Here is a 110765-nt window from a genome sequence, read left to right as displayed (position 1 = left end):
CCGATGGTACTGCAGGGGGGACCCTGTGGGAGAGTAGGACACCGCCGAACAAATTTTAGGAAAAGGCCCACGCCATATGGCGTGGGCCTTTTTGCATTTCCGGTTCGTGCGTAATTTGATTTGGGATGGAGGGGAGTCCACTGGACTCCCCTCAGCTATAGGCGCCCGGCCGTCTTGAGAGCCAGATACGCGTCTGCCAGTGCCGGCGCCAATTCATCCGGTGTCGCGTCCACGACCGTAACGCCGCGGCGGCGGAGCTGGTCCGCTGTGCGGTGGCGTTCGCTCTGGGATTGGGCTGCGGCCGCGGCCTCGTAGACCGAGTCTGTGGTGCCGCGTGCGGTCGCCATGTGGGCGATGTGTGAGTCCGCTACTGATGCGACCAGGACTGTGTGGCGCTGGGTCAGTTGAGCGAGGACGGGGAGCAGGCCCTCCTCTATCGGGGCCGCGTCGAGGGTGGTGAGCAGCACGATCAGGGAGTGGCGGGGTGCCGTACGGAGAGCCGTGGCCGTGAGGCCTCGGGCGTCTGTTTCGAGCAGCTCGGGTTCTAGTGTCGCCATCGCGTTGACCAGGGCGGGAAGGACGTCGCCTGCTGAGCGGCCCTGGACGAGGGCGCGGACTCGGCGGTCGTAGGCGAGGAGGTCCACGCGGTCGCCGGCTCGGGAGGCGAGAGTGGCCAGGAGTAGGGCGGCGTCCATGGAGGCGTCGAGGCGCGGGGCGTCGCCGACGCGGCCTGCCGAGGTGCGGCCGGTGTCCAGGACGAGCAGGATGTGGCGGTCGCGTTCGGGGCGCCAGGTGCGTACGGCGACCGTGGACTGTCGGGCCGTAGCGCGCCAGTCGATGGACCGGGTGTCGTCGCCGGGGACGTACTCGCGGAGGCTGTCGAATTCTGTGCCCTCGCCGCGGGTGAGCACGCTGGTGCGGCCGTCGAGTTCGCGCAGGCGGGCCAGTTTTGAAGGCAGGTGCTTGCGGCTTGTGAACGGGGGGAGGACTCGTACCGTCCAGGGGGCCTTGTGGGTGCCCTGGCGGGTGAGGAGGCCCAGGGGGCCGTAGGAGCGGATCGTGACGCGGTCGGCCTGGCGGTCGCCGCGGCGGGTGGGGCGTAGGCGGGTGGTGAGGCGTCGGCGTTCGCCCGCGGGGATCGTCACGCGGTGGCGGGACGCCTCGATCTCCGTGCCGGGTTGCCAGCTGCTCGGTGGCCAGGCGTCGCGGATTTGGGCGCGGAGCGGGCGGCGGGACGGGTTGGTGATCGTGAGTGTGACGTCGGCGGGTTCGCCGAGGCGTGCCGAGGTGTCGCCGGAGCGGGTCAGGCCCAGTCGGCGTACGGGGGCTGCCAGGGCGAAGTCGCAGGCGCAGGCCGCGATCAACGGGGCGTTGACCGCGAGGATGCCTGTCCAGCTGGGGTCCCAGATGCCTACGGGGAGGGAGCCCAGGGCCGCTAGGAGCGCGGCGCGTCCGGTGAGTGCCATCAGCGGGGGACGGGGACGTGGGCGAGGATCGCGTTGATCACGGAGTCCGCGGTGACGCCCTCCATCTCGGCCTCCGGTCGGAGTTGGACACGGTGGCGGAGTGCGGGCAGGGCGAGGGCCTTCACGTCGTCGGGGATGACGTAGTCGCGGCCCGTCAGCCAGGCCCATGCGCGGGCGGCGGCGAGGAGGGCTGTGGCGCCGCGCGGGGAGACGCCCAGGGTCAGGGACGGTGATTCTCGGGTGGCTCGGCAGATGTCGACGACGTAGGCCGTGATCTCCGGGGAGACGGTCGTCTTGGCCACTGCCGCGCGTGCCGCTTCCAGGTCCGCGGGGCCTGCTACGGGGCGTACGCCGGCGGCGCGCAGGTCGCGTGGGTTGAATCCCTCGGCGTGGCGGGTGAGGACGTCGATCTCGTCCTGGCGGGAGGGGAGCGGGATGGTCAGCTTGAGGAGGAAGCGGTCCAGCTGGGCTTCGGGGAGGGGGTATGTGCCCTCGTACTCGACCGGGTTCTGGGTCGCGGCGACCAGGAACGGCTCGGGGAGGGGGCGGGGTGTGCCGTCGACCGTGACCTGGCGTTCCTCCATGGCCTCCAGCAGGGAGGACTGGGTCTTCGGCGGCGTGCGGTTGATCTCGTCGGCGAGGAGGAGGTTGGTGAAGACCGGGCCGGGCTGGAAGGAGAACTCGGCGCTGCGGGTGTCGTAGACGAGGGAGCCCGTCACGTCGCTCGGCATGAGGTCGGGGGTGAACTGGATGCGCTTGGTGTCGAGTTCGAGTGCGGATGCGAGGGCGCGGACGAGCAACGTTTTGGCGACCCCGGGGACTCCTTCTAGTAGGACGTGTCCGCGGCAGAGAAGGGCGACGACGAGGCCGGTCACGGCGGGGTCCTGGCCGACCACGGCTTTGGCGATCTCGGCGCGCAGGGCTTCCAGGGAGGCGCGGGCGGTGCCCGGGTCCCCGGTGGTCCCGGCGTTGTCAGTGGTCGGGTCCATCATGGACGGCGTACCTCTCTTTCGAGGGCGTCGAGTTGGTCGGCGAGGGCGATGAGTGCCGTGTCGTCGCTGGGCGGCGGGCCGAAGAGGAGTGTGTGCAGGGTCTGTCCGTCTCCGTGGTTGTGGAGGTGGGCGGACAGAGCGGGGAGCAGGGCCTCGGGTGCGTGGGCCTGCGTCACGGGGACACCTACGAGGGGGGCGAGGCGCGTGCGGGTGGTGGAGCGAAGAGCGGCGGCCGCGCGGTCGCGGGCGTTCGCCTTGCGGTAGAGGCGGGCGCGGCCTTCGACGGTTTCGGAGGCGCGGATCGCCACGGGGAGTTTTTCGGGCACCAGGGGGCCGAGTCGGCGTGCCCGCCAGAGGGCGGCCAGGGCTGCGGCGAAGAAGAGCTGAAGTGTGCCCCAGAGCCAGCCCGAGGGGAGCAGGTCGAAGAAGCTGCGTTCGTCGTCCTCGTCGGCGGCCGACGCGTCGGAGAGCGAGGGGAGGTACCAGACCAGATGGGGGCGGGAGCCGAGGAGTTGGAGGGCGAGGGAGGCGTTGCCCTGCTCGTCGAGGCGTTCGTTGTAGAGGATGTCAGGCGCGCCGAGGACGACGGTGTCGCCGTTGCCGTCCCCGGAGGCATCCGGGACGCGCAGCAGGGTAGCCAGGCGGTCGCTGGGGTAGCACTCGTCGGCGTCGAGGTGAGTGGTGGTGTAGCGGATGCCGCCCAGGTCGGTGGTGCCGGCGCGTTGGGCTGCGGGCAGGGCGCAGTCGGGGGCGAGTTCCGAGTCGAGGCTGGTGGCGGGGTCCGCGGTGACCCCGGGGGCGAGCCGTTCGACGGACGGGCTGCCGGGAGCGACGAGGACGGTTCGGCCGCCGGAGCCGGCGGTTGCCGAGTGCAGCGAGGACTGTTGAGGGTGCGTCAGCAGGTCGGGGGAGGCCACCAGGAGGGTGGTGTCCGCGGAGGAAGCGGCGCGTGCCTCGTCGAGGGTGGTGACCACGCGCGTGTCCACGCCCCGGTCGGCGAGGAGTTCGGCGACGGCCCGGCTGCCTTCGGGGTCGGCGGAACGCGGGTCGAGGGAGCCGTGCCGGGCGTCGGAGCGGACCGTGGCGATCGCGATGGCCGCTGCCAGCAGGAGCACGACGGCGAGGGCGATGCCTCGCGCGCGGGTCCACACCTGGCGGGCGGTGGGCGAGGCCGAGGTGGGCGGGAGCGTGGCCTCGGTGGTCATTCGGCGGCTCCCGGGCGGGCGTTGTGGGCCGTGCTGGGGGCGCTGTTCGCGAGCTGGGGCTTGGTGTTCTCCAGGTCGCGGTCGAGTTCCTTGAGGCGCTGGTACGCCTGCTGGGTCGCGGTTCGTCCGCCGTATGTGACGTCGTCGAAGTCGCGTGCGGCGGCGCGCAGTCGGTCTCGGTGGGCCGGCAGCGGGTGGCCCGCTTCGGCGGCGGCTTCGTCGGCGGTGCGGCCGGGGCGGACGTCGAGGAGTGCGCGTTCCTCCAGGGAGCGGACGATGGCGCGCATGCGTTCCTGGACGGCCTGGTTCCAGTGGCCCTGGGCGGCGTGCGCCTCGGCGGCGGCCCGGTGTTCGGCGGCGCTGCGGGGGCGGTCGTCGAACAGGGCGGTGGAGGAGGTGGGTTGGCGGCGTGGGGTGCCCAGGCGCCACCACAGGGCGCCGAGGACCGCGACGACGACCAGGATGACGACGATCAGGCCGAGCGGTCCTCCGGGCGTCACGGTCGAGGCACTGTTGAACAGGTCCTCGACCCACTCCCAGAAGGCGTCCAGGGCGCGCTGGAACCAGCTGGGTTCGTTCTCGTGGTACATGCCCTTGGAGAGCTCGCGCCGGGCCGCCTCCTGCGCGGGATTGCGGGGGATCGTCAGAGGTGGCTCGTCGTCGGAGCGCGCGAGCAACGACAGCACGGATGTGTCGGCCGAGCGCGACAGCGCCCTTGCGGACGTGCTGTCGGCGCCAAGCAACGCGCGTACGGCCGTGTCCGGCAGCGCTGACGCGGTAGTGAGAACTCCCCCCGAAAAGCTCACCGGTTCAGCTCCCCGGGGTGCCGGCGCCGTAGTCCTGGACGCCGGCGGCTCGGGCGAGTTCGAGGTCGAGGGCCTCGCGGCGGATGCGCTGGTCGATGTAGAGCAGGACGGTGACGCCGGCCGAGATCGGGAAGGTGATCATGGAGCCGATCACCGAGCCGACACCGCTGACGATGAGGAACGTCCAGCCGAGGTCGGTGCCGCCCTCCAGGATGTTGGTGGTGGCGTCCCCGCTGAGGGCGGCGGCGAGGAAGGTGAAGGGGATGACGACGATCGCCGCGACGATGTTCGCGATGATCGTGGCCAGCAGCTGGATGCCGAAGACGCGCCACCAGGAGCCGCGGACCAGCTTTGCGGAACGGCTGAGCGCCTTCACGATGCCCTGCTTCTCCAGCATCAGCGCGGGGGACGCCAGGGAGAAGCGGAACCACAGCCACAGCGCGACGATGCCCGCGGCGAGCATGCCCAGGACGGTGAGGGCCGCGCCCGCGTCGCCGGAGCCCGAGGCGGCCACGAGGATGCCGGGCAGGGCGCCCACGACGACCAGGCCGACGGTCATGAGCAGCAGCAGGAAGAGCAGGCCGAAGAGCCGCGGCACCTGAGGGCGCGCGTCGCGCCAGGCCTCGCTGGTGGAGACGGACTTGCCGAGCACCGCGCGGCTGGTGACCGTGGTCAGCAGGGCGGTCGCGATGATCGCGCCGATCAGGGAGATCAGCAGGAGCACGCTGGAGCTGAGCATGGCGTCGCCCATGGCGCGGGTCAGCTCGTCGAGCGTGGCGTTCGGGTCGTTGAGGGCCTCGGTGCTGGTGCGGTCGTTCAGGACGAAGCCCTGGACGAGGATGACGAGGATCTCCGTCACGATCGCGACGGTCAGGGAGATGCCGAGGACCGTGCGCCAGTAGGTGCGCATGGTGGAGACCGCGCCGTCGAGGATCTCGCCGACGCCGAGCGGGCGCAGCGGGATCACGCCGGGCTTGGCCGCGGGCGGAGGTCCGCCCCAGCCGCCTCCCCAACCGCCGTATCCGCCTGGGCCGTAGCCCGGGTGGCCGCCGCCGTATCCGCCGTGACCGCCGGGGCCGCCAGGAGGCGGAGCGCCCCAGCCGCCGGGGCCGGGCGGTGGGGGTGGCGGGGTCTGGCCGGGAGCCGGGGACCCCGTGGGCGCGGACCACTGGGCGGGTGGCGGCTGCTCCTTGGACCACTTCGAACCGGGTTGCTGCGGGTCCGGTCCCGGCTGCTGCTCGGGGTCGGGGCGGTCTGCGGGCTCGGCAGGACCGGTCGCGCCGGGTTCCTGTCCGTCGGACGGGGCGGATCCGGGCGAGGCCCAGCCCGGAGTGTCTTTCATCGTCGCTCCTTCACGGTGCCCGTCCGCGGTCGCGGTGGCAGGTTGGCAGCCATCGTGCCATGGGGTGGTCGGATGGGTACCGGCCGCGGTGTGGGCTGCACACCTTCAATTGTCCGCCGAACAAGGGGCAGACTGACCGCATGGCTGATCAGCACGCGCAATCCGGCGAGGACAGCAGGCCGACCGAGATTCCGGCGATCCGATGGGACGAACCACCCGAAGGTCCCGTACTGGTCCTTCTCGATCAGACGAGGCTACCGGCCGAGGAGGTCGAACTGGTCTGTACGGACGCGTCCGCGCTGGTGGAGGCGATCCGTTCGCTCGCCGTGCGCGGGGCGCCGGTGCTCGGGATCGCGGGGGCGTACGGAGTCGCGCTCGCCGCCGCGCGTGGCTTCGACGTGGAGGCCGCCGCGGAGTCGCTGGCGGGCGCCCGGCCCACCGCGGTGAACCTTGCCGTCGGTGTGCGGCGGGCCCAGTCCGCGTACCGGGCCGAACTGGCAGGCAGCGGGGACGTCGAGCGGGCGGCTGCCGCGGCGCTGGGAGCGGCGCGGGCGTTGCACGCGCAGGACGCCGAGGCCAGTGCGCGCATGGCCGAGCGTGGGCTGGCGCTGCTGGACGAGCTGTTGCCCGGCGGAGGGCACCGCATCCTCACGCACTGCAACACCGGGGCGCTGGTCTCGGGCGGCGAGGGCACGGCGTTCGCGGTGGCGCTCGCGGCGCACCGGGTCGGACGGCTGAGGCGGCTGTGGGTGGACGAGACGCGGCCGTTGCTGCAAGGGGCGCGTCTGACGGCGTACGAGGCGGCGCGCAACGGGATGGCGTACACCCTGCTCACGGACAACGCGGCGGGCTCGCTGTTCGCGGCCGGTGAAGTGGACGCGGTGCTGATCGGCGCGGATCGGATCGCGGCCGACGGCTCCGTCGCGAACAAGGTGGGCAGCTATCCCCTCGCTGTGCTCGCGCGCTATCACCATGTGCCGTTCATCGTGGTGGCGCCGCTGACGACGGTGGATCCGGACAGCGTGGACGGGGCGTCCATCGAGGTCGAGCAGCGTCCCGGCTTCGAGGTGACCGAGATCGCGGCGCCCCAGGCGCCGGCGGCGGGTGGCGAGCCGGGAGGAGGGATCCCGGTGGCGCCGCTGGGGACGCAGGCGTACAACCCGGCGTTCGATGTGACGCCGCCTGAGCTGGTGACGGCGATCGTCACCGAGGCAGGGGTCGTGTCGCCGGTGACGGCGGAGGCGCTGGCCGAGCTCGGTGCCGGGTCGCGGGCAGGTGACGTGGACGCTGTGATGTAGGGACCGGAACCAGCCGGGCGGGTAGAGCGGGGCAAACCCGCTCAAAGGTCACAGTCTGTGATGGGGGCGAGGGCAGACAGTGGTGACTTCTTACGACTAAGGTCACTGGCCGGTGACCTATCTCACCACTGCCTTCGCCACTGTTATGAGAATGGGATGATGTCGTTTATGAAGGGACGAGTCCTTGTCGTCGACGACGACACCGCACTGGCCGAGATGCTCGGCATCGTGCTGCGTGGTGAAGGTTTTGAGCCGTCTTTCGTAGCTGACGGCGACAAGGCGCTGGCCGCATTCCGGGAGACCAAGCCCGATCTGGTGCTGCTCGACCTGATGCTGCCCGGGCGGGACGGTATCGAGGTGTGCCGTCTGATCCGGGCGGAGTCCGGGGTGCCGATCGTGATGCTCACGGCAAAGAGCGACACCGTGGATGTCGTCGTGGGCCTGGAGTCCGGCGCCGATGACTACATCGTGAAGCCGTTCAAGCCGAAGGAGCTCGTCGCCCGGATCCGGGCGCGCCTGCGGAGGTCGGAGGAGCCGGCGCCGGAGCAGCTCGCCATCGGTGACCTCGTGATCGATGTGGCGGGGCACTCCGTGAAGCGGGACGGCCAGTCGATCGCCTTGACGCCGCTGGAGTTCGACCTGCTGGTCGCGCTCGCCCGTAAGCCGTGGCAGGTGTTCACGCGTGAGGTGCTCCTGGAGCAGGTGTGGGGCTACCGGCACGCGGCCGACACCCGTCTGGTCAACGTGCATGTGCAGCGGCTGCGTTCCAAGGTCGAGAAGGACCCGGAGCGGCCGGAGATCGTGGTGACCGTCCGCGGCGTCGGCTACAAGGCAGGGCCGAGCTGACATGTCCCGGGACAGTGCCGCTGCGGCCCCCGGTCGGACCGGGGCCCGGCCGGAGCGGCCTGTCGGCCGGAAGTCGGCGGGCTCCCGCTGGGGACGGTTCCTGGAGGGCGGGCTGCTTCAGGGCGGAGTCCAGGGCAGCCCGGTCCTTCGGCTCCTGCTGCGCTGGATACGCCGGCCGCTGCTGCCCGTCATGCGGCTGTGGCGGCGCAACATCCAGCTCAAGGTCGTCGTCACCACCCTGCTGATGTCGCTCGGCGTCGTCCTGCTGCTGGGCTTCGTCGTCATCGGCCAGGTGCGCAACGGGCTGCTGGACGCCAAGGTGAAGGCCTCCCAGAGCCAGGCCACGGGCGGGTTCGCGGCGGCCAAGCAGAGCGCCGACGAGTCCGCCGCCGGCACGGCCGACGACGGTGGGACGGCGGACGAGCGCTCCGAGCAGAACGTCATCCAGTGGATGAGCGACCTCGTCTCCTCTCTCTCCAGCGGCGGCCAGGGCGCCTTCGACGTGGTGACCCTCCCCGCCTCCGCGAGCGGAGACACCGGCGGACGCGGTCCGCGGGCCTCCGGCGCCGTGGATCCGACGGCGAGCGTGCCCGAGGATCTGCGGGAGCGGATCGACAGCAGCATGGGGGCGTTCCAGAGCTACACCCGCATCGTCTACAACCCGGCCTCCGACAAGGAGTCGCAGCCGGCCCTGGTCATCGGCAAGCAGGTCAACGACCCCAACGGTGATCCGTACCAGCTCTACTACCTCTTCCCGCTCACCCAGGAGGAGAAGTCGCTGAGCCTGGTCAAGGGGACGCTGGCGACCGCCGGGCTCTTCGTCGTCGTACTGCTCGGGGCCATCGCCTGGCTCGTGGTGCGCCAGGTCGTCACGCCCGTGCGGATGGCGGCCGGGATCGCCGAGCGGTTGTCGGCGGGGCGGCTCCAGGAACGGATGAAGGTCACCGGCGAGGACGACATCGCGCGGCTCGGCGAGGCCTTCAACAAGATGGCGCAGAACCTCCAGCTGAAGATCCAGCAGCTGGAGGACCTGTCGCGGATGCAGCGGCGGTTCGTGTCCGACGTGTCGCACGAGCTGCGTACGCCGCTGACGACCGTGCGTATGGCCGCCGATGTCATCCACGAGGCGCGGGAGGACTTCGATCCGGTGACCGCGCGGTCGGCGGAGTTGCTCGCCGATCAGCTGGACCGGTTCGAGTCGCTGCTCGCGGACCTGCTGGAGATCAGCCGTTTCGACGCGGGGGCGGCGGCCCTGGAGGCCGAGCCGATCGACCTCAGGGAAGTCGTACGCCGTGTCGTCAGCGGTGCCGAGCCGCTCGCCGAGCGCAAGGGCACACAGATACGCGTGGTCGGCGACCAGCAGCCGGTCGTCGCCGAGGCCGACGCCCGGCGCGTCGAGCGCGTGCTGCGCAATCTCGTCGTCAACGCCGTCGAGCACGGCGAGGGCAAGGACGTCGTGGTGAAGCTCGCCGCGGCGGGCGGGGCGGTCGCCGTCGCGGTGCGCGACTACGGCGTCGGGCTCAAGCCCGGCGAGGCGACGCGGGTCTTCAGCCGCTTCTGGCGGGCCGACCCGGCACGCGCGCGTACCACCGGCGGTACGGGTCTGGGCCTGTCCATCGCGCTGGAGGACGCGCGGCTGCACGGTGGCTGGCTCCAGGCGTGGGGTGAGCCTGGTGGCGGCTCGCAGTTCCGGCTGACCCTGCCGCGGACGGCGGACGAGCCGCTGCGGGGCTCTCCGATACCCCTGGAGCCCAAGGACTCGCGGCGTAACCGTGGGCTCGACGACGCTGGTCTGCCGCATGGCGGCGGCGACAAGGCCGCGACCCTGCCGACCCAGCCCAATGGCGATCAGGCCCCCGCGAGGCCGTCCCGGGACAGGGACCCCATACCGCCTCGGCCCGGGGCCTCAGCGGCGCCCAAGGCCGACCCCACGGCGCTGCCCGGCAACGGTGCGCGAGTGGTGCCCCGGCCCGCTTCCGGCGCGCCGCGCCAGGACGAGGCGCCGGGTGCGCAGGAGCCGCAGGACGAGGACGCCGGGAACAGCGAGGAGTCGAGCAAGCATGGGGAGGCATCTCGTGGGCGCTGACCGTGGCGGGGGCGCCCGGCGCACGTCGGCGCGCGTGGTGGCGTACACCGCCTGTGGCGTCGTACTGCTGGCCGGGTGCGCCTCGATGCCCGACAGCGGCGATCTGCGGGGAGTCGAGTCCACTCCGCGGCAGGACACCCAGGTGCGGGTCTTCGCCATGCCGCCGCACGAGGATGCTTCGTCCTCGGAGATCGTTTCAGGCTTTCTGGAGGCGCTGACCAGCGACGATCCGGACTACGAGATAGCGCGCAAGTACCTGACGAAGGAAGCGTCGGACACCTGGCGGCCCCAGCTGTCCACGACGGTCCTCGCCGACGGGCCGGGCGCCGACGTCGACCGGGTGGGAGGCCGGGAGGAGGCCGACGACCTCTCGTACACGTTGACCGGCACCAAGGTCGCCACGGTCGACGCGCAGCAGTCGTACGCGTCCGCCGCCGGGGACTACAGCGAGTCGATGCACCTCACCCGGGACAAGAAGACCAAGCAGTGGCGCATCGACGTGCCGCCGCGCGGCGTCGTCATGGGGAAGTCGGACTTCCAGCGCAACTACATGTCTGTCGACAAGTACTACTTCGCCACCAGCACCACGCTCGGGACCTCACCGCACACGGCGGCCGTCGCCGACCCCGTGTATGTGCGCCGCAATGTCGACCCCATGACGCAGACGGTGCGTTCCCTGCTCAAGGGGCCCACCAGCTGGCTCAATCCGGTGGTCAGGTCGAGTTTCCCCACGGGTACGGCGCTGAAGAAGGACGTCCTGACGCCGGACGACCAGAACCGGCTGACCGTGCCGTTGAACGACAAGGCCGCACGGGTCGGGCTGGCCAAGTGCAACGAGATGGCGGCCCAGCTCCTGTTCACCCTTCAGAACCTCACGCCGACCGTGGACGAGGTCGAGCTGCGGGCAGGTGGCAGGCAGCTGTGCGCGCTCACCGAGGACGACGCGGAGGCCGTGGCCGCGCGCGGGTCGGTGGAGCGCGCCGACTACCTGTACTTCCTCGACGACAAGCACCGGCTGGTGCGGCTGGCCGCGGCCACCAACGGCACGAACCCCGACCCCGTGCCGGGTGCCCTGGGTGAGGGCGACAGGCAGTTGGAGTCCATCGCGGTGGCGCGTGACGAGTCCATGGCGGCCGGGGTTGGTCTCGACGGCAGGAATCTGTACGTCGGTGCGCTGGTCGCGGACGCTCAGCTCGGGGAGCCGGAGCTGAGCAGCGCGGGCGGAACCCCGGAGGAACGGCTGTCGGCGCCCAGCTGGGACGCTCAGGGCGATCTGTGGGTGGCCGACCGCGATCCCGACAACCCCAGGCTGCTTCTGCTGAAGGAGGGCGTGGACGATCCGGTGGTGGTGAAGACTCCGCCGGGCCTCGAAGGGCGGATCGAGTCCGTGCGGGTGGCCGCGGACGGTGTGCGGATCGCGCTCGTGGTGAAGGACGGCGACGAGTCGTCGCTGCTCATCGGCCGGATCGAGCGGGGTGACGACGGCAAGGCGGGCGAGCCCGCGGCCGTGTCGGTGCATGAACTGCGTTCCGCCACGCCCACGTTGGAGGAGGTCTCGGCCATGTCGTGGGCCGGTGACAGCAGGCTCGTGGTGGTCGGGCGCGAGAAGGGCGGCGTGCAGACGATGCGGTATGTGCAGGTCGACGGTTCCACGCCGGAGGGGCCGGCGCCCGCGGCGCTCAGCGGGGTGAAGGAGATCACCGCGTCCGAGGACGCGCGGTTGCCGCTGGTCGGTTACTCGGAGGACGGGATCGTACGACTGCCGTCCGGGGCCCAGTGGCAGAAGGTGGTGACGGACGGGACCGCGCCGGTTTATCCGGGGTGAGGTCCTGGCCGGGACGAGCCACCGAGGTTCGGGACGGTGCGGGTGTGTGTGGCGGTCGCTTCCGGCCGGGGTCGGGACTCCGGGGAAGCGGCCGCTTGTTTTGTGCGGCCGTATTCGCGGCGGCGGGCCGACGGGGCGGCTCGGGTGAATGGCGGGCCTACGCGGGAGCTCGGCTGAACGGCCGGCCGACGTGGCAGCTCGGCTGAATCGGGGGCGGCGGCGTATTTCGCGGGGCCGCGGGAATCCAGGGCCGTTGACGGGCGGGAACGGCGTCTCTCCGCAGGAGCCCGAGTTTTCCACAGGGGGTTATCCACAGGGGTGGTCGGTCCACGCAGGTCTTGGCACAGTGGTGGACATGCGGGGGTGGTGGCAGGACCTCACCGACCTGGTGCTGCCGGCCGAGTGCGGAGGCTGTGGAAGGCCTCGTACGGTGCTCTGCCCGGAGTGCCGTGCCGTCCTGAGCGGGACCGCACCGAGCCGGGTGCGACCGGTGCCGGAGCCTGACGGGCTGCCTGCGGTGCATGCGGCGGCCCGGTACTCGGACGAGGTGCGGGCCGTGCTCCTCGCCCACAAGGAACGCGGGGCGCTGGCACTCGCGACACCGCTCGGAGTGGCCCTGGCGGGGGCTGTGCGGGCGGGGCTTCCGGTGGCCGGTACGGCGCATCAGGAAGCCGGTGCGGAGGGCGTCGGGGCGTCCGGGCGGGCCATGTCGTCCCGGGGCGCTCGGGTGCGGGAGGGCGCGGCGGGGCGGTCCGGGGGCGTCGGCGCGCCGGTGCTGCTCGTGCCGGTGCCGTCGGCGCGTGGGGCGGTTCGTGCGCGCGGGCATGATCCGGCCCGGCGGATCGCGCTGGCGGCCGCGGCTGAGCTGCGGCGGGCCGGGACGCCGGCGCGTGTACTCGCCGTGCTGCGGCAACGGCGTGCGGTGGCCGATCAGTCGGGGCTCAACTCCCGGCAGCGGCTGGACAATCTCGCGGGCGCGCTGACCGTGGCTCCCGAGGGAGGCCGGTTGCTCGCCCGGGGAGGGCAGGTCGTGCTGGTCGACGACCTGATGACTACGGGTGCGTCCCTGGTGGAGGCGACGCGGGCCCTGCGGGCCGAGTTGACGGAAGGAGTGCGGGGCGAGTCGGAGGAACCGCGCGCATTCAGCAGAACAGACGGGGAAGTGGACGCGTATGGAGGGGGGACCGAGGGGCCGGATGAGTGCGGTGACAGCACAACCACTGTGTACCGAGCGGGAACTCGGGAAAGCAGAGGGGAACGGAACGCTGGATCAACGGAGGGCGCTGTGCGGCGGACGAGTGAGATGCCGGGAATCATGGGCGCCGTACGGTCCCATGACCTGATCCGCGCGGCTGTGGTCGCGGCGCCGCCGGATTCTTTCGAAATAAACCGGAACTGACTGCGAACTTGCATCGTTGCAGGTAACGAGAGGGTCAATTCACCTGAACGGAGGTACGCCGCAGTAGAGGGTGACGACATCCGTCCGGGCGAGATATGTTCGGTTGTGAGGGAAAGGCGCAGGCCATCCCCGTCATATCCGAATGCCGTGCCGTGGGTTTCGCGCAATCACCCGCGGCCATGGGGTGGAGATCTTGCCCATGGGGGAGGAGGAGGTGGAAGTCGCCGAGTCCGAGGTTCCGGGGCCACCGGAGCCTGCTGCAAAAGGGAGATGCTCCGCCTATGGAGCGGGGCGATCCGGGAACGGAGTTCTGCGTGGACATCGTCGTCAAGGGCCGCAAGACCGAGGTGCCCGAGCGGTTCCGCAAGCACGTGGCCGAGAAGCTGAAGCTGGAGAAGATCCAGAGGCTCGATGCCAAGGTGATCAGCCTCGACGTCGAGGTGTCCAAGGAGCCCAACCCGCGACAGGCCGACCGCAGCGATCGAGTGGAGATCACGCTCCGCTCCCGCGGTCCGGTGATCCGGGCGGAGGCAGCGGCCAGCGATCCGTACGCGGCACTCGATCTGGCGGCGGAGAAGCTGGATGCCCGGCTGCGTAAGCAGCACGACAAGCGTTTCTCGCGCCGAGGCTCCCGCCGGCTTACGGCGGCCGAAGTCCCCGACCACGTTCCGGGCGCGGCGACGCTCAACGGCAACGGCCACACCGTCCGGGAAGAAGAGTCGGACGGAGTTCCCACCAAGAAGATCGGCTCGCTGGAAGTGAAGGGCGAGGGGCCCCTCGTCGTACGCGAGAAGACGCACGTCGCCTCCCCGATGACCCTCGACCAGGCCCTCTACGAGATGGAGCTGGTCGGGCACGACTTCTACCTCTTCGTCGACTCCGAGACGAAGGAACCGAGTGTCGTCTACCGGCGGCACGCCTATGACTACGGGGTCATCCACCTCAACACGGACCCGATGGTCACCCAGGCGCAGTCCGCGGCGGCAGGTGGCACGCTGGGTGGCTGAAACACCCGGCTGACAGCTGAGCCGGTGCCCCTGGAGCGCGTGTGCGCCCCCAGGGGCACCGGTGTGCGACCACTTCGCGCCCCGCTCGTCACCGGAGTGTCGGTCGGGCATGGAATCATGGCCGCACCGGCCCAACCGTTGGGCCGCTGCCTTGGGTTGGCGATGGCATGCGACCAGCCACAGCCTTCAGGGGGAGGAACGATGGCGGACAGCTTCGGACCGATGCGGGACGAGGATGCCGACGGCCATGTCGTCGGTATGAGCCCGGACGCGGGTTCTCCACGCAAGGAGCCGATCAGAGTCCTCGTCGTGGACGACCACGCCCTGTTCCGCCGTGGACTGGAGATCGTGCTCGCCGCCGAGGAGGACATCCAGGTCGTAGGAGAGGCGGGCGACGGCGCGGAAGCCGTCGACAAGGCCGCTGACCTGCTGCCGGACATCGTCCTGATGGATGTGCGGATGCCCAAGCGGGGCGGCATCGAGGCCTGCACCTCCATCAAGGAGGTGGCCCCCAGCGCGAAGATCATCATGCTGACGATCAGCGACGAGGAAGCCGACCTCTACGACGCGATCAAGGCGGGCGCGACCGGCTATCTCCTCAAGGAGATCTCCACGGACGAGGTCGCCACGGCCATTCGCGCGGTGGCCGACGGACAGTCCCAGATCAGCCCTTCCATGGCGTCGAAGCTGCTCACCGAGTTCAAGTCGATGATCCAGCGCACGGACGAGCGCCGCCTCGTGCCCGCGCCGCGGCTCACCGACCGTGAGCTGGAGGTCCTCAAGCTCGTCGCCACGGGGATGAACAACCGCGATATCGCCAAGGAGTTGTTCATCTCCGAGAACACCGTGAAGAACCACGTGCGCAACATCCTGGAGAAGCTTCAGCTGCACTCCAGGATGGAGGCCGTGGTCTACGCGATGCGGGAGAAGATCCTCGAGATCCGCTGAGGGTCAGCCCACGAGACGGGCGAGCTCCGTCGCGAGCGGTTCGCGCAGGGCGGGTGCGTCGACCCTTTCCACCCGTACGTCCGTGCAGTCCACCCAACTCGCCGCCTCGACCAGCGCCTGGGCCACCGCCGGTACGGCGCCGGGGCCGTCCAGCGTGACCTGCTTGGCGACCAGGGTGCTGCCCTCGCGGGCCGGGTCCACGCGGCCGACCAGCCGACCGCCGGCCAGGACCGGCATCGCGAAATAGCCGTGGATCCGCTTCTGCTTCGGTACGTACGCCTCCAGACGGTGGGTGAAGTCGAAGATCCGCTCGGTGCGCGCCCGTTCCCAGATCAGGGAGTCGAACGGGGACAGCAGCGTCGTACGGTGGCGGCCGCGCGGAGGGGTCTCGAGGGCCGCCGGGTCGGCCCAGGCCGGCTTGCCCCAGCCCTCGACCGTGACCGGGACCAGACCCGATTCGGCGATCACCGCGTCGACCTGCTCGCCCTTGAGGCGGTGGTAGTCCGCGATGTCCGCGCGCGTGCCGACGCCGAGGGACTGCCCGGCCAGCCGGACCAGGCGGCGCAAGCACTCGGTGTCCTCCAGCTCGTCGTGCAGCAGTGCCTGCGGAACGGCGCGCTCCGCGAGGTCGTAGACGCGCTTCCAGCCGCGGCGCTCCACGCAGACCACCTCGCCGTACATCAGCGCCCGCTCGACGGCGACCTTGGCACCCGACCAGTCCCACCACTCGCTCGTCCGCTTCGCGCCGCCCAGCTCGGTCGCGGTGAGGGGGCCCTCGGCGCGGAGCTGCTTGATCACCTGGTCGTAGGCGCCGTCCGGGAGATCGTGGTTCCAGTGCGGGCGGTTGCGGTAGGCGCGGCGGCGGAACGCGAAGTGCGGCCACTCCTCGACCGGGAGGATGCAGGCCGCATGGGACCAGTACTCGAAGGCGTGCGTGTCGGTCCAGTACGCCTTCTCGACCGTCTTGCGGCCCACCGCGCCCAGGCGGGCGTACGGAATGAGTTCGTGGGAGCGGGCCAGGACCGAGATGGTGTCGAGCTGCACGGCACCGAGGTGACGCAGGATGCCGCGGACGCCGGACCTGCGGTCGGGGGCGCCGAGGAAGCCTTGCGCGCGCAGCGCGATGCGGCGGGCCTCGTCGGCCGAGAGGTCGGTGGTGGGGCGCGGGGTGGTCATGCTCGGCACCTTAGGCGGTGGCACTGACAACGCGGGGTGAGCTGGGGATTCGACCGGGAGCGGGCGTGCGCGCGGCGGCTAGGCGGGCTGGGTCCGCGCCGGGAGGTACGGTGCCGTCGACGGCAGCGCCAGGTCCGACGGGAGCAGGGAACCCACCCAGCAGTCCCGGCGTACACCCTGGTGGACCATGGCCGAGCGGAGGGTGCCCTCCAGGGAGAAACCGGCTCGCTCGGCCACCGCGCGCGAGAGCCGGTTGCCGGCCTCGGCGCGCCATTCCACGCGGTCGATCGACAGCTGGACGAAGGCCCAGCGGGACGCGGCGAGGACGGCCTCGGTGATGTAGCCGTTGCCCCGGTGCTCCTTCGTGCCCCAGAAGCCGATCTCGGCCTCGCTCATGGAGCGCATCGTGAGACCGAGCATGCCGACCAGGTCCTCACCCTCGGGCAGGAACAGCCCCCAGGTGAACATCGATCCGTTCTGCCAGCCCTCGGGGACGAGTTGTTCCGTGAAGCTGTCCGCGTGCTCGCGCAGATAGGGCGACGGGATCGTGGTCCAGCGCTGGATGTCGGGATCCTGGGCGGCCTCGTACACGGCATCGCTGTCCTTGGGGCCGACCGTACGCATCAGGAGGCGGTCGGTGGTGAGCGTGACGGGTTCCATCGGCCGATTCTCCTCGCGGGGCGGTGACAAGCGCCAACGTTTATGCGGTGGGTGAGCGTCCGATCGCATTTCGCACAATTCATGGGCGCGACGCGGCACCATCCGCGACCCCCGTCCGTTGTCCCCTTTGACGGAGATTTGAAGCAGTGGACGCCCGGCGCCCCCGGCAGGCTCCCGGCCCGGCCGGGTCCTCGCATACGATGGCCGTTGCTCAGCCAAGCCAAATAGAAACCGACCGTCCCAGGCCCGACCGGCAAGGAGACCAACCCCCGTGTCCGTCCTCTCGAAGATCATGCGTGCAGGCGAAGGCAAGATCCTGCGCAAGCTGCACCGCATCGCGGACCAGGTCAACTCCATCGAAGAGGACTTCGTCGACCTCTCCGACGCCGAGCTGCGGGCCCTCACCGATGAGTACAAGCAGCGCTACGAAGACGGCGAGAGCCTGGACGACCTGCTGCCCGAGGCTTTCGCCACCGTGCGCGAGGCCGCCAAGCGCGTTCTCGGACAGCGTCACTACGACGTCCAGATCATGGGTGGCGCGGCCCTTCACCTCGGCTACGTGGCCGAGATGAAGACCGGTGAGGGCAAGACGCTCGTCGGCACGCTGCCCGCTTATCTGAACGCGCTGTCGGGGCAGGGCGTGCACCTGATCACGGTCAACGACTATCTGGCCGAGCGCGACTCCGAGATGATGGGCCGCGTCCACAAGTTCCTGGGCCTGAATGTCGGCTGCATCCTGGCCAACATGACGCCGGCCCAGCGCCGCGAGCAGTACGCGTGCGACATCACGTACGGCACGAACAACGAGTTCGGCTTCGACTACCTGCGCGACAACATGGCGTGGTCCCAGGACGAACTCGTCCAGCGCGGCCACAACTTCGCCATCGTCGACGAGGTCGACTCCATCCTCGTCGACGAGGCCCGTACGCCGCTGATCATCTCCGGCCCGGCCGACCAGGCCACCAAGTGGTACGGCGACTTCGCCAAGCTGGTCACGCGCCTCAAGCGCGGCGAGGCCGGCAACCCGCTCAAGGGCCTGGAGGAGACCGGCGACTACGACGTCGACGAGAAGAAGCGCACGGTCGCCATCCACGAGGCCGGTGTCTCCAAGGTCGAGGACTGGCTGGGCATCGACAACCTCTACGAGTCGGTGAACACGCCGCTGGTGGGCTACCTGAACAACGCCATCAAGGCCAAGGAGCTCTTCAAGAAGGACAAGGACTACGTCGTCATCGACGACGAGGTCATGATCGTCGACGAGCACACCGGCCGTATCCTCGCGGGCCGCCGCTACAACGAGGGCATGCACCAGGCCATCGAGGCCAAGGAAGCCGTGCCGATCAAGGACGAGAACCAGACGCTCGCCACGATCACCCTCCAGAACTTCTTCCGCCTGTACAAGCGCCACGACCAGGAGGGCAAGGAACTGCCCGGCCTGTCCGGCATGACGGGTACGGCGATGACCGAGGCCGCCGAGTTCCACCAGATCTACAAGCTCGGCGTGGTCCCGATCCCGACGAACAGGCCGATGATCCGCAAGGACCAGTCGGACCTGATCTACCGCACCGAGGTCGCGAAGTTCGAGGCGGTCGTCGACGACATCGTCGAGAAGCACGAGAAGGGCCAGCCGATCCTCGTCGGTACGACGTCGGTCGAGAAGTCCGAGTACCTCTCGCAGCAGCTGTCCAAGCGCGGAGTGCAGCACGAGGTGCTGAACGCCAAGCAGCACGACCGTGAGGCGATCATCGTCGCCCAGGCCGGCCGCAAGGGCGCCGTCACCGTCGCCACCAACATGGCCGGCCGCGGTACCGACATCAAGCTCGGCGGCAACCCCGAGGACCTCGCCGAGGCGGAGCTGCGGCAGCAGGGCCTCGACCCCGAGGAGCACATCGAGGAGTGGGCGCAGTACCTGCCGGCCGCCCTCGAGCGGGCCGAGCAGGCGGTCAAGGCGGAGTTCGAGGAGGTCAAGGACCTCGGCGGCCTCTACGTCCTCGGTACCGAGCGGCACGAGTCGCGTCGTATCGACAACCAGCTGCGCGGTCGTTCGGGCCGTCAGGGCGACCCGGGCGAGTCCCGCTTCTACCTCTCGCTCGGCGACGACCTGATGCGTCTGTTCAAGGCCCAGATGGTCGAGCGCGTGATGTCGATGGCGAACGTCCCGGACGACGTCCCGATCGAGAACAAGATGGTCACGCGCGCGATCGCGTCCGCGCAGTCGCAGGTCGAGCAGCAGAACTTCGAGACCCGTAAGAACGTCCTGAAGTACGACGAGGTCCTCAACCGCCAGCGTGAGGTCATCTACGGCGAGCGGCGCCGCGTCCTGGAGGGCGAGGACCTGCACGAGCAGGTGCAGCACTTCATGGACGACACGATCGACGCCTACATCAGCGCGGAGACCGCCGAGGGCTTCGCCGAGGAGTGGGACCTGGACCGGCTGTGGGGCGCCTTCAAGCAGCTCTACCCGGTGAAGGTCACCATCGAGGAGCTGGAGGAGGCGGCCGGCGACCGCGCCGGGCTCACCGCCGACTTCATCTCGGAGTCCATCAAGGACGACATCCACGAGCAGTACGAGCAGCGTGAGGGGCAGCTCGGCTCCGAGATCATGCGTGAGCTGGAGCGCCGGGTCGTGCTGTCGGTCCTGGACCGCAAGTGGCGCGAGCACCTCTACGAGATGGACTACCTCCAGGAGGGCATCGGCCTGCGCGCGATGGCGCAGAAGGACCCGCTGGTCGAGTACCAGCGCGAGGGCTTCGACATGTTCACCGCGATGATGGAGGGCATCAAGGAGGAGTCCGTCGGCTACCTGTTCAACCTGGAGGTCCAGGTCGAGCAGCAGGTCGAGGAGGTCCCGGTCGAGGACACCAAGCCGGTGGCCGACCTCGACAAGAAGGACGCGGTGCCGGCGCAGGCGGGCTCGCGGCCCGAGATCCGCGCCAAGGGGCTCGACGCCCCGCGTCGTCCGGACCGGCTGCACTACACGGCCCCCAAGGTGGACGGCGAGGGCGACATCGTCGAGGGCGAGTTCGACAACGGCGACGAGCCGGTGCGCTCCGAGGCCGACGGCCTCACGCGCGCGGAGCGCCGCAAGCAGGCGCGGGGCGGGCGCCGTCGCAAGAAGTAGCGAAGCAAGCGCCGTAGCGCCGTCGAGAGGCGGCGACGGTGCCCTTGGCGGCTGAAAGGGCCGGTCTCCTCCGGGAGGCCGGCCCTTCGTCGTTGCCGGCGGCGCGCGGCGGTGGTCAGTCGTCGTGTGCGGGTGGCCTGCGCGGGCCGCCCAGTTCCACCGCCGTACAGCGCCAGCGCAGGTCGCCGCCCTGCTCCAGGCGGAAGGCCATGGCCCGCACCTGGTCGCCCGCGCCGATCCGGGCGAAGGCCTCGATGGCGCCCGGACGGGGTGCGAAGTAGCCGATGTCGCGGACGACGGGGCGGGCGCCACGGGTGCGCAGGGGGCCGCGTTCGGCGAGCCAGGCGAGTTCGTCGTAGGCACGGCCCGCGGTGTGGCGGAGCATCGAGTGGACGGGGCGCTGGCCGCTCAGGACCAGGAGCAGACGGTCGGCGAAGACGTCGGTGGGGCGTGGGTGGGGGATCGGGCTGAGAGGAGCCTCGGCCGTGACGCTCGCCGAGGCTCGCAGGGCGCCCGGCTCGTCGGGGGTGGCCGACACGGTCCGCTGCCGCTGGGGAGGTGTGCTCGGTGGGCGGGTGTCGGCGGGCCGTGTGCGGGCGTGGGCGGCCGGGTGCGGTGAGCCCGGTGGGCGGCCGCCCGGCGACGTCGTACGGGGTGCGCCGCCGCTCGGTGTGCGGGGCGGGGAGCCGGCGGGGCGGCGGGTGTCACGGCGGGTCGGCGGGCGAGTGCCGGGGCGGTGCTGCGCCCTGGTCATGACCTTGTTCATGGGGTCCCCGTTCGGCGGGCCCGGGGATACCGGGCAGTAACTTCGTGGTTGGTGATCTTGTACGTGGCCGTCGGGTCCGGCGGCAAGGAAGCGGAGGTCCGCAGAAGGCGGCCGGGAACTTCACTTATCCGGGTGACGGCAGGGCGCGCGGGGCCGTCATGACAAGGGCGACCTGGGTGAGTTTCCGTACCGGAGTGGACGCCGCGGGCGGTGGCGGCGGGGACTCGAAAGGGGACGCCCGCACGTATCCTGAAGGCCGTCCGGGAGGTGCGGGAGCGCACTCTCCGGGTTTCCGCGGAGCCACGAACACTGAAAGCGGTCAGCCATGCGCGTCTACGTCCCCCTGACCCTCCCCGGTCTCGCCGAGGCGTACAAGACGGGTGAGCTGGGCGGCGGACCGCTCGTCGCGTACGCCGTCACGCCCGCCCTGCGCGAGTGGTATCTCTCCGACGACATCGAGGAGTTGGAGTACGCCGCGCTGAACCGGGCCGCGCTGGCCGCGCTGCGGCTGCTGGCGGCGGACCCGGACGCGACGCGGCGCCGGGTGGTGGTCGCCGTCGACGTGCCCGACGGGGCGGCTGTCGCGGACCCCGACCGCGGGCTGGACCCGGCGGCGCTGGGCGAGGTGAGGATCGCCGGGGGCGTGGCGCTGGCCAAGGCGGCGGCCGTGCATGTGGACGCGGGCGACGCGGAGGCGGATGTGACGGCGGCCGCGCGGTCCCTCGCGGCGGCGGACGGCGGGGACGACGACGCGCAGTTCGTCGTGGACGGGGCCGAGGACCATGAGCTGCTGTGGTACGCCACGCAGGAGATCCCGAACCTGGTGGGGCTCGGCGACTGAGTCGGCGCCGTGCTTCCGGCACCCGCTGTGACCTGGCGTTCTCATGATTGTCAGTGGTGGCGGGTACGGTTTTTGGCATGGGGAAGCTGGTAGGGACGCATATCGTCTGGGACTGGAACGGGACGCTGTTCCACGACAATGACGCGATCATCGGGGCGACGAACGCGGCGTTCGCCGAGCTGGGGCTCGATCCGATCACGATGGAGCAGTACCGGGCGCTGTACTGCGTGCCGGTGCCGAAGTTCTACGAGCGCCTGCTGGGGCGGCTGCCGACGGACGCCGAGTGGCTGGTCATGGACGAGACCTTCCACCGGTACTACACCGAGCACCGGGTGCGGTGCGGGCTGACCGAGGGTGTGGCGGAGCTGCTGATGAGCTGGCGGTCGTCGGGGCGCAGCCAGTCCATCCTGAGCATGTACGGCCATGAGGAACTCGTGCCGCTGGTGCGGGGGTTCGGGATCGAGGAGCACTTCATACGGGTGGACGGGCGGACCGGGCCGTCCGGGGGCAGCAAGGCCGAGCACATGGTGCGGCACATCAAGGCGCTGGTGAGTGTGGATCCCGCCCGCACGGTCGTGATCGGGGACGCCGCCGATGACGCGGTGGCGGCCTTGCACGTGGGGGCGCGGGCCGTGCTGTACACCGGGGGGTCGCACAGCCGGGCGAGCCTGGAGGCGGTGGGGGTGCCGGTGGTGGACACGCTCGGGGAGGCGGTCGCGGAGGCGGAGCGGTTGGCCGCCTGAGCCGGTTGTCGGCCTGAGCCGGGGTTGGTGGCATGAGCGGCCCGCCACGTGAGCGCACGGCACCAAGGCACGGGCGCCCGCTCTGGCGCACCGCGCCTGTGGTCCGCGCCGTGTGATCCGGGCCTGGTGGTCCGCCGTCGTCAGGTCACCGGCGCCTTCGAGCGCAGGACGGTGAGGAACTCCCTCATCCAGGCCGAGTGGTCGGGCCAGGCGCGGGACGAGACCAGGGTGCCGTCGACGACAGCCTCGGCGTCCTGGAAGGTGGCGCCGGCGGCCTGCATGTCCAGTTCCAGTGCGGGATAGGCGGTGACGCGGCGGCCGCTGAGGCTGTCGATCGCGGCGGTGAGGAGGGGGCCGTGGCAGATCTGGGCAACCGGCTTGTCGGAGTCGAAGAACGACTTGAGGATCTTGCGGAGTTCGGGGTCGTTGCGGAGGTATTCGGGGGCCCGGCCGCCGGGGACGACGACGGCGGCGTAGTCGCCGGGGTCCACGTCGGAGAAGGCGAGGTCGGCGGGCCAGGTGTAGCCGGGTTTCTCGGTGTAGGTGTCGAAGCCGGGTTCGAAGTCGTGGACGACGAACTGGAGCTTCTTGCGGGTGGGGGCCGCGATATGGACCTCGTAGCCTTCTTCGCGGAGGCGCTGGTAGGGGTAGAGGACCTCCAGGGACTCCGCGGCGTCGCCGGTGACGATGAGGATCTTCGCTGTCATGTCGAGTGCGCTCCTCCAGTGAGCCATGCTCTGCGGCTCCGTCGGGCTGACCGTTCCATGGGCAACGTGCCTCGCGGTGAGGGGATTGCCAAGGGGCCGTGCGGTGTGTGGGACCGCCGCCCACCGCTTACCACCCGAGGCGTCACCCACCGGCCACAACCGACGTCTGTTTTCGGACACGGCTGGCCGCCGATCGGCCCGTGTTCGGCGCCGTCTTCCCCGTCCTCATCGGTCCAGGCGCCACCGTGCCGCTGCACCCCGGTCCCCCTCCAGCGTCCTCCGCGGTGCCCGACCCCGCCAGTTACGCCCTCCGCACCCGCTTTGCCCCTGTGCAGAACGTCAAAGTTCCACCCCTGGTTTTGTACACATACGGCTCATGACGGAGGCCCTGTAAGGAGCGATAGCCTTAGTGGCGTGATCAGCGCGATAGCTCGCGGGGGCAACGTTGCCCCTGCCCTGCGCCCGGAGAACACGGACGACATCCGTGACCGGGCGGCGGTCGCTGGTCTTCGCGGGCGGGAGGGAGCCGAATGGGCTCCCGGAAAGCCGGGCGCACCGTGGGACCCGGCGTCGCAGAGAGCGGCGTCACACCCCGCGGGCGGCTCAAGATTGGCTCATATAACCCCGCTCATCCCACCTCGCGGCATAGCGTCGAACCAGACCGGAGACCCCGCGTCGCGGCGTTACGCCCAAGAGGAAGACACCGTACTTCCTTCTACGTCACGCAACGGCGCGCGACAGGAGCCAGAGGACAATGCAGACCAAGCTGGACGAAGCCAAGGCCGAGCTGCTCGAGAGGGCCGCCCGGGTAGCTGAGAACAGCCCGGTCGGGGGGCACCTACCGACTGGGACCACGGACGAGAGCAGCCCCGGCACCCCGGACCACGACACCGTGCTCTCGTTCCTCCAGCGCTACTACCTGCACACCGCCCCGGAGGACCTCAGCGACCGCGACCCGGTCGACATCTTCGGAGCCGCCGTCTCGCACCACCGGCTGGCCGAGAACCGCCCCCAGGGCACGGCCAACGTGCGGGTGCACACACCCACCGTGGAAGAGAACGGCTGGACGTGCAGCCATTCCGTCGTCGAGGTCGTCACCGACGACATGCCGTTTCTCGTCGACTCCGTCACCAACGAGCTGACGCGGCAGGGGCGGGGGATCCATGTGGTCATCCACCCGCAGGTCTTCGTCCGCCGCGACGTCACCGGCAAGCTCATCGAGGTGCTCACCGCGCCGCCCACCGGCGAGCTGCCGCACGACACGCACACCGAGTCCTGGATCCACGTAGAGATCGACCGGGAGACCGACCGCGGCGACCTGAAGCAGATCACCGCGGACCTGCTGCGCGTCCTGTCCGACGTCCGTGAGGCCGTCGAGGACTGGAGCAAGATGCGGGACCTGGCCCTGCGGATGGCCGACGAGCTGCCGCGGGAGCCCCACTCCGACCTCCGTGACCAGGAGTTCGAGGAGGCCCGTGAGCTGCTGCGCTGGCTGGCCGACGACCACTTCACCTTCCTCGGATACCGCGAGTACGAGCTGCGCGAGGACGACTCGCTGGCCGCCGTGCCGGGCACCGGCCTCGGCATCCTGCGCGCCGACCCGCAGCACTCCGAGACCGACAGCCACCCGGTCAGCCCGTCCTTCGAGCGGCTGCCCGCCGACGCCCGCGCCAAGGCCCGCGAGCACAAGCTCCTCATCCTCACCAAGGCCAACAGCCGGGCGACCGTGCACCGGCCGTCGTACCTCGACTACGTCGGGGTGAAGAAGTTCGACGAGAACGGCGAGGTCGTCGGCGAGCGCCGCTTCCTGGGTCTGTTCTCCTCGGCCGCCTACACCGAGTCGGTCCGCCGCGTGCCTGTCGTCCGGCGCAAGGTCGACGACGTGCTGCGGGTCGCCGGCTTCTCGCCCAACAGCCACGACGGCCGCGACCTGCTCCAGATCCTGGAGACGTACCCGCGCGACGAGCTCTTCCAGACCCCGGTCCCCGAGCTCCAGCGCATCGCGACCTCCGTCCTCTACCTCCAGGAGCGCCGTCGGCTGCGGCTCTACCTGCGCCAGGACGAGTACGGCCGCTACTACTCGGCCCTCGTCTACCTCCCCCGGGACCGCTACACGACCGGTGTGCGGCTGCGGATCATCGACATCCTCAAGGAGGAGCTCGGCGGCACCAGCGTCGACTTCACCGCCTGGAACACCGAGTCGATCCTCTCCCGGCTGCACTTCGTGGTCCGTGTGCCGCAGGGCACCGAGCTGCCGGAGCTGTCCGACGCCGACAAGGAGCGCATCGAGGCCCGTCTGGTCGAGGCCGCGCGTTCCTGGGCCGACGGCTTCGCCGACGCGCTCAACGCCGAGCTCGGCGAGGAGCACGCCGCGGAGCTGCTGCGGCGCTACGGCAACGCCTTCCCCGAGGGCTACAAGGCCGACCACTCCCCGCGCTCGGCGGTCTCCGACCTGGTCCACATCGAACAGCTCACCGAGGAGAACGACTTCTCGCTGAGCCTGTACGAGCCGGTCGGTGCGGCCCCCGAGGAGCGCCGCTTCAAGATCTACCGCAAGGGCGCGGCCGTCTCCCTGTCCGCCGTCCTGCCGGTCCTCAGCCGCCTCGGCGTCGAGGTCGTGGACGAGCGGCCGTACGAACTGCGCTGCGCCGACCGCAGTGTCGCCTGGATCTACGACTTCGGTCTGCGCATGGCCCCGGCGGCGGGCGGCGGCGACTATCTCGGCGACGACGCGCGCGAGCGGTTCTCCGAGGCCTTCGCCGCCACCTGGACCGGCAAGGCGGAGAACGACGGCTTCAACGCGCTGGTGCTGGGCGCCGGGCTCACCTGGCGGCAGGCGATGGTGCTGCGGGCGTACGCGAAGTACCTGCGCCAGGCCGGCTCCACGTTCAGCCAGGACTACATGGAGGACACCCTCCGGAACAACGTCCACACCACCCGTCTGCTCGTCTCCCTGTTCGAGGCGAGGATGTCGCCGGACCGCCAGCGCGCCGGCCACGAGATCGTGGACGCGCTGCTCGAAGAGGTCGACGCGGCGCTCGACCAGGTGGCGAGCCTGGACGAGGACCGGATCCTGCGGTCCTTCCTGACCGTCATCAAGGCGACGCTGCGCACGAACTTCTTCCAGGAGGCGGCGGGCGGTCACCCGCACGACTACGTCTCCATGAAGTTCGACCCGCAGGCCATCCCGGACCTGCCCGCGCCGCGCCCGGCGTTCGAGATCTGGGTCTACTCGCCCCGCGTCGAGGGCGTGCACCTGCGCTTCGGCAAGGTCGCGCGCGGCGGTCTGCGCTGGTCCGACCGGCGTGAGGACTTCCGCACCGAGATTCTCGGCCTGGTCAAGGCGCAGATGGTGAAGAACACCGTCATCGTGCCGGTCGGCGCCAAGGGCGGCTTCGTCGCCAAGCAGCTTCCCGACCCGTCCGTGGACCGGGACGCGTGGATGGCGGAGGGCATCGCCAGCTACAAGACGTTCATCTCGGCCCTGCTCGACATCACCGACAACATGGTGGCCGGGGACGTCGTGCCGCCCGCCGACGTCGTACGGCACGACGAGGACGACACCTACCTCGTCGTCGCCGCCGACAAGGGCACCGCGACCTTCTCCGACATCGCCAACGGGGTCGCCGAGCAGTACAACTTCTGGCTCGGCGACGCCTTCGCCTCCGGCGGCTCGGCGGGCTACGACCACAAGGGCATGGGCATCACCGCCCGCGGTGCCTGGGAGTCCGTCAAGCGGCACTTCCGCGAGCTGGGCGTGGACACGCAGAGCGAGGACTTCACGGTCGTCGGCATCGGCGACATGTCCGGTGACGTGTTCGGCAACGGCATGCTGCTCAGCGAGCACATCCGCCTGGTCGCCGCCTTCGACCACCGGCACATCTTCATCGACCCGACCCCGGACGCGGCCACCTCCTACGCCGAGCGCCGCCGCGTCTTCGAGCTGCCCCGCTCCAGCTGGGAGGACTACAACACCGACCTGATCTCGGCCGGTGGCGGTGTCTTCCCGCGCAGCGCCAAGGCCATCCCGGTCAACGCGCACATCCGCGAGGCCCTGGGCATCGAGGGCAAGGTCGCCAAGATGACCCCGGCCGAGCTGATGAAGGCCATCCTCAAGTCGCCGGTGGACCTGCTGTGGAACGGCGGCATCGGTACGTACGTCAAGGCGAGCACCGAGTCGCACGCCGACGTCGGCGACAAGGCCAACGACGCCATCCGTGTCGACGGCGCCGACCTGCGGGTCAAGGTCGTCGGCGAGGGCGGCAACCTGGGGCTGACCCAGCTCGGCCGGATCGAGTTCGCCCGGCACGGCGGCAAGATCAACACCGACGCCATCGACAACAGCGCGGGCGTGGACACCTCCGACCACGAGGTGAACATCAAGATCCTGCTCAACGGTCTGGTCGCCGAGGGCGACATGACCGTCAAGCAGCGCAACAAGCTGCTCGCCGAGATGACCGACGAGGTCGGCCGTCTGGTCCTGCGCAACAACTACTCCCAGAACACGGCGATCGCCAACGCGCTGGCCCAGTCCAACGCCATGCTCCACGCCCAGCAGCGCTTCATGAAGCACCTGGTCAGGGAGGGGCACCTGGACCGGGCGCTGGAGTTCCTGCCCACCGACCGCCAGATCCGCGAACGCCTCGGCGCCGACCACGGCCTGACCGGCCCGGAGACGGCCGTGCTGATGGCGTACACGAAGATCACGGTCGCCGAGGAGCTGCTGCACACCACGCTGCCCGACGACCCGTACCTGAGCACCCTGCTGCACGCGTACTTCCCGACCAAGCTGCGCGAGCGGTTCCCCGAGTACCTGGTCAGCCACCCGCTGCGCCGCGAGATCACCACGACCGTGCTGGTCAACGACACGGTCAACACGGGCGGTACGACGTATCTGCACCGGCTGCGCGAGGAGACCGGGGCCTCGCTGGAGGAGATCGTCCGGGCGCAGACCGTGGCCCGCGCGATCTTCCGCTCGGCGGAGGTGTGGGACGCGGTCGAGGCGCTCGACAACAAGGTCGAGGCCGCCGTCCAGACCCGGATCCGGCTGCACTCGCGCCGGCTGGTCGAGCGCGGCACGCGCTGGCTGCTGAACAACCGTCAGCAGCCGCTCCAGCTCGCCGACACGGTCGACTTCTTCTCCGATCGAGTCGAGCAGGTGTGGTCGCAGCTGCCGAAGCTGCTGCGCGGCGCGGACCTGGAGTGGTACCAGCAGATCCACGACGAGCTGACGGCCGTCGGCGTGCCCGTCGAACTCGCCACGCGGGTCGCCGGGTTCTCCTCCGCCTTCCCGACGCTCGACATCGTCTCGGTGGCCGACCGCATGGGCAAGGACCCGATGGACGTCGCCGAGGTCTACTACGACCTCGCCGACCGGCTGCACATCACCCAGCTCATGGACCGGATCATCGAGCTGCCGCGCGCCGACCGCTGGCAGTCCATGGCCCGCGCCTCCATCCGCGAGGACCTCTACGCCGCCCACGCGGCCCTGACCTCGGACGTCCTCGCGGCCGGCAACGGCACGGCGACGCCCGAGCAGCGCTTCAAGTCGTGGGAGCAGAAGAACGGCGCGATCCTGGGCCGTGCGCGCACGACCCTGGAGGAGATCCGGAGCTCGGACGAGTTCGACCTCGCCAACCTGTCGGTGGCGATGCGCACGATGCGGACGCTGCTGCGGACGCACACGTGAGCGGTGTGATGCCGTAAGGCGTACGCGCGTGAGGGCGCCCCGGGCTGTGACTGCCCGGGGCGCCCTTTCGTGTCGGGGGACCGCCGTGTGCGCCTGCGCCGGTCCGTGCCGCGTGCGCCGGTCCCGTGCCGTCTCCGCCGGTCCCGCGCCGCCTACGAAGAAGCCGGCGCGGGCTTGGGCTTGGGCTTCGGCTTGGCCGCCTTGTCGCCTGTGAACGCCTCGTACTCCTTGAGGACCTCGTCCGTGGGACCGTCCATGCGCAGTTCGCCGCGCTCCAGCCACAGGACGCGGTCGCAGGTGTCGCGGATCGACTTGTTGTTGTGGCTGACCAGGAACACCGTGCCCGCGTGCTTGCGCATCTCGCGGATCCGGGCCTCCGAGCGCTTCTGGAAGGAGCGGTCGCCCGTCGCCAACGCCTCGTCGATCAGCAGTACGTCGTGGTCCTTGGCGGCGGCGATGGAGAAACGCAGACGGGCGGCCATGCCGGAGGAGTACGTGCGCATCGGCAGGGTGATGAAGTCACCCTTCTCGTTGATGCCGGAGAAGTCGACGATCTCCTGGTAGCGCTGCCTGACCTGCTCCCGGGACATGCCCATCGCGAGGCCGCCGAGGAAGACGTTGCGCTCGCCGGTGAGATCGTTCATCAGGGCCGCGTTGACGCCGAGCAGGGAGGGCTGGCCGTCGGTGTAGATGTGGCCGTTCTCCACCGGGAGCAGGCCCGCGACCGCTTTGAGCAGGGTCGACTTGCCGGAGCCGTTGGTGCCGATGAGGCCGATGGCCTCGCCCTTGTACGCCACGAAGGAGACCTTCTTGACGGCGTGCACCTTGCGTACGCCCGCCGCCTTCTCGGCCTGCTTGCGGCGCAGGATGCGGTTGAGAGCGGCGGTGGCCGAACCGCGGCCCGCGCCGGTGCCGTTGACGCGGTAGACGATGTCGACCTTGTCGGCGATGACGGTGGGCGCGTCGGGCGCGTTGTGCGCGAGGGCGTCGGTGGAGGGAGCGCCGACGGTGGGGGCGCTGTCGGTGGGGTGCTGCGGGATTGGGTGCTCAGCCACGGCCGTACGTCTCCTCAGCCTTCCAGAAGTAGATGAAGCCGCCGACGCCGGCGAGCAGTGCCCAGCCCGTCGCGATCGCCCACACATGCGGCGGGAGCTGGCTCGCGTGGAAGCTGTCGATCAGCGCGAAACGCATCAGGTCGATGTACACGGCGGCGGGGTTGGCCTGAAGCGCCCCGGTCACCCAGGACGGCAGATCCTTGTGGCTGCTCATGACGTGGCTGATGCTGAACATCACGCCCGAGGCGTACATCCAGGTGCGCAGCACGAACGGCATCAGCTGGGCGATGTCCGGCGTCCTGGCGCCCATCCGGGCCACGACCATCGCGACGCCCGCGTTGAAGGTGAACTGGAGGAACAGCGCCGGGAGCACCAGCACCCAGGACGCGGCGACCGGAATGCCGAAGCAGAGCAGGATGACGACCAGGGCGGCCATCGAGAACAGCAGCTGCTGGAGCTGTTGCAGCGCGAAGGAGATCGGCAGCGCGGCGCGGGGGAAGTGCAGGGCGCGGACCAGGCCGAGGTTCCCCGAGATCGCGCGGGTGCCCGCCATGATCGAGCTCTGCGTGAACGTCCACACGAACACGCCCGTCACCAGGAACGGGATGTAGTCCGGCACCCCGTGGCTGGTGCCCAGGAGCATGCCGAAGATGAAGTAGTACACCGCCGCGTTCAGCAACGGCGTCATGACCTGCCACACCTGGCCGAGCTTCGCCTGGCTGTACTGGGAGGTGAGCTTGGCGGTGGCGAAGGCGCTGATGAAGTGGCGGCGCGCCCACAGCTGGCGGATGTACTCGGGCAGGGAGGGACGGGCACCGCTGACCGCGAGACCGTGCCGGGCGGCAAGCGCCGCGAGGTCGTGGGCCGGGGGCGGGGCGGTGGCCGTCGGGGGCGGCGTGTGGAGGGCCTGGGTCACATCCGCTGCTTTCGCTCGGGTGGCGGGGGAGGGGAGGGACGGTGAGGGAGGGGAGGCAGGCAGGCAGGGCAGAGCTTGCCGTGAAGGTGGGCGTGGTTCGGCGGTTCCTTACGCTTCTCTTCACGTTTTCTTACGTCGGGACGGGACCGTATCGTCGTAACGTGAGCGTAGGTCGAGAGGGCGTCGGAACGCAACCGTTTCGTCGTGACGTGAGCCCGTGACGTGAGCGACGCAACGGCCGACGCAAATGGCCGACACGTGCGGCCGACGCATGCGGCCGACGCAACGGCCACGTAAGGACGGGACCGTATCGTCGCAACGCCCTATGCTGGTCCGCATGACGACGAACGCCGACCAGTCCCAGACGCGTCCGCGCCGCCGGACCCCGGCGGGGGCGGCCGTGCTCCGCGAGGACGTGACGGAGGCCATCAGGGCCGCCGTCTTCGAGGAACTGGCGGCGGTCGGCTACGCCCGCATGTCGATCGAGGGCATCGCGCGAAGGGCGGGCGTCGGCAAGACCGCCGTGTACCGGCGCTGGCGTTCCAAGCTGCACCTGGTGCTCGACGTGGTGTCGGCGGTCGCCGTGATGGGGCTCCCCGTACCGGACGCGGGCTCCCTGGAGGGTGATCTGCGGCTGCTGTACGAGGTGACCGCCCGAGCCCTGCGGCACCCGCTGGCCTCGCAGATCCTCCCGGACCTCCAGGCCGAGGCTGCGCGCAGTCCCGAGATCGCCGAGGCCGTGCAGAAGGCGCTGCGCGACGGGCAGGCGAGCGTGGCCAGCGGAATCGTGATGGCCGCGGAGAAGCGCGGCGAAGTGCGCCCGGGCATGGACGAGGAGTTGGCCCTCGACCTGATCTCGGGCCCCCTGTACTGGCACTCCGTGGTGATCCGCGGCCCCAAGCCCTCCAAGCGGTATCTGGACGCCCTGGCCCGGGCCACCGCCCAGGCGCTCAAGGCGCTGTGAGCGGGGACCTGCCGTGCGAGTGGTGATCGCCGAGGACAACGCCCTGCTGCGCGAGGGCCTGGTCCTGCTGCTGACGTCGTCCGGACACGAGGTCGTGGCGGTCGCCGGCACCGGCCCCGAGATCCTGCCCGCCCTGCTGGAGCACCACCCTGACGCGGCCGTGCTCGATGTGCGGATGCCGCCGGACTTCCGCGACGAGGGGCTGCGCGCCGCCCTCGCCGCGCGCAAGGAGCTGCCCGAACTGCCCGTCCTCGTCCTCTCCCAGTACGTCGAGGAGTCGTACGCCGCCGAACTCCTCGCCGGCGGCGCGAGCGGTGTCGGCTATCTGCTCAAGGACCGGGTCGGCCGGGTGGACGAGTTCCTCGACGCGCTGGAGCGGGTCGCGGCCGGCGGCACGGCGCTGGACCCCGAGGTCGTCACCGAACTCCTGACCCGCCGCGCCGACTCACCCCTCGACTCCCTCACCCCGCGCGAACGCGAGGTCCTCGCCCTCATGGCCGAGGGCCACGACAACGCGACCATCGCCAGGACCCTCGTCGTCACCGAACGCGCCGTCCACAAGCACATCGGCAACGTCTTCCTCAAGCTCGGCCTGCCACAGAGCGACAGCGGGCATCGACGGGTGCTGGCCGTGCTCACGTATCTGAACAACTCGTAGACAGCTACTCGTAGCGGACGCCTGGTCCCTCAGCCGCCGCCACTCAGGAGCTCGGGGCGCTCAGCCGCTCAGCCAGTCCGGCCAAGTCCCCCACCCGAAGCACCCGGTCGCCGAAACCGGGCAACGGCACGTGCAGTACGGCCGCCCACCGCTTCGGTACGGCCGCGATGCCGTACACCGCGCCGGCCAGCCCGCCGGTGACGGCCGCGACGGTGTCCGTGTCGCCGCCGAGGTCGATCGCGGCGCGTACGGCGTCCTCGTAGGAGGAAGTGGTGCGCAGGGCCCAGACGGCGGAGCCGAGGCACGGCCAGACGGCGCCGTTGAACTCGGTGGCCAGGTCGGGGTGCCAGTCGGGGGCGAGGACGGTGGCGTAGCGGTCGCGGTGGTCGGGGTGGACGGACCTGAGCGTGTCCGGAAGGGCGGTCAGGGGATCGCCGCCGGTCAGGGCCACGCGCACCAGCTCGTGGAAGACGGCCGTGCCCTCCCAGGCCGCCCGGTCCCCGTGGGTGAGGGCCGCGAGCCGGCGGGCCGCGTCCATGGTGACCTCGCGGCCCCGCGGGGCGAAGTGGACGGCGGAGGTGGCGGCCCGCATCAACGCGCCGTTGCCCGCCGCCCGTTGGCTGACCTGGAAGTGCAGCGCGGCCGCCCTGTCCCACGGGTCGCCGCCGCTCAGCACGGCTTCGGTCTGGAGGCCGATGTCCTTCGGCCCGGCCGCCGCCCAGCGCCGGAACCGCTCGAAGACGTCCGGGAGTTCGAGCCCGCCGCACTGGAGGAGCGACTCGCCGACGAGTACGGCCATCTGCGTGTCGTCGGTCGCCTCGCCCGGATCCCAGCCGCCGCCCCCGCACATCTCCCCGCCCTGCCCCGGCTTCGGGAAGCGGGCCGAGAAGGCGCCCTCCGGGCCGAACTCGAAGGGCGCGCCCAGCGCGTCGCCGACGGCCGAGCCGATGACGGCGCCGAGGGCGCGCTCGACGCGCAGGGGACGGTCGGACTCGGTCACCCGGTGAGGCTACGTCAGTCCCGCGCCGCCCCCGGATGCAGCCGCACCCACCCCTCCCACGCCGACGTGATCATGTCGCGGACGTCGTGCTTGGCCTTCCAGCCCAGTTCGGTGGCGATGCGGTCGGCGGAGGCGACGACCCGGGCCGGGTCGCCGGGGCGGCGGGGGGTGACGGTCGGGGGGCGGTCGTAGCCGGTGACGGCGTTGATCTGGTCGATCATGTCGCGGACCGAGACGCCCTCCCCACGGCCGATGTTGAGGGTGAGGGCGTGGCCCGGCGAGGCCTGGAGTGCGCGGGCCGCGGCCACATGGGCCTCGGCCAGGTCGACGACGTGGATGTAGTCGCGGATGCAGGTGCCGTCGGGGGTGGGGTAGTCGTCGCCGAAGATGCGCGGCGGGGCGTTCTCCGTCAGCTTCTCGAAGACCATCGGGACGAGGTTGTAGACGCCGACGTCGGCCAGCTGGGGGGTGGCCGCGCCGGCCACGTTGAAGTAGCGCAGGGAGGCCGTGGACAGGCCCGTGGCGCGGCCCGTCGCGCGCACCAGCCACTCGCCCGCCAGCTTCGTCTCGCCGTACGGCGACATCGGCACGCACGGCGTCTCCTCCGTGACCAGGTCGACGTCCGGCATGCCGTACACCGCGGCCGAGGAGGAGAAGACGAAGGACCGTACGTTCGCCGCCGTGACGGCCTCCAGGAGGACGCGCAGGCCCTCGACGTTCTCCCGGTAGTAGTGCAGCGGCAGGTCCACCGACTCGCCGACCTGCTTCTTCGCCGCGAGGTGGACCACACCGGTCACCCGGTGGGCCGCGATGGCGCGGGCGACGCGCTCGCCGTCCAGGGTCGAGCCCACGACCAGGGGGACGCCGTCGGGCACCCGGTCGGCGATGCCGGTGGACAGGTCGTCGAAGACCACGGCGTGCTCGCCCGCCTCGGTCATCGCCCGTACGACGTGCGCTCCGATGTATCCGGCGCCGCCGGTGATCAACCAGGTCATGTACGGGCCGTCCCCTCGTCAGTGGCCTGTGGTCGGTCGGTGTCAGTCTGCGTCAGCGGTCTTCGCCGACGGTCTGTGTCGGCGGTCCGCGTCAGCGTTCTTCCTGAGCAGTCCTCGGCAAGGGACAGTGAAGCAGGCGGCCGACTGTCGCGGGCCACCGACATGTCTCCCGGCAGTGAGGGGCCGGGGCACTCGGCCCCTCACGCACCGCCCTGACCGGGCGCCTCCTGCAAGGCCGCCGCGTCCAGGGCCGCGGTGAGCCGGTCGAGGCGTTCGCGCAGCTCGCCGATCTCGTCCGCGCCGAAGCCCGTCGCCGTGGCGATCCGGCGCGGCACCTGCACCGCGCGCTCGCGCAGCGCGGTGCCCTCGTCCGTGAGCCGTACCTCCACCGAGCGCTCGTCGCGGGCGCTGCGCTCGCGGCGCACCAGACCCGCCGCCTCCAGCCGCTTGAGCAGCGGGGACAGCGTGCCGGAGTCGAGGCGCAGGTGTTCGCCGAGCTTCTTCACGGGCAGGTCGCCCTGCTCCCACAGCACCAGCATCACCAGGTACTGCGGATACGTGAGTCCCAGGTCCTTCAGGACCACGCGGTAGACACCGCCGAAGGCGCGTGAGGCGGCGTGCAGGGAGAAGCAGATCTGCTGGTCGAGGCGGAGCCAGTCCGCGGTGGGCGTGGTCGTCATGGCTCCAGGGTAGCTCGTGCCTCGTCATTTAGTTGTGTGCAATTGAATTGTGTGCTCTACTTGTGGTCGTCCGGAGGCCGCCAACAGAGCCACCGGAACATGACTTGAGAGGGATGGTTTTCCATGGACGCGCTCTACACCGCTGTCGCCACCGCCACCCACGGCCGTGAGGGTCGCGCCGTCTCCAACGACGGCAAGATCGACCTCCCGCTGGGCATCCCGGTGGAGATGGGGGGCAACGGGCAGGGCACCAACCCCGAGCAGCTGTTCGCCGCCGGCTACGCCGCCTGCTTCGGCAGCGCCCTCGGCCTCGTCGGCCGCCAGGCCAAGGTCGACGTCTCCGACGCCGCCGTCACCGCCGAGGTCGGCATCGGCAAGCAGGGCGAGGGCTTCGGTCTGAAGGTGACGCTGCGTGTCGAGCTGCCCGACACCCTCGAAGAGGAGACCGGTCGCAAGCTGGTCGAGCAGGCCCACCAGGTCTGCCCCTACTCCAACGCCACCCGCGGCAACATCGACGTCGACCTCGTCATCGAGTAGTCCCGGAGCACTCCCGGCGCGAAGTCACCCGATCCGCGCCAGCACCTCCCCCGTCTCCCGGCTCCACGCCACCACCACCGCCTCCCGCGGCACCCGCTTCCACCGCGTCAGCAGCAGCCAGCGCGCGTGGTAGCGGCGGGCCACGGTGGTGCGCTCGGCGCGGGTCGAGGCGGGGGAGAGGTAGGCGCGGACATCGGCCAGCCGCCGGGCCCGCTCCCGCTCGTCCAGGGCGGGGTCGGGCCAGACCGGCGCGGCGAGGTTCGGCCCGTACCCGGGGAGGGTCCGAGGGGCGTAGTGCCCGTCGGAGATCACCACCTCGCCCTTCCCGACATACCGCGCCACCCAGGCGTACGAGGGCCGGCGCGACGGCTGTTCCAGCCCCACCGGATCCAGTGCGCGCGGCACCACCGCCCCGCCCTGCACGGTCAGGAACCCGACACAGGCCCCGGCCGCCGCGGCCCCGCCCAGCACCCGGCGTGCCCTGCCCCACGGCCGGGGCGCCGCCAGCTCCACCGCGAGCGCGAACTGGAGCGGCGCCGGCGTCAGCCCGAGGACCCTGCCGTAGGTGTAGTGGCCGCTGATCCAGCCGTACGCCACGACCAGGCAGTCCAGGCCGAACAGCAGCACCAGCGGATCCCGCCAGGTGCCCCGCCGCCACCGCAGCCACAGCGCGGGCAGCCCGAGCAGCGCCAGCCAGACCTGCCCGGGGAACTGCTCGTACAGCCGCCGGTGGATCCCGTCCACGCTGTCGTCGGCGGCCAGCGCGAACACGTCGAAGTACGGCCAGGACCAGGCGAGCAGCAGCGCCGTGCCCGCCGTCACTCCCCAGCGCAGCAGCACGGCGGTCCGCCATTCCCGCTGCCAGCCCGCCACGAACGCCGCCGCTCCCAGGGCCGCCGCCGGCGCCGTGATCGGATGCACCAGGAGGATCACCCCGTACAGCGCCCCCAGCCCCGCGTACCCGGCGAACCCCGGCAGCCCGCTCGGCCCGACGAACCGCACCGGCCCGCGTCCCCGGGCCCGCGCGCCCGTCAACGCCCAGGCCCAGAAGGTGAGCCCGATGGCGAACGCCGACGGGTAGCCGAGGTTGCCCGTCATCGACATCAGGCTGAGGTAACCGCTCCACCAGGCCCGCTCGGTCCCCCACAGCAGCGTCATCGTCCCCAGCGCCAGCACCGGCGCCCACGGCCTCGGCGTCAGCGTCCGCACCAGGCGGCCGATCCCGGTCAGCAGCACGATCAGGTTCAGCACCCCGGCCAGCCGGACCACTTCCCAGCCGCCCAGGCCGGTCAGCCGGGCGAACACGCCCTGCGCGACCGCGTACGGCGAGTAGTACGGGCTGCCCGCGCCCGGCAGGTCCGCCATCGGATGGCGCGGGTGGAGCAGATCCGCCGTCAACCGCTCCACGACCGCCGCGTGCCGGCCCGCGTCACAGCACAGCGGCACGGCCCAGTACGCCAGCAGCATCACCAGGAAGAACAGGAAGCCGAAGACCTGATACGGCGTCGGACGCCGGACGCGGCCGCCCCGCAGAGCGCTCGCACCGCTGCGTACGGCCCGCCGGACGGCGACACCGGCGCCCGGAGGACTGTCGGGGAATGAGCGGGTTGGGGGCATTTGCCGTATGTTCCCGATCGGGTCAACGGCATTGCCTCTGATCACCTCATCGAGTGAGCGGGTGCCCTCTCCGCCCCGACGGGACGCACCGGCATCGGCTCACCCAGCATCAGCGTCCGGACGCCCCGCTCGGCGGCCGGCCCGTCGTCGAACTCGCAGAACCGCTCCCGGAAGCCGGCCGGCGACCCCATGGGACGGAACGATGATGCTGAAGCGGGGCATGCTGCGCCTTCTGTCGGGGGTGCGGAGGCCGAGACCGGACTCAGCCGGCGCGACAGCGTCCCGGCCGTCCGGCGGGACGCCAGTTCGGCGGTCGGGTCGGTGTGGGCCGTGAAGGGCTGGAGGGCACGCGGACTCCTCTGGGGCGAGAGCGCCGCTCAGCGGCTCTCGGTGACGGGCGCCGGGCCCGTGGGGTGGGGCACAGTGGCGAGCGGGGAGTGTGTGAGCGCGGCGGCCGGCGACGGCACCGGGTGGCGCCCGTCCAGCGGCACGACCGACGGGCGGCCGATCTCGCCCAGCACCACATGGCGTACGACCCGCTCGGCGGCGCCCCCGTCGTCGTACGGGCAGAAACGCTCGCGGAACGCCGCCCTCAGCTGGGCGGAGCGCGACCCGCGCCAGTGGCCGGTGGCGAAGATGTCGATCAGCTCGTCCTCGCCGCGCGAGACCGCGCCCGGCGGGAAGGCGCGCAGATCGAAGTAGGTGCCCCGGGCCGCCTCGTAGGCCTCCCAGTCGTCGGCGTGGACGACGATCGGCCGGTCCAGGGCGGCGTAGTCGAACATGATCGACGAGTAGTCGGTGACCAGGGCGTCCGCCGCCAGACACAGTGACTCGACGCTCGGGTGGTCGCTGACGTCGATGACCCGGTCGGACGGGTGGGTGACGAGCGGGCCGCCGTGGCGGTGGTGGGCGCGGGCCAGGATGACGTGCCGCGGGCCCAGCCGGCGCTGTACGTGGTGCAGGTCGAGGGCGGCGCGCTGGGTGCGGCGGTAGTCGCGGTGGGTGGGCGCGTAGAGGATCACCACCGAGCCCTCGGGGATGCCGAGCCGCTCGCGGATCCGGGCCACGTCCGCCGAAGTCGCCCGCTGGAAGACGTCGTTGCGCGGACTGCCGTACTCCAGGGTCGTGTACTCGCCCGGGAACACCCGCTCCCAGGTCAGGGTGGAGTGGCGGTTGGCGGACAGCACGTAGTCCCACCTGTCGACGTCGTCGAGGAGTTCGTCGATGTCCTTGTCGCCTGCCGCCGCCGGGCGTTCGCGCAGGTCCAGGCCCATGTGCTTGAGCGGGGTGCCCTGCCGGGTCTGTACGACGACCTGGCCGGGGCGCTTGACCAGCCGCCGGTCGAACTCGGCGTTGTGGACGAGGTACTTGGAGCGGGCGAGAGCGGTGAAGTAGGCGGCCGTGCCGGGGCGCAGACGGCGGGTGTCCGAGGGGACGGAGTCCTGCCCCTCCTCGGTGTCGTCGATCCAGGCCGTGCGGATGTGCGGGGCGTGCGCGCGGAACGCCTCCTCCAGGGCGCCCGGGTGGCAGCCGTGGCCGCGGACGCCCCGCGCGGCGAAGACGGCCCGGTCGACGCGCACCGGCAGACAGCGCTGGAGCCGGTAGTGCAGCCGCAGGGCGCTCGAGCGGACGGACTTCAGCAGCCGGCCGGTGACCTTGGCGGTGCGGCGGACGAGGGACGTCGTCCGCTGGAGGGCGTGGTAGGTGCGGTGCATGCCGAGGCGGACCAGCGTGTAGTGGACGCGGGTGCGGGCCGGGACGCGGATGCCGGGGGCGTGGTAACGGCGGTAGTAGGTGCGGGCCGTGCGCAGGAAGGCGGCGCGGCTGCGGCGCGGGAGGCGGTCGCGACGGGCGAACACCACGATCAGGTGGTCGACCATCCGGCGGAACAACAGCGGGCGCCAGCGGGTGAGTTCGGGCCGGTCGGCTACGTAGGCGAAGACTCGGTCGTACTGCTCGAAGATGTCGAAGTGGCGTGGGCTGACCGTGCCGAGGAGGCCGCCCCGGCGGCGCTGCCGGTGGTGCACGCACACCCGGTCCAGCGTCCCGATCGAATCCGCCGTCATCAGCACCGGGTACGTCCAGGGCATGTCCTCGTAGTAGCCGGACGGGAAGGCGAAGCCCTCCCGCTCGACGAACTCCCGCCGGTACGCCTTGTTCCAGGCGACCATCAGCAGCCGCAGCAGCTCCGGGCGGTCCGCCAGCCGGAAGGAGGCCGGGCCCTGTTCGGTGAGCCGGCCGGCGGCCTGATGACGGACCGTCTCGCCCGTCCAGTGGGTGCGCGCGTAGTCGTAGACCAGGACGTCCGGCTCGCCGGTCTCCTTCAGCCGGTCGGCGATGGCGAGCAGGGCGTCGGGGGCGAGGGTGTCGTCGCCGTCGAGGAAGATCAGGTAGTCACCGGTGGCCTCCGCGACACCGGCGTTACGGGCGGGCCCCAGGCCCTGGTTCTCGGTCAGGTGCACGGGACGCACCCGGGGGTCGCGGGCCGCGTACTCGTCGATGATCGCGCCGCACGCGTCAGGGGAACGGTCGTCGACGGCGATCAGTTCGAGATCCGGGTACGACTGGGTGAGCACCGATTCCAGGCACTCGTGCAGGTAGGCCTGCACCTGGTGGACGGGGACGATGACACTGAACCTGGGCAAGGGACTTCCACTGGGTCGGCCGGGGTGAGGGCGGCGACAGCGCCTTGCCCGGGAACGGCCGATGGAGTGACTTGGTTACGGTGCGGTACGGCATACGGGGGATCATGAATGAACGCGAGGGGGCGGACCGATGACGGTCCGCCCCCTCAAGCGTGCCGCGCTCGCGCCTACTTGACCGCGCCCGCCATCACGCCGGACACGAACTGGCGCTGGAACGCGAAGAACACGACCAGCGGAATCACCATGGAGATGAACGCGCCGGGCGCCAGGATGTCGACGTTGTTGCCGAACTGCCGTACCTGGGTCTGCAATGCGACCGTGATCGGCTGGCTGTCGGCGTCCGTGAAGATCAGCGCGACCAGCATGTCGTTCCACACCCACAGGAATTGGAAGATGCCGAGCGCGGCGATCGCGGGACCGCCGAGCGGCATCACGACACGGAAGAACAGGCGCAGTTCACCGGCTCCGTCCAGCCGGGCCGCCTCCAGCAACTCGCGTGGGATCTCCGCGAAGAAGTTCCGCAGCAGGAACACCGCGAACGGCAGCCCGAAGCCGACGTGGAACAGGACCACGCCGATCAGCGACCCGAAGATGCCGATGGTGCCGAAGAGTTCGGCGATCGGGATCAGCGCCACCTGCACCGGCACCACCAGCAGACCGACCACGCCCAGGAACCACCAGTCGCGGCCCGGGAACTCCATCCACGCGAACGCGTATCCCGCGAGCGCCCCGATCATCACGACGAGGACCGTCGCCGGGACCGTGATCAGCACGGTGTTGAGGATCGAGTCGGTGATGTCGCTGTTGCCGAGCAGCTTGTCGTAGCTCTCGAAGGTGAGTTGGGACGGCTTGCTGAAGACCTCCCACCAGCCGCTCGCGGTCATCTCGTCCGGCGGCCGGAGCGACGACAGCAGCAGTCCGATCGTCGGGACCAGCCAGAACAGGCCGACCACGATGAGGAACACCCGCACGATCCCACCGCTGACGAAGGAGGCGAGCTTGCCGCCGAGGGACTGCTCGCCCTTGACGACGGTGAGCGGCTCGGGCGCCGCCTTGGTGAGCCTGTCGGCGTCCGCGCTCATCGCCGCACCTCCCGCCTGAGCCTACGGATGTTGAACCACATCACCGGGATCACGAGCAGCAGCAGGAACACCGAGATCGCGCTCGCGATGCCCGGCTGGTCCTCGGAGAAGCCCTTGCGGTACAGCTCCAGCGCCAGGACGTTCGCGTCGTCCTGGGAGGAACCCGGGGCGATGATGAACACCAGGTCGAAGATCTTGAGCACATTGATCATCAGGGTGACGGTGACGACGGCGAGGACGGGTGCGAGAAGCGGCACCGTGACCCTTCTGAACACCTGCCACTCGTTCGCGCCGTCGACCCGTGCCGCCTCCAGCAGATCGCGCGGGATGCCCGCGAGCCCCGCCGCGATCAGCACCATCGCGAAACCGGCCCACATCCAGATGTACGACCCGATGATGGCCGGTGTCACCAGGGACGGGCCGAGCCAGTCCACGCCGTTGTACGGCTCCTTGAAGTTGTCCGCGGGGAGCCGCAGTTGAGCCCCGTCGGCGGCGGCCGGCAGCGTGAACGTACCGTCGTCGGCCGCCTTGGTGGAGGCCACGACCTCGCCGTCCTTGACGGCCTCGATCTTCATGCCGGGATAGCCCAGCTCGGAGGCGTCCACCCCGCCGAGCGTGCCGACGCCCTTGCCGCGTGTGAAGTCCTGCCAGGTCGTGCCGGTGACCTTGTCCGGTTCGGCCTTCGCCGCCACGGCCGTCTTGGCGTCGTCCGGCATCCGGTCGGGGGCGACACCGACCAGGGGCAGGGTGACGGGGGTGCCGGCGCTCACGGTGGCCTTGGTGATGAAGGCGCCGCCCGGCGCCGCTTCGAGGGGCGACTCCCGGCCCGGGTGGGCCTTCGGGAACGCCGACGCCTGCGCGAAGGTGTCGTGGACGCCCACCCACACCGCGTTCGCGACGCCCTTGTCCGGGTCCTGGTCGTAGACGAGCCGGAAGATGATGCCGGCGGCCAGCATCGAGATGGCCATCGGCATGAAGACGACCAGCTTGAACGCCGTGCCCCAGCGCACCCGTTCGGTGAGCACCGCGAAGATCAGTCCCAGCGCGGTGGCGACCGTCGGGGCGAACACCACCCAGATGACGTTGTTCTTCAGGGCGGTGCGGATGCCGTCGTCCGTGAACAGGGCCTGGTAGTTGTCGAATCCGGCGAAGCCGCCGCCGGACTGGTCGTAGAAGCTGCGGATCAGCGAGTACCCGATCGGGTACACCACGAGCGCGCCGAGCAGCACCAGGGCGGGCAGCAGGAAGAGCACCGCCGCCGTCCTGCGGGTGCCGGTCACGCTCTTGCGCGACTTGCCTCCGGCAGGGGGCGCGGTGCCGGTGCCCCCTGCCGCTTCCGCGGACGCCATGACGTCAGTTTCCGTACGCCGCGGCCGCGTCGGCCTCCAGCTTCTGCTGGGTGCCCGCGATGTTCGACGGGTTCTTCAGGAAGTCCTGGAGCGCCTTCCACTCGCCCTTGCCGGGCGTGCCGCCGAAGGCCTGCGGGGCCTGGTCGGACATGTCGAAGCGGAAGTCGTCGCCGGACTTGATCAGGGCCTCGGCCATCCTGCGCTGCACGTCGTTCGGGTACGCCGCCGAGTCGACGTTCTTGTTCGGCGAGAGGTAGCCGCCCAGCTTCGCCTGGATCGTCGCCGCGTCCGGGGAGGCCAGGAAGGTGGCCAGCGCCTGCGCGGCCTCGGAGTCCTGGAGGATGACGGCCGCGTCGCCGCCGGTCACCACGGGCGCGGTGCCGCCCACGGCCGGGAACGGGAACACCTTGGCGTCCGTGCCGACCTTCGCGGGCGTGTCCGCGATGTTGACCTGCACGAAGTCGGCCTCGAAGACCATGCCGGCCTTCGGCTGGTCGCCGCCGGTGAACACCTGGGTGACGGAGGCCGGGAAGTCCGTCTGGAGCGCGCCGTCCGGGCCGCCCGCGATGTAGTCCTTCTTGCCCCAGATCTGCGCGAGCGTGGTGAGGGCGTCCTTCACCGACGGGTCGGTCCACTTGATCTCGTGGGCGGCGAGCTGGTCGTACTTCTCGGGGCCCGCCTGGGAGAGGTAGACGTTCTCGAACCAGTCGGTCAGGGTCCAGCCGTCGGCACCGGCGACGGAGAACGGCGTGACACCGGAGTCGTACACCGTCTGGGCGGTGGTCAGCAGCTCGTCCCAGGTCTTCGGCTCGGCGGCCCCCGCGTTCTCCAGGACCGCGGCGTTGTACCAGATCAGCGACTTGTTGGCGGCCTTGTAGTAGACGCCGTACTGCTTGTCGTCGACCTTGCCGATGTTCTGCCAGCCCTGCGAGTAGTTCTCCTGGAGCTCCTTGACCGCGTCGGCGCCCAGCGGTTTGGCCCACTTCTTGTCGACGGCCTGCTTGATGGCGCCGGGCTGCGGGAGCATCGCGATGTCCGGCGGCTGACCGCCGGCGACCTTCGAGCCGAGGAAGTTGATGATCGGGTCCTGCGCGGGCACGAAGGTGACCTTGGCGCCGGTGCGCTTCTCGAACTCCGTGAGGACCTTCTTGAAGTTCTCCTGCTCGGCACCGGTCCACACGGCGGCGACCTCGAGACTCTCGCCGTCCAGCTTGGGAAGGGTGACGGTGCTCGCGGTGTCCTGGCCGGTTCCGCTCGGTTCGTCTGCGCCACCGCTGTCTTTGTCGTCGCCACCGCACGCGGTGAGCGAGAGTGCGAGGGCGCCCGCGCAGACGACTGCGGCGGTCCTTGCGGCCCTGCTTGTCCGGTTCTTGCTGCTCGTGCTGCGCATCACTGCCCCGTTCTTCGTGCCTCGTCGAACGTTCGAGCGCTGTCCCGTGCGATCTGGTCTACGCCTTGCCATGGGGGGCGGCAAGACCGCGTCCCGTGTCAACCTCGGGATCGTGACCGCCTCGTGACCAGGGGCCCTGTGCCGGCCTGAACGTCCCCGGGGGCGGCCGCCCCCGGACCCCCGCTATCGGCCTGAACGGCCTCGTCCTCAATCGCCGGACGGGCTGAAAGTGCCGGGGCGGGGGCATGCCGGTGGCCGTGGCCCGGGGATAGGAGTCATGTCACAGGAGCTGCGTCCTGGGACCGGCGTCCCAGGACCGGCCTCACAGAAGAGAGGGAACCTCCGTCGCCGAGACCTCCCGGGCCGCCCGCTCCACCGCGCTCGCCAGCAACGCCAGATCCGTGGGGCCGTTCCCCAGCTCCCGTACCTGGCGGCGGGCCGGGGGGTCGCCCATTCGGTGCCACTCCAGGGGTACGACCGTCGGACGCAACGTCGCCGTCCGGGGGATGCGTCCCGTGACCCGCCCGCCCTGGAACGGCACCGCTCTGCCGTCCGCCCAGGTCAGCCGTCCGCGACCGGGTGCCGGTTCGTCCGGACCGGCCGTCACCGCGTCCAGCACCACCCGCAACGTGGCCCGCCGCGCCGGCTCCGACTCCGCCGTACGGCCCCCGGCGGCCGTGGCGGCCACCAGGTGCACGCCGAGCCGCTCACCCTCACGTGCGACGGCCTCCAGCGCGCGTATCACCGAGCCCGCGGCCGGCCTGCCCGGTGAGCCCAGCGCGGGCGAGACCAGGGCGTCCAGGTCGTCCACCACCACGACGAGCCGGGGCAGCGGCGGCACCGCCTCCGTCCGCCGGCGCCCCGCCCCCGGCCGCAGCCGCATCGTGGAACTGGGCGGGCTGTCGAGATCCCCGCCCAGGTCACCGGCACCGCTGCCGGACCCGGCTCCGGCCGCCGCCGCGCGCTGCGCGACCATCCGGCCCGACAGCTCACGCCCGGTGTGCCACTCGGCGAAGTCGGACCGCCCGAGCAACTCGGCGCGCCGCTTCAGCTCGGCGCTGAGCGACTGGGCGAACTCCCGCATGCGGACCGGGTCGTTGGCGGTCAGGTGGGTGGTGACATGCGGTATGTCGGTGCACGCCCGCAGCCCGTCGCCGTGGGCGCCGCCCGCGCCCACGCTGTCCCGGCCGTCGATCAGCACGACGCCCAGCCGGTCCGGCCGCTCGGCCGCCGCGAGCGACGCGACGACGGCCCGCAGCAGCTCCGTACGCCCGCTGCCCGGCGGCCCCTCGATCAGCAGATGCGGCCCGTCCACGCCGAGATCCGCGCCGACCGGCCCGCGCGGCCCGGCCCCGAGCACGGCGCACGCCCGTCCGCCGAGCGCCTGCGGGTCGTCGGCGGCGTCGGCCCAACGCGCCATCAGCGACGCCGGCGTGGCCCGCGCCAGCCCCAACTCGTCCAGCAGCCGCGCCGCCTGGGGCAACGGGACCGACACACGCGCGTGCCGCTCCCCGACGCCCCCCTCGGTGCGCAGCGGCGCCAGTGCCCGCGCGAACCGCTCCGCCCAGGCGAGCGAAACGGCGTCCACCGCGGCGACGGTGCCATGCCCGACGGGACCGTGGGCGGCGGGTTCGCGCTGCTGGGCGCCGTTTTCCGCCAGGTGCTCGTGGGCGAGGGCGCCCTGCTCGGCGGCGGTGCCCCGGGCGACCCGCATGAGCCGCAGCGCCGTCGCCACGTCACCGCTGAGCAGCCCGACCGCGCCGCACTCCCGGAACGTCGGCGACACCGTGCACGCCGCCTCGTAGGTCTCCGTCACCGGTGACGCCGGCGACGCCGAGGCCGTCTCGGCGAGGCACAGCACGTGGATGCCGGCCCGCGGCCCCTCCAGCGCCAGCCGGGCCACCGCCTCCCGCACATCGGCGCCCCCGGGATCGCCGTCCACGACGACCACGGTGTACGGCCCCGCGAAACCGTCCGCCTCGCCGCCCCGGTCGTCGTCCCGCGCCCAGGAGGGCCGCCGAACGGCACGCTGAGCCGGAAGCCGCCCGTCCGGCACGGCCTGGGCCGGTCCCGGTCCGTCCGTGCCGCCGGCCCCTGTCTCCGCCGCCACGTCCTCCAGCCGCCGCAGCAACTCGTCCGCACGGGCCGTCGCCTGTTCGCGGTCGTAGGCCAGCAGCAGTCGGCAGTCCTGGCCGTGCCCGGGGCGGACATGCGGGAGCCAGCCCAGCCACGCCCACTCGGCGGTGCGCTCCGCCACGGGACGCGCGCGGTCCACGCTGATCAGCACCACTTCCAGGGCGTCGGGGGAGTGCAGCGCGGCGAGCTGGGCGATCACCGCGCGGGCCAGCCCGGCGAGCCGCTCGCGCGGACCGGCCAGCCCCAGCGCCCCGACCTCCCGCAGATCCGCGGTCACCGCGACGGCGGGCAGCAGGCCCGAGCCGTCCGGCGCCGGACGGTCGGCCGTGCCCAGCCGCACCGTGAGCGCCTCCGCGTGTCCCGGCGGCCGCTCCCACAGCCGGGGTCCGGGGCCCAGGGCCGTCAGCAGCAGGGACGCCGGGTCGGGCCAGGTCTCCGGCTGCCGGAAGCCGCTCGCCGCGGAGGGCTGCGCGGACATCTCGGCCGGCTCGTCATCGTCGTACACGTCGTCCCGGGCCGGGCCGTGCTCCGCGCGCCCTCCGGCCAGCCGCCGCGCCCACGCCGAGAGCCCGCCGCGCCTGCGCACGCCCTGCGGTACGTCGGTGCCGCGCAGCGGGGTGCCTTTGCGGCTGCTGCCGGCGACCGCGCCCGCGGACTGCGCCGAGGTGCTCCCGGCGCCTTCCCGGCCCGCGTCGAGCCCGCCCACGCCGACACCCGCGCCATGGGTGTCGCCCGCGCGCGGCCCCGGAAGCGGCACCTCGGTGTCGCCGCGCCGTTCGATCCGCGGTGCTCCGCCCTGCGTCGGCACGATGGGCGGCTCGACCGGACCGTGTTCCGGAAGTGCGGCCGTATCGCCTCCGTCCGGCACGCGCGCGTGGGGCACCGCCGAGCCGTCCCCCGCGCTCTCGCCCCCGGCAGGGACGCGCACATGCCCCTCACCGTCCGGCTCCGTCCGCACCCGCGCCCCCGGGCCCCCGGCCGGCGTCAGCCGCAGGGCCGACTCGCCGATCCGCAGCAGCGCGCCCGGCGCGAAGCGGACCGGGCGGGTGGTCAGACGGGTGCCGTCCAGCGTCGTGCCGTTCGTGGAGCCGAGGTCGGCGACCGAGACCCGGCCGTCGGCCCCGACCGTGACCGCGCAGTGCAGCCGGGAGACGTCCGGGTCGTCGAGCGGGACGTCGGCGTCGGCGGAGCGGCCGATGCGGATCTCGCCGCCGTGCAGCAGGTGCACCCCGCCCGCGTCCGGGCCCGCCACCACATGGAGCTGGGTAGGGGCGTCGTCCAGCTCGGGATGGGGTTCGGGGGCCGCCGGGGCGCCCAGGGACAGCACCGCGCCGTCTATCAGCGGGGGCTCGCCGAGGGTGCTGCGCCGGTCGTCGAGCCGCTCCGCGCCCGCGTAGAGCACGACCGGGCCCCCGCCGCGCTCGGCCTCGCCCGCCTGAGAGCCACCCGCTGCGCCGGGCACCGCCGAGGCGAGGGCCGACGCCACCGCGGCCAGGGCCGTGCCCGCGGGCGCCGTGACCAGCACGTCGCAGCTCGCGGCGCGGCCACGGGTCGGGGCAGGCGGGGCCAGCGGGTCTACGACGGTCAGCCGGATCTGCATCGGCGTCAGCGGTCCCTTCTGCGCCTGCGCGGACCAGGGCCGTCCGATGGATCTCCCCACCCCGCACGAGCACATCGGCCAGTACTGCACGCATCCTCGCACCTGCCACTGACAACGCGCCCCCCGCCCGAAGGCAAGTGATCTTGATTGGTCGGCTCTGCCCGCAAAAGTGCCTGACAGTTGACCTGGCGGCGATCGCTTGAGATCGGTCACGTCCGCTTGCGGCAACCACGAGACAGAGGCGAGCGTCTTTCCTTCGAACATGTACGGGAAGCCGTACGTAAGACGCACAGAACGAGGACAGGCCGGTGCCCTGGGGCACGGCACTACAGTGGGTCGGAACGTAGGCAAGCAGCAGGGAGCGCGACGTGCGGCCGGTAGGCAGCAAGTACATCCTCGAGGAGCCGCTGGGTCGCGGCGCCACGGGGACCGTCTGGCGAGCCCGCCAGCGGGAGACCGCGGGCGCCGAGGCGGCCGTGCCGGGGCAGCCCGGCGAGACGGTCGCGATCAAGGTCCTCAAGGAGGAGCTCGCCAGTGACGCGGACATCGTCATGCGGTTCCTGCGGGAGCGCTCCGTCCTGCTGCGGCTGACCCACCCGAACATCGTCCGGGTCCGCGACCTGGTCGTCGAGGGTGAGCTGCTGGCCCTGGTCATGGACCTCGTCGAGGGCCCCGACCTGCACCGCTACCTGCGCGAGAACGGCCCCTTCACCCCGGTCGCCGCGGCCCTGCTCACCGCGCAGATCGCCGACGCGCTGGCCGCCAGCCACGCCGACGGCGTCGTCCACCGCGACCTGAAGCCCGCCAACGTCCTGCTCCAGCAGAACGCCGGCCAGATGCACCCGCTGCTGACCGACTTCGGCATCGCCCGCCTCGCCGACTCGCCGGGTCTGACCCGCACCCACGAGTTCGTCGGCACGCCCGCGTACATCGCGCCGGAGTCCGCAGAGGGCCGCCCGCAGACCTCCGCCGTCGACATCTACGGCGCCGGAATCCTCCTCTACGAGCTGCTCACCGGACGCCCGCCGTTCGGCGGCGGCTCCGCCCTGGAGGTCCTGCACCAGCACCTCAGCGCCGAACCGCGCCGCCCGTCCACGGTCCCCGACCCGCTGTGGACGGTCATAGAACGCTGCCTGCGCAAGAACCCCGACGAACGGCCCAGCGCCGAGAACCTCGCCCGTGGCCTGCGCGTCGTCGCCGAGGGCATCGGCGTGCACGCGAATTCCGCGCAGATCGCGGCGGCCGAGGGCGTCGCCGCGCTGCTCGCCCCCGATCCCGCGCCGGCCACCGTGCCCGGCTCGGCCGACCCCACGCAGGTGCTGCCGCACGGCGCGGCCCCCGGGGGGTACGACCCGAACGGCGCGACCAGTGTCCTGCCGCACACCGGCGCCCCCGGCCCGGCGGGCGCCGCGGACCCCACGGCCGTACTGCCGAACACCGGCGGCCCGGGCGGACGGGGCGCCGCCGACCCGACGGCCGTGATGCCGTCCATGCCGCCGGGGCAGCCCGGACAGCCCGGTCAGCCCGGCCCCGAGGACCCGCACCCCTGGCAGAACCAGCTGCGCGCCGCCCGGGACCGCAACGAGCAGACGCAGGTCCAGTACCTCGACCCCAGCCAGGACCCGCTGCGCCGCCGGCCCCAGCGCCAGGTGGCCCGCCCGCAGCAGCCCCAGCAGCGGCCGCCGCAGCGTGGGCAGCAGGGTGGTTACGGCCATCCCCAGCAGCACCAGCCGCAGCAGCACCAGCCGCAGCCGTACGCCCCGCCGCGCCAGCCGCAGCAGCAGCCCCAGCGGTACGCCCCGCCGCCTCCGCCGCCGGAGCAGCAGCGGCCCCAGCGCGAGCCGCGGCAGCCGCGGCAGCGCAGCGCCAACCCCATGCGGATCCCCGGGCTCGGCTGCCTCAAGGGCTGTCTCTTCACGATCGTCATCCTGTTCGTCGCGGGATGGCTGGTCTGGGAGTTGAGCCCGCTTCAGGAGTGGATCGGCACCGGCAAGGGCTACTGGGACCAGCTCAGCGACTGGTTCACCACCGTGACCGGATGGATCGGGGATCTGGGCGGCGGTTCGGGCGGCGGCTCGGGCACGAACTGACCGGAGCCCGACCGCGGATCGACTGGAGGCCGCTCGGGCACGGCTGGTTTGGTTATTTGTCGACATCTGGCGGGTGATTTCCGCCTCCGCGGTGAAGGTTGGCTCTCCGGACGCGTAGTTTTAGCGACAACACGCGTCAGGTAGGAGCAGTCTTGGCACGGAAGATCGGCAGCCGGTACACCGCCAACCAGATCCTGGGGCGGGGCAGCGCCGGCACGGTGTGGCTCGGTGAGGGGCCCGACGGGCCCGTCGCCGTCAAGCTGCTGCGCGAGGATCTCGCGTCCGACCAGGAACTCGTCGGACGCTTCGTGCAGGAGCGCACGGCGCTGCTCGGCCTGGAGCATCCGCACGTGGTCTCCGTGCGCGACCTGGTGGTCGACGGCAACGACCTCGCGCTCGTCATGGACCTGGTCCGGGGTACCGACCTGCGCACCCGGCTGGACCGGGACCGTCGGCTCGCGCCGGAGGCGGCGGTGGCGATCGTCGCCGACGTCGCGGACGGACTGGCGGCGGCCCACGCGGCCGGGGTCGTGCACCGGGACGTGAAGCCCGAGAACGTCCTGCTGGACATGCAGGGCCCGCTGGGGCCGGGCGGCTCCCACCCGGCGCTGCTGACGGACTTCGGTGTGGCGAAACTCATCGACTCACCGCGCCGTACCCGCGCGACGAAGATCATCGGCACGCCGGACTATCTGGCGCCGGAGATCGTGGAGGGCCTTCCGCCCCGGGCGGCGGTCGACATCTACGCCCTGGCCACGGTCCTGTACGAACTGCTGGCCGGCTTCACTCCCTTCGGCGGCGGCCACCCGGGCGCGGTGCTGCGCCGCCATGTCACGGAGACGGTGGCGCCGCTGCCCGGCATCCCCGACGAACTGTGGCAGCTGATCGTCCAGTGCCTGGCGAAGGCACCGGCCTCACGGCTGCGCGCGTCGGAGCTCGGCGCCCGGTTGCGCGAACTGCTGCCGCTGGTCGCCGGGATGCCGCCGCTGGACGTGGACGAGCCGGACTCGGAGCCGGCGGAGGACGAGGCGCCGGCCGCGCAGGAGACGGCGCCGGTCGGGGAGCGGGTGCGGCGGCGCGGGGCGGTGCCGCTGGTGCCGGGGGCGAAGCCGGCCGACTCCAACCGCGACACCCATACGTCGATGAGGGTGCCCGGGCCCGACGAGCTGGCCGGCGGCGCGCGCGGCACGGCCCGGGTGCCACGGGCGGCCGGTGCCCCCCGGCCCGGTTCGGCCCGCCATCGGGCCGTCGCACGGCGCCGCCGGATCGCGCTGGGCGCCGCGGCCGTGGCGCTGGTGGCCGCGGCGGGCGTGGGCGCGTGGCTGGCGACGTCGGACGACGACGCCGGCGCGACCCCCCAGGACACGAACAACTCGGCCCCGGCGACGCCGTAGCCGCGGGTGCTGTCCGGTGCCGCCTCCTGGCCGGGCCGACCGAGTCGGGCGGTCCTGGGCCAGGGGCGGGCCCCGGGGGCAGGGCGCGGGGCCTCCGATGGGCCTGCGCGACCTCGCGGCGCCGCTCGGCCACGAGGTGGCCCCCGGTCGGCCTGCGCCCCCCGGACCCAGGAAGCGGAGCCCCTGGTGAGCCCGCGGTGACCCCGCGGCGCCTCCGGGGCGACAGCACCCGGACCTCCCCGCTTGGCGGAGCCGTTACGCTGGAGGCGTGGCAGTCGTCGATGTATCCGAAGAGCTCAAGTCCCTCTCCTCGACCATGGAGTCGATCGAGGCCGTTCTGGACCTCGACAAGCTGAGGGCAGACATCGCCGTGCTCGAGGAGCAGGCGGCCGCGCCGTCCCTGTGGGACAACCCGGACGAGGCGCAGAAGATCACCAGCAAGCTGTCCCACCTCCAGGCCGAGGTGCGGAAGGCCGAAGCCCTGCGTGGCCGGATCGACGATCTCGCCGTGCTGTTCGAGATGGCCGAGGAGGAGGACGACCCGGACACCCGTGCCGAGGCCGAGTCCGAGCTCGCCGCCGTCAAGAAGGCGCTGGACGAGATGGAGGTCCGCACGCTCCTGAGCGGTGAGTACGACTCCCGTGAGGCGCTCGTCAACATCCGCGCCGAGGCCGGTGGCGTCGATGCCGCCGACTTCGCGGAGAAGCTCCAGCGGATGTACCTGCGCTGGGCGGAGCAGAAGGGCTACAAGACCGAGCTCATCGAGACGTCGTACGCCGAAGAGGCCGGCATCAAGTCGACCACCTTCTCCGTGCAGGTGCCCTACGCCTACGGCACGCTCTCGGTCGAGCAGGGCACCCACCGGCTCGTGCGGATCTCGCCCTTCGACAACCAGGGCCGCCGGCAGACCTCCTTCGCGGGCGTCGAGGTGCTTCCCGTGGTCGAGCAGACCGACCACATCGAGATCGACGAGTCCGAGCTGCGGGTCGACGTGTACCGGTCGTCCGGTCCCGGCGGCCAGGGCGTGAACACCACCGACTCGGCGGTGCGCCTCACCCACCTCCCCACCGGCATCGTCGTCTCCTGTCAGAACGAGCGGTCGCAGATCCAGAACAAGGCCACCGCGATGAACGTCCTCCAGGCCAAGCTGCTGGAGCGGCGCCGCCAGGAGGAGCAGGCCAAGATGGACGCCCTCAAGGGCGACGGCGGCAACTCCTGGGGCAACCAGATGCGTTCGTACGTGCTGCACCCGTACCAGATGGTCAAGGACCTGCGGACCGAGTTCGAGGTCGGCAACCCCGAGGCCGTGTTCAACGGCGAGATCGACGGTTTCCTGGAGGCCGGAATTCGCTGGCGCAAGCAGCAGGAGAAGTAACAGAGTTACTTTGTCGACAAGGCAACTGCCGCCGTCTGGGCGGCAGTTGCCTTTTCTGTACCTGTTATGTCTGGGTTTTACATCACACTCACAGCTTCCAACCCCAGGCAAAGAACCCGTAATTGGACATCGCGCGCGCAACGGCCTTGACGATGCCTTGAAAAATGGGAAGGGTAAAGCGTGGCATGCGTATCTCTGGGGCGCATGTGAACCGGGGGGCTCAAGTTCTGTTACCTCCGTCGATCACGGCCGGCCCCTGAGCGCCGCCTCACCGACGATTCAGCTACTGGGGGTAGCAACCACATGACGAAGAAGACGCGGATCCGTATCGCGCGCCTCGCGGCCGGCGCCGTGATCGCGGCCGGTGCCTCGCTGACCGCCGCGGGTGCCGCATCTGCCGCCGAGGCGGACGAAGCATGCGTGCTCGGCATCTGCATCGGGGACGAGGACCCGACCGAGCCGCCGGTTCCCACCGACCCGCCGACCGACATCCCGACCGATGTCCCCACGGACGTCCCGACGGACATCCCCACCGAGGAGCCGACGGTCGACCCGACGGAGCCGACGGAGGAGCCCACCGAGCCGCAGGAGCCCACCGAGGACCCGACCGACGACCCGACCGACCCGGGTAACGGTGGCGACAACAACAACGGCGGTGGCAACAACAACACCGACCCCGACGGTGGCACCTCCACTCAGGAAGAGGGTTCCTCCTCCCTGACCGACACCGGCACCGACAGCACCGGCGCCAGCACCTCCGCCCAGGGCGGCGGCGACGAGCTCGCCGAGACGGGTGCCGCGCAGACCACGTTCCTGCTGGTCGGCGCCGCCACGATGATCGTCGGTGGTATCGGCTTCCGCGTCCTCCCGCGCCTCGCGGGCGGCCGTGGCGGTGCGGCTGCCTGACGGCAGCCGTCTCGTCACACCGTGTGACCGACATCGTGCGACGAAGGGCCCGGAGCGCCTGCTCCGGGCCCTTCGTATGTCCGCGTACGGGGTCCTGGGTCGCCCTACGCCGTCTGGTGCGCCAGCAGTGCCACCGCCGCGATCAGCACCGCCAGCAGGGCGATCAGCGTCATCGGGTTCAGACCCGCGAACGGGTTCTCCTGCTGAAGCCGCTGGCGGTTCGCCCGGCACACGGGGCAGCGGCCCTCACTCACGGGCGCGGCACAGTTCGCGCACACCAGCCGGTCGTACGTCATGCGCCACCCTCCTAGCCAGTCCCTCAGGGGGTTCAACGGGTCGTGCCCCGAGAACGTTCCCCTCTCCACCATGCCAGGTTCCTCCGGAAAGGGCTCGGGCGCTCTGGGAGAGGGCTGCCATTGTCTCGCGTCCGCGGGCCGTACGGGGCCGGTCGCCGTCACTCGGCGGGGGCGCCGTCCGGCACAAAAAGGCACAACCCCCACGCAACCCCTCCTGGCGACTGCGCCCCAGCCCCCGGTTCGCGTATGGTCACGCTCATCTACCCCCGGCGACCCGTGGTGCATCCGTGATCCGATTCGACAATGTCTCCAAGGTCTACCCCAAGCAGACCCGCCCCGCACTCAGGGATGTGTCCCTGGAAGTGGAGAAGGGCGAGTTCGTGTTCCTCGTGGGGTCCTCGGGCTCCGGCAAGTCCACCTTCCTGCGGCTGATCCTCCGCGAGGAGCGGTGCAGCCACGGGCAGGTGCACGTCCTGGGCAAGGACCTCGCGCGCCTCTCCAACTGGAAGGTGCCGCAGATGCGCCGCCAGCTGGGGACCGTGTTCCAGGACTTCCGGCTGCTGCCCAACAAGACGGTCGCCGAGAACGTGGCCTTCGCGCAGGAGGTCATCGGCAAGTCGCGCGGCGAGATCCGCAAGTCCGTGCCGCAGGTGCTCGACCTCGTCGGGCTCGGCGGCAAGGAGGAGCGGATGCCCGGTGAGCTCTCCGGTGGTGAGCAGCAGCGCGTGGCCATCGCGCGCGCGTTCGTCAACCGCCCCAAGCTGCTCATCGCCGACGAGCCCACCGGCAACCTCGACCCGCAGACCTCCGTCGGCATCATGAAGCTGCTCGACCGGATCAACCGGACGGGCACGACGGTCGTGATGGCCACGCACGATCAGAACATCGTGGACCAGATGCGCAAGCGCGTCATCGAGCTGGAGAAGGGCCGCCTCGTCCGCGACCAGGCACGCGGCGTCTACGGCTACCAGCACTGACCCGACCCGTCCACGGAAAGGCCTGAAAGAGACGCCATGCGCGCCCAGTTCGTACTGTCCGAGATCGGTGTCGGTCTCCGCCGCAATCTGACGATGACCTTCGCCGTCATCGTCTCCGTCGCCCTGTCGCTCGCCCTGTTCGGCGGGTCGCTCCTGATGAGCGACCAGGTCAACACGATGAAGGGCTACTGGTACGACAAGGTCAACGTCTCGGTCTTCCTCTGCAACAAGAGCGACGCCGAGTCCGACCCCAACTGCGCCAAGGGCGCGGTCACCGAGGACCAGAAGAAGGAGATCCTCGGCGACCTGGACAAGATGACGGTCGTCGACAAGGTGACCTACGAGTCCCAGGACCAGGCGTACAAGCACTACAAGGAGCAGTTCGGCGACTCGCCGCTGGCCGCCTCGCTGACGCCGGACCAGATGCAGGAGTCGTACCGGATCAAGCTGAAGGACCCGGAGAAGTACCAGGTCATCGCGACCGCCTTCGACGGGCGTGACGGTGTGCAGTCCGTGCAGGACCAGAAGGGCATCCTGGACAACCTCTTCGGGCTGCTGAACGGCATGAACTGGGCCGCGCGGGCGGTGATGGCGCTGATGCTCGTCGTCGCGCTGATGCTCATCGTCAACACCGTGCGCGTCTCGGCCTTCAGCCGGCGGCGTGAGACCGGCATCATGCGGCTGGTCGGCGCCTCGGGCTTCTACATCCAGGCGCCGTTCATCATGGAGGCCGCGGTCGCCGGGCTCATCGGCGGCACGGTCGCGTGCGGCTTCCTGGTGGTCGCGCGGTACTTCATCATCGACCACGGCCTGGCCCTGTCGGAGAAGCTGAATCTGATCAACTTCATCGGCTGGGACGCGGTGTTGACGAAACTGCCGCTCATCCTCGCGACCAGCCTGCTGATGCCGGCGTTGGCGGCGTTCTTCGCGCTGCGCAAGTATCTGAAGGTGTGACCAACGCCAAGGGGGCCGTACGGGCAACGCACCGTACGGCCCCTTCACGTTGTCCTAGACTCACCGGCATGTCAGGTCGTGACCTGTTCTGTCAGCCCCGCCGCTTCGGCCGCGGGGCCGCCCTGACATTGGTCTTCGCGAGCGTGCTGGTGGCCGGCGCCGCGACCGGCTCGTTCCCCGGTGACCGGAAATCCCCCGCCGGTACGGCCGGTTCGGCCGCCCCCGTGGGCCGCCAGCAGGACGTCGCCGAGGCCGCCGCCGAGGCCATGGCGGCCGGCGAGTCCCCGATGGAGGCCGCCGAACGGGCGGTCAGCCGCAGCGGGGACCGCTGGGGCGCGGTCTACTCCCAGGGCGAGTACGAGGAGTTCGAGGAGGCCCTGGACGGCGAGTACACCGGCGTCGGACTGTGGGCGCGGCGCGAGCGGGACGGCCGCATAGAGGTGACGAAGGTCCGGGCGGGCTCGCCAGCCGCCACCGCCGGGATCCGCGCGGGCGACCGGCTGCGCAGCGTCGACGGCGCGAAGGTCGACGGACGTCCGGTCACCGAGGTCGTCTCGTTACTGCGGGGCGACGCCACCGACGCGCCCGCCGGTACGGCCGTGAAGGTCGGGTTGGAGCGCGGCACCCGCGCGTGGGACCTCACTTTGCGCCGGGCCCGGCTGTCCACCGACTCGGTCACCGTTCGAGAACTCGCCGGCGGCATCACCGTCATCCGGATCGCCTCCTTCACCAAGGGCGCCGGCGACGCGGTCCGCGCGGCCGTCCGCCGGGCCCCCGCCGCCTCCGGCATCGTCCTCGACCTGCGTGGCAACTCCGGCGGCCTGGTCACCGAGGCCGTCACCGCCGCCTCCGCCTTCCTGGACGGCGGTCTCGTCGCCACCTACGACGTCGAAGGGGACCAGCGTGCCCTGCACGCCCGGTCCGGCGGCGACACCGGCCGACCCCTCGTCGCGGTCGTCGACGGCGGCACCATGAGCGCCGCCGAGCTGCTCACCGGCGCCCTCCAGGACCGTGGCCGCGCGGTGGTCGTGGGCTCGCGCACCTTCGGCAAGGGGTCGGTCCAGATGCCCAGCCGGCTGCCCGACGGCTCGGTCGCCGAGCTGACCGTGGGCCACTACCGCACCCCGTCCGGACGGGCCGTCGACGGGCGGGGCATCACGCCCGACCTGGAGGCCGACCGCGGCGTACTGGAGCGGGCCGCGACGGTCCTCAGCGGGCTCGGGGAGTCGTAGGCCGACTCGTAAATCGGCTTTCCGCGCACCCCCTTCGTAGTGCGAAAATGGACGGCACTATGAGCAAGGGAATGTACGTACCCAAGGAGTCCCAGCCCAAGCAGGGCGGCGCCGCCACGAAGGGCCGGGACGGCGAGAAGGGCGGCAAGCGCAAGATCGTCGCCCAGAACAAGAAGGCCCGGCACGACTACGCGATCATCGACACGTACGAGGCGGGCCTGGTGCTGATGGGCACCGAGGTCAAGTCGCTGCGCGAGGGACGGACGTCGCTGACCGACGGCTTCGTCCAGATCGACGGGGGCGAGGCGTGGCTGCACAACGCCCACATCCCGGAGTACCACCAGGGCAGCTGGACCAACCACTCCGCGCGCCGCAAGCGCAAGCTGCTGCTGCACCGCGAGGAGATCGACAAGCTGGAGGCGAAGTCCCAGGAGACGGGTCACACGATCGTGCCCCTCGCCCTGTACTTCAAGGACGGCAGGGCCAAGGCCGAGATCGCGCTCGCGCGAGGCAAGAAGGAGTACGACAAGCGCCAGACCCTGCGCGAGAAGCAGGACCGGCGGGAGTCGGACCGCGCGATCGCGGCGGCGAAGCGCAGGCAGCGGGGCCAGTAGGCGGTCGCCGGGAATGCGCTGGCATCGTGCTGCGTTGGTCACGTACGATGGCACTGCACCTCACAGAGGGTGCGCGCTCCTCCGGTTCTCCGGAGGATTGAAAAAACAACATGGGGATGATCGGTTTCGACAGCGGCTGTCGAAGCAGGGGAAGCGTGTCGAGGAAGCGGCAATGATCTCGTAAACCATATGTCGCAAAAAATAATCGCCAATACCAAGCGCGATTCCTTCGCCCTCGCTGCCTAAGTAGCGACTTGCGAAGTGTCAGCCCGGGGCTGTTCCCGACCCGGATCCTGGCATCAGCTAGGGAACTAAACCTTGATCCCGGTCACGGGGTGAAGAGGGAAATCTAACAGTGACTGGGCCCGTCGGCGACTTGTTCGCGTGATCGCCGGGGCCGAGAAAATCGCAGCGAACTGCACACGGAGAAGCCCTGATTCCGCACCGTTGGACGCGGGTTCGATTCCCGCCATCTCCACTCATCCCATGTGGGCAAGGCCTCGTCACTTTCGAGTGACGGGGCCTTTGTCATGCCGCCTCCGCCCGGGGCGGCAGTGATCTGTGACACCCCTGTGACCGGAGGTGTGGCCTCCGCCACAGCCCACTCGCCCGGCCCTTGGTGAGCTGAGCGAATGCCTACCGTCGCCCGCACGGCCCCCGCTGTTCTCGCCGGTGCTCTGCTGCTCGCCGCCTGTGGTTCCCCGAGCGCCTCGCCGGGCGGTGACGACGGCCGGGTCCGGGCCGAGAGGCTGTGCCCCGCGGACTTCTCGCGGTACGGCAGCGCCCCGTCCACCGAACCGTCCGTCACCGCGTCCGGCACGCCCAGCGCGCTGCCGCTCCCGGCCGCCGCCGGTTCCGCCGAGGACGGCGTGACGGTCACCGGGCTGTACGCCTGGGGGCCGGACAGCGGCTGCGCCGGGGTCGACTACAGCGCGGACTTCCAAGTCACCAACCAGGGGACACAGGCGGCCACTTACATCCTGACCTTCGGCTTCCTCTCGGCCTCCGGAGGCGCCGTCGACAACGTCGAGCAGACGGTCGAGTCGGTCGAGCCGGGGCGGCACGCCGAGGGGACCGTGGTCATGGCCGGGACGACGGTGTCGGCGCCCCAGGTGACGGGCGTGGAGCTGGTCAAGGTGCGCAGCGTCCCCGTCGACGAGGCGCCGTCCGCGTCGGGACCGTGCCCGGAGTCCGGAGTGCGTCTCTACGCGGACCAGGGGGACGCGGCCATGGGGCTGCGCGTGGTGGGCCTGCACCTCGTGAACTGCGGCAGCGGGCCCCACCGGGTCAACGGCTATCCGAAGCTGGAGGTCCAGGACGAGGACCACGACACCGTGGACGGCGTACGGATCCTCCAGGGCACCGACCGGATCAGCACCGGCACCGGCGGGGACGGCAGCCCGCAGCCGGTGGTGCTGCGCCCGGGTGAGGCCGCGGTCGCCCAGCTGGCCTGGCGCAACACCACGCAGTTCGGCGAACCGGTGAACGCGCCGTACGTGCGCGTATGGGCCGAGCCCGGAGCCGATCCCGTGACGGTCGTACCGGAACTGGACCTCGGGACGACCGGGAAGCTCGGCGTCGGACCGTGGAAGAAGGACACGACGGCCCCCGCCGGCACCCAGCAGCCGTGAGCGCGCTCCTGTTCGTCCTCGGGTGCGCCCTCGGCGTCTTTCTGCTCACCCGGCCGGGCGTCGGTCCCGGCGTCAAGGTCCTCGTCCTCACCGCGCCTCCCGTGGCCGTGGTGGTGTGGCTGCTGGTCGAGGTGTTCGACGAGCCGTCGGCGGCCCTGGCCGTCGCGGCGGTGTTCGTGGTCGTACTGGTCGCGCTGAACGGGGTCGTCGGCCACCCCCGCCTGTCCGTCTGGGCGAAGACGACCGTGTTCGGCACCGTGCCGGTGGCGGCGCTGGCCTGGCTGCTCGTCGTCACCGCGGACGACACCCTCAAGGACCCCGGCGAGGACCCGTGCTCGATGCGCTACGGCGGGGTCGGAGTCTCCGAGGCGTTTCCCCCGCAGGCGTACTGCCTCTACCGGGACGGCAGTACGTACAACCTCGCCTCGGGCGCCCAGTTCGTGTTCTGGGTGTGCTTCGCCGTCAGTCTGGCGCTGCTCTCGACCGGCCTGTGGCAGGTGGCGCGGGAGCCGGGGACGCTGGTGCGGCAGTTCCGTGCCGGGACGAGGCCACCGGCTCGCTGAACCACCATGGCGGACCCGGCCGTTGTGGTGTCCCACCCCATATCGGTGGGTCGTTCACGCTTCTACGGTCCCTCCGCATGACACCGACCAGAGCCGCAAGCCGCCGCCACGTCTACGCCCTGGCGACCCTCCTCGTCGCCCTGATCGCCGGCCTCCTCACCCCGGGCCGGGCCACCGCCGCCTCGCTCCAGGAGGTCACCGGGTTCGGGACCAACCCCGGTGCCCTGCGGATGTTCCGCTACGTCCCCGACGGACTGCCCGCCGGCCGCCCCGTGGTGGTCGCGCTGCACGGCTGCACCCAGAACGCCTCCGGCTACGGCACCGGCAGCGGCTGGCTCCAACTCGCCGACCGCTGGGGCTTCTCCGTCGTCCTGCCGCAGCAGCAGACCGCCAACAACGCCTCGTCCTGCTTCAACTGGTTCCAGACCGGCGACATCGCGCGCGGCCAGGGCGAGGCCGCGTCCGTCGCCCAGATGGTGGACCGGCAGCTCGCGGACGTCTCCGCAGACGCGGCGCGCGTGTACGTCACCGGGCTGTCCGCCGGGGGCGGGATGACCGCCGTGATGATGGCCGCGTACCCGGAGAAGTTCGGGTCGGGCGGGATCGTGGCCGGGCTGCCGTACGGCTGCGCGCAGGCGGCCGGGTCGCCGTACGTCTGCATGTACGTCGGGGCGACGCAGACCCCGAAGCAGTGGGGCGATCGGGTGCGTGCCGCTCGGCCGGGGTATGCCGGGCCCTGGCCCACCCTCATCGCCTTCCAGGGCACGGCCGACTACACCGTGAAGCCCGTCAACATGACCGACCTGACGCGGCAGTGGACCGAGGTGCGGGGCGCCGACCAGACGGCCGACGTGAGCGACAGCGTCGCCGGGTATCCGCATCAGGTCTTCCGGGACGCGGGCGGACGCGCGGTCGTGGAGACCTACAGCGTCACCGGCATGGGGCACGGGCAGCCGGTCGACCCGGGGAGCGGGAGCGAGCAGTGCGGGAGCGCCGGGGCGTACGTCCTGGACGTGAACCTGTGTGCCGCGTACCGGATGGGACGGGCCTGGGGGCTGGGCTGAGGGGGAGGCCCTCTGTCGCCACGAGCCGTTGTCGGGGATGCTGCTGAGGCATGAGCAGACCCGTGAGCGACTCCGGGAGATGCCTCGACTCCCGTAAGAGACTGTGGATCTGGCCCGTCGCCGTGGCGCTCGTCGCCGCCGTCCTCGGACCCGGCGCGCAGGCCGGTGCGGACTCCGACCGTTCCGGCCTGCCGGAAGCCGTCGACACCGTCCTGGGCGACGCGCGGATGGAGGGCGGCACGGCGAGCGTCGTGATCGCCGACGCCGGTACCGGTGAACTCCTCTACCAGCACCTTCCGTCGACCCGGCTGATGCCCGCCTCCAACACCAAGCTCGCCACCTCGGCCGCCGCGATGGAGATCCTCGGGCCGCGGTACCGGTTCGCCACCGATGTGCTGGCCACCGGTCGGCGGCACGGCTCCGTGCTCCGCGGTGACCTGTATCTGCGGGGCAGCGGGGATCCGACCCTGCTCGCCGACGACTACGACCGGCTCGCCGCGCGGCTCGCCGCCTCGGGGATCAGGCGCGTCGAAGGGCGTCTCGTCGCCGACGACACCCGCTTCGACGACCGGCGCCTCGGCCGCTCCTGGGCCGCCGACGACGAGTCCGCCTACTACTCGGCGCAGATCAGCGCGCTGAGCGTGGCACCGGACACCGACTACGACACCGGGACCGTGATCGTGACGGTCCGGCCGGGGGAGTCGCCGGGCGACCGGCCGGCCGTGACCGTCACACCCGACACCGACTACGTCGACCTGGATGTGACCGCCGAGACGGTCGCCGCCGACGGGGCGAACGACCTCACGGTCGAGCGGGAGCACGGCACGAATACGATCGTCGTCAGCGGTACGGCACCTGTCGGGGGCGCGGACGCCAAGGAGTGGGTGAGCGTCTGGGGCCCCACCGGGTACGCCGCCGCCGTCTTCCGGGAGGCGCTCAGGGAGCACGGCGTCCAGATCGCCGGTCCGACCCGCTTGGGGCGCCCCACCCCGGCGTCCGCACGGCAGTTGGCCTCGCACGACTCCATGCCGTTGAAGGACCTGCTGGTCCCGTTCATGAAGCTGTCCAACAACATGCACGCCGAGATCCTCACCAAGGCCATGGGCGTCGAGGTCTCGGGGGAGGGGAGCTGGGACGCCGGGCTCGCCGCGGTAGGCGGCTATCTCAAGGGCATCGGTGTCGACACCGGCAAGCTGCGGCAGGTCGACGGCTCGGGGCTCTCCCGCATGGACAACTTCCCGGCCGCGCAGCTCGTCGAACTGCTCCTCGCCGTACGTGCCGAGCCCTGGTACGCCGACTGGTACCGGTCGCTGCCCGTCGCGTGCGCCCCCGACCGGTTCGTCGGGGGCACCTTGCGCACCCGGATGTGCGGGACGGCCGCCGCCCTCAACGCCCGTGCGAAGACGGGGTCGTTGACGGGGGCGTCGGCGCTGTCCGGGTATGTCACGGACGCCGGCGGACGTGAGCTGGTGTACAGCATCGTCCTCAACAACTATCTCGCCTCGTCGGTGAAGCCCCTGGAGGACGCCATCGTGGTGACGCTGGCGAATTCGACCGCGCAGGCGGCTGGTTCGGCGTCCGTGCGTGGGGGCGGGGCGGTCACCGACGTCGAGTGCAGTTGGCGCAAGCCGGACATCTGCTGATCACGTACGGCGGCCCTTGCCCCCGCTGATCCCGGGCGCCGCGAGTGCGATCAGCAGCGCCAGGGCCGCCGCCGTGACCGGCACGCCGTATCCGGCCGTCGGGGTCAGGCGTTCCACCGCCCACCCGCCGGCCGCGCTGCCGCACGCGATGCCCCCGAGAAGGGCGGTCACCGCGAGGGTCATGCCCTCGTTCAGGCGGCCGTCCGGGGTGCGCCGCTGGACCAGGGTCATGTTGGTGATCATGGTCGGGGCGGTGGCCATGCCGGCGAGCAGCAGGGCGGCGGACAGCAGGAGCAGCGAGCCGGTGAGGGACGCGGCGAGCAGAGGCAGCGTCAGCAGGGCGGTCATCGCGGCTATGCACCACGGATAGCGGTCCTCGGCGGGGCCGGCGAACCTGAGCCGGCCGTACAGCAGACCCGCCGCACCGGACCCGGCCGCCTGGAGGGCGAGCACCGCTCCCGCCGCCGTCCGGTGGCCGGCCGCGTCGGCGAACGCGAGGGTGACGACCTCCGTCGAGCCGAACACGGCGCCCATGGCGAGGCAGGCGGCCAGGAGCGGGAGCATGCCGGGGGCACGCAGCGGCGGCGCGCCGACCGTCGTACGGCCTCGCGGCGGCGGCTCGGTCGAACGCTGGGCCGCGAAGGCCAGGACGCCCGTCACCAGGAGCACCACCCCGACCAGCGTGCCCGCCTCCGGGAAGAAGGTCCCGCACAGGAAGGCGGCGAGCACCGGGCCCAGCATGAAGCAGAGCTCGTCGGCGACCTGCTCGAAGGAGTTGGCGGTGTGCAGGGCGTCGGGGTCGTCCTTGAGGAGACGGGCCCAGCGGGCGCGGGACATGCCGCCGGTGTTGGGGGTGGTCGCGGTGGCGGCGTAGGCGGCGAAGAGGGTCCAGGCCGGGGCGTCGTGGCGCACGCACAGCAGCAGCGCGAGGCTGCCCAGCGCCGCGACGAGCGTGGCGGGTACGGCGATCCGGGCCTGGCCGTACCGGTCGACCAGCCGTGCGGTCCAGGGGGCGACCAGCGCGGTCGCCGCGAGGCCGGTCGCGGTGACGGCGCCGGCGAGGGCGTACGACCCTCTCGTGCCGGCGATCATCACGACCGCGCTGACGCTGAACATGCCCATGGGCAGGCGCGCGACCAGGTTCGCGAGGGTGAAGGCCCGGGCGCCGGGGCGGGCGAGGAGACGGCGGTAGGGGCCGGGCGGACGGCCTGGTGTCCCGGCGCCGTCCGTCCGGGGGCCGAAGTCGACGGCGACGAGGGTGTCGGCGGTGACGGTGTACAGGCGGGTGCCTCTGGTGGGCTGCTGCGGCATGGGTCCACCGTCGCCGGTAGCCGATCAAGGGGTCCAACACCTGTTCGGTGCGGATTCACGCGCCCGCGTTGTAAGTTCTGCCGTATGCCCGGCCCCGCCCACCTCGACCCCCGCCTCCTGCGCGGCTTCCTCGCCGTCGCCGAGGAACTGCATTTCACGCGCGCCGCGACCCGGCTGTACGTCGCCCAGCAGGCGCTCAGCCGGGACGTACGGCGGCTGGAACGGGAGTTGGGCGCCGAGCTGTTCGTGCGCACGACCCGGCAGGTCACGCTGACCCCCGACGGCGAGCGACTGGTGCCCTACGCCCGCCGAGCCGTGCAGGCGCAGGACGACCTGCTCGCCGCCTTCGGCCGGGCCCGCCCCCTGCTGGTGGACCTCAACTCGCCCGGTCTGGTCACCGCCCGCAGCGTGCTGCACCGCGCCCGCGAGCTCGCCCCCGACCAGGAACTGATGGCCCGCTACGAGAGCGGCCTGACGGGCGCGGCCGGCGAGATGGTCGCCGGCCGGCTCGACGCGTCCTTCGGACGGTTCGCCGGACTGGACCCGGCGCTGCGGGCGGGCCTCGACCACCAGCCGGTGCGCTTCGAGCCGATGGCGGTCCTGCTCCCCAAGGACCACCCGTTGGCCGAATTGCGACAGGTGCCGCTCGCCGCGCTGGCCGGCGAGACCGTGTACGCGGGTGCCGGAAACCCCCGTACGCCGGAGTGGACGGACCTCGGGCGCCGGCTGTTCGAGGGGCGGGGCATCGCGCTCGCCGCGCCCGAGCCGCTCGCCGTCGGGGAGGAGGAGTTCCAGCGGATCATGGCCAGGTCACGAAACCCGATCCTCGTCGTGGTGGGGTTTCCGGCCATGCCGTCGACCGTGCTGCGCCCGCTCGTCGAACCCGTTCCGCTGTCACCGGTGTCGTTGGTGTGGCGAAAGGGGCTGGTACACGCGGGATTCGACGCCCTTCGGCGCGCGGCGTCCGAACTGTCGGTCGAGGAGGGGTGGCTGCGCCGGCCCGCCGATGGATGGATTCCAGCCATGGATTCTGCCGTTATGGGCGGGCACAATTGACACGCGGCAACCACAGAACCTCTGCGTGCGCTACATTCATGGCCTGAGCACATTGTGGTAATGGGGGGCGCTCGGCCGGGTGGGGGCCTGGTACGGCGACGGGTGCTCAGTGTCGTGCGCGCACCCAGAACGGTCCCGTGGGGGGATGTGCGTGCGTGTGAAGAAGTGGCGAGAAGACGCCCAACCTGAGTGGCCCGATGTGTCATCAGGGTCCGGTGGCGGTTCTTCCGCCGGGGGTTCCCAGACCGGCTCCAGGGCCGACACCCAGGCCTTCCCGGTGAACGGGGAGACCGAGGTGCTCGGCACGCCCGGTCAGGGCCGTCGCTCCCGGTCCGAAGCAAGGGAGACGGACATTCTCAGCGGTGGCGGGCGTGCCTCCTCGGACGCCGACGAGACAGAGATCCTGCGCGGGGGCCCGGCGGAGATACCCGTGCCCGTTGCCGGAGCGAAGCCCGAGGGCTGGTCGGCGTTCGACCGCCCCGCGCCCCGAAGAAGCGCCGGGCACACCCCGGCGTCCGGCGAGAAGCCTCGCGGCGCCGCCGTCCGGGACCCCTGGAGCGAGCCGGAAGAGGCCGAGGCACCGCAGGCTCCCGTGCGGCCGGGCGGGTCAGGTGCTCCTGGCGCGACCCACGATCCGCACGAGGTCACCGTCCAACTCGACGGCATAGGCGTCCAGCTCGACGGCATGCTGCGCGCGGCCAAGGACGGCCCGCGCGGCGGCGACGGCGGCTCCGACGGACCGGTGTTCGTCGACGAGTCGGGCCGCCGCAGCCGCCGTTTCCGCCGTATCGGCATGGCCGTGGGCCTCGCCTGCGCGGTCTACGCCGTGGTCATCGTCGCCACCCTGCTGTCCGGCAACTCCGACGCGCCCTGGCTGCCCGTCGAGAGCCCCAAGGAGAAGCCGGCCGGCAAGGTCGACACCTCCCCGCTGCCCGCCGAGTCGGCACCGCAGCCCACCGGCACCGGCAGCGTCTCCCCGGGCGCCTCGCCGACCGCGAGCACCGACACGACCGCGTCCCCGGACGCCGACGCCACCGCGCCCGACGCGTCCACCACCGCCGAGGCCCCCGGCACCTCCGCCGACCCGAAGCCGACCGCCACCAAGGCCACCGGCAACCCGGGCACGAACCCCACGGCGGACCCCGGTCCGACGACCGCGCCCACCACCAGCGACCCCGACCCGAGCCCGACGGACGGCGGCGGCCCCACCGAGGAGCCGACCGATCCCGCGACCACCGAGGACCCCGCAACCGGGACGGTCGCGAACGGCCCGAGCGACCCCACGCCCATCGCGCAGGAGCCCGGCACCACCGCCTCCGCGCCCGCCGCCCCGTCCCCGGAGTACATCTTCTGATGGCATCCCGCACCCGCCGTCACGGGCCCGCGACCGGAGCCCGCGACGGCTCCCGGCGCCGCCGTGTGCCCATGCGTCTGCTGCTTCCCCTGCTCGTTCTCGTCGCGTTGATGGCGATGCTGATGCTGCGGGGGTATGTGCACAGCGAGATCCTGGCCGACTACCGCGTACGGCCCGCCGCCGCCAACGACAAGGTGCCCCAGGAGATCCTCAAGGGCGGCCCGGTCATCGACACCCGCAGCGGACGAGCCACCACCCTGCGGGTGCCGGACAACAGCATCGTCCTCACCTTCGACGACGGCCCGGACCCCGAGTGGACGCCGAAGGTGCTGGACGCGCTGAAGAGGAACGAAGCGCACGCGGTCTTCTTCATCACCGGCACGATGGCCTCGCGCTACCCGGACCTCGTCCAGCGGATGGTGGACGAGGGCCATGAGATCGGTCTGCACACCTTCAACCATCCCGACCTCTCCTACCAGTCCAAGAAGCGCATCGACTGGGAGCTCTCCCAGAACCAACTGGCGCTCGGGGGAGCGGTCGGCATCCGCAGTTCCCTCTTCCGGCCGCCGTACTCCTCCAAGTCCGTGAACATGGACAACAACTCGTGGCCGGTGACCGAGTACATCGGCAGCCGCGGCTACATCACCGTCGTCAACGACACCGACAGCGAGGACTGGCGCAAGCCGGGTGTCGACCGGATCATCCGCAACTCCACGCCCAAGAGCGGTGAGGGCGCGATCGTCCTGATGCACGACTCCGGTGGTGACCGGCACCAGACGGTGCAGGCGCTGGACAGACTCATCCCCCAACTTCAACGTCAGGGCTATGAGTTCCAGAACCTGACCGAGGCCCTTCAGGCCCCGAGCGCCCACACCGAGGTCACCGGCCTCGACCGGTGGAAGGGCAAGGCCTGGATTTTCCTGGTCGACGCCTCCGACAACATCACCGCCATCCTGGTGGTCGGACTCGCGGCCATCGGTTTCCTCGTCATCGCGCGCTTCGGCCTGATGCTCCTGCTGTCCGCCGTCCACACCCGCCGCACCCGCCGCCGGAACTTCACCTGGGGCCCCGACGCACCGGTCACCGAGCCGGTGTCGGTGCTGGTCCCGGCGTACAACGAGGCCAAGTGCATCGAGAACACCGTGCGGTCCCTGATGCGCAGCGAACACCCCGTCGAGGTCATCGTCATCGACGACGGCTCCAGCGACGGGACGGCACGGATCGTCGAGGATCTGGCCCTGCCGAACGTCCGCGTCGTTCGCCAGCTCAACGCGGGTAAGCCGGCGGCACTGAACCGCGGCGTGGCGAACGCCCGTTACGACCTCATCGTGATGATGGACGGCGACACGGTCTTCGAGCCGGCCACGGTCCACGAGCTCGTGCAGCCCTTCGCGGACCCACGTGTCGGCGCGGTCGCGGGCAACGCCAAGGTCGGCAACAAGGACACCCTCATCGGCGCCTGGCAGCACATCGAGTACGTGATGGGCTTCAATCTGGACCGCCGTATGTACGACGTCTTGCAGTGCATGCCGACCATCCCAGGCGCGGTCGGCGCGTTCCGCCGTTCGGCCCTGGAGCGGGTCGGAGGCATGAGCGACGACACACTCGCAGAGGACACCGACATCACGATGGCGATCCACCGCGACGGATGGCGCGTGGTGTACGCCGAGAAGGCGCGGGCCTGGACCGAGGCACCCGAGTCCGTCCAGCAACTGTGGTCGCAGCGCTACCGGTGGTCGTACGGCACCATGCAGGCGATGTGGAAGCACCGCCGGGCCCTGGTGGAACGCGGCCCGTCGGGCCGCTTCGGACGGGTCGGCCTGCCGCTGGTCTCGCTCTTCATGGTCCTGGCCCCCCTACTCGCCCCGCTGATCGACGTCTTCCTCATCTACGGCCTGGTCTTCGGCCCCACGGAGAAGACGATCCTGGCCTGGTTCGGCGTCCTCGCCATTCAGGCGGCCTGCGCGGCCTACGCGTTCATCCTGGACCGCGAGCCGCTGACCCCGTTGATCTCGCTCCCACTCCAGCAAATCCTCTACCGCCAACTCATGTACGTCGTCCTGCTCCAGTCCTGGATCACCGCCCTCACCGGCGGCCGGCTGCGCTGGCAGAAGCTGCGGCGCAAGGGCGGGGTGTCCGCCCCGCCGACCGTGCCGGCGCAGCGTCGGCAGATCATGGACGAGAGGCCGGTCCGATGAACCCACCTTCCTTCGAATCGTCGACGGCTACGGCAGGTGCGATGCCGACAGCGGGCGGCGCCCTGGATGCGACCGCCCCGGCTCAGCCTCTTTCCGACCCCCATACGACGACCGGATCGGCAAAGCCGGAACAGGCCCGAACTGCCCCGAAGCGGGACCGCTACTTCGACCTCCTCCGGGCTCTCGCTCTTTTCCGTGTCGTCCTCTACCACCTGACGGGCTGGGCCTGGCTCCCGCTGCTCTTCCCCTCCATGGGCGTGATGTTCGCCCTCGCGGGCAACCTCATGGCCCGCTCCCTGAAGCGCCCAGCGGTACAGGTCATCAAGAGCCGCGTCCGCCGCCTTCTGCCCCCGCTGTGGCTTCTGGGAGTGGTCGGCGTCACCGGCATGGTGATCCAGGGCTGGGGCCCCGACGCGGAAGGCCACCCCGGCTGGTGGTGGATCCACCTGGCCTACTGGATCGTCCCGCTGAGCGATCCGCCGTACGCCGAAGGCCTGCCCGGCGTTCACGGGGTCATCGGCGAGAACTGGGCCGCGGACCTCGCGGGACCGCTCTGGTACATCCGCGCCTACCTCTGGTACGTCCTCCTCTCGCCCTTCCTGTTGAAGGCTCTGCGCGCGATGCCGCTGGCGACGATCCTTGCGCCGATCGCGCTTTCGCTGGCCTTCGAACAGGGCTGGATCACCCTCCCCGGCGAGCGGATCCCTTCGGCGCTGACCGACTTCAGCACCTTCGGGGCCTGCTGGATCCTCGGAATGGCCCACCAGGAGGGCATCCTGCGGCGACTCCCGCGCTACGTCGTGCCGTCGGTCGCCCCTGTCTTCGCCTGTTTGGGCCTGTGGTACGCCCTGAACCACAACTTCTCGATGGAACACGATCTGGACAGCATGCCCCTGGCCCAGGCCCTCTGGTCCTTCGGCACGGTCCTGTTGCTGCTGCACGTCAGCCCGTCCTGGTCGGAGTGGCCCCGCCGCCTGCGCCGCTGGGATCGGGTGATCACGCTGCTCAACTCCCGTGCGGTGACGATCTATCTGTGGCACAACATCTGCATCCTCGTCGCCGCGACGATGTGGGACCAGTTGTGGGGCATCGACGTGATGTGGATGCACTTCTCCTGGCTGCTGGAGAGTCCATGGCCGGTGCTGGCGTTCACGTGGGTCCTGATCTGTAGCTGCATCGTCTGGTTCGGCTGGGCGGAGGATCTGGCGGCCAAGCGGAAGCCGCAGTTGTGGCCGGACGGTGGACGTAATAGGCGTACGCACGCCAAGTAGGGCCCACCCCTGGCCGCCGGTTTCGCAGCACCGGCAGCCAGGGGCCGTGTCATCCGATCGCGATGCGGGTCTTCCAGTAGCTCGCCGGAGCGATGATCTCCACACCGGACCCCGGTACGACGCTGGTCTTGCCACCTTCGTAAAGGCGCACGGAACCGTCGGACCGCACACCCCAGATGTCGGGGGTGGTGTCCGCGTCGCCATTCGTGTCCGGCGTGCCCATCAGCAGCGGGAAGTTGCTGACCGCCCACCCGGCGGCGCCGTACTCCTTGTCCTCGCCCTCAGCCGAACTTCCGGCGTTGCCCAGCGAGGTGAGGCTGACGCCGCCCCCGGAGGCGGCGATGCCCGTACGGAGCTGGAGCTTGCCCGACGCGTCGGAGCGGTACATGAGGTCGGTGACGCCGTCGCCGCTGATGTCCAGCGCGGTCACGATGTCCCGGCCGGACCAGCCCGAGGTCCACAGCCGGGTGGCCTGGTCGATGGTCGCGCCGTGGTAACCGGTGAACACCCACAACTCGTCGCCGATCGTGGCGAAGAAGTCGGTTCGCCCATCGCCGGTGGCGTCACCGGCCGACACGAATTGGGTGAGATCGGCGGGGTCGGGGGCGCTGTCGGGGAGAAGGATCTCGCGGCGCCTGTCGATGTTGACCGCGCCGTAGCCGTCGCCGGGGTAGACCCACAGCTTGCTCCCGAGTCGGACGACCAGATCCTGGAGGCCGTCGCCTCCGTAGATGTCGCCGTTGTGGGTGATCAGAGCGCCGTTGAAGTGGCCGTTGGAGAGGGACACGTAGGGCGGTAGGTCATCGCCGTTGGGGTCCTTCGCGGGGTTGTCGCGGTAGGCGGCGGGCATCGAGTAGTTCGCCAGGTCGCCGGATCCCTTGTTCAGGTCGGTCGTCGTCGCCTGCGAGGGATAGAGGCCGAGATTGCCTGCCGCGGTGACCACCATCATGTCGGGCAGCTTGTCGCCTGTGAAGTCGCCAGGAGCGTCGGCCTGGTCGCGTGGGGTGACGTAGAAGAAGTACCTCGTCGGCTGCGAGGGGTTGCCGGCGCTGTCGACGGCGCGGACGTAGAGCACGTTGGGGCCTGCGGTCGGCGGCTTGGCGTTGGCGAACGTGGCGCTGACGCTTGTGGCCGTGCCGTTGGTGCGCGAGATGCTGCCCGTGTAGCTGGACGAGTTGAAGCCGTACTCATAACGCACGACGTCGGTGTTCAGGGCACGGAAGGTGAAGGAACCGGGCGTGCCGAACTTCTTGGTGGACCAGTTGGCGTCCTCGGCGTCGTTGCCGAAGCCGTTGTTGCTGCCGTCGGCGTTGGGGTAGTCGGTCGAGCTGACCTTCGGCGGCTTGGGCGCGGTGGTGTCGAGAACGAAGCGGCACGGCGTCTTGGCCGGCGCGTAGGTCGAGCTGACACCGGCGTCATCGACGGCGCGCACCCGCCACGAGTAGAGGGTGCCGTTGCTGAGTCTGCTGGTGGAGAAGCCCGTCGTCGTCCGCAGCGCTGTGTCCTTGTCACCGCCGACGGAGAGCTTGCCGCTGGAGCCCAGCAGGTCGCCTGTCGTGCCCCACTTGCCGTGCGGCCACAGGTCGAAGTCGATGTAGTCGAGGTTACTGTCCTTGTCGGACGCCCGGGCGGTGAAAGTCAGATCGCCCGAGCCCATCCGGACGTACGGCTCGGTGGTGGTGCACTTCGCGTCCGGACCGAGATCGAGCGACTTGGAGTCGATGGTCGGCTTGCGGTTGTAGACGAGCTCCAGCACGGGGGCGTGGTCGCCATTGGCCTGGAACTTCTTCCACGCGTACTGCGAGTGCTCGTCGCTGGCTCGCAGGCCGAAGGTGATGGTTTCCTTGCCCTGGTCGGCCTGCTTCTGGGCGGCCCTCCTCATGTCGAACGTTTCGTACGCGTCCCGGCAACCGGACTTGTAGCCGTGCGCGAAGGCCCTGGTCGCGAACTTGTTGCCGTCGTGGAGCCTGGGCGCGTTCTTCCAGTTGGTCTTTCCGTTGACCGGGCCAGTGAGGTGCACGCTCATGGAACGGGCACTGCACGACCACGAGTACGTCTCCAGCATGCGCAGTTTCGCACTTGTGATCTTCGTGCCCTTGAGGTCTGCGTCGAAGGCGATGTTGAAGTACGAGCGCGAAGTGCCCCAGGTGTCCGACTCGAAGCCGACGCGGGCTTCGTGCGTGCCGCCCTTGTTGAAGCCCTTGCCGTTGTAGAACGTGGCGTTGGGGTGGCGGCTGTAGGCGGTCGTCCAGTTCTGCGTGTGCTTCTTCACCGACGGGTCGATGAAGACCGGGTATGTGGTGGCCGGATCGTCGAGGAAGGCCACGTCCGGGGTGAGAGCCCAGTTTGCTGCGGTCAGGCTGGGCTCGACCAGCTCGCCGCGTGAGTCGGGCGAGGGTCCGTCGAGCCCGGGGAGGCTGAGGGTGGCTGCCGACCCGGTCTGTGAGGGGGCGGGCGTCGGCTCGCCAGGGGCGGAAGGCAGCGGGGACTCGGAGACCGAGGGCTCGGGGCCGTCGGTGGCCGCCGGCAGAGTCTCGGGTGCGGTGTCCACCTGCTCGTCGGTCTCGACGAGTTCTTCGGTGGAGCTCGGACTCTCGCTCGGCTCTTCGGCGGCCGACTCGGTCGGTGCGGGGCTCTCGGACGTGGTCGGCTGAGCGGTGGCGCCGACCGATCCGTCCGTGACAGCCGGTTGGCCGCTGCTGTCCCACATCAGCGGGGTCGGCGACAGGGCGACCTCCTTGGCGAACGCGTCCTCCGCGGTGAGGACGCCCGTGACCGGGTCCAGCCGGAAGTTCAGCGTTGCGGAGGTGATGCCATACGAGATCTGCCGGGCCCGGGGATCGGCGGCGGCCTGCCGGTTCTTGAGGACCAGCAGCTGGGCGAATCCGTCGTCGTCGGCCGTCAGTACCAGGTCGGCACCCGGGAAGATCTCGGGGTACAGGGCGCGCGAGCCGTCGATGATCGGGGACGGGACAGTACCCGGCCAGGTGAGCTGGAGTTCGTGGCCGTCGACGGTCAGGGTCACCAGGGCGCTCGGTGTCTCGTCACCGGCGCTCTTCAGTCCCTTCACGAGGGAGATCCGGTGGACGGAGGAGCGCGACGCTCGCTGCTCCCCACCGGGTGACCCGGAGCCGGCCGAGAACACCATCCGAGTGTTGGTGGCCCTGGGCTCCCAACCGGCCTTCGTGCGGCGTAGGTCGTAGTCGATGTCCCGCCATTCACCGCCCACTTTGGCCCGGACCGGCGACGAGTACAGCTTCTTCGCCATCAGACCGTCGGGTCGCGCCCACGTCGTGGAGCGAGCGGTACGCAGGGCGGTGACCTCGACGGACTTGCCGGTCTTCGCCGCCTGTGCGGCCGCGGCGGACTCCGTCACGGACTTGGCCTTCGCGTTTCGGTCTGACCCGTCCCGCGAATTCGGGTCGTCCAGGCCGAAGCCGATGAAGGTGATGCCGGTGGCGGCGAGAGCCGCGGTGAGTACGGCGGCGGTGGTCCGTCGTCCTGGAACACGACGCCAGCTGCGCGTCTTGCGCGTCATCGGGCGAGCTCCCCTTCCCCCCTTGGAACCGGCGCGGACAGGGCGCGGCCGGGCGAGCAGATGATGACCCATGAGCGGGCTGTCGTCACGCTTCGCGAGCAGTGCGGGGGGATGAGTCGATCAACCACGCGCGTCGTAAAGGTGGTTGCGACTAGGGAATGTCAACTCGTCGGTACCAGCGCGAACTTGTGCACAAACATCGTGAATCATTCATTAACACCACTGACTTTACTGTCAATTGCCAATGAATCTCCGGAACGAGCAAATGGTCGCGAAGGTGTAGCGCCTCCCGCTATCTCGAATAGGTGACATACCCTGACGTCACGTACCGCTATGGATGACTACGTACCGTGATGATCATCACATCCGCACAATTGATCTAGCGGAACTCCACGGCAACGTCACAAAATCTGCGCCATCTGATACGCCATCACGCGTGGTCCGATCCTGGTCCCGCCTCATTGGTCCGGGGGGACCTCGTCGTGTTCGGTCGCTCTTCGCATGTCCGTCGCCGTCGTCTGAGTCGTCTGCGCACGGCCGTCGTACCCGTTCTCGGCGCCGCACTGCTGGTGGGCCTGCTGCCCTCGCAGTCGGTTGCCCTGCCACCCGACCCGGCGGTCGAGGAGAAGGGCCGCGAAACCCTCGACCTGGAGACGCTCGACCAGGACGAGCCGGTTGTCGGCGAGACCTTCGAGCGTGACTTGGAGACCCTGAAGGTCGAGGTCCCGGAGGACCAGGAAGCGGCTCCCGCGGGTACGGCCACAGCTCCGGCCGCCGACTCCGGGTCGATCAGCTTCGGCTCGACGGCATCGGCCACCACCCAGGCCTCAGCGGGCACGGGCACGACCGCACGGCAGGTTGCCCTGACCCCTGTCGACGACCTCCCCGTCAGCCTCGGGCAGGCCCCGGACCAGCCGGCCCCCACCGGCACCTGGTCCGTCCAGGTCTTCGACCGCACTGCACCCGTCTCTCAGGGGGTCGACGGCGCCGTCGTCAAGGTCCAGGCCCCGGTCACCGGTTCGGTACCGATCTCGGTCAAGCTCGACTACACCAAGTTCAAGAACCTGTACGGCGCCGACTGGGCCTCCCGGCTGCGCTTCGTCCAGTTCCCCGAGTGCTACCTGACGACGCCGGATGTCGAGGCGTGCCAGGAGTACGAGGAACTGGAGACAGCGAACGACACCAAGACCCGGTCGATCACGGCGACGGTCGACACGGCAGCCGACGGCGCCGTGACCCCGGCCTCAACGACGACCACCGACTCCGACCGCCCGTCCATCGCCCAGGCCGCGTACCGCACGTCGGCCACACCGGTTGCCGCGACCGGAGATGCGGCGGTCATCGGCGCGGTCGACTCCGGCGGCGGCGCGGGCGGCACCTTCAAGGCCACTCCCCTGACCACCAGCGGCAAGTGGGAGGCGGGCGGTTCCGCCGGCGCGTTCAGTTGGTCGTACCCGCTGCTGGTGCCCGCGGCGCCGGCCGGCCCGGCCCCCACCATCTCGCTCAACTACAACTCCCAGACCGTGGACGGCCGTGTCGCGGTGTCCTCACCCCAGTCCTCCTGGGTCGGAGAGGGCTGGGACTACGACCCCGGCCACATCGAGCGCCGCTACCGCACCTGTCAGGACGACCGCAAGGCGTTGAAGTCCGGGACGCCCAACAACACGGCCAAGAAGGACAAGACGTCCGACCTGTGCTGGGTGTCGTACAACGCGGTGATGTCGCTGGGCGGCCGGAGCGTAGAGCTGGTACGGGACGCGCCGACGGGCAGCAACCCCGAAACCGACACTGAGATCTACCGCCCCCAGAGCGACGACGGAACCCGTGTGGAGCGCCGGACGGGCGGCACCAACGGCGACAACAACGGCGAGTACTGGATCGTCACGCAGAAGGATGGGACGAAGTACTACTTCGGAATCGACCAGGTCGGCGGCGGCCACGCCGGCACCGACTCCGTCTCCACCGTCCCCGTCTTCGGCAACCACCCCTCAGAGCCCTGCCACGCCACCGCCTTCGCCGACTCCCGCTGTGGCGCCGGCAAGAAGCAGGCCTGGCGCTGGGGCCTGGACAAGGTCGTCGACGTGCACGGCAACACGATGGTCGTCAGCTGGAAGCAGGAGAAGAACTACTACGCCGTAAAGAAGAAGTTCACGTCCCCGGAGCAGTACGACCGTTACGCCTACCCGAAGTCCATCGAGTACGGCATGCGCTCGGACCTGACCAAGCCGTCCGCCATGGTCGAGTTCGGCGCCGAGCAGCGCTGCCTGAAGTCAGCGACCGCCTGCGATCCGGCGAACTTCGCCAAGACCGACGACCCCGGCGCGTACCGCCCCTGGTGGGACACACCCGGCAACCTCAACTGCAAGTCGACGTCGAAGCTGTGCCCTCCCTTCCCGTCCTTCTGGACGCAGATGCGCCTGGACTCGGTGACAACCAAGGCCGCCCGCGCAGGACAGACCGGCCTCGGCAAGGTCGACACGTACGAGCTCCACCAATCCTTCCCCGAGGACTGGTACGACACGGCCCCCGGCCTGTGGCTCAACTCGATCACTCGTCGCGGCTTCGCCCCCGGTGACACCACCGGCACTCTCCAGCACAAGGACGGCGTCAGCTTCGCCGAGTACTCGGTCGGCTCAACCTCGCCCCTGCGCGATCGCCTGAAGGACCGCCAGCTGCCGAACCTCGTGCCGAGCGGCCCGAACGACCAGCGTCCCGCGTTCACACGCCCACGGATCGGCACGGTCGCCACGGAGTACGGAGGTGACATCGAGGTCGAGTACAAGGGCGGCTGTGCCACCGAGCCGTCCGAGGACAAGGGCGAGAACAACGGCACCTGCTATCCCGTCCGATGGTCGCCCGACGGAGACGAGAAGACACCCGCGAAGTCCTGGTTCAACAAGTACGTCGTCGACTCCGTGACCGAGACCGACAAGGTGACCTCGCACGGCAAGCCCGTCCACACGACGTACCAGTACACGGACCCCGCCTGGGCCAAGAGCGACGACGAGTTCACCCGCCCGTCCCTGCGTACGCACAGCGTCTGGCGTGGCTACCGCCAGGTGGCCGTCACGAAGGGCAGCAGAACCACCAACCAGCTGAACTTCCCGCAGGCCCAGTCGTACTCCGAGACCCGGTACTTCCAGGGAGTCGGTGGCGCGGTCAAGGACTCCACGGGCAAGTACACGCTGCTCGCCGACGACGCACCGCAGTACGCGGGCATGACGGCGGAGACCATCACCTACCGGGACGCCGACAAGCGCATCCACAAGCGCACGCTCAACTATCCCTGGTCGAAGCAGACCGCGTCCCGCTCGCGGGAGGCCGAGAACGGCACGGACATGGATCCGCTGCTCGCGTACCGCAGAGGGATCGAGCGTACGGAGGAGATTCAGCCGGTCGACAGCAGTTGGCGGGCCGTCCGGACACTCACGACGGTCGACGACACATACGGTCTGCCGATCCAGGTGGAGACCGCCGTGGTCAAGCCGAACGGCAGTGGTGAGACCCTCTCCGAGCAGACCTGCACCAAGACGTCGTATGTGCACAACACGTCCGCGTGGCTGATCGGCCTGCCGAAGGAGCAGCGCAGTACGGGCACGTCCTGCGCGGCCCACGACACGGCGGACCCGGCGACCAAGCTCATCACGGCGGTGCGGAACAGCTACGACGGCCTGGCGTTCGGCGAGACACCGACGAAGGGGCGGGTCACGTCGGCCGCCGGGGTCAACGGCGCGGGAACCTCGTACTCGGTTGTCACCAAGACCACCTACGACCCACTGGGCCGCACCCGCACCGTCACCGAGCCAGAGGTCGGCACCACAGAGACGCAGTACACGCCTGCGGACACGGGCGGACCGGTCACCTCGGTGAAGACGATCAACGCCAAGGGCCACGCCGTCACTACAACTTTCGACCCGGGCCGCAGCCTGGCACTGACGGTCACCGACGCCAACGGCCGGGTCATGCGCCACGAGTACGACGCCCTCGGCCGCCTGGTGAAGGGCTGGTCGCCGTCGCGTTCCTCGGGCGGCAAGTCCCCGGACGTGGAGATCGCGTACCAGGCGGCGGTGGCCACCGCCGAAGAGACCAGGCCCGCCGCAGTAACCATGAAGACACTGAAAGACGACGGAACGTACAGCCGTCAGGTGGCGATCTACGACGGCCTGATGCGTCAGGTCCAGACCCAGTCCGAGGCGCACGGCCCGGGCCGGATCATCACCGACACGAAGTACGACGACCATGGCCTGGTTGGCGAGCAGACGAGCGGCTACCTCGCGAAGGGCGAGCCGGCGGCCGAGTTGTTCGCGCCGAGATCGAAGGCACTGATCCCGAGCTGGGCCTCGTACGGCTACGACGGTCTGGAACGGCCGTCGATCCAGCTGACGTACCACGGCGACACCTACCGGTACGTGTCGTACACCTTCCACGACGACACCAGCGCCTTCACGGACCCGGTGGGCTCGACCGCCCCTCAGACACGCACGTACACCGACGCCCTCGGCCGGGTCACGGCGATCCGCCACTACAAGGACAACGTCGCCACGGCCAACTGGGACCCCGCCACCTCCGAGAACAGCGGCCGCAAGACGACGTACGAGTACGACGCCCGCGGCTACCGCACGAAGGTCACCGACCCGGCGGGCAACACCTGGATGTACACGTACGACGCCCGAGGCCGCGTGACCTCGACCACCGACCCGGACACCGGCAAGACGGAGACCTCGTACGACGGCGCCGACCGCCCGGTCAAGGTCACGGACGCCAAATCGCGGACGACGTACACGGAGTACGACGAGCTCGACCGGGTCACATTCGTTCGTGAGGGCTCGGCGACCGCCGCCCCGGTCAAGTCGTTCACGTACGACTCCCTGCCGGGCGCGCTGGGCCAGCCGGTCACCTCGACCCGTCACACGTCCGGCGGCGACTACATCAACCGGGTGACCGGCTACGACACCGACTACCGGCCCACGGGCACCGAGACGGTGATCCCGTCGAACGCGCTGACAGCGGGCCTGGCGGGCACGTACCCGTACGCCTACACCTACACCCAGACCGGCAAGCCGCAGTCGGTCACCTTGCCTGCCGTCGGCGGACTGGAGAAGGAGAAGGTCGTCACCCGTTACAACGGCGACGGCCTGGCCGAGTCGACGTCGGGTCTCGCCTGGTACACGTCCGACGCCACCTACTCGCCGTATGGCGAGGTCCTGCGGACGGTGTCCAGCTCCCAGCCCTACCGGGTATGGACCACCAACTTCGTCGACCCGCACACCGGCACCCTCCAACGCACGGTCACCGACCGCGAGACCTCCGGACCGCACCGCATCACGGACAGCTACTACTCGTACGACGTGTCCGGCACCATCACGTCGAACGCCCGCAAGCTGTCGTCGGCTTCGGGCGAAACGTGGGACACCCAGTGCTTCACGTACGACGTGATGGGCGAGCTGTTGAACGCCTGGACGTCGAACATCACCCCGACTGGCAACGCCACCGGCTGCAAGGCGTCGAACGGCACGACGTGGGGCTATCGCACCGACTACCTGACTTCCTCCGGCCCGGTGGCCCACGCCCCGGACACGGCGAGCGACAAGTCGAGCCCGGACGCCTCCTTGTCGTCGACCTTGGCAGCGACGGCTCCCGACGCGGGGACCGTGGCCACGGGCGCGACGGCGTACCGTCAGTCGTTCACCTTCGACTGGCTGGGCAACCGCGCCACGCTGACCGAACACGACCCGGCGGACGCGACCAAGAACGTCACCTACACGTACGGCTATGCCACTATCGCGCAGCCGCACACGATGAAGTGGATCAGCTCCAACCCCGCGGGCAAGGGCAGCAGTTACACGTACGACGTCGTCGGCAACACCGAAGTGCGCTCGCTGGCTGCCACCACGCAGAACCTGACGTGGACGTCCGAGAACAAGCTGGACACGATCACCGACGACGGCAAGAAGACGACGTACGTCTACGACGACGACGGCAACCGCATCCTGGAGAACTCACCGTCCGGCTCGACGCTCTACCTGGGCGGGACCGAGGTGACGGCGAACTCCACGGGCGCGATCACCAAGGCTTCCCGCTCCTACGCCCAACCCGGTGCACCTACGGTGACTCGCACCGCGAGCAACGGTGCTACGACGGGTCACAAGCTGAACGTTCTGCTCGCGGACCACATCGGCACGGCCAACACATCGGTGGAAGTGACGAGCGGTCAGCCCGTCACACGCCGCGAGTTCAAGCCGTACGGCGAGGTCCGCGGCCCCAAGCCGTCCAGCTGGCCCAACAAGCGTGGCTACCTGGGCGTGGGCATCGACGATGCGGCCACGGGCCTGACACACATCGGGGCCCGCGAGTACGACCAGTCCTCCGGCCGTTTCCTGTCGGCGGACCCGATCATCAACCTCGCGGACCCACTTCAGATGAACGGGTATGCGTACAGCAACAACAGTCCGGTCAGCAAGAGCGACCCCACCGGACTGTGCCCTTACGTTGACTGCCCGACCCGCCCCAGCCCTGGCTCCGAAAACACCACTCCGGGGCACGTCCCAGGCGAAGAGAAGAATTCCCAGAATCATCAAGCGGCCCTGGATGCGGGCAACGTCACTCCAGCTATCGTTACGAAGAAGTATCAAGAGGTTTATCCGAAGGTCTTTGTCGAGCGTAAATGGAAGTACGCCAACCAGTACGGGAACGCCCTGACCCGGGTAATCGACAACTACTGTAAGTATGCGCTGGGGCCGTGCCTGACTGGAGCGGAGACCCCTGAAGCAGCCCAAATGGATCAGCAGCAGCTGGCGCTGCTGAAGTTCCGGGCCTGTGCACTTCTTGGCCGTCAGAGCGGCTGCTTGGGGAATGTGATCTCCTTCGCATCTGCGATGGCTGCCGCCGCAGCGCTGGGTGGAGGTGGTGGCGAGGGGCCTGGCACCTTGACCAGCGCTGGAGCCCGAGGGCGGGGCACGGGATCGGGCATTTCTTGCAAGTGCTTCCTGGCCGGCACGGACGTCCTCATGGCTGATGGCACCACCAAGGACATCGAGGATGTCGAAGTCGGCGACAAGGTATTGGCCACTGATCCGAAAACCGGGGAGTCGGGGCCCAGGAAAGTCACCCACCTCATCGTCACCGAGGACGACAAGTACTTCAACGAGCTGTCCATCGCAGCAGCGGACGGTATCGAGAAACTGACGGCCACGCACGAGCACCCGTTCTGGTCGCCCTCAGAACGAGAGTGGGTCGAAGCGGGGGACCTCAAGCCGGGCATGACCCTGCTCACCGACGAGGACGCCACCGTCATCGTCACGGCCAACCGCTCATTCACCAGGCATGCCCGCACGTTCAATCTCACGGTTGGCGACCTGCACACGTACTATGTACTCGCTGGTCAGACGCCGGTCCTCGTTCACAACAGTAATTGCCCCGGCGCCGGACGCGATTTGATTGGTGGGCAAGAGCAACTCCATATCATTCACGGCGACAGAACGGGGGGTGGCCATAAGTGGCCGGGACAGCCTGGAAAGACCGTGTTTCCGCGTGGCTGGGACACCGACAAGATCCTCGACAGCATTGCCGATGTGGCGACCGGTCCGAACAGCGTCAGAACGCAGCAGACGGGCCGAGCTGGAGCCCTGTACACGAGGAACGGGGCTCCGTCGCGATGGAAGATCGAAGGAGTTGTGGACGGCGTGAATATCAGGGTCATTTATGAACCTGCAACGGACCGAATTGTGACCGGCTTCCCGTACCGACCCTGATGGAGGCGCAGTGGAAGCCGTAGAGTACGCCGCCAAGATCGAAGAACTGCTAGAGGAATCTCCCATCACTGCGCCTTCAGTCGCAGTCGACGTGCGCGAACTTCTCACGGCCGGAGAGTTCGCCCTAGCTTTCGACACGATGTGCTCGTGGATTTACGAAGACGAGTTGTCGATTAGTGAGGAGTATTACGAGCGGCTTGTTCGGCTGTCGGGAGACCTCGGCTCTCGTGATCTCATCGCGCGAATGCGTGAGCTGGTAAGGAGATAGGCGAGTGCGTGCGCTCCCGCCGCCGCTTCGGATTGGGTTGCGTCGTGATCGTCTGATGCGGACCGGATCGGAGTGAGCGACCGCAAATCTGAAGCCCCGCCAGGTGCGTCCTGGCGGGGCTTCTGCGTGGGGTGAGGTAGTAGTTGACGGCAACGTCAGCGAACGGCGGCCCCGGCGAGGGGTGGTTCGTCGCCAGGCTTGCCGGCCGAGGAGGTCGATGGCGTCGCGTTGGAGGCGGACCCGGACGTGGACGTAGACGGCGGCGGTGACGCCGATGTGGGCGTGGCCCAACAGTTCCTTGATCGCAACGAGTTCCACTCCCTGTTCCAGGAGGAGGGTGGCGGTCGAGTGGCAGAGTTCGTGGGACCGGATGCGGCGGAGCTTTGCCTTGCGAAGCGGGGTGTTGAAGTGGCCAGGTCCAGGGTGATCATTCGGGGCGTGTCCCTTCGGTCGGGTGGGTGGCCCCCGCAGCAGCAACCAGCTAGGAGGGAAGGCGAGTTGGTTGCTGCTCGGGGATGGCGAACCAGACCCAGAGGCGGGCGCAGGGTCAGTGAGAGGTGGTGATGCGGCCGACGGCAGCCGGGGCTCAGAGCTGAGCGAGTGCGGCGGTGGCCACCGGCAGGACGACGCCCATGCGAGTCCCCAACTGGTCGCTGTGATCGGAACCTCGTGCTCGACGCGGTGGGTGTCCGCGATGCGCCGAGCCGCGTCCAGCAGGGCAGCCGACAGGGCCAGACCGGAGGTTGACCGCCGTCGTTACGACGGCGGGAGCCGGGGCTGGCCGCGGTCTTTCGGCTGGGAAGGCGACGACGACCGGGATGGTCGTCGTCGGAGTCGATTCGGGGGCAGGTGCTTCGTCTAGCAGCGGCTAAGAGGCTGCCGCATCCACACCCGCCTGACTCCCCCCCGTCACACCCAGCGCTACGTGGAGGGCGTCGGCTTAGAGGTCCTGGACATGCTCGACGGCACAGGAACGGGCTTACCGGCCCAACCGCACTCACAGTGGCCCGATACACCGGCGGTGACCGGCCGAAGGCCGCCCTCTTCCCTCAAAGCCTCACTAAGATCCTGTGAACCCCGTCGGCTGAGGTCCCCGCTGTCAGACCCTCATGGAACACTGACCGAGTTACGCAAGTGAACGGGGTGGCCCGAGGGGTCGCTTGGCCCGGGTGGTCGGTGGGGAGCAGGTGCTGATGAGCAAGCGGCAAGTGCAGAAGATGCTCCGGTTGATCGCGACCGGAGAGCCCGTGGAGCTCACCAGTCCGATGGCCTCCGTGAAGAAGCTCGCCAAACTCGCCTTCATCGCCCAGCAGTTCGGGTACGAGTACCTGGACGTACGGCAGAGCGGCGGGCGCAACAACGCGCTGGTCATGCTGATCGTGCCCGACCCCAGCCCCCAGGCCCGTGCCCGCGCGGCGCAGAACTGGGCGCAGTATCCGAACGCCAGTGACGGGGTGTCCGTACCGCCCCTGGTGCCGGACGCGCACGAACTGCTCAAGGCGCGCATCAACTTCGACCTCACCGGCAAGCACGCCGAGAAGCGGATGTGGTGGGCGGCGGGGGGTGTCACCCTCGGGTTCGTGGTCGCCGTCGCCAAGGCGGGCGGAGACGGCGACGCCTTCCTCTTCGCCGGTCTCGGGTGGGCCGGGCTCATCGCTCTGCTCGGGGCCGGGCTCGTCGTGACCCGGAAGCGGAACGCCAAGTTCGCGGCCCGGCTCCGGGCCGCCGGGTTCATGCCGGTCACGGAGCAGAGCGGGCGGGTGCGGTATCTGCCGCCCGGCGGGCAGCCGGCGGGGCACGGGAATCCGTTCGGGGGCGGCAACGGTCCCTACGGCGCTCAGCCTCCGGCCGGCTCCGGTTACGGCTACGGCCAGCAGGCCCCCGGGCCGTACGGCGCCCCTGCCGGTCAGCCGGCGGCCCCTGGTGCGTATGCCGGTCAGCCGGTGGCCCCTGGCCAATACGCCGGTCAGCCGGCCGCCCCCGGCGCCTACCCGGCGCAGCCGCCCACCGCCCCGCCTCCTGCCCCGGCTCCCGGCCCGTACGGCCATCCTCAGCAGCCTTTCTCGCAGCAGCCGTACCCCCAGCAGCCTCACCCGCAGCAGCCGTACGGCCACCCGCAGCCCTACCCCCAGCAGGGCGCCCCGCAGCCGCCGTACCCCCAGCAGAACCCCCACTGGCAGCCTCCGCAGCAGTAAGGACCCCCTGTACAGGGGCCGCGTACAGGGGCCGTATATAGGGGCACGGGCACCGAACCTCTCATCCGCCCTCCCCACCGGGTGAGAGCAAAGTTCCTTTCCGGTCACCCGGTGCCACAGCGTGGAAACGCGTCCTCCCTACCTTCGGGATCAGCCACTCACAGGCGTGGTGCGACCGAGCCCGAAGACCGTGGAGGCGTCATGACAGCCCCTAGTACAGCCCCCGTCGCGAGCAGGGGAGGCCGCTGGATCGAGCACTGGGACCCGGAGGACGAGACGTTCTGGAACGAGACGGGGGAAAGGGTCGCCCAGCGCAACCTCTTCTTCTCCGTCCTCTCCGAGCACATCGGGTTCTCGATCTGGACCCTGTGGTCCGTGATGGTGCTCTTCATGGGGCCGGAGTACGGGCTCACCCCCGCCGACAAGTTCACCATCGTCTCCATGGCGACCCTCGTCGGCGCCGTCGTCCGTGTGCCGTACACCTTCGCCGTCGCCGTCTTCGGTGGCCGGATGTGGACCGTCATCTCGGCGAGTCTGCTGCTCGTGCCGACGGTCGCCGCGTTCGTGGTGATGGAGCCGGGGACCTCCTTCGGCACGTTCCTGGTGTGCGCGATGCTGGCCGGCGTCGGCGGCGGGAACTTCGCCTCCAGCATGACCAACATCAACGCCTTCTTCCCGATGCGGAAGAAGGGGTGGGCGCTGGGGCTCAACGCCGGTGGCGGCAACGTCGGCGTGCCCGTCGTGCAGCTCGTCGGTCTCGCCGTGATCGGGGCCGGCGGCGGTCCTCGACTGCTGCTCGGGGTCTACATCCCGCTCATCGTGATCGCCGCGGCCCTCGCCTGGCTGAGGATGGACAGCATCGCGTCCGTCCGGAACGACACCGGCGCCGCCAAGGACGCCGCGAAGGACGCCCACACCTGGATCATGTCCTTCCTCTACATCGGGACGTTCGGATCGTTCATCGGGTACAGCTTCGCCTTCGGGCTGGTGCTCCAGACGCAGTTCGGTCGTACGCCGCTCCAGGCCGCCTATGTCACCTTCATCGGCCCGCTGCTGGGCTCCCTGATCCGCCCCGTCGGCGGCGCGCTCGCGGACCGGTTCGGCGGCGCGAAGATCACGCTGTGGAACTACGTCGCCATGGCCGCCGCGACCGCCGTCGTCGTCGTGGCCTCGATGCAGCAGTCGCTGCCGCTGTTCACCACCGCCTTCATCGCCCTGTTCGTGCTCAGCGGGCTGGGCAACGGCTCGACCTTCAAGATGATCCCCGGCATCTTCCACGCCAAGGCCCTCGCCAAGGGACTCCAGGGTGAGGAGGCCGCCGCCTACGGCCGTCGGCTCTCCGGTGCCTCCATGGGGCTGATCGGCGCGGTGGGCGCGCTCGGCGGGCTCGGCATCAACCTCGCCTTCCGCCAGTCCTTCCTCAGCGTGGGCTCCGGCACCGGCGCCTTCGTCGCCTTCCTCGCCTTCTACGGCCTCTGCTTCGCGGCCACCTGGGCCGTATACCTTCGCCGCCCGGCTGTCACCGAGACCGACGCCACACCGGCCACGGAGGCAAAGCCGCAGCTCAGCTACGCCGAGGTGTGACGTAACACCGCCGACATGAAGCCGAACCGAGCCTGTCACGCACCGTTGACAGGCTCGCTCGGCATACAGGTGTAACCACCGAAGGCGCGATCAGGAACACCGACGGTGTGATCACCTGGTGCGAGCAACACGACTCGAGTGCGGGACGAGAGTTATGAACGACGAACAGCAGCAAGCCGAACACGGTCCCCTGGCGGGGTTCACCGTGGGCGTGACCGCCGCGCGCCGCGCCGACGAGCTCGGGGCGCTGCTCCAGCGCCGCGGCGCCGCCGTCCTGCACGCCCCCGCCCTGCGGATCGTGCCGCTCGCCGACGACAGCGAACTGCTCGCGGCCACCAAGGAGATCATCCAGCGGACGCCGGACGTCGTGGTCGCCACGACCGCGATCGGGTTCCGGGGCTGGATCGAGGCCGCCGACGGGTGGGGGCTCGGCGAGGACCTGCTGGAGCGGTTGCGCGGGGTCGAGCTGCTGGCCCGTGGGCCCAAGGTCAAGGGGGCGGTGCGGGCCGCAGGGCTGACCGAGGAGTGGTCGCCGTCCAGCGAGTCCATGGCCGAGGTGCTGGACCGGCTGCTGGAGGAGGGCGTCGAGGGGCGCCGTATCGCCATCCAGCTGCACGGTGAGCCGCTGCCCGGATTCGTGGAGTCGCTGCGGGCCGGGGGAGCGGAGGTGCTCGGGGTGCCGGTGTACCGGTGGCTGCCGCCGGAGGACATCGGGCCGGTGGACCGGCTGCTGGACGCCGCGGTCTCCCGGGGGCTGGACGCCGTGACGTTCACCTCCGCGCCGGCCGCCGCGTCCCTGCTGTCGCGGGCGGAGGAGCGCGGGCTGCTCCCGGAGCTGCTCGCCGCCTTCGCCCACGATGTGCTGGCGGCCTGTGTCGGGCCGGTCACCGCGCTGCCGTTGCAGGCCCATGGCATCGACACGGTCCAGCCCGAGCGGTTCCGGCTCGGGCCGCTGGTCCAGCTGCTCTGCCAGGAACTTCCCGGGCGGGCACGGTCGTTGCCGATCGCCGGTCACCAGGTGCAGGTCCGTGGGCACGCGGTCCTGGTGGACGGCGCGCTGCGGCCCGTGCCGCCCGCGGGGATGTCGTTGCTGCGGGCCCTGTCCCGCCGGCCGGGGTGGGTCGTGCCGCGGGCCGATCTGCTGCGGGCGCTGCCGGGGGCCGGGCGGGACGAGCACGCGGTGGAGACGGCGATGGCCCGGCTGCGTACGGCGCTTGGGACGCCGAAGCTGATCCAGACGGTGGTCAAGCGGGGGTATCGGCTGGCGCTGGATCCGGCGTCCGACGAGAAGTACGGGGACGGGTGAGCGGTACCGCGCCATCGCCGGGGGGCGCCTCAGACGCCGGACGGGCCGCCGGTTGAGGCCGGCCGGCGCCCAACCCGTCCGTACCCGACCAGGGCCACACCCAGGCACGCCGTCGCGACCGTCGACAGAGCCGCCCGTACGACGTTCCACGCCACCCACGGGTCCTCGAACTCCTCCCGCAGCGCCGCCGGATCGCCACCGCCGTCGAGGCCGTCGTTCAGCGGGATGTTGAAGACGACCGTGACCAGGAACGCCAGCCCGTTCGCCGCCAGTGCCGCCCACACCCATCGCCGGTACGGCTCCCCGCGCAGCTGCCACGCCGACACCGCCGTCAGCACCGGCGCCCCGAGGAAGCCCAGCAGGAACACCGGGTTCTGGATCACGTCGTTGATGTCGCGCATGACCTCCACGTACACCCGGTCGTCGCTGCGGGCCAGCGCCGGCATCACGGCGCAGGCGAAGATGTAGAAGGCCCCGGCGATCAGGCCCGTCGCGACCATGGCCGCGCCCAGTACGGTTCCGGCGAACCCGTTTCCTCGTCGTGTCATGTCAGCCAGTCAACGGCCCCGGACGGCCCCGGAACATGGCCGTCGCGCGCAGCCGCATACGCGGTCGTCCAGCGCCGACCGCCGGTACGAGGGGTTCCGGCCGCGTCGGCGGGCAGGCACTGTAAGAGGGAACGGTTCCCCAGCTCTCCTCACGGCATCTCACCGACCCCTCGATACCGGGGTGACCCCTAGGCGGTGACAGGCACATGGCACTGGGTACGGCACCGGATACGGCCACGGACGCGTACGAGCTGCGGTTCGACGCCGGGCGGATCTGTCTGGATCTCCTCGCGACGACGCATCCCGACGAACGGTTCGACTCCCTGGAGGTGTTGTGCGCCTGGATCACCGGGACGGGTCTCGTCCCGCCGGGCACCCCGCTCGCCCACGCCGACCCCGCCTGGCTCGTGGACTTTCGCGAACTGCGCGGACGTGTGGCCCAGTTGGTCCGGGGCTGCCTGGCCCCCGAGCCCTGGCCGTCGTACGACATCGCGCTCGCCCGGGTGAACGACCTCGCCCTCGTGGCGCCCCCGGCCCCCCGTGCCGTACGCGCGGAAGACGGCACCCTCGTGCGTCAGTTGGATCAACCGCCCCCGTGTCCCGCGCTGCTCGCGGCCATCGCCCGGGACGCCGTGGAGCTGCTCACCGATCCCGTCGCGCGGGCCGGGCTGCGGGAGTGCGAGGGGGACAACTGCCCGATCGTCTATCTCGATACGTCCAGGGGGCGCAGGAGGCGCTGGTGCTCCAGTGAGGTCTGCGGGAACCGCGAAAGAGTGGCCCGGCATCGTCGCCGCGCGGCTCTCGCGCGAGCCTGATAGTCCGTTATGCGGCTTCTGTGGAACGACTGTCGAAGTGATTTCGATTACACGTCGTTTACCTACGCGACCGTAGGGAAGCCTGAGATCGATCTTGTCGATGTGACGGATATGTAAAGATCGCACGGTGGGAATGTGCTGCCATGTCCCGCTCGTCACGTCACTCCGAAGAAAACTGTCGCCTCATTTTGAACACTCAACGCACCGCTTGCGTACGGGTGGTCGAGCGACCGACTGGGGGAACCCCCGGACATCGGAGGTGGGCGTGCGCAAGGATTCCGTCGTGGCCAATGAACGTGGATCGAGGGCCCGACATCGCATGTCCCAGCCCTCGGAACCTGATGAGGAGCTGATGCGTGCGCTGTACAGAGAGCACGCCGGACCCCTCCTGGCGTATGTCCTTCGACTGGTCGCCGGTGACCGGCAACGAGCAGAGGACGTCGTGCAGGAGACGCTCATCCGTGCCTGGAAGAACGCCGGACAGCTCAATCGAGCGACCGGATCGGTACGCCCCTGGCTGGTGACGGTCGCCCGGCGCATCGTCATCGACGGCCACCGAAGCCGGCAGGCCCGGCCGCAGGAGGTCGATCCGTCGCCGCTGGAGGTCATCCCCGCGGAGGACGAGATCGACAAGGCGCTGTGGCTGATGACGCTGTCGGACGCACTCGACGACCTGACCCCCGCCCACCGGGAGGTCCTCGTGGAGACGTACTTCAAGGGGCGTACGGTCAACGAGGCGGCCGAGACGCTGGGCATACCCAGCGGAACTGTCCGCTCAAGGGTGTTCTACGCCCTGCGGTCGATGAAGCTGGCTCTGGAGGAGCGGGGGGTGACGGCGTGATGAGTGTTTACGGGGGAAACCAGGGATTCGGTAGAGGCGGTTCGGGTATGTCTGGATCCATGAGCCCCATGCAGGGACATCCGGCCCCGAGCGAGCACGAGACCGTCGGTGCCTACGCCCTCGGAATCCTGGACGACGCGGAGGCGACCGAGTTCGAGGCTCACCTCGCGACCTGCGAATGGTGCGCCCAGCAACTGGACGAACTCGCGGGAATGGAGCCGATGCTGGCCGCCCTCGCGGACCTGCCCGGTTCCGGTTCGCCAGCGATCGGCGAGTCCCTCTCGGCGAAGCCCAGCCCGCGCATGGCGAACAAGCTCGTCGACGAGGTCGCCGAGCGCCGCGCCCAGAAGCGCCGGCGCAGCTTCTACATGGTGGCGGCGGCGGCCGCGCTGATCGTCGGCGGTCCGTTCGTGGCCGTGGCGACGAACGGCGGCGACTCGGACGGCGGCGGCACCCCCGGTCAGACCCTCGCGGCCAACCCCGCCAAGGAACTGTTCACGGGGAGCGAGAACAAGGTCACGGGCACCGACCCGACGACCGGTGCCAGCGCGTCCGTCGGCATGTCGGAGAAGGCGTGGGGCACCGAGACGGCCCTTGAGCTCAAGGGCGTCAAAGGCCCGCTCAAGTGTTCCCTGATCTTCGTCAGCAAGGACGGCCAGCGCGAGACGGCGGCTTCCTGGTCCGTCCCGAAGTGGGGCTACGGCATCCCGGACGCCAAGACCGAGCAGGCCAGGAACCCGCTCTACGTCAGCGGCGGGGTCTCGATGGCCCCGGACGAGGTCGATCACGTCGAGGTCATGGACTTCGACGGAAACAAGCTCGTCGAGGTCGACGTGTAGTCGACGTAGCTTTTACGGGTCCCCTTCGCGTACGGTTGACGGCTGCCCAGCACGTCAGAAGGGGGCCCGGTGGCCGCTCAGGCTCCACAGGAAACCGCGCTCGAAGACTCCCTGCGAGACCGAGAGATCGGCGTCGAACAGGAACACCTGGACCGGGTGTACCGGCGCCTCGAGGAAAAGATCCACGAGGCGGAGTTCCTCATGAACGACGCCGCCCAGCGCGGCCAGGTCGGCACGCCCGGCGCGCTCGCCGAACGGGACGCCCAGGTCTTCCGGGCGGGGGTCCACCTCAACCGGCTCAACAACGAGTTCGAGGACTTCCTCTTCGGCCGGATCGACCTGCTGCCCGGCAAGGACGGCAAGAAGGGTCCGGACGGCGCGTACACCGCGGTCGAGCCCGCGGAGGGCGCCGTCCGCGACGACAACACCGCCGACATCGCCGAGACCCTGCACATCGGCCGCATCGGAGTGCTCGACCAGGACTACGCCCCGCTGGTCATCGACTGGCGGGCCCCGGCCGCGGCGCCCTTCTACCGCTCCACCCCGGTCGACCCGGGGCGGGTCGTACGACGCCGGGTCATCCGCTCCAAGGGCCGCAAGGTGCTCGGCGTCGAGGACGACCTGATGCGCCCCGAGCTCAAGGCCTCCCTCGGCGGGCACGAGCTGCCCGTCATCGGCGACGGCGCCCTGATGGCCGCCCTCGGCCAGGCCCGCACCCACACCATGCGGGACATCGTCGCGTCCATCCAGGCCGAGCAGGACCTGGTCATCCGCGCCCCCGCCGCCTCCGTGACCTACGTCGAGGGCGGCCCCGGCACCGGCAAGACCGCCGTCGCCCTGCACCGCGCCGCCTACCTGCTCTACCAGGACCGGCGCCGGTACTCGGGCGGCATCCTGATCGTCTCGCCTACCCCGCTGCTGGTGGCGTACACCGAGGGTGTGCTGCCGTCGCTCGGCGAGGAGGGCCAGGTCGCCATCCGCGCGATCGGCTCGCTCGTCGACGGTGTCGAGGCCACGCTGTACGACTCCCCGGCCACGGCCCGCGCCAAGGGCTCGTACCGCATGCTCAAGGTGCTGCGGAAGGCGGCCCGCGGCGCGCTGGAGCTGGGGCCGGACCGCGCGGGGCAGCAGCTCGCCTTCGGCGACGACGACGCCCGGGTCCCGGCGCCGGCTCCCGCCGGCCCGCCCACCCGGCTGCGCGTGGTCGCCTTCGGGCGGCGGCTGGAGCTGGAGGCCGAGGCGCTGGAACGCATCCGCCGGAACGCCCTCGGCGGCACCGCGCCCGTGAACCTGCTCCGCCCGCGCGCCCGCAAGCTGCTGCTCGACGCCCTCTGGTCGCAGTCGGGCGGCGCGAGCCGGCACACCGACCCCGAGCTCGCCGCCGAGCTGCGCTCCTCCTTCGACGAGGACGTCACCTCGGAGGACAGCTTCATCGCCTTCCTCGACGCCTGGTGGCCCGAGCTCACCCCGAAGGCGGTCCTGGCGGCGATGGCCGACGAGCGGCGGCTCGGCCGCTGGGCCCGCCGGATTCTCAACCCCGGCGAGATCCGCAAGGTGGCCCGCTCGCTCAGACGGGACGGCCACTCCGTGCACGACATCGCCATGCTCGACGAGCTCCAGGCGATCCTCGGCACCCCGGCCCGCCCCAGGAAGAAGCGCGAGCTCGACCCGCTCGACCAGCTCACCGGCCTGGAGGAGCTGATGCCGGTGCGCGAGGAGTCGCAGCGCGAGCGCGCCGAGCGGCTCGCGGCCGAGCGCGTCGAGTACGCCCACGTCATCGTCGACGAGGCCCAGGACCTCACGCCGATGCAGTGGCGGATGGTGGGGCGCCGGGGCCGGCACGCCACGTGGACGGTCGTCGGCGACCCGGCCCAGTCGTCCTGGTCCGACGTGGACGAGGCGGCCGAGGCGCGCGACGAGGCCCTCGGCAGCCGCCCGCGCCGCCGCTTCCAGCTCACCGTGAACTACCGCAACCCGGCCGAGATCGCCGAGCTCGCCGCCAAGGTGCTGGCCCTCGCGATGCCGGGCTCGACGGCACCTTCGGCGGTCCGTTCCACCGGCGTCCGGCCCCGCTACGCCGTGGTCCGCGACACCCTCGCCCAGACCGTCCGCGACGAGGCCGTCCGGCTGCTCGGCCAGGTCGACGGCACGGTCGGCGTCGTGGTCGCCATGCAGCGGCGCGACGAGGCGGCGAAGTGGCTCACCGGCCTCGGCGACCGGGTCGTGGCGCTGGGCAGCCTGGAGGCGAAGGGCCTGGAGTACGACGCCACGATCGTCGTCTCCCCGGCCGAGATCGCCGACGAGTCACCGGCCGGGCTGCGCGTGCTGTACGTCGCGCTGACCCGGGCCACCCAGCAGCTGACGGTGGTCTCGGCCGAGCGGGACGAGCCGGACGCGTCCGGGGTGCCGGACCTGCTCAGAGATTGATCCGAATGAACCACGGGGACGGGAATGGCCTTACGGGATCCGTTTGTTAGCCTGGGTGTGGCACCGGCTCGATCCAAGCCCCCGGGCCCAACCTTCGTCGCTACGAGCGACCACTTGCCGCGAGGCGAGCATGGCGGGTCGGTGTCATGAACGTAGAGAAGGGACCCACGTCACCGTGTGACGTGGGTCCCTTCTCGTGCGACGACCTGCGACGACGTGCGACGACCTGCGAAGTCGTGCGAAGACGTGGCGAACAATACGTTCGCAATCCAGGCCCGGCTAACTCCTACTCGGCGGTAGGTGCGACGATCGGACGGCATACCAGCGTCACACGGTGAAAGCAGAGGAAGTCGGCCATGGCAACGGCGCCCAGCGTCTCCTACTCGATGACGGTCCGGCTGGAGGTGCCCGCCAGCGGAACCGCGGTCTCCCAGCTCACCGGGGCCGTCGAGTCCCACGGAGGCTCGGTCACCGGCCTCGACGTCACCGCCTCCGGGCACGAGAAGCTCCGGATCGACGTCACCATCGCCGCCACCTCCACCGCGCACGCCGACGAGATCGTGGAGCAGCTGCGCACCATCGAGGGCGTCACGCTCGGCAAGGTCTCGGACCGTACGTTCCTCATGCACCTCGGCGGCAAGATCGAGATGCAGTCCAAGCACCCCATCCGCAACCGTGACGACCTGTCCATGGTCTACACGCCGGGTGTGGCGCGTGTCTGCATGGCCATCGCCGAGAACCCCGAGGACGCGCGCCGCCTCACCATCAAGCGCAACACCGTTGCGGTCGTGACGGACGGTTCCGCGGTCCTCGGCCTCGGCAACATCGGCCCGATGGCCGCCATGCCGGTCATGGAGGGCAAGGCGGCCCTCTTCAAGCGTTTCGCCGACATCGACGCCTGGCCGATCTGCCTCGACACCCAGGACACCGACGCGATCGTCGAGATCGTCAAGGCCATCGCCCCCGGGTTCGCCGGCATCAACCTCGAGGACATCTCCGCCCCGCGCTGCTTCGAAATCGAGGCGCGCCTTCGTGAGGCCCTCGACATCCCCGTCTTCCACGACGACCAGCACGGCACCGCGATCGTCGTGCTGGCCGCCCTGACCAACGCGCTGCGCGTGGCGGACAAGGCGATCGAGACCATCCGTGTCGTCATGTCCGGCGCCGGCGCGGCCGGTACGGCCATCCTCAAGCTGCTGCTCGCCGCGGGTGTGAAGAACGCCGTGGTCGCCGACATCCACGGCGTCGTGCACGCCGGCCGTGAGGACCTGCGGGACGCCCCCGCCGACTCGCCGCTGCGCTGGATCGCCGACAACACCAACCCCGAGGGCCTCACCGGCACGCTGAAGGAGGCCGTGCGCGGCGCGGACGTCTTCATCGGCGTCTCCGCCCCGAACGTGCTCGACGGCGATGACGTGGCCGCCATGGCCGATGACGCCATCGTCTTCGCGCTCGCGAATCCGGACCCCGAGGTGGACCCGGCAATCGCCCGTCAGACGGCCGCAGTTGTGGCCACGGGCCGCTCCGACTTCCCGAACCAGATCAACAACGTGCTGGTCTTCCCGGGTGTCTTCCGCGGTCTGCTCGACGCGCAGTCCCGCACGGTCAACACCGACATGATGCTCGCGGCCGCGAAGGCGCTGGCGGACGTGGTGACCGAGGACGAGCTGAACCCGAACTACATCATCCCGAGCGTCTTCAACGACAAGGTCGCCGGTGCGGTGGCCGGGGCGGTGCGGGAGGCCGCGAAGGGGGCGTCGGCGGCGACGTCGGCCCAGTAATCACCGGGTGTCGGTGCCTCACAGCCCCGAAAAGTGTGTGTGGGCTGTGAGGATCGCCACGGCAAGCCCTTGTAACGGCGCGTCGTGGAACCTGGGGCCTTGGAGTGCCGTTTATCGTGACGGCCAAGCTCAGGCCCTCTCTTCGTGTGACTCCCAAGGGTGTTCTCACGACTCCTCCGGGCGCCGGATTGGCTTTCCCGCCGCAGGTAGGGGCAGGATGCGTCTCTGGGCGCGAGGGTCTGACGACGGACCCGGGTTCCGGGTCACACCGAGGACCCTGGCAGCATCGACATCGCTGTGCCCGACATGCGGCTCCGCCGCGTGGCACGCCTCAAGGCAAATGAACACGGGAGTAACAACATGAACCGCAGTGAGCTGGTGGCCGCGCTGGCCGACCGCGCCGAGGTGACCCGCAAGGACGCCGACGCCGTGCTGGCCGCGTTCGCCGAGACCGTCGGCGAGATTGTCGCCAAGGGCGACGAGAAGGTCACCATCCCCGGCTTCCTGACCTTCGAGCGCACCCACCGTGCCGCTCGCACCGCGCGCAACCCGCAGACCGGCGACCCGATCCAGATTCCGGCCGGCTACAGCGTGAAGGTCTCCGCTGGCAGCAAGCTCAAGGAAGCCGCCAAGGGCAACTAAGGGTCCGCCCGAACGCCGTTGTGGCGAGGCGCCGCGGGCGACTGCGGGCCCGCCCTGGCTGGTCGCGCAGTTCCCCGCGCCCCTTTCAGGGCGCTGTAGTAACGCCGATGGGGCGGCCACCCGAACTCCGGGTGGCCGCCCCATCGGCGTTCTGCTTCAGCTGTGTCAGCCGAGGGCCTTGCCGGGCAGCTCGACCTTCGCACCCAGTTCGACGAGCTTTTCCATGAAGTTCTCGTAGCCCCGGTTGATGAGGTCGATGCCGTGGACCCGGGACGTGCCCTGGGCCGCGAGGGCCGCGATGAGGTACGAGAAGCCGCCGCGGAGGTCGGGGATGACCAGGTCGGCGCCCTGGAGCTTGGTCGGGCCCGACACGACGGCCGAGTGCAGGAAGTTGCGCTGGCCGAAGCGGCAGTGGGAACCGCCTAGGCACTCGCGGTAGAGCTGGATGTGGGCGCCCATCTGGTTCAGGGCCGAGGTGAAGCCCAGGCGGGACTCGTAGACCGTCTCGTGGATGATCGAGAGGCCGGTCGCCTGCGTCAGGGCCACCACCAGCGGCTGCTGCCAGTCCGTCTGGAAGCCCGGGTGCACGTCCGTTTCGAGGGCGATGGACTTCAACTGGCCACCGGGGTGCCAGAAACGGATGCCCTCGTCGTCGATCTCGAAGGCGCCGCCTACCTTCCGGTAGGTGTTGAGGAACGTCATCATCGAGCGCTGCAGGGCGCCACGGACGTAGATGTTGCCCTCGGTCGCGAGCGCGGCGGACGCCCAGGAGGCGGCCTCCAGGCGGTCCGGGAGCGCGCGGTGGGTGTAGCCGCCGAGCTTGTCCACTCCGGTGATGCGGATCGTGCGGTCGGTGTCCATCGCGATGATGGCGCCCATCTTCTGGAGCACGCAGATCAGGTCCTCGATCTCCGGCTCCACGGCGGCGTTGGAGAGCTCCGTGACGCCTTCCGCCAGCACCGCGGTCAGCAGCACCTGCTCGGTCGCGCCCACCGACGGGTACGGCAGCCGGATCTTCGTGCCGCGCAGCCGCTGCGGGGCCTCCAGGTACTGCCCGTCCGCCCGCTTCTCGATCCGCGCGCCGAACTGCCGCAGCACCTCGAAGTGGAAGTCGATGGGCCGGCCGCCGATGTCGCAGCCGCCCAGGCCGGGGATGAAGGCGTGGCCGAGGCGGTGCAGAAGAGGGCCGCAGAACAGGATCGGGATCCGGCTCGAACCCGCGTGGGCATCGATGTCAGCGACGTTCGCGCTCTCGACGTGCGAGGGGTCCATCACCAACTCGCCCGGTTCCTCACCCGGGCGGACCGTGACCCCGTGCAGCTGGAGCAGGCCGCGTACGACGCGTACGTCACGAATGTCCGGTACGTTGCGCAGTCGACTTGGCGCGCTGCCCAGCAGGGCGGCGACCATCGCCTTCGGTACGAGGTTCTTCGCACCGCGGACACGGATCTCGCCCTCCAGCGGGGTTCCGCCGTGGACAAGCAGGACATCGTCGTTGACGGTCATGTATCTCGCGTTCCGATGAGTTGGGCAGGGGCCGATGAGAAAGGGTAATCGCCGCCGACCCCCCTTCAGTAAGCCCAAGTACGCCTCAGGAACGTCATAGCTCTGTCACAACACGAACGGTTCACCGTCGGGCACGAGCGGTCACCGCCCCGGCCGTGCGCCGGGCGGCGCTTCCGTCCGCCCTGAGCTGCATTCACTGCCGAACCCGCATTGCCTCCCCACGCGAAGGGAAGATGCGGGATCATGTCTGGCATGACCGAGGTGTCCTCGCTCACAGGGCGGTTGCTCGTGGCAACGCCCGCCCTGGCGGACCCGAACTTCGACCGCGCGGTGGTGCTCCTTCTCGACCACGACGAGGAGGGCTCCCTCGGTGTGGTCCTCAACCGCCCGACCCCCGTGGACGTGGGCGACATCCTGGAGGGCTGGGCCGACCTCGCCGGCGAACCCGGCGTCGTCTTCCAAGGCGGCCCGGTCTCCCTGGACTCCGCGCTCGGTGTCGCCGTCATCCCCGGCGGCGCGGTCGGCGAGAGCGCCCCGCTGGGCTGGCGGCGGGTGCACGGCGCGATCGGCCTGGTGGACCTGGAAGCGCCCCCGGAGCTGCTCGCCTCGGCCGTCGGGTCCCTGAGAATCTTCGCCGGATACGCCGGCTGGGGCCCCGGCCAGCTGGAGGACGAGCTGGTGGAGGGCGCCTGGTACGTCGTGGAGTCCGAGCCGGGGGATGTGTCCTCGCCGTCCCCGGAAAGACTCTGGCGCTCGGTGCTGCGGCGCCAGCGCAACGAGCTCGCGATGGTGGCCACGTACCCGGACGACCCGTCGCTCAACTGAAGCATGTGAGCTTCAGTACTCTTGGCGGTATGAGCACTCTCGAGCCCGAGCGCGGGACTGGTACGGGGACCCTCGTCGAGCCCACGCCGCAGACTTCCCACGGCGACGGCGACCACGAGCGCTTCGCCCACTACGTCCAGAAGGACAAGATCATGGCGAGCGCCCTCGACGGCACCCCCGTCGTGGCGCTCTGCGGCAAGGTCTGGGTACCCGGCCGCGACCCGAAGAAGTACCCCGTGTGCCCCATGTGCAAGGAGATCTACGAGTCCATGGGCGCCGGCGGCGGTGACGACAAGGGCAAGGGCGGCGACAAGAAGTAGCCCTCCCCTCGGCCTGAGGTCCGTGAAGGCCCCCGGGGCGCGTTTCGGCGCGCACCGGGGGCCTTCACGTGTCACGAAGTGGTTGAGACCTCTTGTGGACATGTTCACGCAGTCCCTAGGCTCCGTTGCGTTGTACAGAGCGAAACCGTCATTGCATATGTTGCAACGTACGCCCGGAGGACCGCTCCATGAAGCTCGCCCCCAGACTCGCCGTACTGCTCACCGCCCTGGCCGTCACGGCCTGCGCCCCGCAGACCTCCGACAACTCCTCCTCCGACAAGGACGAGAAGACCGGCACCCTGCGGGTCTGGCTCTTCCAGGAAGTCGGCAACAAACCGAAGGAGAAGGTCGTCGACTCTGTCGTCACCGCCTTCGAGAAGGAGCACGAGGGCACGAAGGTCGAGGTCGAGTACATCCCGGTCGAGACGCGCGCCCAGCGCGTCAAGGCGGCCTTCAACGACCCGAAGTCCGCCCCCGACGTCATGGAGTACGGCAACACCGACACCGCCGGCTATGTGAAGGACGGCGGACTCCTCGACGTCACACGGGAGTTCGGCGGCTGGAGCGAGGCGAAGGACACCGACCCCACCGCCAAGCAGTCCGTCACCGTGGACGGCAAGATCTACGGCTCGCCCTTCTACGTCGGTGTCCGCGCCCTCTACTACCGCACGGACGTCTTCGAGGAGCACGGTCTCGAAGTGCCCACGACCATGGCCGAGTTGGCGACCACGGCCCGAAGGATCCGGGCCGCCGAGCCCGAGCTGTACGGGCTCGTGGTGGGCGGCGCCTACACCTACGGCGCGATGCCGTTCGTCTGGGCCAACGGCGGCGAGATAGCCACCGGCAAGGGCGGGTCGTACGCCTCCGCGATCGACAGCGAGGCCGCCCGGAAGGGCATCAAGGAGTACACGTCCCTCTTCTCCGACGACAACTGTCCCGCCGCCAAGTGCGCCGGCATGGGCGGCAACGACACGGTGACCGCGTTCGCGGCCGGCAAGGCGGGCATGGCGATCGGCGGTGACTTCAGCCACGCCGCCGTGGAGGCCGGGAAGGTGAAGGGCAAGTACGCGGTCGTGCCGCTGCCCGGAGTGAAGGCGGGGTCCGTCGCGCCGGCGTTCGCCGGGGGCAACAACATCGGCGTGCTGAAGAGCACCTCGCACCGGACGCTGGCCGTCGACCTCATGGAGCAGCTCACCTCGAAGAAGACACAGACGTCGATGTTCGAGGCGATGGGCTTCCTGCCGACGTTCGGGGACGTACGGCAGCAGGCGGCGAAGGAGCAGCCGTTCGTGAAGCCGTTCGTCGAGACGCTGTCGTCCGGGACGAAGTTCGTGCCCGCCTCGCCGGCGTGGTCGGAGATCGACGCGTCGCTGGTTCTGCCGACGATGTTCCAGGAGGTCATCAGCGGTAAGAAGGATGTGGCCGGGGCCTCGGGGGACGCGGCGAAGAAGATGGACGAGGCGTTCGGCTCCGCCGGGTGACGCCGGTGACCTCGCGCACCAAGCCCACCCGGGCACCCTGGCTCTATCTCGCCCCCGCCCTCGTCGTCCTCGGTGGACTGCTCGTCTATCCCATCTATCAGCTCGGGCTGATCTCGTTCTTCCAGTACACCCAAGCCCAGGTCAGCGGCGGGGAACCCACCACCTTCCAGGGGTTCGGGAACTACACCGAGCTGCTCGGGGACGACCAGTTCTGGCAGGTGCTGCTCGCCACGGTCGTCTTCGCGGCGGCCTGTGTCGTGTCGACGCTGGCCGTGGGATGCGCCCTCGCCGTGCTGCTCACGCGTGTACGGGCGCTGCCCCGGCTGGCGTTGATGCTGGCCGCGCTGGGCGCGTGGGCGACACCGGCCATCACCGGCTCGACCGTGTGGCTGTTCCTGTTCGACCCGGACTTCGGTCCGGTGAACCGCGTACTCGGGCTCGGCGACCACTCCTGGACGTACGGGCGTCTCAGCGCCTTCTTCCTCGTCCTGCTCGAAGTGGTGTGGTGCTCCTTCCCGTTCGTGATGGTGACGGTGTACGCCGGGATCCGCGCCGTGCCCGCCGAGGTGCTGGAGGCCGCCGAGCTGGACGGTGCCTCGCAGTGGCGGGTATGGCGGTCGGTGCTGGCGCCGATGCTGCGGCCGATCCTGGTGGTCGTCACCATCCAGTCGGTCATCTGGGACTTCAAGGTCTTCACCCAGATCTACGTCATGACGAACGGCGGCGGCATCGCGGGCCAGAACCTGGTGCTGAACGTCTACGCCTATCAGAAGGCCTTCGCGTCCTCGCAGTACAGCCTCGGCTCCGCGATCGGCGTGGTGATGCTGCTGATCCTGCTGGCGGTGACGCTGGTCTATCTGCGGCTGCTGCGCAGGCAGGGGGAGGAGCTGTGAAATCCGTGAACCCGACGACTCTGATACGGCGGCCCTGGCGGCTGCTCGCGGAGGCGTCCGCGCTGCTGATCGCCGTGGTGGTGGCCTTTCCGCTGTACTGGATGGTGCTCGGCGCCTTCAAACCGGCCGGGGAGATCGAGTCGAGCGAGCCGCGGCCGTGGACGCTGAACCCCTCGCTGGATTCCTTCCGGCGGGTCTTCGAGCAGAACGAATTCGGCCGCTACTTCCTCAACAGCCTCGTCGTCGCGTGCACCGTCGTGATCGCCTCGGCGCTGATCGCGTTTCTCGCGGCGACCGCGGTGACCCGATTCCGGTTCCGCTTCCGGACCACCCTGCTGATCATGTTTCTGGTGGCCCAGATGGTGCCGGTGGAGGCCCTCACCATCCCGCTGTTCTTCCTCATGCGGGACTTCGGCCAACTGAACACGCTCGGCTCGCTGATCCTGCCGCACATCGCCTTCTCGCTGCCGTTCGCGATCTGGATGCTGCGGGGGTTTGTGAAGGCCGTTCCGGAGGCCCTGGAGGAGGCCGCGTACATGGACGGTGCGAGCCGGTCGCGATTCCTGTGGCAGATCCTTTTCCCGCTGGTCTTCCCGGGGCTCGTGGCCACGAGCGTGTTCTCCTTCATCTCCGCCTGGAACGACTTCCTGTTCGCCAAGTCCTTCATCATCAGCGACACATCGCAGTCCACCCTGCCGATGGCCCTGCTCGTCTTCTACAAGCCGGACGAGCCGGACTGGGGCGGGGTGATGGCGGCCTCCACGGTGATGACGATTCCGGTGCTGGTCTTCTTCGTGCTCGTGCAGCGACGGCTGGTGTCGGGGCTGGGCGGAGCGGTCAAGGACTGACGGAAGGGCTGACGTAAGGGCTGATGGCAGCACTGGCGGTAGAGCTGACGGTAGGGCTGACGGACTGAAAGGGCTGATCATTCATGGATCTCGTTCCGGCACCTCGGCACACGGAGCATGCCGACGGCTTCCTCGAACTCGGCGACGGCTTCGGGATCGAGGCCGGGCCCGGCACGCAGGACACCGCGCGCCTGCTGCGCGCGACGCTCGGCGCGGCGACCGGGCTCGCGCTGCCGCCCAAGAAGGGGGACGAGCACGACGTCCTGCACCTGTCCGTGCGGCCCGGCCTCGACGCCGAGGAATACCGCCTCGTAGTCGCCCCGCACGGCGTCCACATCCAAGGCGGCTCGCCCGCCGGTGTCTTCTGGGGCGCCCAGACGCTGTGCCAACTCCTCGGCGCCGACGCCTTCCGCCGCGCGCCCCTTCCCGGCCGTACCTGGCGGCTGCCCCTGACGGAGATCCGGGACGCCCCCCGATTCCGCTGGCGCGGTCTCATGCTCGACGTGGCCCGGCACTTCATGCCCAAGGACGGCGTCCTGCGCTACCTGGATCTGCTGGCCGCCCACAAACTCAACGTCTTCCACTTCCATCTGACGGACGACCAGGGCTGGCGCATCGAGATCAGGAAGTACCCGCGGCTGACGGAGGCCGGCTCCTGGCGGGCGCGCACGAAATTCGGCCACCGGGCGTCACCGCTGTGGGACGAGAAGCCACACGGTGGCTACTACACCCAGGACGACATCCGCGAGATCGTCGCCTACGCCGCCGAGCGGCATATCACGGTCGTCCCCGAAATCGACGTACCGGGACACTCGCAGGCCGCGATCGCCGCGTATCCGGAACTCGGCAACACCGACGTCGTCACCGCATCCGACGAGGTGGGCACCGCCCTCTCGGTCTGGGACACCTGGGGGATCAATCCGAACGTACTCGCCCCCACCGACAACACCCTGCGGTTCTACGAGGGGGTGTTCGAGGAAGTCCTGGAGCTGTTCCCGTCGGAGTTCGTTCATGTCGGGGGCGACGAATGCCTCAAGGACCAGTGGAGGCAGTCGCCGACCGCCCAGGAACGCATCCGGGAACTCGGACTGAAGGACGAAGACGAGCTCCAGGCGTGGTTCATCGGCCACTTCGACAAGTGGCTCACCGCGCGCGGGCGCCGGCTCATCGGCTGGGACGAGATCCTGGAGGGCGGGCTCGCCGAGGGCGCGGCGGTGTCGTCCTGGCGCGGGTACGCGGGCGGCATCGCGGCGGCCCGCGCCGGTCACGACGTCGTCATGTGCCCCGAGCAGCACGTCTACCTGGACCACCGGCAGGACCCGGGCGCCGACGAGCCGGTGCCGATCGGGTACGTCCGCACTCTGGAGGACGTCTACCGGTTCGAGCCTGTTCCACCGGAGTTGACGCCGGAGGAGGCCCGGCATGTGCTCGGTGCGCAGGCCAATGTGTGGACCGAGGTGATGGAGGACCGGTCGCGGGTGGACTACCAGACGTTCCCGCGCCTGGCCGCCTTCGCCGAGGTGGCCTGGAGCGCACTGCCCGCCCCCGCGGAACGGGACTTCGCCGACTTCGAGCGCCGAATGACGTCCCACTACGGGCGACTTGACGCCCTCGGGGTCGCCTACCGGCCACCGACGGGACCGCGACCCTGGCAGCGGCGCCCCGGAGTGCTCGGCAGGCCGATCGACGGGCCGCCCCCGAACAGATAATGGAAAAAAACCGGCAAGGGGTCACCGAAGAGTGTCAATCGGCACTCACCGGTGATGCCGTACGAAAACGGACCATCTCCCTGATCAGCTGGGCGAATGCCTCCTAGCGGACCCCTGTCCTCGTGCCCTGCGAAGATGTGCCAGAGTTGCCACGTCCGCCCTGTCAGCACGTACCGTACGGCAGCACAGGTGGGACCAGGTGGGGCAGCGGGAAGGGGCAGCCGGTTTGACCACGCACGCACCGCAGGCGGGGCAGTCCGTCACGCTGCCCACGACGCTGGACGAGGCCGTGGCGGCACTCTCCGCCATGCCGGCCGCCGTACCCGTCGCGGGCGGCACCGATCTCATGGCCGCCGTCAACTCCGGGCAGCTCAGGCCCGCCGCGCTGGTCGGTCTCGGCCGGATCAGCGAGATCCGCGGCTGGCAGTACCAGGACGGTCACGCGCTGCTCGGCGCCGGCCTCACGCACGCGCGCATGGGCCGTCCCGACTTCGCGGCCCTGATCCCGGCGCTCGCCGCCGCCGCGCGCGCCGCGGGCCCGCCGCAGATCCGCAACGCCGGCACCCTCGGCGGCAACATCGCCTCGGCGTCCCCGACCGGCGACGCGCTGCCGGTGCTCGCCGCCCTCGAAGCGACCCTGATCGTCGTGGGCCCGGGTGGAAGCCGCCGGGAGGTCCCGGTGTCGCACCTGCTGGCGGGCATGGAGATGCTGCGCCCCGGCGAACTCATCGGCTACGTGCGCGTGCCCCTGCTGCACGCCCCGCAGGTCTTCCTCAAGGCCACCGGCCGCACCGGACCGGGACGCGCCACGGCGTCCGTCGCGGTCGTGCTCGACCCCGCCCGGCGCGGAGTCAGGTGCGCCGTCGGAGCCATAGCGCCCATGCCGCTGCGGCCCCTGGAGGCCGAGCAGTGGGTCGCCCAGCTGATCGACTGGGACAACAACCGCGCGATCGTCCCCGAGGCGCTGAACGCCTTCGGGGAGTACGTCGCCGCGGCCTGCATCCCCGACCAGGCCCCGGCCGAGGACGGGTCCGTGGCCCAGCATCCGCCCGCCGTACTGCACCTGCGGCGCACCGTCGCCGCGCTGGCCCGACGAGCACTGGGGAGGGCACTGTCGTGACCGACGACCAGCACGGAGAGGGCGCGCCCCGGGGCAGGGGCCGTTGGGACCCGTTGCCCCAGGGCGAGTACGACGACGGCGCCACCGCCTTCGTCAAACTCCCCGAAGGGGGCATCGACGCCCTCCTGGCGTCCTCGGACAGCCCGCTCGCCGCGCCGGGCCACGGGTACGTCCCGCCGCGGATAACGGCCGCACCGGAGTCGACCGCGGGCACCGACCCCGCGGCCCCCGGCGGCTGGCCGGTCGCGGGCGCCCCCGCCGAGGGTGCCCGGTGGCCCGACCCGAACGCGGCGCAGGACACCAGCGGCGGCCAGTTCACGTACAACCCCGCGGCCACCCAGCAGTGGAACTTCTCCGAGACCGCGGCGGGCCGGGAAGGCGCCGGCGCCCCCGTGCCCGGTCACGACGTCACCGGGCAGTGGTCGATCCCCGTCGCCGACGGCGACCTTCCGGACGAATCGGGCGAGTTCACCACATCGTCGCTCGTCGAGCAGTGGGGCGGCACCCCGCCGGCCACGCTGCCGGGCGGCGCGCCCGCACCGTGGGCGCCCCAGCCGACCGGGCAGCCCTGGGGGCAGGACCCGCAGACCGGCGAGGCGGTGGGTGACGCGCCCGGGCAACCGGGCGGGAGCGGACCGCACGACATGCGGCCGGGCGACGGACGTGACCCGCACGGGCGGCTCGTCGCGGAACCGGCGCCCGCCGAGGACTCCGCGGCAAGCGCTCCAGAGGCCGCACAGGCCGCTGTGCGGGCCGGTGAGCCCGCCACGGATGCCGCGGACGCCCACGGGGCCCCAGAGGCCGCACAGGGCCCGGCAGAGGCTTCCGGCGAGAACGCCCCGGCCGTCGACGGCGACTCCGGCCCGGAGACCGCCGAGGACGCCACCGACGACGCGCCGCCGCCCCCCGGCGAGGAACACCCCCTCGCCTCCTACGTGCTGCGCGTCAACGGCGTCGACCGGCCCGTGTCGGACGCCTGGATCGGCGAGTCGCTGCTCTACGTGCTGCGCGAGCGGCTCGGCCTCGCGGGCGCCAAGGACGGCTGCTCGCAGGGCGAGTGCGGCGCCTGCAACGTGCAGGTCGACGGACGGCTAGTCGCGTCCTGCCTGGTGCCGGCCGTGACCGCCGCCGGCAGCGAGGTGCGCACCGTCGAGGGTCTGGCCGTCGACGGACAGTCCTCGGACGTGCAGCGCGCGCTCGCGCGGTGCGGCGCCGTCCAGTGCGGCTTCTGCGTGCCGGGCATGGCGATGACCGTGCACGACCTGCTGGAGGGCAATCCGGCGCCGACCGAGCTGGAGACCCGCCAGGCGCTGTGCGGCAACCTGTGCCGCTGCTCCGGCTACCGGGGTGTCGTGGAGGCCGTCAAGGAGGTCGTCGCCGAACGCGAGGCGCACGCCGGAGCCGACGGCGAACAGGACGGCGGCGAACCGCGTATCCCTCACCAGGCGGGCCCGGGAGCCGGCGGGGTCAACCGCTCGGCGTTCGAAGCCCCGGGCGCCATGGGACCGCATGACCAGGCGTACGGACAGGACGGAGGCCAGGCGTGAGCAACGAAGCCGCCACCGCGACCACGGCCGCGGAGGCAGCACCCGCCCCCGAGCCGATCCCGCACGGCCTCGGCGCCTCCCTGCCGCCCGCCGACGCGCGCGCCAAGACCGAGGGCACCTTCCCGTACGCGGCCGACCTGTGGGCCGAGGGCCTGCTGTGGGCGGCCGTACTGCGCTCGCCGCACCCGCACGCGCGCATCAAGTCCATCGACACCGCACACGCGCGCGAGATGCCCGGAGTCCGGGCCGTCGTCACGCACGAGGACGTGCCGGGCAGCCCGCTGCTCGGCCGCGGTCAGGCCGACCGTCCCGTCTTCGCCTCGGAGGTCGTACGCCACCACGGCGAGCCCATCGCCGCCGTCGCCGCCGACCACCCCGACACCGCGCGCCTGGCCGCGGCGGCCGTCATCGTCGAGTACGAGGCACTCGACCCGGTGACCGACCCCGAGCAGGCCTTCGAGGCCGAGCCGCTGCACCCCGACGGCAACCTCATCCGCCACATCCCGCTGCGCCACGGCGACCCCGACGCGGCCGGCGACGTCGTCGTCGAGGGCCTCTACCGCATCGGCCGCCAGGACCCCGCCCCCATCGGCGCCGAGGCGGGCCTCGCCGTTCCGCGTCCCGACGGCGGCGTGGAGCTCTACCTGGCCTCGACCGACCCGCACACCGACCGCGACCGGGCCGCCGCCTGCTACGGCCTGGACCCCGAGCGGGTCAAGGTCGTCGTCACCGGCGTCCCGGGCGCCACCGCCGACCGCGAGGACCAGGGCTTCCAACTGCCGCTCGGCCTGCTGGCGCTGAAGACCGGCTGCCCGGTGAAGCTGACGGCCACCCGGGAGGAGTCCTTCCTCGGCCACACCCACCGGCATCCCACCCTGCTGCGCTACCGCCACCACGCGGACGCCGAGGGCAGGCTGGTCAAGGTCGAGGCACAGATCCTGCTGGACGCCGGCGCCTACGCGGACACCTCCGCCGAGGCCCTGGCCGCCGCCGTGGGCTTCGCCTGCGGCCCGTACGTCGTCCCGAACGCCTTCATCGAGGGCTGGGCCGTACGCACCAACAACCCGCCCTCCGGCCATGTCCGCGGCGAGGGCGCCATGCAGGTGTGCGCCGCGTACGAGGCGCAGATGGACAAGCTGGCCAAGAAGCTCGGCGTCGACCCGGCGGAGCTGCGCCTGCGCAACGCCATGGCCACCGGCGACGTGCTCCCGACGGGCCAGACGGTGACCTGCCCGGCTCCCGTGGCCGAACTCCTCCAGGCCGTACGGGACTACCCGCTGCCCGCCCTCCCGAAGGACACCCCGGAGGACGAGTGGCTGCTGCCCGGCGGCCCCGAGGGCGCGGGCGAACCGGGTGCCGTGCGGCGGGGCGTGGGCTACGGGCTCGGCATGGTGCACATGCTCGGCGCCGAGGGCGCGGACGAGGTCTCCACGGCGACCGTGAAGGTCCATGACGGCGTGGCGACGGTGCTCTGCGCGGCCGTCGAGACGGGCCAGGGCTTCACCACGCTCGCCCGGCAGATCGTCCAGGACACCCTGGGCATCGACGAGGTGCACGTGGCGCCCGTGGACACCGACCAGCCCCCGGCGGGCGCGGGCTGCCGCGGCCGGCACACCTGGGTGTCGGGCGGCGCGGTGGAGCGGGCGGCCAAGATGGTCCGCACACAACTGCTCCAGCCCCTGGCGCACAAGTTCGGCATGTCCACGGAGCTGCTCCAGATCACCGACGGCAAGATCACGTCGTACGACGGCGTCCTGTCGACCACCGTCACCGAGGCGATGGACGGCAAGGAGCTGTGGGCGACGGCCCAGTGCCGCCCGCATCCGACCGAGCCGCTGAACGACATCGGCCAGGGCGACGCCTTCGTCGGCATGGCCTTCTGCGCGATCCGCGCGGTGGTCGACGTCGACATCGAGCTGGGCTCGGTGCGCGTGGTCGAGCTGGCGCTCGCCCAGGACGTCGGCCGGGTGCTGAACCCGGCCCAGCTGGAGGCGCGTATCGAGGCGGGCGTGACGCAGGGCGTGGGCATAGCGCTCACGGAGAACCTGCGCTCGGCGCGCGGCCTGATCCGTCACCCGGACCTGACGGGCTACTCGCTGCCGACGGCCCTGGACGCCCCGGACATCAGGATCGTGAAGCTGGTCGAGGAGCGGGACGTGGTGGCGCCCTTCGGTGCGAAGGCGGTGAGCGCGGTGCCGGTGGTGACCTCGCCCGCGGCCATCGCGTCGGCCGTGCGCGCGGCGACGGGCCGGCCGGTGAACCGGCTGCCGATCCGGCCGCAGGCGGCGGTGGTCAACCCGCAGTGAGCGGGGCCCGGTCGGCGTACCGGTTCTTCCTGATCGCCCTGATTGTCCCTGGCCGTGACGGCGGTCGTGGGAGCGATTCCAGTCAGGAGGGAACGTTCGCGGGTGCGCCGAGCGTCTACTGATGTGAAGCGCTGTCAGTGGGCGTGCTGTGTTCCAACGGCGTTGTCAGTGCCGGCGCGTAGTGTTCTGGGCAGTGGGGACGGCAGCCGGATCCGGGCTGCCGGCCGGTGGGCCGTGCCGTGTCCGGGAGCGGTGGGAAAGCGCATGCGGGGGAGCCATGAGCACGACTACTACGACTCGCGTCGGTGATACGGCGATCGTCCTGACCGAGGCCGAGCTGGGGCCGTACGTCACGCACGCGTCGACGCGACGCCGGCTGACGGGACCCGGACTGCCCGGCGACAGCGGTGTGTTGAGCTTCGCCGAGCTGAGCCGGGCGGGGCTGCGCACGGTCGCGGACTCGACGGGCGATCCGCAGGACCGGCTGGCCGTGGAGCTCAGGGACCAGTTGGTGATAGGCGGACTGCTGGGGCCCGGCGGCCTGGAGACGGAGTCGGTCCTGCTGGACGGCGTGACGGGCGAGATCTCCACGACGCACTTACTGCACGACCGCCCCGACCTGATGGACCGCCGCCCGCTGGCCCCCTCCCTGCACACGCTGGTCCGCTTCGCCGAGGCGACGGACGAACTGGCGGGCCTGCGCGGCCAGTTCGCCTCGTACGTCGGACGGTACGGCCCGAAGGCGGTGGCGGAGGCGTCGCGCCATCTGCTGGCCGTGTTCGAGGAGGGCACGGACGGGGAGCCGGCGCCGTTCTGGCGGATGGCGGCCCTGATCCGGCCCCTGGCGCTGGTAGCGGGCCGCGCCGGGCAGTCGGGGCTCGCCCTGGACCTGCCGCCGCGCCTGCTGGACCAGGAGTTCGGCCGGCACAAGGTGGTGCGCTTCGAGGAGGTCGACTTCCCGGCCACGCTCACCCACGAGCCGACCCGGCGCTTCCTGCGCGAGGTGGGCCTGCCGGAGGACGGCTTCCTGTTCTCCCTCGACACCGACGTGTCGCTGCCGACGCTGGCCGAGTACTACGCGGACGTCGACCCCTCGGCCGAACTGCCCGCCCGAGCCGATCACTTGATCCGGCTCGGTCACCTTGTCGAGGACAACAGCCTGGTCGTCGACGGCGAGACGGGCGCGGTCCTGAACTTCAGCGAGCCCGAGGCGAGGCTGTTCCCGCTGAACACGGACGTCTCGACCCTCGCCTTCACCCTCTGGCTGCTCCACCGCGAACAGGCGATAGACGAGGAGTCGGGTCACGCGCTGACCAGCGACACCTATGACCAACTGGCCATGACGATGCTCCAGGTCCTGTCGACGGTCGACCCGACGGGCACCAGAGCGGGCAGCGACGGCCGGCACTACTGGACCGAGGCCTTCCAGGACGAGGCGAGCGGCTTGCTGGAGTCGGTCGGCGGAGTGCGGTGAGCCTGACCGACGGTGCCCCGTGGACGGGGTGACGGTCCGTCCGGCCGAGCCGGGCGAGTGGGCGGTGGTCGCGGGACTGCGGTGGCAGTGGCTCCAGGAGAACGACGCCGACGCGCCGGCGGCCGCCGACCGCGAGGACTTCGTACGCCACTTCGTGGCCTGGGCGGAGCGGCACGTCGCCTCGCACCGCTGCATGGTCCTGGTCGGCGGGGACCTCCGGATCATCGGCATGGCGTGGCTGGCGGTGGTGCAGCGCGTGCCGACACCGCACGCGCTGAACCGGGCGTCCGGCGACGTTCAGTGCGTGTACGTCGTGCCCGAGGCACGCGACGCGGGGCTGGGCGGCCTGCTGATCTCCGAGACCCTGGCGAGAGCGAGCGAACTCGGGCTGGAGCGGGTCACGGTGCACTCCTCACCGCGCGCGATCCCGGCGTACGCGCGCCAAGGGTTCGAGAACTCGCCGCGTCTTCTCCAGGCGTACGTCGCGCGGACGGCGCCGTAGCCCCGAGACCGGCCCCGGGCAGTGTTGTGGGGGCCGGTCTCAGGGGCAGCCGGCGTCAGGAGGACTCGGTGGCGTTGGCGGCGGTGGCTGCGCGGCGGCGGCGTGCGGCAAGGAACAGGCCGGCGCCGAGGGCCGCCGCGGCGGCTGCCGTGCCGGCGATGAGCGGGGTGCCGTCGGAGCCGGTGCTGGCGAGGTTGCCGTCGACGGTGCCGGTGGTGGAGCCGGCCGACGTGGAGCCGGTGCCGCCCGTGCTGCCGTTGCCGCCGGTGGACTGGCCGTCGGGGGTGTTGCCGTCGCCGCCCGTGGTGGAGCCGCCGTCCGTCGGGTCGTCGGAGGGGGTGGGTTCGGGTTCGTAGTCGGTGGGGATGGCGATCCGGATCTGCGCCTTGTCGTTGGCGGGGTTCTTGTCGAACTCCGGGTGGATGTCGTAGACGGAGGTCGCCTTCACCTCACCCGTGGTGGTCTTCGCGTCGTCCTCGATGGCCAGCGTGAAGGTGAAGGAGAGGGACTCACCGACGTCGAGGGTGTGGTCGGCGGGCCAGCAGACGTACGTGGACTTGCCCGGCGTGCCGCCGGGCCCGGAGGGGCCGTCGATGCCGAACGGCGCGCACTCCTCCGGCACTTGGGTGGCGACCGTGTCCTTGGGGATCCGCACCATGAGCGCGGCCTGGTCGTCGCTCTCCTGGTTCTGGATCCAGCCGGGGCCGTCGTTGCGGAGCTGGACCGTGACGGACTGCTTGTCGCCCGCGAGGGCCTCGGTGTCCTCGCCCACGGCGACGAGGTCGGCCGAGCTGTCGGCGGTCAGGGCCAGCCGCCGGTAGCTGTCGTCGTAGCCCTCGCCCGGGGTCTCGCCGGTGGCCGAGGTGCCGTACTCGACGGCCTCCATCAGCGCGTGCGGCAGCGCCTTGAACCGCACCGGTGTCTCGACGGAGGCGCCGGGTTCGACGACGGTGTCGAGCTCGCAGAGCGCCTGCCTGACCTGGTCGGCCACCGTCGAGTAGGTGCAGCCCGGCACCTGATCGGGGAAGTCGAGCCCTCGGGTGAGCCGGATCCGGAAGGTGACGCCGTCCGCGGCCGCCGTGCCGTTGTTGGTGACGACGACCTTCTCGTCGTACACCTCACCGGGCTTGGGAGACGCGCTCGGCAGACTCGATATCACCAGGGCGGGCCCGCCCTCCTCGGCATGGGCCGAGGTGGCGGCGACCGCGGGAACGGCCGCGGCGATCGCGGCGGCGGCCACGAAGGCCGCCGACGTGCGGAGGTGCGAGGGGCGGAGGCGCTGGCGCACGGATGGGTCTCCTCGTCGGAACAGGAAGCACGATGACCGGACGTTTTCCGTCCAGTCATGTACTGGACACCTGGAAGGCGTCGGTGGTTGCCCTGTCGTTCGAGGAGAAACGGAGGAGATGGAGGCCGTGGCGGGAATCGAACCCGCGTAATTCGCTTTGCAGGCGAATCCCTGAACCACTCGGGCACACGGCCTTGATCGGTGAGATCGACCGTACGGGCCGGTCCGGGAGCGGCTCAAGGGAATCGCGCACGCCGCAATGGGACTGCCACACCGCGTTCATGAAGCCCGGCGGTCGTACGACGAAGGTCCGAGGCGGTGGCCTTCTTCCGACAGGGGACGATGTCAGTGGCGGACCTTACGCTGGCGACCATGACCGTCCTTGAGCCGCGCGACGCCGATGTCGCGAAGACGTCCGGTGTCCGCGCCCACCCCGAGGCCGGGGCCGCGGTCGAGACCGTGGCCGAGGAGAGCGTGCTGGGGCGGTCGTACCGGGCGCTCAGCATCGGGATCGTCTCCGTGGTGCTGCTGATCGCGTTCGAGGCCACCGCCGTCGGCACGGCGATGCCGGTCGCGGCGCGCGAGCTGAACGGGGTGTCGCTGTACGCCTTCGCGTTCTCGGGGTACTTCACGACCAGTCTGTTCGGGATGGTGCTCGCGGGGCAGTGGTCGGACCGGCGCGGGCCGCTCGGGGCGCTCACCGCCGGGATCGCCTCCTTCGGGGCCGGGCTGCTGCTGGCCGGGACCGCGGGAGCGATGTGGCTGTTCATCCTCGGACGGGCCGTGCAGGGGCTCGGCGGGGGACTGGTCATCGTCGCCCTGTACGTCGTCGTCGGGCGGGCCTACCCCGAGCGGCTGCGGCCCGCGATCATGGCGGCGTTCGCGGCGAGCTGGGTCGTGCCGTCGATCGTGGGGCCGCTGGCCTCCGGCGCGGT

At 70.6% G+C, this 110765-nt stretch carries 81 protein-coding genes, 1 tRNA gene, 1 other RNA gene and 1 pseudogene (1 of these 84 only partly in view); 54 read left to right on the top strand and 30 right to left on the bottom strand.

From position 1 onward, the window contains the following. Window positions 1-155: 155 nt before the first annotated feature. Genes ACIQWG_RS36770 through ACIQWG_RS36750 form a run of 5 tightly spaced genes read right to left on the bottom strand, consistent with a single transcriptional unit; the run spans window position 156 to window position 5811 of the window. Window positions 156-1466, bottom strand: coding sequence for a DUF58 domain-containing protein (locus ACIQWG_RS36770; protein ID WP_404104127.1), 1311 nt, complete (start codon window positions 1464-1466; stop codon window positions 156-158). Next, window positions 1466-2455 carry an AAA family ATPase gene (locus tag ACIQWG_RS36765; RefSeq protein WP_404104125.1) on the bottom strand — a complete coding sequence of 330 codons (990 nt, stop codon included), beginning with the start codon at window positions 2453-2455 and terminating at the stop codon, window positions 1466-1468. The genes ACIQWG_RS36770 and ACIQWG_RS36765 overlap by 1 nt, the downstream gene beginning before the upstream one ends. Next, a complete protein-coding gene (locus tag ACIQWG_RS36760) occupies window positions 2455-3663 on the bottom strand; it encodes a DUF4350 domain-containing protein (RefSeq protein WP_404104123.1) in 1209 nt (402 codons plus the stop codon). Before ACIQWG_RS36760 ends, ACIQWG_RS36765 begins: the two co-directional genes overlap by 1 nt. Then, window positions 3660-4430, bottom strand: a complete 771-nt coding sequence (locus tag ACIQWG_RS36755) for a DUF4129 domain-containing protein (protein WP_404104158.1) — start codon at window positions 4428-4430, stop codon at window positions 3660-3662. Before ACIQWG_RS36755 ends, ACIQWG_RS36760 begins: the two co-directional genes overlap by 4 nt. Before the next feature lie 43 nt (window positions 4431-4473). After that, window positions 4474-5811: a glycerophosphoryl diester phosphodiesterase membrane domain-containing protein gene (locus ACIQWG_RS36750; protein WP_404104121.1), complete on the bottom strand. Its 1338-nt coding sequence runs from the start codon at window positions 5809-5811 to the stop codon at window positions 4474-4476. A 140-nt stretch (window positions 5812-5951) separates the two neighbouring features. Between ACIQWG_RS36750 and mtnA the strand changes: the two genes are divergently transcribed. From mtnA to ACIQWG_RS36715, 7 genes are all read left to right on the top strand, one after another. Further along, window positions 5952-7109 (top strand): S-methyl-5-thioribose-1-phosphate isomerase, encoded by a 1158-nt coding sequence (gene mtnA / locus ACIQWG_RS36745; protein ID WP_404104118.1) that lies wholly within the window; start codon window positions 5952-5954, stop codon window positions 7107-7109. Window positions 7110-7265: 156 nt separating this feature from the next. Then, a complete protein-coding gene (gene mtrA / locus ACIQWG_RS36740; protein WP_015659998.1) occupies window positions 7266-7955 on the top strand; it encodes a two-component system response regulator MtrA in 690 nt (229 codons plus the stop codon). Between the two features lies 1 nt (window position 7956). Beyond that, window positions 7957-10041: an MtrAB system histidine kinase MtrB gene (mtrB, locus tag ACIQWG_RS36735; protein ID WP_404104116.1), complete on the top strand. Its 2085-nt coding sequence runs from the start codon at window positions 7957-7959 to the stop codon at window positions 10039-10041. Then, window positions 10031-11866, top strand: a complete 1836-nt coding sequence (locus ACIQWG_RS36730; RefSeq protein ID WP_404104114.1) for an LpqB family beta-propeller domain-containing protein — start codon at window positions 10031-10033, stop codon at window positions 11864-11866. Before mtrB ends, ACIQWG_RS36730 begins: the two co-directional genes overlap by 11 nt. Before the next feature lie 355 nt (window positions 11867-12221). Continuing rightward, the gene (locus ACIQWG_RS36725) at window positions 12222-13265 is read left to right on the top strand and encodes a ComF family protein (RefSeq protein WP_404104112.1); all 1044 of its coding nucleotides are present in this window, start codon (window positions 12222-12224) and stop codon (window positions 13263-13265) included. Between the two features lie 314 nt (window positions 13266-13579). Next, the gene (gene hpf, locus ACIQWG_RS36720; RefSeq protein ID WP_404104109.1) at window positions 13580-14272 is read left to right on the top strand and encodes a ribosome hibernation-promoting factor, HPF/YfiA family; all 693 of its coding nucleotides are present in this window, start codon (window positions 13580-13582) and stop codon (window positions 14270-14272) included. Between the two features lie 201 nt (window positions 14273-14473). Then, window positions 14474-15220 (top strand): response regulator, encoded by a 747-nt coding sequence (locus ACIQWG_RS36715; RefSeq protein ID WP_404104106.1) that lies wholly within the window; start codon window positions 14474-14476, stop codon window positions 15218-15220. Between the two features lie 3 nt (window positions 15221-15223). Here the strand turns inward: ACIQWG_RS36715 and ACIQWG_RS36710 are convergent, their stop codons facing one another. Together ACIQWG_RS36710 and ACIQWG_RS36705 are read right to left on the bottom strand one after the other, a co-directional pair. After that, window positions 15224-16396: a winged helix-turn-helix domain-containing protein gene (locus ACIQWG_RS36710; RefSeq protein WP_404104104.1), complete on the bottom strand. Its 1173-nt coding sequence runs from the start codon at window positions 16394-16396 to the stop codon at window positions 15224-15226. Between the two features lie 78 nt (window positions 16397-16474). Continuing rightward, window positions 16475-17056: a GNAT family N-acetyltransferase gene (locus ACIQWG_RS36705; RefSeq protein ID WP_404104101.1), complete on the bottom strand. Its 582-nt coding sequence runs from the start codon at window positions 17054-17056 to the stop codon at window positions 16475-16477. Between the two features lie 271 nt (window positions 17057-17327). Here ACIQWG_RS36705 and secA point away from each other — a divergent pair, with 271 nt between their 5' ends. Continuing rightward, a complete protein-coding gene (gene secA / locus ACIQWG_RS36700; protein WP_404104098.1) occupies window positions 17328-20177 on the top strand; it encodes a preprotein translocase subunit SecA in 2850 nt (949 codons plus the stop codon). A 115-nt stretch (window positions 20178-20292) separates the two neighbouring features. Here the strand turns inward: secA and ACIQWG_RS36695 are convergent, their stop codons facing one another. Beyond that, a complete protein-coding gene (locus ACIQWG_RS36695; protein WP_404104096.1) occupies window positions 20293-20943 on the bottom strand; it encodes an Rv3235 family protein in 651 nt (216 codons plus the stop codon). Between the two features lie 325 nt (window positions 20944-21268). Between ACIQWG_RS36695 and ACIQWG_RS36690 the strand changes: the two genes are divergently transcribed. Together ACIQWG_RS36690 and ACIQWG_RS36685 are read left to right on the top strand one after the other, a co-directional pair. Further along, the gene (locus tag ACIQWG_RS36690) at window positions 21269-21784 is read left to right on the top strand and encodes a DUF6912 family protein (protein WP_404104094.1); all 516 of its coding nucleotides are present in this window, start codon (window positions 21269-21271) and stop codon (window positions 21782-21784) included. Window positions 21785-21861: 77 nt separating this feature from the next. Then, on the top strand, window positions 21862-22527 hold the full coding sequence (locus ACIQWG_RS36685; RefSeq protein ID WP_404104091.1) for an HAD family hydrolase: 666 nt from the start codon (window positions 21862-21864) through the stop codon (window positions 22525-22527). Between the two features lie 140 nt (window positions 22528-22667). Here the strand turns inward: ACIQWG_RS36685 and ACIQWG_RS36680 are convergent, their stop codons facing one another. Further along, the gene (locus tag ACIQWG_RS36680; RefSeq protein WP_404104089.1) at window positions 22668-23234 is read right to left on the bottom strand and encodes a DJ-1/PfpI family protein; all 567 of its coding nucleotides are present in this window, start codon (window positions 23232-23234) and stop codon (window positions 22668-22670) included. A 754-nt stretch (window positions 23235-23988) separates the two neighbouring features. Here ACIQWG_RS36680 and ACIQWG_RS36675 point away from each other — a divergent pair. Next, window positions 23989-28923 (top strand): NAD-glutamate dehydrogenase, encoded by a 4935-nt coding sequence (locus ACIQWG_RS36675; protein WP_404104086.1) that lies wholly within the window; start codon window positions 23989-23991, stop codon window positions 28921-28923. A gap of 152 nt (window positions 28924-29075) precedes the next feature. Here the strand turns inward: ACIQWG_RS36675 and ACIQWG_RS36670 are convergent, their stop codons facing one another. After that, window positions 29076-29978, bottom strand: coding sequence for an ABC transporter ATP-binding protein (locus ACIQWG_RS36670; protein WP_404104083.1), 903 nt, complete (start codon window positions 29976-29978; stop codon window positions 29076-29078). Next, window positions 29971-30894, bottom strand: coding sequence for an ABC transporter permease (locus ACIQWG_RS36665; protein ID WP_404104080.1), 924 nt, complete (start codon window positions 30892-30894; stop codon window positions 29971-29973). Before ACIQWG_RS36665 ends, ACIQWG_RS36670 begins: the two co-directional genes overlap by 8 nt. Before the next feature lie 325 nt (window positions 30895-31219). Between ACIQWG_RS36665 and ACIQWG_RS36660 the strand changes: the two genes are divergently transcribed. Together ACIQWG_RS36660 and ACIQWG_RS36655 are read left to right on the top strand one after the other, a co-directional pair. Then, entirely contained in the window at window positions 31220-31858 is a 639-nt protein-coding gene (locus ACIQWG_RS36660) for a TetR/AcrR family transcriptional regulator (RefSeq protein WP_404104076.1), read from the top strand. Between the two features lie 13 nt (window positions 31859-31871). Next, window positions 31872-32516, top strand: a complete 645-nt coding sequence (locus ACIQWG_RS36655) for a response regulator (RefSeq protein ID WP_404104073.1) — start codon at window positions 31872-31874, stop codon at window positions 32514-32516. 43 nt (window positions 32517-32559) lie between these two features. Here the strand turns inward: ACIQWG_RS36655 and ACIQWG_RS36650 are convergent, their stop codons facing one another. The 3 genes from ACIQWG_RS36650 to ACIQWG_RS36640 all read right to left on the bottom strand — a co-directional run bounded on the left by ACIQWG_RS36650 (window position 32560) and on the right by ACIQWG_RS36640 (window position 35191). Further along, entirely contained in the window at window positions 32560-33516 is a 957-nt protein-coding gene (locus tag ACIQWG_RS36650) for an ADP-ribosylglycohydrolase family protein (protein ID WP_404104070.1), read from the bottom strand. A 14-nt stretch (window positions 33517-33530) separates the two neighbouring features. Then, window positions 33531-34511 (bottom strand): UDP-glucose 4-epimerase GalE, encoded by a 981-nt coding sequence (gene galE / locus ACIQWG_RS36645; RefSeq protein WP_404104067.1) that lies wholly within the window; start codon window positions 34509-34511, stop codon window positions 33531-33533. A gap of 200 nt (window positions 34512-34711) precedes the next feature. After that, entirely contained in the window at window positions 34712-35191 is a 480-nt protein-coding gene (locus ACIQWG_RS36640; protein WP_404104064.1) for a MarR family winged helix-turn-helix transcriptional regulator, read from the bottom strand. Window positions 35192-35314: 123 nt separating this feature from the next. Here ACIQWG_RS36640 and ACIQWG_RS36635 point away from each other — a divergent pair, with 123 nt between their 5' ends. Beyond that, complete coding sequence (locus tag ACIQWG_RS36635) at window positions 35315-35728, top strand: organic hydroperoxide resistance protein (protein ID WP_404104062.1); 414 nt, start codon at window positions 35315-35317, stop codon at window positions 35726-35728. Window positions 35729-35752: 24 nt separating this feature from the next. Here the strand turns inward: ACIQWG_RS36635 and ACIQWG_RS36630 are convergent, their stop codons facing one another. The 7 genes from ACIQWG_RS36630 to ACIQWG_RS36600 form a co-directional block, all read right to left on the bottom strand. Further along, entirely contained in the window at window positions 35753-37345 is a 1593-nt protein-coding gene (locus ACIQWG_RS36630; protein ID WP_404104060.1) for a hypothetical protein, read from the bottom strand. 41 nt (window positions 37346-37386) lie between these two features. Next, the gene (locus ACIQWG_RS36625; RefSeq protein ID WP_404104057.1) at window positions 37387-37536 is read right to left on the bottom strand and encodes a hypothetical protein; all 150 of its coding nucleotides are present in this window, start codon (window positions 37534-37536) and stop codon (window positions 37387-37389) included. Between the two features lie 186 nt (window positions 37537-37722). Then, a complete protein-coding gene (locus ACIQWG_RS36620) occupies window positions 37723-39990 on the bottom strand; it encodes a CDP-glycerol glycerophosphotransferase family protein (RefSeq protein WP_404104054.1) in 2268 nt (755 codons plus the stop codon). Window positions 39991-40157: 167 nt separating this feature from the next. Beyond that, a complete protein-coding gene (locus ACIQWG_RS36615; protein WP_404104051.1) occupies window positions 40158-41072 on the bottom strand; it encodes a carbohydrate ABC transporter permease in 915 nt (304 codons plus the stop codon). Next, window positions 41069-42352 (bottom strand): carbohydrate ABC transporter permease, encoded by a 1284-nt coding sequence (locus ACIQWG_RS36610; RefSeq protein WP_404104155.1) that lies wholly within the window; start codon window positions 42350-42352, stop codon window positions 41069-41071. The genes ACIQWG_RS36615 and ACIQWG_RS36610 overlap by 4 nt, the downstream gene beginning before the upstream one ends. Before the next feature lie 73 nt (window positions 42353-42425). After that, complete coding sequence (locus ACIQWG_RS36605) at window positions 42426-43811, bottom strand: ABC transporter substrate-binding protein (protein WP_404104048.1); 1386 nt, start codon at window positions 43809-43811, stop codon at window positions 42426-42428. Between the two features lie 322 nt (window positions 43812-44133). Next, complete coding sequence (locus ACIQWG_RS36600) at window positions 44134-47547, bottom strand: FHA domain-containing protein (protein ID WP_404104152.1); 3414 nt, start codon at window positions 47545-47547, stop codon at window positions 44134-44136. A 368-nt stretch (window positions 47548-47915) separates the two neighbouring features. On the opposite strand from ACIQWG_RS36600, the gene ACIQWG_RS36595 reads away from it, so the two are divergent. The 4 genes from ACIQWG_RS36595 to ACIQWG_RS36580 all read left to right on the top strand — a co-directional run bounded on the left by ACIQWG_RS36595 (window position 47916) and on the right by ACIQWG_RS36580 (window position 53312). After that, on the top strand, window positions 47916-49637 hold the full coding sequence (locus ACIQWG_RS36595) for a protein kinase (RefSeq protein WP_404104046.1): 1722 nt from the start codon (window positions 47916-47918) through the stop codon (window positions 49635-49637). A 152-nt stretch (window positions 49638-49789) separates the two neighbouring features. Beyond that, entirely contained in the window at window positions 49790-51031 is a 1242-nt protein-coding gene (locus ACIQWG_RS36590) for a serine/threonine-protein kinase (RefSeq protein WP_404104043.1), read from the top strand. 268 nt (window positions 51032-51299) lie between these two features. Further along, on the top strand, window positions 51300-52406 hold the full coding sequence (prfB, locus tag ACIQWG_RS36585) for a peptide chain release factor 2 (RefSeq protein ID WP_404104040.1): 1107 nt from the start codon (window positions 51300-51302) through the stop codon (window positions 52404-52406). A 303-nt stretch (window positions 52407-52709) separates the two neighbouring features. Then, window positions 52710-53312, top strand: coding sequence for an LPXTG cell wall anchor domain-containing protein (locus tag ACIQWG_RS36580; RefSeq protein ID WP_404104037.1), 603 nt, complete (start codon window positions 52710-52712; stop codon window positions 53310-53312). A gap of 104 nt (window positions 53313-53416) precedes the next feature. Here the strand turns inward: ACIQWG_RS36580 and ACIQWG_RS36575 are convergent, their stop codons facing one another. Next, complete coding sequence (locus ACIQWG_RS36575) at window positions 53417-53608, bottom strand: hypothetical protein (protein ID WP_404104034.1); 192 nt, start codon at window positions 53606-53608, stop codon at window positions 53417-53419. A gap of 287 nt (window positions 53609-53895) precedes the next feature. Between ACIQWG_RS36575 and ftsE the strand changes: the two genes are divergently transcribed. From ftsE to dacB, 9 genes are all read left to right on the top strand, one after another. Next, window positions 53896-54585: a cell division ATP-binding protein FtsE gene (gene ftsE, locus ACIQWG_RS36570; RefSeq protein WP_186286574.1), complete on the top strand. Its 690-nt coding sequence runs from the start codon at window positions 53896-53898 to the stop codon at window positions 54583-54585. A gap of 36 nt (window positions 54586-54621) precedes the next feature. Next, complete coding sequence (ftsX, locus tag ACIQWG_RS36565; RefSeq protein WP_404104031.1) at window positions 54622-55539, top strand: permease-like cell division protein FtsX; 918 nt, start codon at window positions 54622-54624, stop codon at window positions 55537-55539. 68 nt (window positions 55540-55607) lie between these two features. Then, window positions 55608-56771 (top strand): S41 family peptidase, encoded by a 1164-nt coding sequence (locus ACIQWG_RS36560; RefSeq protein WP_404104028.1) that lies wholly within the window; start codon window positions 55608-55610, stop codon window positions 56769-56771. A 71-nt stretch (window positions 56772-56842) separates the two neighbouring features. Then, window positions 56843-57385: an SsrA-binding protein SmpB gene (smpB, locus tag ACIQWG_RS36555; RefSeq protein ID WP_393522182.1), complete on the top strand. Its 543-nt coding sequence runs from the start codon at window positions 56843-56845 to the stop codon at window positions 57383-57385. Between the two features lie 112 nt (window positions 57386-57497). Continuing rightward, window positions 57498-57866, top strand: a transfer-messenger RNA (tmRNA) gene (gene ssrA / locus ACIQWG_RS36550). Window positions 57867-58017: 151 nt separating this feature from the next. Beyond that, window positions 58018-59016 carry a DUF4232 domain-containing protein gene (locus tag ACIQWG_RS36545; RefSeq protein ID WP_404104026.1) on the top strand — a complete coding sequence of 333 codons (999 nt, stop codon included), beginning with the start codon at window positions 58018-58020 and terminating at the stop codon, window positions 59014-59016. Next, window positions 59013-59579, top strand: coding sequence for a hypothetical protein (locus tag ACIQWG_RS36540; protein WP_404104023.1), 567 nt, complete (start codon window positions 59013-59015; stop codon window positions 59577-59579). The genes ACIQWG_RS36545 and ACIQWG_RS36540 overlap by 4 nt, the downstream gene beginning before the upstream one ends. Before the next feature lie 77 nt (window positions 59580-59656). Then, entirely contained in the window at window positions 59657-60643 is a 987-nt protein-coding gene (locus tag ACIQWG_RS36535; protein ID WP_404104021.1) for an alpha/beta hydrolase family esterase, read from the top strand. Window positions 60644-60693: 50 nt separating this feature from the next. Then, a complete protein-coding gene (gene dacB, locus ACIQWG_RS36530; protein ID WP_404104018.1) occupies window positions 60694-62286 on the top strand; it encodes a D-alanyl-D-alanine carboxypeptidase/D-alanyl-D-alanine-endopeptidase in 1593 nt (530 codons plus the stop codon). On the opposite strand, the gene ACIQWG_RS36525 is transcribed toward dacB, so the two are convergent. Continuing rightward, window positions 62287-63597: an MFS transporter gene (locus ACIQWG_RS36525; protein ID WP_404104016.1), complete on the bottom strand. Its 1311-nt coding sequence runs from the start codon at window positions 63595-63597 to the stop codon at window positions 62287-62289. Between the two features lie 84 nt (window positions 63598-63681). On the opposite strand from ACIQWG_RS36525, the gene ACIQWG_RS36520 reads away from it, so the two are divergent. The 4 genes from ACIQWG_RS36520 to ACIQWG_RS36505 all read left to right on the top strand — a co-directional run bounded on the left by ACIQWG_RS36520 (window position 63682) and on the right by ACIQWG_RS36505 (window position 69476). Then, window positions 63682-64653 (top strand): LysR family transcriptional regulator, encoded by a 972-nt coding sequence (locus ACIQWG_RS36520; protein ID WP_404104013.1) that lies wholly within the window; start codon window positions 63682-63684, stop codon window positions 64651-64653. 277 nt (window positions 64654-64930) lie between these two features. Continuing rightward, window positions 64931-66007: a hypothetical protein gene (locus ACIQWG_RS36515; protein WP_404104008.1), complete on the top strand. Its 1077-nt coding sequence runs from the start codon at window positions 64931-64933 to the stop codon at window positions 66005-66007. Then, window positions 66007-68205: a bifunctional polysaccharide deacetylase/glycosyltransferase family 2 protein gene (locus ACIQWG_RS36510; protein ID WP_404104004.1), complete on the top strand. Its 2199-nt coding sequence runs from the start codon at window positions 66007-66009 to the stop codon at window positions 68203-68205. The genes ACIQWG_RS36515 and ACIQWG_RS36510 overlap by 1 nt, the downstream gene beginning before the upstream one ends. A 41-nt stretch (window positions 68206-68246) precedes the next feature. Continuing rightward, window positions 68247-69476: an acyltransferase gene (locus ACIQWG_RS36505; protein WP_404104001.1), complete on the top strand. Its 1230-nt coding sequence runs from the start codon at window positions 68247-68249 to the stop codon at window positions 69474-69476. Between the two features lie 49 nt (window positions 69477-69525). Here the strand turns inward: ACIQWG_RS36505 and ACIQWG_RS36500 are convergent, their stop codons facing one another. After that, window positions 69526-73014 (bottom strand): DNRLRE domain-containing protein, encoded by a 3489-nt coding sequence (locus tag ACIQWG_RS36500; RefSeq protein ID WP_404103998.1) that lies wholly within the window; start codon window positions 73012-73014, stop codon window positions 69526-69528. Between the two features lie 482 nt (window positions 73015-73496). On the opposite strand from ACIQWG_RS36500, the gene ACIQWG_RS36495 reads away from it, so the two are divergent. Both ACIQWG_RS36495 and ACIQWG_RS36490 read left to right on the top strand, forming a co-directional pair. After that, entirely contained in the window at window positions 73497-80765 is a 7269-nt protein-coding gene (locus ACIQWG_RS36495; protein ID WP_404103996.1) for a polymorphic toxin-type HINT domain-containing protein, read from the top strand. A gap of 10 nt (window positions 80766-80775) precedes the next feature. Next, window positions 80776-81033 (top strand): MafI family immunity protein, encoded by a 258-nt coding sequence (locus ACIQWG_RS36490; protein WP_404103993.1) that lies wholly within the window; start codon window positions 80776-80778, stop codon window positions 81031-81033. Window positions 81034-81237: 204 nt separating this feature from the next. Here the strand turns inward: ACIQWG_RS36490 and ACIQWG_RS36485 are convergent. After that, window positions 81238-81441, bottom strand: a pseudogene (locus ACIQWG_RS36485) (tyrosine-type recombinase/integrase); the annotation flags it as partial. 785 nt (window positions 81442-82226) lie between these two features. Between ACIQWG_RS36485 and ACIQWG_RS36480 the strand changes: the two are divergent. From ACIQWG_RS36480 to ACIQWG_RS36470, 3 genes are all read left to right on the top strand, one after another. After that, complete coding sequence (locus ACIQWG_RS36480) at window positions 82227-83228, top strand: hypothetical protein (protein ID WP_404103990.1); 1002 nt, start codon at window positions 82227-82229, stop codon at window positions 83226-83228. Between the two features lie 201 nt (window positions 83229-83429). Then, the gene (locus ACIQWG_RS36475; protein ID WP_404103988.1) at window positions 83430-84812 is read left to right on the top strand and encodes a nitrate/nitrite transporter; all 1383 of its coding nucleotides are present in this window, start codon (window positions 83430-83432) and stop codon (window positions 84810-84812) included. 154 nt (window positions 84813-84966) lie between these two features. Beyond that, entirely contained in the window at window positions 84967-86118 is a 1152-nt protein-coding gene (locus ACIQWG_RS36470; RefSeq protein WP_404103986.1) for a uroporphyrinogen-III synthase, read from the top strand. Between the two features lie 29 nt (window positions 86119-86147). On the opposite strand, the gene ACIQWG_RS36465 is transcribed toward ACIQWG_RS36470, so the two are convergent. Continuing rightward, window positions 86148-86666: a DUF1772 domain-containing protein gene (locus ACIQWG_RS36465; RefSeq protein WP_404103984.1), complete on the bottom strand. Its 519-nt coding sequence runs from the start codon at window positions 86664-86666 to the stop codon at window positions 86148-86150. 206 nt (window positions 86667-86872) lie between these two features. On the opposite strand from ACIQWG_RS36465, the gene ACIQWG_RS36460 reads away from it, so the two are divergent. From ACIQWG_RS36460 to ACIQWG_RS36450, 3 genes are all read left to right on the top strand, one after another. Next, on the top strand, window positions 86873-87481 hold the full coding sequence (locus ACIQWG_RS36460) for a CGNR zinc finger domain-containing protein (RefSeq protein WP_404103981.1): 609 nt from the start codon (window positions 86873-86875) through the stop codon (window positions 87479-87481). A gap of 319 nt (window positions 87482-87800) precedes the next feature. Then, complete coding sequence (locus tag ACIQWG_RS36455; RefSeq protein ID WP_010039908.1) at window positions 87801-88322, top strand: sigma-70 family RNA polymerase sigma factor; 522 nt, start codon at window positions 87801-87803, stop codon at window positions 88320-88322. A gap of 59 nt (window positions 88323-88381) precedes the next feature. Further along, window positions 88382-89161 (top strand): anti-sigma factor family protein, encoded by a 780-nt coding sequence (locus tag ACIQWG_RS36450; protein ID WP_404103978.1) that lies wholly within the window; start codon window positions 88382-88384, stop codon window positions 89159-89161. A 54-nt stretch (window positions 89162-89215) separates the two neighbouring features. On the opposite strand, the gene ACIQWG_RS36445 is transcribed toward ACIQWG_RS36450, so the two are convergent. Beyond that, window positions 89216-89347, bottom strand: a complete 132-nt coding sequence (locus tag ACIQWG_RS36445) for a hypothetical protein (RefSeq protein WP_404103975.1) — start codon at window positions 89345-89347, stop codon at window positions 89216-89218. Between ACIQWG_RS36445 and ACIQWG_RS36440 the strand changes: the two genes are divergently transcribed. The 3 genes from ACIQWG_RS36440 (at window position 89288) to ACIQWG_RS36430 (ending at window position 94011) form a co-directional block, all read left to right on the top strand. Further along, on the top strand, window positions 89288-91588 hold the full coding sequence (locus tag ACIQWG_RS36440; RefSeq protein WP_404104147.1) for a HelD family protein: 2301 nt from the start codon (window positions 89288-89290) through the stop codon (window positions 91586-91588). The genes ACIQWG_RS36445 and ACIQWG_RS36440 overlap by 60 nt on opposite strands. A 356-nt stretch (window positions 91589-91944) precedes the next feature. Next, complete coding sequence (locus ACIQWG_RS36435) at window positions 91945-93369, top strand: NAD-dependent malic enzyme (RefSeq protein WP_404103972.1); 1425 nt, start codon at window positions 91945-91947, stop codon at window positions 93367-93369. Between the two features lie 360 nt (window positions 93370-93729). Then, window positions 93730-94011 (top strand): HU family DNA-binding protein, encoded by a 282-nt coding sequence (locus ACIQWG_RS36430; RefSeq protein WP_006139383.1) that lies wholly within the window; start codon window positions 93730-93732, stop codon window positions 94009-94011. Window positions 94012-94176: 165 nt separating this feature from the next. Here the strand turns inward: ACIQWG_RS36430 and murA are convergent, their stop codons facing one another. Then, window positions 94177-95517: a UDP-N-acetylglucosamine 1-carboxyvinyltransferase gene (gene murA / locus ACIQWG_RS36425; RefSeq protein ID WP_404103968.1), complete on the bottom strand. Its 1341-nt coding sequence runs from the start codon at window positions 95515-95517 to the stop codon at window positions 94177-94179. Between the two features lie 252 nt (window positions 95518-95769). On the opposite strand from murA, the gene ACIQWG_RS36420 reads away from it, so the two are divergent. The 11 genes from ACIQWG_RS36420 to ACIQWG_RS36370 all read left to right on the top strand — a co-directional run bounded on the left by ACIQWG_RS36420 (window position 95770) and on the right by ACIQWG_RS36370 (window position 108542). After that, window positions 95770-96342, top strand: coding sequence for a YqgE/AlgH family protein (locus tag ACIQWG_RS36420; RefSeq protein WP_404103965.1), 573 nt, complete (start codon window positions 95770-95772; stop codon window positions 96340-96342). Window positions 96343-96371: 29 nt separating this feature from the next. Beyond that, a complete protein-coding gene (locus tag ACIQWG_RS36415) occupies window positions 96372-96662 on the top strand; it encodes a DUF3039 domain-containing protein (protein ID WP_030946851.1) in 291 nt (96 codons plus the stop codon). A gap of 188 nt (window positions 96663-96850) precedes the next feature. Beyond that, window positions 96851-98143, top strand: coding sequence for an extracellular solute-binding protein (locus ACIQWG_RS36410; RefSeq protein WP_404103961.1), 1293 nt, complete (start codon window positions 96851-96853; stop codon window positions 98141-98143). Beyond that, complete coding sequence (locus tag ACIQWG_RS36405) at window positions 98140-99036, top strand: carbohydrate ABC transporter permease (RefSeq protein ID WP_404103958.1); 897 nt, start codon at window positions 98140-98142, stop codon at window positions 99034-99036. Before ACIQWG_RS36410 ends, ACIQWG_RS36405 begins: the two co-directional genes overlap by 4 nt. 5 nt (window positions 99037-99041) lie before the next feature. After that, window positions 99042-99884 carry a carbohydrate ABC transporter permease gene (locus ACIQWG_RS36400; RefSeq protein WP_404103956.1) on the top strand — a complete coding sequence of 281 codons (843 nt, stop codon included), beginning with the start codon at window positions 99042-99044 and terminating at the stop codon, window positions 99882-99884. An 83-nt stretch (window positions 99885-99967) separates the two neighbouring features. Beyond that, window positions 99968-101593 (top strand): beta-N-acetylhexosaminidase, encoded by a 1626-nt coding sequence (locus ACIQWG_RS36395; RefSeq protein WP_404103954.1) that lies wholly within the window; start codon window positions 99968-99970, stop codon window positions 101591-101593. Between the two features lie 226 nt (window positions 101594-101819). Then, complete coding sequence (locus ACIQWG_RS36390) at window positions 101820-102713, top strand: FAD binding domain-containing protein (RefSeq protein WP_404103951.1); 894 nt, start codon at window positions 101820-101822, stop codon at window positions 102711-102713. After that, entirely contained in the window at window positions 102710-104260 is a 1551-nt protein-coding gene (locus tag ACIQWG_RS36385) for a 2Fe-2S iron-sulfur cluster-binding protein (protein WP_404103949.1), read from the top strand. The genes ACIQWG_RS36390 and ACIQWG_RS36385 overlap by 4 nt, the downstream gene beginning before the upstream one ends. Next, the gene (locus ACIQWG_RS36380; RefSeq protein WP_404103946.1) at window positions 104257-106566 is read left to right on the top strand and encodes a xanthine dehydrogenase family protein molybdopterin-binding subunit; all 2310 of its coding nucleotides are present in this window, start codon (window positions 104257-104259) and stop codon (window positions 106564-106566) included. The genes ACIQWG_RS36385 and ACIQWG_RS36380 overlap by 4 nt, the downstream gene beginning before the upstream one ends. A 277-nt stretch (window positions 106567-106843) precedes the next feature. Continuing rightward, window positions 106844-108040 (top strand): SUKH-4 family immunity protein, encoded by a 1197-nt coding sequence (locus tag ACIQWG_RS36375; RefSeq protein WP_404103944.1) that lies wholly within the window; start codon window positions 106844-106846, stop codon window positions 108038-108040. 19 nt (window positions 108041-108059) lie between these two features. Next, entirely contained in the window at window positions 108060-108542 is a 483-nt protein-coding gene (locus tag ACIQWG_RS36370; RefSeq protein WP_404103941.1) for a GNAT family N-acetyltransferase, read from the top strand. A gap of 55 nt (window positions 108543-108597) precedes the next feature. Here the strand turns inward: ACIQWG_RS36370 and ACIQWG_RS36365 are convergent, their stop codons facing one another. After that, the gene (locus ACIQWG_RS36365) at window positions 108598-109830 is read right to left on the bottom strand and encodes a hypothetical protein (RefSeq protein ID WP_404103937.1); all 1233 of its coding nucleotides are present in this window, start codon (window positions 109828-109830) and stop codon (window positions 108598-108600) included. Between the two features lie 119 nt (window positions 109831-109949). Further along, a tRNA-Cys gene (locus ACIQWG_RS36360) sits at window positions 109950-110024 on the bottom strand. Between the two features lie 178 nt (window positions 110025-110202). Between ACIQWG_RS36360 and ACIQWG_RS36355 the strand changes: the two genes are divergently transcribed. Further along, window positions 110203-110765: the 5' end (the start) of an MFS transporter gene (locus ACIQWG_RS36355; protein WP_404103934.1), read on the top strand. The gene runs 910 nt beyond the window's last position; the window shows 563 of its 1473 coding nt (coding positions 1-563); the start codon lies at window positions 110203-110205; its stop codon lies beyond the right edge, outside the window.

Origin of the sequence: Streptomyces sp. NPDC098781 (assembly GCF_044759995.1) — a bacterium.
Lineage (GTDB): Bacteria > Actinomycetota > Actinomycetes > Streptomycetales > Streptomycetaceae > Streptomyces.
The sequence above is the reverse complement of the archived record's forward strand: the minus strand, read 5'-3'. Positions and strand labels throughout refer to the sequence as shown.

What these genes read in the sequence shown, in the direction of transcription:
- dacB (WP_404104018.1), top strand. Translation starts at nt 60,694, where the DNA reads ATGAGCAGACCCGTGAGCGACTCCGGGAGATGCCTCGACTCCCGTAAG.
- ACIQWG_RS36600 (WP_404104152.1), bottom strand. Translation starts at nt 47,547, where the DNA reads ATGCAGATCCGGCTGACCGTCGTAGACCCGCTGGCCCCGCCTGCCCCG.
- ACIQWG_RS36500 (WP_404103998.1), bottom strand. Translation starts at nt 73,014, where the DNA reads ATGACGCGCAAGACGCGCAGCTGGCGTCGTGTTCCAGGACGACGGACC.
- ACIQWG_RS36680 (WP_404104089.1), bottom strand. Translation starts at nt 23,234, where the DNA reads ATGACAGCGAAGATCCTCATCGTCACCGGCGACGCCGCGGAGTCCCTG.
- ACIQWG_RS36375 (WP_404103944.1), top strand. Translation starts at nt 106,844, where the DNA reads ATGAGCACGACTACTACGACTCGCGTCGGTGATACGGCGATCGTCCTG.
- ACIQWG_RS36660 (WP_404104076.1), top strand. Translation starts at nt 31,220, where the DNA reads ATGCTGGTCCGCATGACGACGAACGCCGACCAGTCCCAGACGCGTCCG.
- ACIQWG_RS36395 (WP_404103954.1), top strand. Translation starts at nt 99,968, where the DNA reads ATGGATCTCGTTCCGGCACCTCGGCACACGGAGCATGCCGACGGCTTC.
- ACIQWG_RS36685 (WP_404104091.1), top strand. Translation starts at nt 21,862, where the DNA reads ATGGGGAAGCTGGTAGGGACGCATATCGTCTGGGACTGGAACGGGACG.
- ACIQWG_RS36520 (WP_404104013.1), top strand. Translation starts at nt 63,682, where the DNA reads ATGCCCGGCCCCGCCCACCTCGACCCCCGCCTCCTGCGCGGCTTCCTC.
- ACIQWG_RS36705 (WP_404104101.1), bottom strand. Translation starts at nt 17,056, where the DNA reads ATGGAACCCGTCACGCTCACCACCGACCGCCTCCTGATGCGTACGGTC.
- murA (WP_404103968.1), bottom strand. Translation starts at nt 95,517, where the DNA reads ATGACCGTCAACGACGATGTCCTGCTTGTCCACGGCGGAACCCCGCTG.
- ACIQWG_RS36470 (WP_404103986.1), top strand. Translation starts at nt 84,967, where the DNA reads ATGAACGACGAACAGCAGCAAGCCGAACACGGTCCCCTGGCGGGGTTC.
- ACIQWG_RS36640 (WP_404104064.1), bottom strand. Translation starts at nt 35,191, where the DNA reads ATGACGACCACGCCCACCGCGGACTGGCTCCGCCTCGACCAGCAGATC.
- ACIQWG_RS36575 (WP_404104034.1), bottom strand. Translation starts at nt 53,608, where the DNA reads ATGACGTACGACCGGCTGGTGTGCGCGAACTGTGCCGCGCCCGTGAGT.
- ACIQWG_RS36635 (WP_404104062.1), top strand. Translation starts at nt 35,315, where the DNA reads ATGGACGCGCTCTACACCGCTGTCGCCACCGCCACCCACGGCCGTGAG.
- ACIQWG_RS36435 (WP_404103972.1), top strand. Translation starts at nt 91,945, where the DNA reads ATGGCAACGGCGCCCAGCGTCTCCTACTCGATGACGGTCCGGCTGGAG.
- ACIQWG_RS36450 (WP_404103978.1), top strand. Translation starts at nt 88,382, where the DNA reads ATGAGCCCCATGCAGGGACATCCGGCCCCGAGCGAGCACGAGACCGTC.
- ACIQWG_RS36525 (WP_404104016.1), bottom strand. Translation starts at nt 63,597, where the DNA reads ATGCCGCAGCAGCCCACCAGAGGCACCCGCCTGTACACCGTCACCGCC.
- ACIQWG_RS36765 (WP_404104125.1), bottom strand. Translation starts at nt 2,455, where the DNA reads ATGGACCCGACCACTGACAACGCCGGGACCACCGGGGACCCGGGCACC.
- ACIQWG_RS36760 (WP_404104123.1), bottom strand. Translation starts at nt 3,663, where the DNA reads ATGACCACCGAGGCCACGCTCCCGCCCACCTCGGCCTCGCCCACCGCC.
- ACIQWG_RS36710 (WP_404104104.1), bottom strand. Translation starts at nt 16,396, where the DNA reads ATGACCACCCCGCGCCCCACCACCGACCTCTCGGCCGACGAGGCCCGC.
- ACIQWG_RS36695 (WP_404104096.1), bottom strand. Translation starts at nt 20,943, where the DNA reads ATGAACAAGGTCATGACCAGGGCGCAGCACCGCCCCGGCACTCGCCCG.
- ACIQWG_RS36505 (WP_404104001.1), top strand. Translation starts at nt 68,247, where the DNA reads ATGCCGACAGCGGGCGGCGCCCTGGATGCGACCGCCCCGGCTCAGCCT.
- ACIQWG_RS36690 (WP_404104094.1), top strand. Translation starts at nt 21,269, where the DNA reads ATGCGCGTCTACGTCCCCCTGACCCTCCCCGGTCTCGCCGAGGCGTAC.
- ACIQWG_RS36415 (WP_030946851.1), top strand. Translation starts at nt 96,372, where the DNA reads ATGAGCACTCTCGAGCCCGAGCGCGGGACTGGTACGGGGACCCTCGTC.
- ACIQWG_RS36675 (WP_404104086.1), top strand. Translation starts at nt 23,989, where the DNA reads ATGCAGACCAAGCTGGACGAAGCCAAGGCCGAGCTGCTCGAGAGGGCC.
- ACIQWG_RS36630 (WP_404104060.1), bottom strand. Translation starts at nt 37,345, where the DNA reads ATGCCCCCAACCCGCTCATTCCCCGACAGTCCTCCGGGCGCCGGTGTC.
- ACIQWG_RS36430 (WP_006139383.1), top strand. Translation starts at nt 93,730, where the DNA reads ATGAACCGCAGTGAGCTGGTGGCCGCGCTGGCCGACCGCGCCGAGGTG.
- ACIQWG_RS36545 (WP_404104026.1), top strand. Translation starts at nt 58,018, where the DNA reads ATGCCTACCGTCGCCCGCACGGCCCCCGCTGTTCTCGCCGGTGCTCTG.
- ACIQWG_RS36560 (WP_404104028.1), top strand. Translation starts at nt 55,608, where the DNA reads ATGTCAGGTCGTGACCTGTTCTGTCAGCCCCGCCGCTTCGGCCGCGGG.
- ACIQWG_RS36480 (WP_404103990.1), top strand. Translation starts at nt 82,227, where the DNA reads ATGAGCAAGCGGCAAGTGCAGAAGATGCTCCGGTTGATCGCGACCGGA.
- ACIQWG_RS36580 (WP_404104037.1), top strand. Translation starts at nt 52,710, where the DNA reads ATGACGAAGAAGACGCGGATCCGTATCGCGCGCCTCGCGGCCGGCGCC.
- ftsX (WP_404104031.1), top strand. Translation starts at nt 54,622, where the DNA reads ATGCGCGCCCAGTTCGTACTGTCCGAGATCGGTGTCGGTCTCCGCCGC.
- ACIQWG_RS36465 (WP_404103984.1), bottom strand. Translation starts at nt 86,666, where the DNA reads ATGACACGACGAGGAAACGGGTTCGCCGGAACCGTACTGGGCGCGGCC.
- ACIQWG_RS36475 (WP_404103988.1), top strand. Translation starts at nt 83,430, where the DNA reads ATGACAGCCCCTAGTACAGCCCCCGTCGCGAGCAGGGGAGGCCGCTGG.
- smpB (WP_393522182.1), top strand. Translation starts at nt 56,843, where the DNA reads ATGTACGTACCCAAGGAGTCCCAGCCCAAGCAGGGCGGCGCCGCCACG.
- ACIQWG_RS36605 (WP_404104048.1), bottom strand. Translation starts at nt 43,811, where the DNA reads ATGCGCAGCACGAGCAGCAAGAACCGGACAAGCAGGGCCGCAAGGACC.
- ACIQWG_RS36420 (WP_404103965.1), top strand. Translation starts at nt 95,770, where the DNA reads ATGACCGAGGTGTCCTCGCTCACAGGGCGGTTGCTCGTGGCAACGCCC.
- ACIQWG_RS36725 (WP_404104112.1), top strand. Translation starts at nt 12,222, where the DNA reads ATGCGGGGGTGGTGGCAGGACCTCACCGACCTGGTGCTGCCGGCCGAG.
- ACIQWG_RS36510 (WP_404104004.1), top strand. Translation starts at nt 66,007, where the DNA reads ATGGCATCCCGCACCCGCCGTCACGGGCCCGCGACCGGAGCCCGCGAC.
- mtnA (WP_404104118.1), top strand. Translation starts at nt 5,952, where the DNA reads ATGGCTGATCAGCACGCGCAATCCGGCGAGGACAGCAGGCCGACCGAG.
- ACIQWG_RS36410 (WP_404103961.1), top strand. Translation starts at nt 96,851, where the DNA reads ATGAAGCTCGCCCCCAGACTCGCCGTACTGCTCACCGCCCTGGCCGTC.
- ACIQWG_RS36455 (WP_010039908.1), top strand. Translation starts at nt 87,801, where the DNA reads ATGTCCCAGCCCTCGGAACCTGATGAGGAGCTGATGCGTGCGCTGTAC.
- galE (WP_404104067.1), bottom strand. Translation starts at nt 34,511, where the DNA reads ATGACCTGGTTGATCACCGGCGGCGCCGGATACATCGGAGCGCACGTC.
- ACIQWG_RS36625 (WP_404104057.1), bottom strand. Translation starts at nt 37,536, where the DNA reads ATGGGGTCGCCGGCCGGCTTCCGGGAGCGGTTCTGCGAGTTCGACGAC.
- ACIQWG_RS36460 (WP_404103981.1), top strand. Translation starts at nt 86,873, where the DNA reads ATGGCACTGGGTACGGCACCGGATACGGCCACGGACGCGTACGAGCTG.
- ACIQWG_RS36750 (WP_404104121.1), bottom strand. Translation starts at nt 5,811, where the DNA reads ATGAAAGACACTCCGGGCTGGGCCTCGCCCGGATCCGCCCCGTCCGAC.
- mtrB (WP_404104116.1), top strand. Translation starts at nt 7,957, where the DNA reads ATGTCCCGGGACAGTGCCGCTGCGGCCCCCGGTCGGACCGGGGCCCGG.
- ACIQWG_RS36615 (WP_404104051.1), bottom strand. Translation starts at nt 41,072, where the DNA reads ATGAGCGCGGACGCCGACAGGCTCACCAAGGCGGCGCCCGAGCCGCTC.
- ACIQWG_RS36535 (WP_404104021.1), top strand. Translation starts at nt 59,657, where the DNA reads ATGACACCGACCAGAGCCGCAAGCCGCCGCCACGTCTACGCCCTGGCG.
- ACIQWG_RS36715 (WP_404104106.1), top strand. Translation starts at nt 14,474, where the DNA reads ATGGCGGACAGCTTCGGACCGATGCGGGACGAGGATGCCGACGGCCAT.
- mtrA (WP_015659998.1), top strand. Translation starts at nt 7,266, where the DNA reads ATGATGTCGTTTATGAAGGGACGAGTCCTTGTCGTCGACGACGACACC.
- ACIQWG_RS36770 (WP_404104127.1), bottom strand. Translation starts at nt 1,466, where the DNA reads ATGGCACTCACCGGACGCGCCGCGCTCCTAGCGGCCCTGGGCTCCCTC.